The sequence below is a fragment of the Streptomyces sp. NPDC104831 genome (genome assembly GCF_055583025.1).
The window spans coordinates 111382-220424 of sequence record NZ_JBVJOT010000004.1; the positions used below are offsets into that span (position 1 = coordinate 111382).

A 109043-nucleotide genomic window follows, 5' to 3' on the forward strand; every position below is an offset into this window, starting at 1 on the left:
CGCGCCCTACAGCGCGGGTCGGCGCGGCGCCTCCTGGCTGAAGGTCAAGCCCGTGCACACCCTGGACCTGGTGGTGCTGGCCGCCGAGTGGGGCCACGGCCGGCGCACCGGCCGGCTGTCCAACCTCCACCTCGGCGCCCGCACCCAGGACGGCGGCTTCGCGATGCTCGGCAAGACCTTCAAGGGCATGACGGACGCGATGCTCGCCTGGCAGACCGGGCGGCTGGGGGAGCTGGCGGTCGAGGACGACGGGCGGGTGGTGCGGGTGCGCCCCGAGCTCGTCGTGGAGATCGCCTACGACGGCCTCCAGCGCTCCACCCGCTACCCGGCCGGTGTCACCCTCCGCTTCGCCCGCGTGATCCGCTATCGCGAGGACAAGCGCCCCGAGGAGGCCGATACGGTGGAAGCCCTGCTGGCAGCCCATCCGGAGGTCGGACCGTGACGGTGCGGACGGCGAGGCGCAGCGCGGGACTGCTGTTGTTCCGGCACACGGACCAGGGGCTTGAGGTGTTGCTCGGCCATATGGGCGGCCCGCTGTGGGCGAAGAAGGACGCGGGCGCCTGGACCGTGCCGAAGGGCGAGTACGACCCCGCCGAGCCGGCCTGGGAGGCGGCCCGGCGGGAGTTCCGGGAGGAGCTGGGCGTGGCGCCGCCGGACGGGGAGGCCGTACCGCTGGGCGAGGTGGTGCAGCGCAACGGCAAGATCGTCACGGCCTGGGCGGTGGAGGCGGACCTCGACCCGGACACGATCGACCCGGGGACCTTCACGATGGAGTGGCCGCCGCGCTCCGGACGGCGGCAGGAGTTCCCGGAGCTGGACCGGGTGGCGTGGTTCGCGCCGGACCGGGCCCGTGCGGTGATCGTCACGGCGCAGGCCGCGTTTCTCGACCGGCTGGCGGAGCACTCGGCCTGACCCGAGGACCTGTCGCGTTGCGGCCTGCCGGGCCGCGCGCGAAGGTCGAGACAAGCCCGCTCCCAGGGAGGTCGGTCATGCCCATCGCTACGGTGAACCCGGCGAACGGCGAGACGCTCAAGACGTACGAGCCCATGGACGAGGACGAGCTGGAACGCCGGCTGGAGCTGGCCGAGGCCACGTTCCGGACGTACCGGACGACCTCGTTCGCCGAGCGCGCCCGGCTGCTGCACCAGGCCGCCGATCTGCTCGACGCGGACCAGCGGGAGATCGGCCGGGTCGTCACCACCGAGATGGGCAAGCCCGTCCGGCAGGCCCGCGCGGAGGCGGCGAAGTGCGCCAAGGCCATGCGCTGGTACGCCGAGCACGCCGAACGGCTGCTGGCCGACGAGGAGCCCGCCGAGGCGGACGTGCGCGACTCGGGCGCCTCCCGGGTGCGGGTGCGCTACCGCCCGCTCGGCCCGGTGCTCGCCGTGATGCCGTGGAACTTCCCGCTGTGGCAGGTGATCCGGTTCGCGGCGCCCGCCCTGATGGCCGGCAACGTGGGCCTGCTCAAGCACGCCTCCAACGTGCCGCAGACGGCCCTGTACCTGGAGGACCTGTTCCACCGGGCGGGCTTCGCCGAGGGCTGCTTCCAGACACTGCTGATCGGCTCCGGCGCGGTGGACGACGTCCTGCGCGACGAACGGGTCAGGGCGGCGACCCTGACCGGCAGCGAACCGGCGGGCCGGGCGGTCGCCTCCACCGCCGGCGAGATGATCAAGAAGACGGTGCTGGAGCTGGGCGGCAGCGACCCGTACATCGTGATGCCCTCCGCCGACCTCGACCGCGCGGCCGAGGTCGCGGTGACCGCGCGCGTGCAGAACAACGGGCAGTCCTGCATCGCCGCCAAGCGGTTCATCGTGCACACCGACGTCCACGACGCCTTCGCCGAGAAGCTCGTCGCGGGCATGCGGGCCCTGCGGGTCGGCGACCCGCTGGCGGAGGAGACCGAGGTCGGGCCGCTGGCCAGCGAGCGGGGCCGCGACGACCTGGAGGAGCTGGTCGACGACGCCCGGCGCGGTGGCGCGCGGGTGCTGTGCGGCGGCGAGCGCCCGGACGGGCCCGGCTGGTTCTACCCGCCGACCGTGCTCGCCGGCATCACGCGGGAGATGCGCGTCCACCGCGAGGAGGCGTTCGGACCGGTCGCCACGCTGTACCGGGCGGACGACGTGGACGAGGCCGTGCTCATCGCCAACGACTCCCCCTTCGGCCTGAGTTCCAACGTGTGGACACGGGACGAGGGCGAGGTCGAGCGGTTCGCCCGGGACCTGGAGGCCGGTTCGGTGTACGTCAACGGCATGACCGCCTCCCATCCGGCGTTCCCGTTCGGCGGGGTGAAGCGCTCGGGGTACGGGCGTGAGCTGTCCGGGCACGGAATCCGGGAGTTCTGCAACATCACCACGGTTTGGCAGGGTGCCTGAGGGCCGCGCGACTACCATCACGTTCTGTGAACCGCGAAGTGACCCTGCCTCTGATCGTCGACGACCGCGGGGCCCTGCAGGTCTCCGCGGCCGACGTGAGTAAGTTGTTGCGGACCGTGGGCGCGCGGTGGCTGCACCTGGTCGAGGCCGGCGAGCAGGCGCTCGACGAGGACACCGTGGCCGCGCTGACCATCGAGCTGGCCAAGCTGGCCGACCGGATCGACGTCGCGTGCATCGCGCACAGCAGCGGGGCGCAGTAGGCCGTCCCCGCCGCGCTCACCGGGTACCCGGCGGCGGGCGGACGAACCGCCGCCGTCGCCCCGGAGATAACGGCTGTCCTGCCGTTTTCCCTCGTCCGGGGGCATGAATCGCCCCGACGGGCCGGACCCCGCGTCCCCGGTTCGGAGTAATCCAACGCGAGATCCATCGCTCTCCCGGGTGACGGTATGGGGAGCGCCCACAGGCGCGAACCCACCTTCTGACCGGCGGGCGAAAACCCTCCGGAACGCGGAAAGCAGGGACGGTTCATGGCGACCTTGTGCAAGCCCTCGGTGTCGGTCCCGGAGTACGTGATCACGATGGAGGAGACGCTGGAGCTGGCGCGCTCCCGCCACGCCGACCACCCACAACTGCCACTGGCCCTCAGGCTGATCGAGAACACCGGCGTCAAGACGCGGCACATCGTCCAGCCCATCGAGGAGACCCTCAAGCACCCGGGCTTCGAGGAGCGCAACAAGCTCTACGAGGCCGAGGCCAAGGCCCGGGTCCCCGCGGTGATCCAGCGCGCGCTGGACGACGCGGAAGTGCTCACCGGCGACATCGACGTGATCATCTACGTGTCGTGCACGGGCTTCATGATGCCCTCGCTCACGGCGTGGCTGATCAACGAGATGGACTTCGACAGCACCACCCGCCAGCTCCCGATCGCCCAGCTCGGCTGCGCGGCCGGCGGCGCGGCGATCAACCGGGCGCACGACTTCTGCTCGGCCTACCCGCACGCCAACGCACTCATCGTGGCCTGCGAGTTCTGCTCGCTGTGCTACCAGCCCACCGACCTCGGCGTCGGTTCGCTGCTCTCCAACGGGCTGTTCGGCGACGGCATCGCCGCCGCCGTCGTCCGCGGGCGCGGCGGCCGGGGCGTCCGCCTGGAGCGCAACGGCTCCTACCTGATCCCGAAGACGGAGGACTGGATCGCCTACGACGTGCGGGCGACCGGCTTCCACTTCCTGCTGGACAAGCGGGTGCCGACGACCATGGAGCCGCTCGCCCCGGCCCTGCGGGACCTGGCCGGCACCCACGGCTGGGACGCGTCCGACCTGGACTTCTACATCATCCACGCGGGCGGTCCGCGCATACTCGACGACCTGAGCAAGTTCCTGGAGGTCGACCCGCACGCGTTCCGGTTCAGCCGGGCCACGCTCACCGAGTACGGCAACATCGCCAGCGCCGTCGTCCTCGACGCCCTGCGCCGGCTGTTCGACGAGGGCGGCGCCGAGGACCGGGCGCGGGGGCTGCTCGCCGGGTTCGGCCCCGGCATCACCGCGGAGATGACGGTCGGCCGCTGGGCCGACGGGGACGGGGCCGGGCGGTGACCGCGCCGGCGCTGCCCGAGACCCTGCCGCCGGTGCGGCACTGGCCGGCGCTGGACCTGCCCGGGACCGACTTCGACCCGGTGCTCGCCGACCTGATGGCGGAGGGCCCGGTCACCCGGGTCCAGCTGCCGCACGGCGAGGGCTGGGCCTGGCTGGTCACCCGGTACGAGGACGTGCGCCGGGTGACGAACGACCCCCGCTTCAGCCGGGAGGCGGTCATGGCCAAGCAGGTCACCCGGCTCGCCCCGCACTTCATCCCCGAACCGGGCGCGGTCGGCTTCCTCGATCCGCCCGAACACACCCGGCTGCGCCGCTCGGTGGCCGCCGCTTTCACCGCCAAGGGCGTGGAACGGGTCCGGGACAAGGCGCGTGCCCAGCTGGACGAGCTGGTCGACGAGCTGCTGCGGGGCGGTCCGCCCGCGGACCTCACCAGCGCGGTGCTCGGCCCGTTCCCGATCGCGGTGATCTGCGAACTGATGGGCGTCCCGGCCGCCGACCGGCACGCCGTGCACACCTGGACCGGGCTGATCCTCTCCGCCTCGCACGGCAAGCGGATCAGCGAGCGGGCCAAGCGGGAGATGGCCGCGTACTTCGCCGAGCTGATCGGGCGGCGCGGGCACGGCGCCGGCGAGGACGTCACCTCGCTGCTGGGCGCCGCGGTGGGCCGCGAGGAGATCACCCGGGACCAGGCCGTCGGCCTCGCCGTCCTCCTCCAGATCGGCGGCGAGGCGGTCACCGGCAACAGCGGGCAGCTCTTCTACCTGCTGCTGACCCGTCCCCGGCTGCTGGAGCGGCTGCGCGCGGAGCCGGAACTCCGGCCGCGGGCGATCGACGAACTCCTGCGCTACATCCCGCACCGCAACGCGGTCGGGCTGTCCCGCATCGCCCTGGAGGAGGTGGAGATCGGCGGCGTCCGCATCCGCGCCGGCGACCCGGTCTACGTCTCCTACGTGGCGGCCAACCGCGACCCGGAGGTCTTCCCCGACCCGGACGCCATCGACGTCTCGCGCAGCCCCAACCCGCACGTGGCCTTCGGCTCCGGCCCGCACTACTGCCCCGGCGGCATCCTGGCCCGGCTGGAGGAGGAGCTGCTGGCCGACGCCCTGCTGGACCGGGTACCGGGCCTCAGACTGGCCGTACCACCGGATCAAGTGCCGTTCAGGAAGGGCGCGTTGATCCGGGGTCCCGAAGCCCTTCCGGTGACGTGGTGAGCCGCTCATGACCGAGATCGAGGGACTGTACGTGCCACCGGGGCACGGCCGTGTCGTCCAGACCCCGGCCCAGCGGGTGACGTTCAAGGTCACCGGCACCCACTCGCGGATGGCCTCCACCTTCGAGGTGGAGGTCCCGCCCGGCTTCGACGTGGGCGCCCATGTGCACACGCGCAGCGAGGAGTTGTTCTACGTCCTGGAGGGCGAGCTGGACGTCCTCGCCTTCGAGCCGCGCATCCGCACCCCCGACAACTGGCAGAAGTGGCAGTCGCGTTCGGGCAACCAGGTGGTGCGCGCGACACCGGGCACGGTCATCGTCGTACCACCGGGCTGTCCCCACGCCTTCGCCAATCCCACGGACACCCCGGCGAAGATGTTCTTCCAGGCCTCTCCCCCGCCCGACCACGAACGCTACTTCGAGGAACTCCTGGAGATCCTGGCCGACGGGGGCCCGCCGGACCAGGAGGCGATCGAGGCGCTGCGGGCGAAGTACGACATCGAGCAGCTCACACCGTTGAAGCACCGGTGAGGAGGCGGAGCCGTACGCGGCGGGCGGCTCCGCCCCGGCCCTACCGGATCGGCATGCCGGACAGCGTGCGCGCGATGACCAGCCGCTGGATCTCGCTCGTCCCCTCGAAGATGGTGTAGATCGCGGCGTCCCGGTGCATCCGCTCCACCGGGTACTCCCGCGTGTACCCGTTGCCGCCGAGGATCTGGACGGCCTGCGCGGTCACCTGCTTCGCGGTCTCGCTCGCGAACAGCTTGGACATGGAGCCCTCGGCGGCGGTGAACGGCTTGCCGTTGACCGCCATCCAGGAGGCCCGCCACACCAGCAGCCGCGCCGCGTCGATCCGGGTCCGCATGTCCGCGAGTTGGAAGGCCACGCCCTGGTTGTCGATGATCGGCCGGCCGAACTGCTCGCGCGTCTTCGCGTAGTCGAGGGCGACCTCGTAGGCGGCGCGGGCGGTGCCCACGGCCATGGCGCCGACGGCCGGCCGCGACGCCTCGAACGTGGCCATCGCCGCGTTCTTCACCCGCTCGCCCCCCGCCTTCGCCCTCTCCCGGGCGCGGGCCAGCCGCTCGTCCAGCTTCTCCTTGCCGCCGAGCAGGCAGGAGCCGGGCACCCGGACGTCGTCGAGGACGACCTCGGCGGTGTGCGAGGCGCGGATGCCGTGCTTCTTGAACTTCTGCCCCTGGGACAGGCCGGGCGTGCCGGGCGGGACGATGAAGGAGGCGTGGCCCTTGGAGCCCAGCTCCGGGTCGACGACGGCGACGACCACGTGGACGCCCGCGATGCCGCCGTTGGTCGCCCAGGTCTTCGTGCCGTTGATCACCCACTCGTCCTTGGCCTCGTCGTACACGGCCCGGGTGCGCATGGAGGCCACGTCGGAGCCGGCGTCGGGTTCGGAGGAGCAGAACGCGGCGACCTTGACGTCGTTCTGGTCGCCGTACATCTGCGGGATCCAGGTGCCGATCTGCTCGTCGGTGCCGTTGGCGAGGACGCCGACGGCGGCGAGGCCGGTGCCCACGATGGACAGGGCGATGCCCGCGTCGCCCCAGAACAGCTCCTCCATCGCCATGGGGATGCCGAGGCCGGTGGGGTCGAAGTACTGCTGCGCGTAGAAGTCGAGGGAGTAGATGCCGACCTTGGCGGCCTCCTGGATGACCGGCCAGGGCGTCTCCTCGCGCTCGTCCCACTCGGCCGCCGCCGGGCGGATCACGTCCTCGGCGAAGCCATGGAGCCAGTCCCGGACTTCCTTCTGCTCCTCGTTCAGCTCCATGGTGAACTCGGCCATGTCCCCTCCAGCGGCGGTACGGTGTTACTAACGGTAACGAGAGTCTGTTACCGGCCGGTAGGAATGTCAACCGCCGAGGACCGCTCGGCCTCCCGTTCGATGCCGCGGGCGCGGTCAGTGTTAGTTTGCGCAGGCGTCACCGAATCAGCACGGGTGGGGAGAGCACATGGACACCACACAGCGGACCGAGCAGCAGCGGTCCGCCGACCGCCGCCGGCGCGAGCTGCTGGAGGCCGCCGACCGGGTGGTGCTGCGCGACGGCCCGCAGGCGTCGATGAACTCGATCGCGGCGGAGGCGGGGATCACCAAGCCGATCCTCTACCGGCACTTCGGCGACAAGGGCGGTCTTTACGCGGCCTTGGCCAAGCGGCACACCGACGCCCTGCTGTCCTCGCTGCGGGCGGCGCTGGACGCGCCGGCCGGGCGGCGCGAGCGGGTCGAGTCCACCCTGGACACCTATCTCGCCGCGATCGAGGCGCGGCCCCAGGTGTACCGGTTCCTGATGCATCCGGCCGAGGGCGGCACCGGTGGCGAGCAGGGCTTCGACGTCGGCAAGCACTCCGTGCCGCTGCTGCGGCGGATGGGCGAGGAGCTGGCCCAGGTCATCGAGGAGCGCGTGGACCTCGGCCCGGAGAGCCAGCGGCTGGCCCGGGTGTGGGGCCACGGGATCGTCGGGATGATGCACGCGGCCGGCGACTGGTGGCTGGGGGAACGCCCCTGCTCCCGCGCCGACCTGGTGCGCTCCCTCGCCGACCTGCTGTGGGGGCGCCTGGCCGCCGCCGGGGACCGGCTGGGCGGTCCCGGCTTCTGACACCCGCCCGCCCGGCCCCGGCCGGGTGCGCTAGCGGTCCGTGCCGCTCCCCCGGTGCCACGGGGCGCGGGAGATCTGCCGCATCAGCCTCCGGTGACGCCATCCCGTCAGGCGGTCGGCGTAGGTCCCGCCCTCCAGGTGGTCGCACTCGTGCTGCAGGCACCGGGCGAAGAAGCCGGTGCCGTGCACGGTGACCGGCTCCCCGGTCACCGTCCGGCCCTCGACCACCGCGTGGTCGTAGCGCTCGGTGCCCGCCTCCAGGCCCGGCAGCGAGAGGCAGCCCTCCGGCCCCCGGACCACCACACCGTCCGCCTCCACCAGCCGTGGGTTCACCACGTGGCCGAGGTGGCGCACGTCCTCGTCGTCGGGGCAGTCGTAGACGAACACCCGCAGGGGCACGCCCACTTGGTTCGCCGCCAGCCCGACCCCGCCGGCCGCGTACATCGTGGCGAACAGGTCCTCCACGAGGTCCGCGAGGGCGGGGCCGAAGTCGGTGACGTCCCGGCAGGGCTCGCGCAGCGGCGCGTCGCCGAGCAGGGTGAGGGGCCGGACGCGCCCGCGGGCGCCCGGAATGGAACCGTGTCGCATGGCGGCAAGGGTACGGTTCGTTCAGCTCATGCCCGCCGCGCGAGGATGTGGGCCGGGATTCGGGTGTGCGAACGGATCTCGATAGGCTGAGGGTCTCACCACGCTGCCGGATGGCCCCAGGCGCGGCGCGTACGCAAGGAGGATCGAGAACTGATGGCAGGCAACTCGGACCCGCTCTCGCCGCGGGCCAAGCTGGCCGTGACCGCGGGCAAGGCGGTCGCTGCGGCATCGCGCGCCGCGGGGCGCGGCAGCGGGTCGGTGATCGGTGGCCGGGTCGCGCTGAAACTCGACCCCGACCTGCTCGGGCGGCTCGCCCAGAACCTGGACGTCGTCCTGGTGTCGGCGACCAACGGCAAGACCACGACCACCCGGCTGATCGCCGAGGCGCTGCGCGCCGCGGGCCCGGTCGTGTCCAACGCGCTCGGCGCCAACATGCCGGCCGGCATCACCTCCGCGCTCGCGGGCGGCTCGGACGCGAAGTTCGGCGTCATCGAGGTCGACGAGAAGTACCTGGCCGGTGTGGCCCGGGACACCGATCCCAAGTGCATCGCCCTGCTGAACCTCTCCCGGGACCAGCTGGACCGCGCCGCCGAGACCCGCATGCTCGCCGAGAACTGGCGCGAGGGCCTGGCCGGGTCCAAGGCGGTCGTCGTCGCCAACTGCGACGACCCGCTGGTGGTCTGGGCCGCCTCCTCCTCCCCGAACGTGGTCTGGGTCGCGGCCGGGCAGATGTGGAAGGACGACGCCTGGTCCTGCCCGTCGTGCGGCGGCGTGATGCAGCGTCCCGGTGACGACTGGTTCTGCGGCGAGTGCGGCTTCCGCCGGCCCACGCCGACCTGGGCGCTGTCCGGCGACCACGTGCTGGACCCGCACGGGTCCGCCTGGCCGATCCACCTCCAGCTGCCGGGCCGCGCCAACAAGGCCAACGCCACGTCCTCCGCGGCCGTCGCCGCCGTCTTCGGGGTGCCGCCGCAGGTCGCCCTGGAGCGGATGTACCAGGTGCAGGCGGTGGCCGGCCGGTACGACGTGGTGCAGTTCCAGAACCGGGACCTCAGGCTGCTGCTGGCCAAGAACCCGGCCGGCTGGCTGGAGACCTTCTCCCTGATCGACCCGCCGCCGGCGCCGGTGATCCTGTCGGTGAACGCCCGCGGGGCCGACGGCACCGACACCTCCTGGCTGTGGGACGTCGACTACACCCGGCTGACCGGCCACCCGATCTTCGTCATCGGCGACCGGAAGCTGGACCTCGCCGTCCGCCTGGAGGTCGCGAACCAGCACTTCCAGGTCTGCGACAACCTCGACCAGGCCGTGCAGATGTGCCCGCCGGGCCGGATCGAGGTCATCGCGAACTACACCGCGTTCCAGGACCTGCGCCGCCGCGTCGGCAACTGATCTTCGAAGGGGCGACCAACCTCATGAGCGACAACCAACTGCGGCTGGTGTGGATCTACCCGGACCTGCTGAGCACCTACGGCGACCAGGGCAACGCCCTCGTCGTGGAGCGCCGGGCCCGGCAGCGCGGCCTGGACGTGGCCCGGCTCGACGTGCGCAGCGACCAGCCGATCCCGACCTCCGGCGACATCTACCTGATCGGCGGCGGCGAGGACCGTCCGCAGCGGCTCGCGGCGGAGCGGCTGCGCCGGGACGGGCACCTGCACCGCGCGGTGGAGAACGGCGCGATCGTCTTCTCGGTGTGCGCCGGCTACCAGATCCTCGGCCACGAGTTCATCAACGACCTCGGCCAGCGCGAGCCGGGCCTCGGCCTGCTCGACGTGGTGTCGGTGCGCGGCGAGGGCGAGCGGTGCGTCGGCGACGTCCTCGGGGACATCGACCCGCAGCTCGGACTGCCCCCGCTCACCGGCTTCGAGAACCACCAGGGCGTCACCCACCTCGGCCCCACCGCCCGCCCGTTCGCCCAGGTGAAGATCGGCAAGGGCAACGGCACCGGGGACGGCACGGAGGGCGCGTACAACGGGACCGTCTTCGGCACGTACATGCACGGGCCGGTCCTCGCCCGCAACCCGCTCATCGCCGACCTGCTGCTGAAGCTGGCGCTCGACGTCAACGCGCTGCCGCCGATCGACGACCGCTGGTACGAGGCGCTGCGCAACGAACGCATCGCGGCGGCACAGCAGCCCGCCTGACCGGCCGGAAAGGGACGGTACGGCAGCCCGCGCGACCGTCCCTCCACCGGGATGCCGGCGTGGTCCGGCAGACTCCCGGCGGGCCCGCCTGACGGCTCGTCCGCTCACATGTGCGGGCGCGTCCAGCAGGCGGACGCCCGCTGTGGAGTGACCCCCTCGCGCCGGTAGGGTGGCCGGGAATCCGCCGGACAACGTGGTCCGGTTCACCCGGCCCACGTTGAGAAGGTAATTCGGGCTATGCGCATTGGTGTCCTCACGTCCGGCGGCGACTGCCCCGGCCTGAATGCCGTCATCCGGTCCGTCGTGCACCGTGCCGTCGTCGACCACGGCGACGAGGTCATCGGTTTCCGGGACGGCTGGAAGGGCCTCCTGGAGTGCGACTACCGAAAGCTCGACCTCGACGCCGTGTCCGGCATCCTGGCCCGCGGCGGCACCATTCTCGGCTCCTCCCGGGTCCGCCCGGAGCATCTGCGCGACGGGGTGGAGCGGGCCCGCGGCCACGTCGCGGAACTGGGTCTGGACGCGATCATCCCGATCGGCGGCGAGGGCACCCTGAAGGCGGCCCGGCTGCTCTCGGACAACGGGCTGCCCATCGTGGGCGTGCCCAAGACCATCGACAACGACATCGCCGTCACCGATGTCACCTTCGGTTTCGACACCGCGGTGACGGTGGCGACCGAGGCCCTGGACCGGCTGAAGACCACCGCCGAGTCCCATCAGCGGGTGCTCATCGTGGAGGTCATGGGCCGGCACACCGGCTGGATCGCGCTGCACTCCGGGATGGCGGCCGGCGCCCACGCCGTCGTCGTGCCCGAGCGGCCCTTCGACATCGAGGAGCTGACCCGGAAGGTCGGCGAGCGGTTCGCGGCGGGCAAGCGGTTCGCCATCGTGGTCGCCGCCGAGGGCGCCAAGCCGCGCCCCGGCACCATGGAGTTCGACGAGGGCGGCACGGACGTCTACGGCCACGAGCGCTTCGCGGGCATCGCCCGGCAGCTGTCGGTCGAGCTGGAGCACCGGCTCGGCAAGGAGGCCCGGCCGGTGATCCTCGGGCACGTGCAGCGGGGCGGCACGCCCACGGCGTACGACAGGGTGCTGGCCACGCGGTTCGGGTGGCACGCGGTGGAGGCGGTGCACCGGGGCGAGTTCGGCGCGATGACCGCGCTGCGCGGGACCGACATCGTCATGGTGCCGCTGGCCGAGGCCGTGGAGACGCTGAAGACGGTTCCGGTGGAGCGGTACGCCGAGGCGGAGTGCGTCCTGTAGTTCACAGGAGAACAACCTGCCCCCGGTCGCGGTCGCGACCGGGGGCGGTTCTACTCTTGGGGCGGACAACTCGCACAACCCCCACGAAACAGGAGCCGGCGGATGGATCACAGCGGGCACGGCATGACGATGGATCTGCCGCCGTTCACGCTGGGGCGAGGGCTCGAGTGGTCGGCGGAGCCGTTCTTCCTCGTCGCCTGCGTGGCCGGGCTGGCCCTGTACGGCTGGGGCGTCGCCCGGCTGCGGCGGCGCGGGGACGCGTGGCCGCTGAGCCGTACCGTCTCCTACGTCGTCGGCGTGCTCACCATCGCGCTGGTGATGTGCACCAAGCTGAACGACTACGGCATGGTCATGTTCAGCGTGCACATGGTGCAGCACATGGTGATCAGCATGCTGTCGCCGATCCTGATCCTGCTCGGCGCCCCGGTGACGCTGGCGCTGCGCGCGCTGCCGGCCGCCGGCAAGGGCCGCAAGGGGCCGCGCGAGCTGCTGCTGATGCTGCTGCACAGCCGGTACATGCGGGTGATCACCCACCCCGCGTTCACCATCCCGCTGTTCATCGCGAGCCTGTACGCCCTGTACTTCACCCCGCTGTTCGACTTCCTGATGGGCTCGAAGACCGGGCACATCGCGATGATGGTGCACTTCCTCGCGGTCGGTGTGGTGTTCTTCTGGCCCATCATCGGCGTGGACCCCGGTCCGCACCGGCCGGGTCATCTGATGCGGATGCTGGAGCTGTTCGCGGGCATGCCGTTCCACGCGTTCTTCGGTATCGCGCTGATGATGGCGTCGACGCCGATGGTGAGCACCTTCGAGCACCCGCCGGCCTCGCTCGGCATCGACGCGCTGTCCGACCAGAGCTCGGCGGGCGGCATCGCCTGGGCGTTCAGCGAGGTCCCCTCGGTACTGGTGCTGATCGCGCTGCTGTTCCAGTGGTACCGCTCCGAGCAGCGGCAGGCCAAGCGGCAGGACCGGGCCGCCGACCGGGACGGCGACAAGGAGCTGGAGGCGTACAACGCCTATCTGGCCTCGCTGAGCGCCCGCAAGGGCTGAGCGGGGTGTCCTTCGCGGGCCGGAGCCGAGCGGGCTCCGGCCCGTCGCCGTATCCCGCCGGGGCGGGAATGGGGGCACCATGGGTCGGGGACGGACCACGAGGAGGGTGTCGCGATGCCCGGTTCCACGAACGGTTCCAGCAAGACGATGGGGGCTCTCACGGCCGGCACGCTGGTGCTGGTGACCGCCTACACGGTCACGCTCGGCAGCAACGGCTGGCTGTGGTTCGGCTGGGTGGTGCTGGGTCTGCTGACCCTCGCCGCGGTCGTCGCCCGGTCCTGAGCCACGGCCCGCGGGAGCTGGCTACAGTGCCCGCATGAACAGCAGGACGCCCGCGTTCGACGAGCTGGACCGCCGGATCGTCACGGCGCTCATGGCGAACGCCCGGACCAGTTTCGCGGAGATCGGCGCGGACGTGGGGCTGTCCGCGACGGCGGTCAAGCGGCGCGTGGACCGGCTGCGCGAGACCGGGGTGATCACCGGGTTCACGGCCACGGTCAGGCCGGCCGCGCTGGGCTGGCGCACCGAGGCGTACGTCGAGGTGTACTGCGAGGGCGCGGCCCCGCCCCGGCGCCTGGCGGAGGTGGTCCGCAACCATCCGGAGATCGTGGCGGCCATGACGGTGACCGGCGGCGCCGACGCGCTGCTGCACGTGCGGGCCCGGGACGTGGAGCACTTCGAGGAGGTGCTGGAGCGGATCCGCGCGGAGCCGTTCATCCGCAAGACGATCAGCGTGATGGTGCTCTCCCACCTGCTCCCGGAGAGCCCGGAGGCGGGCGCCACGCACGCGGCCCCCGAGTGACCGCGCGGGGCGCGCGGACGCCGTACGCCGTCCGGCCGGGCGTGCGGAGTCGTGCCCCGGGCGCGCAGGAGTCGTGCGTGCGCCCCGGTGAGAACGCAGCGATGCTGCGCATCCACGCAGCTTTCCGCGCTTGTCGCCCGTCCTCCTCCCTTCCTACCGTGGTCTCACCCCCTCAGTGACACACAGGAAAGCGGAGGGAACCCTCTGTGACCGAACGTCGTGTGCCGCGTCCCCGGCGATTCCTCGTCTGCGAACCCAGGCACTTCGCCGTCCAGTACGCGATCAACCCCTGGATGCACCCCGGCCGGCCCGTCGACGTGGAGCTGGCCCGCGAGCAGTGGCGGTCGCTGGTCCGCGCGTACGAGGACCACGACCACACCGTCGAGCGCGTGGAGCCGGTGCCCGGCCTGCCGGACATGGTGTTCGCCGCGAACGCGGCCCTCGTGGTCGGCGGCCGGGTCTTCGGCTCCCTCTTCCACGCCCGGCAGCGGCGCCCCGAGTCGGAGTACTACGACACCTGGTTCAAGTCGGCCGGCTACGACGTGTACCGGCCCGAGTCGGTGGCCGAGGGCGAGGGCGACCTGGTGTGGACGGGCCGGTACGTGCTCGCCGGCACCGGGTTCCGCACCACTCCCGAGGCGCACCGGGAGGCGCAGGAGTTCCTGGGCCGGCCGGTGATCGGCCTCAGGCTGGTGGATCCGTACTTCTACCACCTGGACACGGCGCTGTTCCCGCTCGACGACGAGAACATCTGCTACCACCCCGAGGCGTTCTCGCCGGGCAGCCGCGAAGTGCTCCGGCGGCTGTATCCGCGGGCGGTGCTCGCCACCCGCGCGGACGCGCTGGCGTTCGGCCTGAACTCCGTGTCCGACGGCCGGCACGTCTTCATCGCCCCCCAGGCCGAGGCGCTGGCCGACCGCCTCGCCGGCCACGGCTACGTCCCCGTCCCCGTCGACCTGTCGGAGTTCCGCAAGGCCGGCGGCGGCATCAAGTGCTGCACCCAGGAGATCCGCTGATGACCGCACCCGCTCGCCCCCGTACGTCCGACGAGCTGATCCGCGCGGAGCAGCCGGTGCTCGCGCACAACTACCACCCGCTGCCCGTGGTCGTGGCCCGCGCCGAGGGCAGCTGGGTGGAGGACGTGGAGGGCAACCGCTACCTCGACATGCTGGCCGGTTACTCGGCCCTGAACTTCGGCCACCGCAACCCGGTGCTGATCGAGGCCGCCCACCGCCAGCTCGACCGGCTCACCCTGACCTCCCGCGCCTTCCACAACGACCGGCTGGCCGAGTTCGCCGAGCGGCTCGCGGAGCTGACCGGGCTCGACATGGTGCTGCCGATGAACACCGGCGCGGAGGCCGTGGAGAGCGGCATCAAGGTGGCCCGCAAATGGGCGTACGACGTCAAGGGCGTCCCGGCCGGCCGGGCGACCGTCGTGGTCGCGGCGGAGAACTTCCACGGCCGGACGACGACGATCGTCGGCTTCTCCACGGACGAGACGGCCCGTGCCGGCTTCGGCCCCTTCACCCCCGGCTTCACGGTCGTGCCGTACAACGACCTGGCCGCGCTGGAGGAGGCCGTGGACGACACCACGGCGGCCGTGCTGATCGAGCCCGTCCAGGGCGAGGCGGGTGTGGTCGTGCCGGACGACGGCTATCTCGCCGGGGTGCGCGAGCTGACCCGCCGCAAGGGCTGTCTGTTCGTCGCGGACGAGATCCAGTCGGGCCTCGGCCGCACCGGCCGCACCCTCGCCGTCGAGCACGAGAACGTGGTGCCGGACGTGCTGCTGCTCGGCAAGGCCCTGGGCGGCGGCATCGTGCCGGTGTCGGCGGTGGTCGCCCGGCGGGAGGTGCTGGGGGTGCTGCACCCGGGTGAGCACGGGTCGACGTTCGGCGGCAATCCGCTGGCCGCGGCGGTCGGCACGGCCGTGGTCGGGCTGCTGGAGACGGGCGAGTTCCAGCGCCGCGCGGCCGAGCTGGGGGTGATCCTGCGGGACGGGCTGACGGAGCTGGTGGGCCGGGGCGTGACCGGGTTCCGGGCGCGCGGGCTGTGGGCCGGGGTGGACGTCGACCCGGCGCTCGGCACCGGGCGGGCGATCAGCGAGCGGCTGATGCGCGAGGGGGTCCTCGTGAAGGACACCCACGGCTCCACGATCCGGCTGGCGCCGCCGCTCACCGTCACGGCGGACGAACTGCGGTCGGCGCTGGGCGCGCTGGAGAAGGTGCTCGCCTGAGGCTCGGGCGGGGGCCGGTGGAGGTACCGGCCCCCGCCGTCTCGTCACCCGGCGCCGAGGAGCTGCTTCATCTCCTTGATCTCGGCGGCCTGCGCGGTGATGATGGCGTCCGCCATGGCCTTGGCGTCGCCGGAGCGGCCCTTGTGCTTCTCGGTGGTGGCCATCTCGACGGCGCCCTGGTGGTGCTCGACCATCAGCGACAGGAACCGGGTGTCGAAGTCCTTGCCGGTGGCCTTCTTCAGGGCGGCCATGTCGGCCTCGCTCATCATCCCGGTCATCCCGGCGTGGCCGGAGTGGTCCATGCCGGCCATCGGGGCCTGCTCGCCCCAGGACTTCAGCCAGCCGGTCAGGGTGCGGATCTCGGGGTCCTGCGCCTTCTCGATGCGGGCGGCGAGGTCCTTCACCCGCGCCGAGGAGGCGCGGTCGGCGGCGAGTCCCGCCATCTCCAGGGCCTGCTGGTGGTGCGGGATCATGCCCTTGGCGAAGGCGACGTCCTGGGCGTTGTGCGCGCCGGCCGAGGCGCTCGGCGCGGCGGCGGAGTCGCTCGGCGCGGCGGAGGCCGAGGCGCCGTGGCCGGTGTGGCCGGTGCCGTTGGCGTCGCCGTCGTCGCCGCCGCAGGCGGACAGGACCAGGGCGGAGGTCACGGCGAGGACGGCGAGGGCGGCGCGGCGCGTCAGGGTACGGGTGGTCATGCGGAGAACTCCTGCTGTGGGAAAGGGATTCGGGGCACGCGTGGGCACGGCCGCGGGCCCCGCGTACGGCGGGGTGGGCGCGGCCGGGGCGGCCTCTAGATCCGCAGGAGCTGGAGTTCGGCGAGGTCGGGCGGGGCGCGGGCGCCGTCCGGCGCGGTGGCGCGGGCGGCGGGCGGGCAGCCGAGCGGTGCCGCGCCGGGCACCGGGTCCGGGGCCGGCGCGGGCAGCTGCGGCCCGCCGTCCACCGCGCCCGAGGCGCAGCTGGGGTCGGCGTGGTGCAGCCGGTGGCCGCCGCAGTGGCCGTCGCCGCCCGGGCAGTCGTCGACGGCGGCGAGCGCGGCCGTCATGGGGGCGGTGTGGGCGTGTTCCGCGGGCCCCGCACCGCCGCCGGGCGCGAGGGCGTGCATGCCCAGCAGCCCGATCAGCACCGCCAGCACGAACAGCGGGCGGTACCGCCGAAGCGGTCGCCGCAGATGCTGTCCGGTGGTGCGCATGGGGTCATCGTACGGGGGCGTGCGACGGCGCGCGGACGGGGCCCGCCGACCGCCCGCGCCCGGTTCGGCACCGCGGCGCGCGGACGTCCGGGCGGTGTCCGCCGCCCGGCGCGGTACCGGCCGCCGGGAACGGGCAGCAGAGGAGGAGAGGGGCGCCCGGGCCGACCGGCCCGCGTGCCGCACCGCCGCCGGTGCGCCGCCGGCCTGACGGAGTGAGGCGAGCCGTGTTCTACAACCTCCTCAAGTACGTGCTGCTGGGCCCGCTGCTCAGACTGGTCTTCCGGCCCCGGATCGAAGGGTTGCAGCATGTGCCCGGGTCGGGTCCGGCGATCGTCGCGGGCAATCACCTGTCGTTCTGCGACCACTTCCTGATGCCGGCGGTACTGAAACGCCGCATCACGTTCCTCGCCAAGGCCGAATACTTCACCGGGCCGGGGCTGAGGGGCCGGCTGACCGCGTTCTTCTTCCGCGGCGCCGGGCAGATCCCGGTGGACCGCTCCGGGAAGGAGGCGGGGCGGGCGGCGATCCGCGAGGGCCTCGGGGTGCTGGGCCGCGGCGAATTGCTCGGCATCTACCCGGAGGGCACGCGGTCGCACGACGGCCGGCTGTACAAGGGCAAGGTCGGGGTCGCCGTGCTGGCGCTGACGGCGGGGGTGCCGGTGGTGCCCTGCGCGATGATCGGCACCTTCGAGGCCCAGCCGCCCGGCCGGGCCCTGCCGAGGATCCGCCCGGTGACCATCCGCTTCGGCGAGCCCCTGGACTTCTCCCGGCACGCCGGCATGGAAGGGGAGAAGGCGGTGCTGCGGGCGGTCACCGACGAGATCGTCCACGCGATCCTGTCCCTGTCCGGGCAGGAGTACGTCGACGAGTACGCGGCCGTCGTCAAGGAGCGGCAGGCCGTGCGGGAGCGCGGGGTTCCCCGGGCCCCGCTCGGCTGACTCTGCCGTCGGCAGAAGGCCCGCCCCGCCACCGGCGGGCGTGCGTAGCCTCGCCGCATGAGGAGAGCTGTGGTGATCGGGGCGGCCGGGCAGATCGGCCGTCCGGTGGTGGACGCGCTGTCCCGGGACGGCTGGACGGTGACGGCGGCCTCGCGCGGCGGGGGCCGGGACGCGGGCTGGGACGAGGGGGTGCGCACCGCCCGGCTGGACCGCTCCGACGGCGACCCCCTGGCCGCGCTGGTGGGCGACGGCTGCGAGCTGCTGGTCGACGTGGTCGCCTACGACGCCGGGCACGCCCGGCAGCTGACGTCCCTCGCGGACCGGATCGGCTCGGCGGTGGTGATCTCCAGCGTGGCCGTGTACGAGGACGGCGCCGGGCGGGGTTTCGACACCCAGGGCGAGCCGGACGGCTTCCCGGCGTACCCGGTGCCCGTCCCCGAGACCCAGCCGACGGTCGCGCCGGGCGAGGCCACCTACAGCACCCGCAAGGCGGCGATGGAACGGGAACTCCTGGACGCGGGCGCGCGGTTGCCGGTCACCGTGCTGCGGGCGGGCGCGGTGCACGGGCCGTACAGTCCGCTGCCGCGCGAGCTGTACTTCGTCAAGCGGAACCTGGACGGGCGCGGGCGGCGGGTGCTGGCGTACCGGGGTGAGAGCCGGTTCCATCCGACGGGCACCCGCACGCTCGCCGAGCTGGTGCGGCTGGCGGCGGCCCGGCCGGGCTCCCGGGTGCTCAACGCCTGTGACGGGCAGGCGCCGACGGCCGCCGAGATCGGCGCGGCGGTCGACGCGGTGATGGGGGTGGAGACCCGGACGGTGTACCTGGACGGTCCGCCGGTGGGCTCGGTGGGGCGGACGCCGTGGTCGGTGCCGCTGCCGGTGGTGTGCGACATGTCCGCCGCCGGGCGCGAACTGGGCCACCGGCCGGTGGTGTCGTACGCGCGGAGCCTGCCGGAGACCGTGGACTGGCTGGCCGGGAGCCTGCGCGGACGGGACTGGCGGGAGGCGTTCCCGCTGCTGGCGCGGGTGTACCCGGACCTGTTCGACTACGCGGCGGAGGACGCCTGGTTCGGGGCATAGGCCAGGGGCGGCCGGAAGCTCCGGCCGCCCCTGGTCGGCGTGGTGCCGCGGTTACGGCTTGGGCGTGGCGTGCGGGGCGCAGGTCACGTCCTTGCCGTCCAGCGCGCCCTTGAGCAGGTAGGCGTCGACGCGCTGGTTGACGCACGGGTTGACCAGGCCGGTCACACCGTGGGAGCCCGCGTTCTTCTCGGTGATCAGGCGGGAGCCCTTGAAGCGCTTGTGCAGCTCGACGGCGCCGCCGTACGGGGTGGCGGCGTCCCGGGTGGACTGCACGATCAGCACCTGCGGCAGGCCCTTGTGGGTCTTGACCTCGACCGGGGTGCGCTGCTTGGCCGGCCAGGTGGCGCACGGCAGGTTCATCCAGGCGTTGGACCAGGTCAGGAAGGGGTAGTCCCGGTGGAGCCGGGTGTTGTCCCGGTTCCACTTCTGCCAGCTGGTGGGCCACTTGGCGTCGGCGCACTCGACGGCCGTGTAGACGGCGTTGCCGTTCTCGGAGGCGATGTTGCCCGCGGTGTCCGACAGGTCGGGGGCGGCGGCGTCGACCAGCGCCTGGGTGTCACCGGCGACGTACTTGCTGAAGACCGTGGCGACCGGCACCCACGAGGAGTCGTAGTACGGCGCGCTCTGGAAGAAGGAGATCAGCTCGGCGGGGCCGACGACGCCGCCGATCGGGTTCTTCTTCGCGGTGGCGCGCAGCTCGAGCCACTTGGCCTGGACGGCGGCGCGGGTGGTGCCGAGGTGGAAGGCGGCGTCGTTGGCGGCGACCCAGTCCTGCCAGTCCTTCCAGCGGCCCTCGAAGGCGACGTCCTGGTCCAGGTTGGCCTGGTACCAGATCTTCTCGCGGGAGGGGTCGACCACGCTGTCCACGACCATGCGGCGCAGGTGGCCCGGGAAGAGGGTGCCGTAGACGGCGCCGAGGTAGGTGCCGTAGGAGACGCCGAGGTAGTTGAGCTTCTTCTCGCCGAGCGCGGCGCGGATGACGTCCAGGTCGCGGGCGGTGTTGGGGGTGGTCATGTGCGGCAGCATCGCGCCGCTGCGCTCGGCGCAGCCCTCCGCGTACGCGCGGGCCAGCTTCCGCTGCGCGGTCTTGTCGGCCTCGCTGTCCGGCACCGGGTCCGGCTTGGGCGCCTTGACGTACTCCTGCGGGTCGACGCAGGAGATGGGCGTGGAGTGGCCGACGCCGCGCGGGTCGAAGCCGACGAAGTCGTAGGCCTTGGCGACGTTCGCCCAGATGGCGTTCTTGGTGGTGACCCGGCGCGGGAAGCGCAGACCGGAACCGCCGGGGCCGCCGGGGTTGTAGACGAGGGCGCCCTGGCGCTCCGTCTTGGTGCCGGTGTTGCCGATGCGGTCCACGGCGAGCTTGATCTGCTTGCCGTGGGGGTGCGCGTAGTCGAGCGGCACGCTGACCCAGCCGCACTGGATCGGCTTCTCCAGCCCCCAGTCCTCCGGGCAGTCCTGCCACTTGACGCCCGCCTTGGCGGCCCGGGCGGCGGCTATCTCCGCGCCCTTGGCCTCCCGGTCCGGCGCGGGCCGGGAGGCGGCCCCGGCGACGGGCGCCGACACGGCGCCGGCGATCAGGGTGGCGGTGACGAGTACTCCGGCGGAACCGAGCGCCAGCAGGCGGCTCTTCGGTCTGGTGTCCCTCACGTGGGCCCCTCCCCCTACCTCGATGCGAATGGTCAGACGGGGATCCTCTCGGCTGCGGGGCCGCCGGGGACAGGGTTTGCCGGGCATCTTTACCAATCCGATAACCGGATGATCATGTCCTGTTGAGCGAAGCGTCGGGTCATCGGGCCGGGCCGTGCCGCCCTTCGTCCGCGGGCGTCGTCGTGGCTGGTCGCGCGGATCCCCGCGGCCCTTCGGGGCGCCGGTCAGCCGAACTGGGCCAGCACCCGGTCCAGGGTCCGGCGAAGGCTCAGCGCGTCCGGGGCCACCGCGCTGACGAGCGCCGCGGGGCCGGCGAGCGGGACCAGTGCCGCGTACTCGCCGAGCATCCGTGCGGACGGCGGGTCCGTCGCGAACTCCGGCCGCACGACGACCAGCTGGCCCACCGCCCGGTGGCCCGCGAGCACCGCCGGGCCGTCCCAGCCGCCCGGGGCGCCGGGTCCGCAGGCCAGCTCCTGGTCCAGCACGGTCCGGCCCGCCACCCGTACGGTCAGCCGGCTGGTGAGCCGCCCGGGCTGCTCCCCGGCCCGCCCCAGCACCTGTTCCTCGCGCAGCACGAGCCGGGCGCCCGCGCCGAGTTCGGCCCGGGTGGTGACGTACAGGTCGCTGCCGTTGGCGGAGATCAACTGCTCGGGCAGCCAGCGCAGTTCGGCGCCGTCGGCCACGTCGAGCCGGACGTCGTAGCGGGCCTCGCCGCCCGCCTGGCCGGGCAGGGCGAGGGTGGCGGCGGCCGACCCGACGTGCAGCCGGGCGTCTTCCTCCACCCGGGCCCGGAGGGTGAAGCGGTCGCCGCCGAGCGGTCCGCTCATCGCGCCGACGAGCATCACCTTCGCCCAGGATCCGGCGGACCGGGTGCGGCGCGGCGCCAGCGGGCCCTCGCCGTCCAGGACGGGCAGGGCCGTACCGCCGCGCCCGTCGGCGCGGGCCACGATCCGGGCCCGCGCCCAGACCCCGGTGACGGTCATGCCGTCCACGCGGCGAGCCGCTCCCGCACCCACGCGGCCACGTCGGCGACTCCGGTGCCGCCGCGCAACGACTGGAAGACGACCGGGAGTTCGGCGCGCTGCGCCTTGGCGTCGGCGGCCATCCGGGCGAGGTCGGAGCCGACGTGGGGGGCGAGGTCGGTCTTGTTGACCACGAGCAGGTCCGCGGTGGTGACGCCGGGGCCGCCCTTGCGCGGGATGTCGTCGCCGCCGGCCACGTCGATCACGAAGATCTGGGCGTCCACGAGTCCCTTGGAGAAGGTGGCGGTGAGGTTGTCGCCGCCGGACTCGACGAGGATCAGGTCCAGCGGGCCGACCGCGTCCTCCAGGTCCTCCACCGCTTCGAGGTTGGCGGAGATGTCGTCGCGGATCGCGGTGTGCGGGCAGGCACCCGTCTCGACGGCGGTGATCCGCTCGGGCGGCAGCACGGCCTCGCGGAGCAGGAACTCGGCGTCCTCGCGGGTGTAGATGTCGTTGGTGACGACCGCGAGGGACAGCTCGTCGCGCAGCGCCCGGCACAGGGCGGCGACGGTGGCGGTCTTGCCGGACCCGACGGGCCCGCCGAGTCCGATGCGCAGGGCACGGCGGGCCCCGTCCGGACGGTGGGCGTCCGCGCCGACGGCGGAGACGGCGGAGTGGGAGTGGTCGAGATGCATGGACGGCTCCTTCGTGCGAGAGGCCAGGGACCGGTGGAGGGGGAACGGGACCGCCCGTCAGCCGGGCGGCCGGGCGGGCGGGCTCATGACGCGAACAGCCGGACCGGCCAGGCCGCGTGGGCCTCGGCCATGACCTCCAGCAGCGGTGCCGACACGGCGGGCAGCGCGTCGACGCCCTCGGCGGCCACCGACCGCGCCGCCTCCACCGCCGCGTCCGCGACCCGGTCCAGCTCGGGCGCCAGCCGGGCCAGCACTCCCGTCGCGTCGAACGGGTCGAGGCCGAGCAGCCGCACGGTGGCGGTCGCCGGCCCGCTCACGCTCTCGTACACCGCGCAGTGGGCCGCGTCCCCGGGCGTCAGGCCGGCCCCCCGGACGGCGAGGCCGAGCACGACCGGCTGATGGGCGCCCTTGGGGAAGTCCCTCGCGAGCGCGTCCAGTTCGGCGGTCGGCCAGGTCGTCCGCGCGGCCCGCAGCAGCTGCCGGCCCAGGCGCCGGGCGGTGGCCCGCAGGGCCGGGGACGGAGTGCGCGCGTCGGCCGCCGCGTCCAGCTCGCGCGGGTCGGCGCCGAGCACGGCCGCCGCCGCCAGCGCGCCCGCGACCAGCCCGGCGGTGTGCAGCCGGCCCCGGCAGAACTCCTCCAGGCTCGCGGAGTCGGTGATGCGTCCGGCCTTGACGGCGGCCTCGGCCCCGCCGGAGTGCGCGTGCCCTCCGGCGGGGAAACGGCCGTCGGCCAGGACGAGCAGTGCTGCCCGTGTCATCAGGAACGCCCGTCAGAAGAGGAAGTAGCGCTGGGCCATGGGCAGTTCGGCGGCCGGGGTGGCCTCGACCAGCTCGCCGTCGATGTGCACGGCGAAGCTGTTGGGGTCGATCCGGACGTCCGGCCGGGCGTCGTTCTCCCGCATGTCGGCCTTGGTGACCGCGCGCGTGGACTCGATCGCCACGAACCGCTTGCCGAGCCCGAGCCGCTCCGGCAGCCCGTCCTCGATCGCCAGCCCGGACACGAAGTTGACCGAGTTGGCGGCGGGGGCCCGGCCGATCGCGCCGTACATCGGGCGGGGCAGGATCGGCTGCGGGGTGGGGATGGAGGCGTTGGCGTCGCCCATCTGCGCGTAGGCGATCTGGCCGCCCTTGATCACCAGCAGCGGCTTGACCCCGAAGAACGCGGGCTCCCACAGCACCAGGTCGGCGAGCTTGCCGCTCTCCACGGAGCCGGTCTCGGCGGCGAGGCCCTGGGCGAGCGCCGGGTTGATGGTGTACTTGGCGACATAGCGCCGCACCCGGTGGTTGTCGGCGCGGCCGTCGCCGGGCAGGGCGCCCCGCCGGCGCTTCATGACGTGCGCGGTCTGCCAGGTGCGCAGGACGACCTCGCCGACGCGGCCCATCGCCTGGGAGTCGGAGGAGATGATCGAGATCGCGCCGAGGTCGTGGAGGATGTCCTCCGCGCCGATGGTGGACGGCCGGATCCGGGACTCGGCGAACGCGAGGTCCTCGGGGACGGCCGGGTTGAGGTGGTGGCACACCATCAGCATGTCGAGGTGTTCCTCGGTGGTGTTGACGGTGAAGGGCCGGGTCGGGTTGGTGGAGCTGGGCAGGACGTTGGCCTGCGAGACCACGGTCATGATGTCGGGGGCGTGGCCGCCGCCGGCGCCTTCGGTGTGGTACGAGTGGATGCCCCGGCCCGCGATCGCGGCGAGGGTGTCGCCGACGAAGCCCGCCTCGTTCAGGGTGTCGGTGTGGATGGCGACCTGGATGCCGGTGCGGTCGGCGACGGTGAGCGCCGCGTCGATGACGGCGGGCGTGGAGCCCCAGTCCTCGTGCAGCTTCAGGCCGACGGCGCCGCCGCGGATCTGCGAGAGCATCGCCGCGTGGCTGACGGTGTTGCCCTTGCCGAGGAAGCCGACGTTGACGGGGTAGGCCTCCATCGCCTCCAGCATCCGGGCCAGGTGCCAGGGGCCGGGGGTGACGGTGGTGGCCTTGGAGCCCTCGGCGGGGCCGGTACCGCCGCCGACCAGGGTGGTGATGCCGGAGGCCAGCGCCTCGTCGGCGACCTGGGGGCAGATGAAGTGGACGTGGGCGTCGATGGCACCGGCGGTCAGGATGCGGCCGTTGCCCGCGATGATCTCGGTCTCGGGACCGATGACCAGGTCGGGGTGGACGCCGTCCATGGTGTCGGGGTTGCCGGCCTTGCCGAGGGCGGTGATCCGGCCGTCGCGGATGCCGACGTCGGCCTTGACGATGCCCCAGTGGTCCACGACGACGGCACCGGTGATCACGGTGTCGGGGGCGCCCTCGGCCCGGGTGACGCGGGACTGGCCCATGGACTCGCGGATGACCTTGCCGCCGCCGAAGACAGCCTCGTCGCCAGAGGCGCCGGGACCGCCGGAGCGGTCCTCCTCGATCTCGATCAGCAGATCGGTGTCGGCGAGCCGGATCCGGTCGCCGGTGGTGGGGCCGAACAGGTCGGCGTAGGCGTCACGGGTTATCTCAGGCATCGAGGGCACCTCCGGTCTCGCCGCGCAGGCCGGGCACGATCCGGGCGCCGGACAGCGGCACCAGTGCCACCTCGACGGGGATGCCGGGCTCGAAGCGGACGGCGGTGCCGGCGGCGACGTTCAGGCGCCGGCCGCGGGCGGCGGCGCGGTCGAACTCCAGGCCGGGGTTGGCCTCGGCGAAGTGGTAGTGGGAGCCGACCTGGACCGGCCGGTCGGCGGCGTTGAGCACCGTCAGACGGGTGACATCACGAGCGTCGTTGAAGGTGACGGGACCGTCCGCGAACAGGATCTCTCCGGGAATCATCGCGGGCCGCCTCAGATGATCGGCTCGTGGACGGTGACGAGCTTGGTGCCGTCCGGGAAGGTGGCCTCCACCTGCACGTCATGGATCATCTCGGCGACCCCGTCCATGACGTCGTCCCTGGTCAGGACCTTACGGCCGGAGGACATCAGCTCGGCGACGGTGCGGCCGTCGCGCGCGCCCTCCAGGACGTGCGACGTGATGAGGGCGACCGCCTCCGGGTGATTGAGCTTGAGCCCGCGGGCCTTGCGCTTCCCGGCGACATCGGCCGCCACATGGATCAGCAGCCTTTCCTGCTCATGCGGGGTCAGTTGCACGTCCCACCTCGTTGTCCTTGATCCGGACCGTGCGGGGTCCGGTCGCCGCAGCCATCACGACGGGGATAGGTGTAACACGCAGACAAATCCCCGGATCGTCCTCAATCCAGGGCAGAAAAGCCCCTGATGGCGTGGATGGGCAGGCTAGAACGCAGGAGTTTCAACGACGTTAACCAGACTTTGGCCGGCGCATGACCGCGCTATGGGATCCCGCAGAGACAGCGCGTCCCGGAGGCGGGACCGGGTTCAGGGGGTGTCCGGCCGGCGGTGCTCCGCCGCTATCCCGAAGCGCCGCTGCTCGCTCGGCACCGCACCGGCCTCGCGGACGCCCGAGACGGAGCTGATGATCCGCCCCTCGCCCGCCTCGTCCAGCGCGTCCAGCCGCTCCAGGTCGGCGGCCGAGACCAGCGCGACCAGCGGCTTGCCGTGCCGGGTCACGACGACGCGCTCACCGCCGTACACCACCCGGTTGATCAGGTCGGCGAGTTCAGCCCTGGCTTGCGTCACCGGAATCTCGTAGGCCATACCCCCATCATAACGTGACGTACGTCCTGTACATTCTGTACAGAAGTCGAGCCCATCGGGGCCTCGTCAGAGGAGGCGTATGTCCATGCACCGACCGTCCGCCCGGCACGTCCTGCCCGAGTTCACCGAGCGCACCGCGGGGACGGCGCGCACCCTGGATCCGTACGCGCGGCTCTTCCAGGACCGGATCGTCTTCCTCGGCACACCGGTCGACAACGCGGCGGCGAGCGATGTCACGGCCCAGCTCATGTATCTGGAGCACCAGGCACCGGACCGGGACATCACGCTGTACGTCAACTCGCCCGGCGGCTCCTTCGACGCCATGGCTGCGGTCTACGACACGATGCGCTACGTCGGCTGTGACGTGGCGACCTACTGCCTCGGGCAGGCCGCCGGCCACGCCGCGGTGCTGCTCGCGGCCGGTGCCCCGGGCAAGCGGTTCATGCTGCCCGGTGCCCGGGTCGTGCTCGAACAGGTGGCGCTGCCCGAGCCGGTGCGCGGCCGGCCCGGTGACCTGATCCTCCGGGCGGGGGAACTGGCGCGCGTGCGCGCCACCGTCGAGGAGATGCTCGTCCGGCACACGGGGCGCACGGCCGCGCGGGTCCACGAGGACCTGGAACGCGACCTGATCCTGGACGCCCCCGAGGCGCTGGCGTACGGCCTGGTCGACGCCGTCGTGCCCGCCCGCCGGGACACGCCCGGCGCACCGGACGCGAGGTGAGCCGCCCGTGCTGCCGGACCTGCCGCCGCTGCCCGCCCTGACCCGCGCCGAGGGCGAGTTGATCGATCGCTATCTGGAGGCCGCCGACCTGCTCGGCCGCGTCAATCCGGCCCGGCACGGGCAGACCTACAGTGCTCTGCGCGCCGCTCAGGGCCTGGTCCGCAAGGCGGCAGAGCTGCGGGACGCGCTCGCGCTGATGCACCGGCGGGGCGAGACGGAGCTGCACGGGGACACGCTGGCACGGGCGCTGCGGGTGCTGGACGGCGAGCGCCGGGCCGCTCGCGTCGCGCTCCCGCCGGATGACGCCGGCTGAGGCGGACACCCGTCCGGTCCGACGGCGCCGAGGCGTCGACACGCGTCGTTCGGACCGGAGTTGAAACGGCCCGAACGACGTACCGCCGACCGGTGTACATCCCGATCGTTTTCCGGGTCTCCCGAGTTGCGCGACGCGGGATCCACGGGCCCCCGCGGAGGCACATCGCCCCAGGTCCGGGGCTACGACGACGATCTGACGGGGCCTCGAACGGAGCACTGTCCACCCGAACGGGTGAGTGGTGAGTAACGCCACAAATCCCCGATTCCGTTGGGATTTTCAGACAGATCTGCGTCAAGATCCCTGTCTGACGACAAGCCCCCGCCACCGCGGCGGGGCGATCCGGGCGGACGCCGAGTCCTGCCGCCGCCCGGATGACCGGTCGACGGAGTGGATCGGCAGGAGTGGAGGACCCAAGCAAGACGGGTCGCCGGAACGGATGTCCAGTCGTCCGACACAGAGTCGGGCACGGGGCGGAGGTTCCGAGCAGCCCTTGGGGTGAAGCCGCGGCAACGCGGCCGGGCTACTTCGCCAGCCCGAATCCGACAGGTCATCCTTCACAGGCGGCTGACGAAGGGTTGCGCATGACTGCGCTCAATCGAGTCCCGTCGCTGATGGCCCGGGCCGGCACGGCCTCGGCACTCACTCTCGCCGCCGTGGGCGGCTCGATCGCGGTGCCCGGGCTCGCCACCGACGCCTCCGCCGCGACCATCGCGACGAAAGCACTCAAGGTCGCGGCCTCGAAGAAGGGTTCCCCGTACCGGTGGGGCGCCACCGGGCCGCACAGATTCGACTGCTCGGGGCTGACGCTCTACTCGTTCAAGAAGGCCGGCAAGAAGCTGCCGCGTACCGCCGCCCAGCAGTACAACAAGTCGCACCATGTCTCCGCCCGCCACCGCAAGGTCGGCGACCTGGTCTTCTTCCACTCGGGTTCCAGCGTCTACCACGTCGGCATCTACGCCGGCCACAACAAGATCTGGCACGCCCCCAAGACCGGGGACGTGGTGAAGCTGCAGAAGATCTGGACCAAGAGCGTCTGGTACGGCCGGGTCAGCTGACCCGGCCGCGCCCCGGGAGCGGCTCCGGCAGCGGGGCCGCTCCGGCACCCCGACGCCCGCCCCCGTGGGCGGGCCGGGCCCGGGGCGGCCCGGCCGCCTCACGAGCGTGCGGGCGGCCCCGGAGCGCCTCCGGGACAGCGGGAGCGTCCGGGTCGGACCGCGCCGGGGAGCGAGCGCGGGGAGGTCCGGACCCGAGGCGCCGACGCGAGCGCTTCCCTGCGCGCAGGGGCGGACCGGCAGACCCGGGCCGGGACAAGGTCCCGCCGTACCGCCTCTCGGGCACATACGGCGGGCGGAACGGCTCGGTCCCGGGTGGGCGTCCCGGCGGACCGGCGGGAACGTCGCACACCGGCCGGGCGGACCGCACCGCCGCCCGCCGCGTTCCGGCGGCCGGCCGGCACCGGGCGCCCGGGCGGACGGTCCGCACCGGTCCGCACCGGCTGTCGCCCGCACCGGGACGCCGGCGAGGCAGGCTCCCCCCGCCGCCGACGACCCCGGCGCGTCACAGCACCCCGGATCCGTCCGGCTGCCCGCCCACACGCGGGTGCCTGGACGCGGCCGGTACGCGGCGGTTGCCGCCGGCCCCCGGGGCACCGGCGGAGCGCGTCGCTTCCGCCGCCGGGCGCCGCCCGGACGCGTCCGCTGGCCGCCGGCACCAGGACACCGTCGAAGCGCCCCGCCACCGGCAACCCGCGGCCTCCGCGCACCGCCCGGACGCGTCCGCTGCCGCCCGGGCGCCGCCGGGGCGTACTCCCGGCCCCCGCACGCCTGCTCCCGCGCCTGGGCGCCCGCACGCGCCCCGGCACATCGACCGGCACCGGTGCCGGGCAGCACCGCCGTACACGTCCGCCGGCCCCGCCCTCGCGCATCCGGCGCTCCGGCCTCGGCCTCGCGCCGCGGCGCCGAGCCCTCGTCCCGCGCAGAGGAGCAGAGGAGCAGAGGAAACGTATCCGCCCGCGTAGACCCTCCGCGCCGTCCCCGCACCGGGTGTGTCACCGTGCCGGGGCCTCCGGTGGCCGGCCGGCCGGGACCGGTGCCGCCGGGAGGGTCCAGGGCAGTTCGATGGAGACCGTCTTGCCGCCCTCGCGGGTCGGGCGGACGAGGAGCCGGCCGCCGCACTCCGCGGTCAGCCAGCGGATGATCACCATGCCGCGCCCATTGTCCTGCTGGACGGAGGCGGGCAGTCTCTTCGGGAACCGTGGATGGCTGTCCGTGACCCCGATGCGCAGCTGTTCGTCCTGGTGCAGCGCGATGTCGACCGTGAAGGTGGGTGACTGGCCGAAGGTGTGCTGAACGGCGTTGGTGGCGAGTTCGGAGACGATCAGCCGCACGGTGTCGGCCGTCTCGGTGTCCGACGGCAGGCCCCACTCCGCGAGGGTGCCCACGACATAGGAGCGGGCGGCCGACACCGAGGCGGGATCGCTCGGCAGAGTGACGGAGGCTTCCAGATGGTCTGCCATGGCGAGGTCGTCCCTTTCCCAACGGGACCGTGGTCCTCCGTACAGCGGTGGGTTCGAGTACGGTCCCGGACTGGTGCTTGTCCGTCAGACTGCCATCACCGGGACGGTCACGGGGGGCGATCCACCAAGATATGCATATATCTGTCGCTCGAAGCGGTGAACTCTGCGACGCGAGACCGTATCGGGGCGGTCCGGGCGGAGTAAGGAGGAGCCATGCAGAACGGTCCCGCGGTACGCCGTCGCAAGCTGGGCGCGGAACTGCGCACGCTGCGCACCGGCGCCGGGCTCACCAGTGGTGAGGCGGCCCGGCTGGTCGGTTGGCACCAGTCGAAGGTGAGCCGTATCGAGACGGGTGCCAGCGGCGTGAAACCGGCCGATCTGCGGTTGCTGCTGGACGCCTACGAAGTGCGGGACCGGCATCTGCGGGAGTTGCTGCTGATACTGGCGGGGTCGGAGGAGACGGGCGGCCGGCACCGCTGGTGGCACGCGTACCGGGGTGTGCTGCCGCCGACGTACCGGGATTTCATCAGCCTGGAGTCACAGGCGAGCGCGATGCGCACCCTGGAGACCACGGTGGTGCCCGGTCTGCTGCAGACCGCCGAGTACGCCCGCGCGGTGACCCGGGCCGCCGTGAAGGACCTGGACGAGGACCGCCTGGACACGCTGGTGGAGGTGCGTCTGGCCCGGCAGGACGTGCTGCGGTCGGATCCGCCGCTGGCGCTGAGCGCCGTGCTGGACGAGGCGGTGCTGCGCCGCGAGGTGGGCGGCCCGGGGGTGATGGCCCGCCAGCGCCGGCGGCTGATCGAGGCCGCCCGGCTGCCGCAGGTGCGGCTCCAGGTGCTGCCGTTCACGGCGGGGGCGCATATCGGCCTCACCGGGCCTTTCGTTATCTTCTCATTTCCGAGCACTTCTGATCTGGACGTGGTTGTTCTCGACCAGTTGACGAGTAGCCTCTACCTGGAACGGAAAGAAGACCTCATGGCCTACTCCGAGGCCTTCAGCACCCTTCAGTTCCACGCCCTTTCCCCCGAGGACTCGTTGGACTACATCGCCGGGATAGGTGACGGCGTGTAAGGAGGCACCATGTCAGCTCTGCCTCGGAACGTCCCTGCCAGTACCGACCTGCACGACGTGTGCTGGGTGCGCAGCAGCCGCAGCACGGGCGCGAACAACTGCGTGGAGACGGCACGGCCGCGCTCCGGTCCCGCGGCCGGACTGCTCGCCGTGCGCGACTCGAAGAACCCGGCCGGACCCGCCCTGCTCTTCTCCCCCGAGAGCTGGACGGGATTCGTGACCGGGCTCTGACCGCCCCGGCCACCCTGCTCAATTCGGTTTAATATTCCATCTTTTTCGGGCGGTGCACGGCCGTGTCACGCCGACTCATGGTCGCGTTTCGCCGATGACGCGTACAGCACGTTCGATCTCGGCCCCGGAGAGGTCCGCGCGGGCGGTCAGCCTCAACCGAGAGATGCCGTCGGGCACGGAGGGAGGACGGAAACAGCCCACGGCCAGACCCGCCGAGCGGCAGTCGGCCGCCCAGCGCACCGCCCGCTCCGGGGACGGAGCCCGCACGGAGACCACCGCGGCGTCCGGACGTACCGCCTCCAGGCCCGCGGCGGTCAGCCGTGCGTGCAGTTCCGCGGCCACCTCGCGGGCCCGCGCCGCCCGTCCGGGCTCGCGCTCCAGCAGCCGCAGCGCCGCCAGCGCGGCACCGGCCGCCGCCGGCGCCAGACCCGTGTCGAAGATGAACGTCCGGGCCGCGTTGACCAGATGGCCGATCACCCGCTCCGGGCCCAGCACCACGCCGCCCTGACTGCCCAGCGACTTGGACAGGGTGGCCGTGGCCACCACGTCGTCGGCGCCCGCGAGCCCAGCCGCGTGCGGCGCGCCCCGGCCGCCGTCGCCCAGCACACCGAGGCCGTGGGCGTCGTCCACGACCAGTCCCGCGCCGTGCTCCCGGCAGGCGGCGGCCAGTCCGGCCAGCGGCGCCCGGTCCCCGTCGACCGAGAACACCGTGTCGGAGACGACGATCGCGGCGCCGGCGCGCGTGCCCAGGGCCTTGCGCACGGCCTCGGGATCGGCGTGCCCGACGACCTGGGTCTCGCCCCGGGCGAGCCGGCAGCCGTCGATGAGGGAGGCGTGGTTGCCCGCGTCGGAGACGATCAGCGAGCCGTGCGGGCCGAGCGTGGTGACCGCGGCCAGGTTCGCCGCGTACCCGGAGGAGAACACGAGGGCCGCCTCGAACCCGCAGAACGCGGCCAGGGCGCGTTCCAGTTCGGCGTGCAGCTCGGTGCTGCCGGTGACCAGCCGGGAGCCGGTGGAGCCGCCGCCCCAGCGCCGGGCGGCCTCCGCGGCCCCCTCGGTGACCTCGGGGTGGCGGGACAGCCCCAGGTAGTCGTTGCTCGCCAGGTCCAGCAGCGGCGAGTCGGCGGGGCGCGGGCGCAGGGTGCGCACGAGTCCGGCGCGGCGGCGCGCCTCGGCCTGCTCGTCGATCCAGCCGAACGCCATGGCTCCTCCGTGCTTTTGTAGGTATCGAACAGACCCTAGCGGCACGGTCAGCCGCCCAGGGTGTGGCGATACCCACACGATGAACCGCCTTCGTTGTGCCAAGTCTCCTTGGCCGGGAGCGGTCCCGTAGGACAGGATCGTGGCTCATGGACCTGCTGAACACGCTGGTGGACAAGGGGCTTCGGCGCGAGATGCCGACGCGCGGGGAAGCGCTCGCCGTGCTGGCCACTTCCGATGACGACCTGCTCGACGTGGTGGCCGCGGCCGGAAAGGTGCGGCGGCACTGGTTCGGGCGGCGGGTGAAACTCAACTATCTGGTCAACCTCAAGTCGGGCCTGTGCCCCGAGGACTGCTCGTACTGCTCCCAGCGGCTGGGCTCCAAGGCCGACATCCTGAAGTACACCTGGCTCAAGCCCGACGAGGCCTCCCAGGCCGCCGCCGCGGGCCTCGCGGGCGGCGCCAAGCGGGTGTGCCTGGTGGCCAGCGGGCGCGGTCCGACGGACCGGGACGTGGACCGGGTCTCGGAGACCATCAAGGCGATCAAGGAGCAGAACGAGGACGTCGAGGTGTGCGCCTGCCTCGGTCTGCTCTCCGACGGCCAGGCCGAGCGGCTGCGGGCGGCGGGCGCGGACGCCTACAACCACAACCTCAACACCTCGGAGTCCACGTACGGGGACATCACCACCACCCACACCTACGCCGACCGGGTGGACACGGTACGCAAGGCGCACGCGGCCGGGCTGTCCGCCTGTTCGGGTCTCATCGCCGGCATGGGCGAGAGCGACGAGGACCTGGTGGACGTGGTGTTCTCGCTGCGCGAGCTGGACCCGGACTCGGTGCCGGTGAACTTCCTGATCCCGTTCGAGGGCACCCCGCTGGCCAAGGAGTGGAACCTCACCCCGCAGCGCTGCCTGCGGATCCTCGCGATGGTCCGGTTCGTCTGCCCGGACGCGGAGGTCCGCATCGCGGGCGGCCGCGAGGTCCATCTGCGCAGCATGCAGCCGCTGGCGCTGCACCTGGCCAACTCCATCTTCCTCGGCGACTACCTGACCAGCGAGGGCCAGGCCGGCAAGGCCGACCTGGACATGATCGCGGACGCCGGTTTCGAGGTGGAGGGCGCCGGGGAGGTGACGCTGCCGGAGCACCGGGCCGGGGCCGCGCACGGCTGCGGCTCGCACGCGGAGGCCGGCTGCGGCTCGCACGCGGGCACGGGCTGCGGGTCGCACGAGGGGGGCGGGGTGTGCGGTACGGCGGGCGTGCCGGCCACCGCCGAGCCCCGCACCGACCTCGTCGCCGTCCGCCGCAGGGGTGCCGGCACGGACCTCGCGCCCAATGCCTGATCCGGGCGTCGCCGAGCTGCTGGAGCTGGACCGGCGGCACGTGTGGCATCCGTACGGCCCGATGCCCGGCCGGGTGGAACCGCTCGTCGTGGAGGCGGCGAGCGGGGTCCGGCTGCGGCTGGCGGACGGTTCCGGCGAGCTGGTCGACGGCATGTCGTCGTGGTGGTCGGCCATCCACGGCTACAACCACCCGGTCCTGAACGAGGCCGCGCGCGAGCAGCTGGGCCGGATGAGCCACGTGATGTTCGGCGGACTCACGCACGAGCCCGCCGTCCGGCTCGCGAAACTCCTGGTCGACCTGTCACCGGAGGGCCTGGAGCACGTCTTCCTGGCCGACTCGGGGTCGGTGTCGGTCGAGGTCGCGGTGAAGATGTGCCTGCAGTACTGGCGTTCGCTGGGCCGGCCGGCCAAGCGGCGGCTGCTGACCTGGCGGGGCGGCTACCACGGTGACACCTGGCAGCCGATGTCGGTGTGCGACCCCGAGGGCGGGATGCACGAGCTGTGGACCGGCGTGCTGCCGCGCCAGGTGTTCGCGGACCCGCCGCCCGCCGGGTACGAGGAGTCGTACGCGGACCACCTGCGGGAGCTGGTCGCCCGGCACGCGGACGAGCTGGCCGCGGTGATCGTGGAGCCGGTGGTGCAGGGCGCGGGCGGGATGCGCTTCCACTCCCCCGGGTACCTGCGGGTGCTGCGGGAGGCGTGCGACGCGCACGACGTGCTGCTGGTGTTCGACGAGATCGCCACCGGTTTCGGCCGCACCGGCGCGCTGTTCGCGGCGGACCACGCGGCCGTCGCCCCCGATGTGATGTGCGTGGGCAAGGCGCTGACCGGTGGTTACCTGACGCTGGCGGCCACCTTGTGCTCCACTCGGGTGGCCGACGGCATCTCGCGGGGCGAGGTACCGGTGCTCGCGCACGGCCCGACGTTCATGGGCAACCCGCTGGCGGCGGCCGTGGCCTGCGCCTCCGTCGAACTGCTGCTGGGCCAGGACTGGCTGGGCGAGGTCAAGCGGATCGAGGCGGGCCTGCGCGAGGGGCTGGCCCCGGCGCGGGACTTCCCCGGGGTGCGCGACGTCCGGGTCCTCGGCGCCATCGGGGTCGTCCAGCTCGACCATCCGGTCGACATGCGGGCCGCGACGGACGCGGCGGTGCGGGCGGGCGTGTGGCTGCGCCCGTTCCGTGACCTGGTCTACACGATGCCGCCCTACGTCACCTCGGACGAGGACGTGGCACGGATCGCGCGCGCGGTGTGCGCCGCGGCGCGGGAGGGATGACATGCGGGTACTGGTGATCACGGGCACGGACACGGAGGTCGGCAAGACGGTCACCACCGCCGCCGTCGCCGCCTCGGCGCTCGCGGCCGGGCGGTCGGTGGCCGTGCTCAAGGCCGCCCAGACGGGGGTGCGGCCGGACGAGCGCGGGGACGCGGACGAGGTCGCGTGGCTCGCGGGACCGGTCACGGCGGACGAGGTGGCCCGTTTCCCGGAGCCGCTGGCGCCGAACACGGCGGCCCGGCGGGCCGGTATGGCGCCGGTGCGTCCGCGGGAGGTGGCCGAGCGGGCCGCCAAGCTGGCCACCGAGCACGATCTGGTGCTGGTCGAGGGGGCGGGCGGGCTGCTCGTCCGGTTCGACGCGGACGGCGGCACGCTGGCCGACGCGGCCCGGCTGCTGGGTGCGCCGGTGCTGCTCGTCGCGCGGGCCGGGCTCGGCACGCTCAACAGCACGGAGCTGACGGCGCGCGAACTGCGGCGCCGGGAGCTGGAGTTGGCCGGTGTGGTGATCGGCAGCTGGCCGGCCGAGCCGGACCTGGCCACCCGCTGCAACGTGGCCGATCTGCCGGAGGTGGCCGGCGCCCCGCTGCTCGGCGCGCTGCCCGCCGGTGCGGGGGCGCTGCCGCCCGCCGCGTTCCGTACCACCGCGCCCGCCTGGCTGGCCCCCCGGCTGGACGGGACCTGGGACGCGGAGGCGTTCCGCGCCCGGGAGGCCGCGTAACCGGCGTGGCCGGCACGGTGCCCGCGCTCGCGCGCCGACGTACGGCGCGCCGCCGGCCGCCCCGCGGTCCCCGTCCGGGCGGGCGGCCGTCGGGTGCGGACCGACGCGCTGCCCGCACCGGCCACCGAGGCGGACCGGAAGGTGCCGGGCGGGCGCAGGCGGACCGGAAGGTGCCGGGCGGGCGCAGGCGGACCGGAAGGTGCCGGGCGGGCGCTCGGCGGGGTACGGCGGGAGCGGGCGGCCGGGCTGCCGCCCCTTCTGCGTGCCGGGCGCCGCCCGCCGGCCCGAGGGGCCGGGACGGCGCCGGTCAGCCGCTCCAGCGGCGCAGCTCGCGCGCGATGTCGTCGACGCCCGCCGCGCCGTCCTTGACCAGCCGGGCGAGGTCGCGGACCTGCTCGGGGGTGGTGGCGATCTTCTCGCCGCTGGCGACCAGATAGGCGTAGGCGACGGCGGAGGCGAACAGGGCGTTGGCGCGCTCCAGGGCGGGGACGTGGATGAGCAGCTGGAGCAGGGAGGCGGCGCGGGCGTAGGGGTCGGCGTAGACGGGGACGCCGAATATCTCGGCCTGGTGCCGGGCCACGGCGGCTACCAGGGCGCCCCAGTCGGTGACCTGCGGGTCCCCCGGGGTCTTCTGTTCGGCGAGCATGAGCAGCCAGGCGAGGTCGATACGGAGATCGTTCAAGGAATCTGCTTCAGGGCGTCGGCTTCGGCGGATCGGCTTCGAGGAGGAGCCGTGAGGGGGCGGTGGATCAGCGGCGGCCTTCCCCCGGGCCGGTGCCGTGCGCCTCGGCGGACTCCTCGGCGAACACGGACGCGTACTGCTTCATGAAGTCGGCGGCGGCCTCCACGAACGTGCGCCCCGTTTCCCCGGCGTCCTGTCTGACCAGCTCTTCTATGTAGCGGTTGACGCTCATGCCGCGGGCCAGGGCGCGCTCGCGGGCCACCCGGGCGGTGCCCTCGTCCACGCGCACGTTCAGCTGGGTCTTCGCCATGCCTCGACGCTAGCGCCGGGACGCTAGCGGCGGCAAGGGCGCACGGTGGCGCGGGCCCGGACCCCGTGCGCCGGTAGCGGCGGTGATCATCCACACATGAGCGCGCCGGGGCGGACATGATGGAATCGACGAGGCTCAAGTCGCCATCGAATCGGGGAGAGTTCATGTCGCGTCCGTTCCGCTTCGGAGTCAATCTGCTGGACCCGGCGCCCGCCGCCGAGTGGCGTGCCAAGTGCCGGCGCGCGGAGGAGCTGGGGTACGACGTGATCCTCGTCCCGGACCACCTCGGGCTGCCGGCGCCGTTCCCCGCGCTGGTCGCGGCGGCACAGGCCACCGAGCGGCCGCGGGTCGGCACGTTCGTGCTGAACACGGGCTTCTGGAACCCGGCGCTGCTGGCCCGCGAGGTGGCGACCACGGACGCGCTGACCGGCGGCCGGCTCGAGCTGGGCCTCGGCACCGGGTACGTGCAGGCGGAGCACGAGGCGGCCGGGCTGCCGTACGGCTCGCCGCGCGAGCGGGTGGACCACCTGGAGCGCGCGCTCGGGGAGCTGGACCGGCTGCTCGGCTCGGACGAGCACCGGCCGCGGCCCACGCAGTCCCGGGTACCGGTGCTGATCGGCGCCAACGGCGACCGGATGCTGCGGCTGACCGCCGAGCACGCGGACATCGCGGCCTTCACCGGGGCCCGGCCGGGCAGGACGCCCGGCACGCTGGACCCGCTCACCGCCGGGGAGCTGGACGAGCGGGTGGCCCGCTACCGCGCGCTGGCGGAGCACCGGCCGACGCCCGCCGAGCTGAACCTGCTGATCCAGCTGGTGGCCGTCGCCGACGACCCCGAGCCGGTGCTGAAGCCGCTGCTGGAGCGGCAGAGCGGGCTCACCGCGGAGCAGGCGGTGGCCCTGCCCATCGTGCTGGCCGGCCCGCTGGAGGACGTGGTGGCGAAGGTGCGGGCGCAGCGCGAGCGGTACGGGTTCACCTACCTGACCGTGCTGGAGCCGTTCATGGAGGCGTTCGCGCCGGTGATGGCGCGGCTGCGCGAGGAGTCCGCCTGACGGAAACCCCCTGGGCCGCCGGGCCGCTCCCGATCATGATGAGGGCATGACCGACCTGCGCATACGTGCCGCCGTACCCGCCGACCTCGGCTCCGTCCTCGACTTCTGGAGGACGGCGGCCGAGGGGACGAGCATCAGTGACGACCGGGCCGGGGTGGAGCGGCTGGTGGACCGGGATCCCGGGGCGCTCCTCCTGGCCGAGCGGGACGGCGAGCTGGTGGGCACGGTGATCGCCGGCTTCGACGGCTGGCGCTGCCACCTGTACCGGCTCGCGGTGCACCCGGAGCGGCGGCGGCAGGGCATCGGCTCGGCGCTGCTGGCCGCCGCCGAGGAGCGGTTCGCACGGCTCGGCGGGCGGCGCGCGGACGCGATGGTGCTGGTCCGCAACGAGACCGCGCACCACGCCTGGGCCGCGGCCGGGTACGGGCCCGAGGAGCACTGGCGGCGCTGGGTGAAGCCGCTCGCGGACTGAGGACGCGGCCTTTTTTGCTCATCCTTTACCCTGGAGGGAGCACTCGGCCCTCTATGAAAGGTTGTGAGCGTCCGCCCATGGGCGAGCCTCCCAGTCCGCGACACCGCGCGCACTCCCCTGCCCTGTCCGATCCTGGGACGGGGGTGACCCGATGACCGAAGTGCTCCTCCTCCTGCTGGCGATCCTGCTGTCGCTGGCCTGCGGCGCCTTCGTCGCCGCCGAGTTCTCGCTGACCACGGTGGAACGCGGCGAGCTGGAACGGGCCGCCGCCCGCGGCGAGCGCGGCGCCCCCGGCGCCCTGAAGGCCGTACGGAACCTGACGTTCCAGCTCTCCGGCGCCCAGCTCGGCATCACCGTCACCAACCTGGTGGTCGGCATGCTCGCCGAGCCCTCGATCGCCAAGCTGCTCTCCGGCCCCTTCACGGGGCTGGGGCTGTCCCGGTCGGCCGCCACCTCGGTGGCGCTGGTGCTGGGCACGGCCCTGTCGACGGTCTTCCTGATGGTCGTCGGCGAGCTGGTGCCGAAGAACTGGGCGATCTCCTCGCCGCTGGCCATGGCCAAGCGGGTGGGCAACGCCCAGCGCTGGTTCAGCGCGGCCTTCCGGCCCTTCATCACCCACCTGAACAACACGGCCAACCACTTCGTGCGCCGCCTCGGCGTGGAGCCGGCCGAGGAGCTGGCCTCCGCGCGCGGTCCGCAGGAGCTGGCCGCCCTCGCCCGGCACTCCGCCAAGGAGGGCGCGCTGGAGCCGGACACCGCGGAGCTGTTCGTCCGCACCCTGAACCTGGCCGACCTCACGGCGGAGAACGTGATGACCCCGCGCGTCCAGGTCGTCGCCCTGGACATGCAGGCCACCTGCGAGGACGTCGCCAACGCCACCCGGGCCACCGGACTGTCCCGGTTCCCGGTCTACCGCGGCAGCCTGGACTCCGTCGTCGGCACCGCCCACATCAAGGACGTGCTGGCCGTCCCCGCCGACCAGCGGCGCCACCGCACGGTCGCGCAGATCATGCGCGAACCGCTGCTGGTGCCCGAGTCGCTGACCGTGGACCGGCTGCTGGACCGGCTCGGCGGCCGGCGCACCATGGCCGTCGTCATCGACGAGTACGGCGGCACCGCGGGCGTCGCCACGCTGGAGGACATCGTGGAGGAGGTCGTCGGCGAGGTGCGGGACGAGCACGACCCGCACGAGACGCCCGACCTCGCCCCGGCCGGCGCCGACGAGCGGGGCCGCGCCCTGTACGCGGCGGACGGCGCCGCCCGCACCGACCAGCTCGCGCGCGTGGGGCTGCGCGCGCCCGAGGGGCCGTACGAGACACTGGCCGGCCTGGTCGCCGCCGAACTGGGCCGGATACCCGCCGTCGGCGACAGCGTCGAGGTGGCCGGCTGGCGCCTGGACGTCGTGGACGCCGCCGGCCGCCGGGCCGCCCGGCTGCTGCTGCACGCACCCCTGGACGACGAACGGGGCGATCCGTCCGACGGGACCGGACGAGGCGCCGGCACCAGGCGGCGGGACCGGACGGGGCGCGGCCACGGGGCCGACGGCACCCGTCGGACGAGGGAGGGCACGCGATGACCGCCGTACAGCTGCTGATCGGCCTGTCGACCCTGTTCGTCAACGCCTTCTTCGTGGGCGCCGAGTTCGCGCTGATCTCGGTGCGCCGCTCCCAGATCGAGCCGCTGGCCCAGGAGGGCGACCGCCGGGCCCGCAGCGTGCTGTGGGGTCTGGAGCACGTGTCCGCGCTGCTGGCCGCCGCCCAGCTCGGCATCACGCTGTGCACGCTGGTGCTCGGTGTGGTCGCCGAACCGGCGATCGCGCATCTGCTGGAGCCGTTGTTCCACGCGGTGGGCGTGCCCGTGGGCGCGGGGCACGCGGTCTCCTTCGTGATCGCGCTGGCCCTGGCCACGTACCTGCACATGCTGCTCGGGGAGATGGTCCCCAAGAACATCGCGCTGGCGGAACCGGTGCGCAGCGCGCTGCTGCTCGGCCCGCCGCTGGTCACGCTGTCCCGGGCGCTGCGCCCGGTGATCTTCGCGATCAACGCGTTCGCCAACGGGCTGCTGAGGCTGCTGCGGGTGGAGGCCAAGGACGAGGTGTCGGCGACGTTCACGGACACCGAACTCGCCGAGATCGTCAGGGACGCCAGCCAGGCGGGCCTGATCGACGACCGGGCGCAGGAGCGCCTGCGCGACGCCCTGGAGCTGGGCAGCCGGCCGGTGCGGGACGTGGTCGTGCCCCTGCGCCGGGTGGTCTACGCGCGGGTGGGCGTCACCCCGGAGCAGTTGGAGCGGCTGTCCGCCGAGTCGGGCTTCTCCCGCTTCCCGGTGGTCGACACCGGCCGCCGGATCGTGGGCTACCTCCACGTCAAGGACGCGCTGGACGCCGCGCCCCGGGACGTGCCGTTCCGGCTGCGGGACATGCGGTCCATCGCGCGGGTCAAGGAGGCCACCCCGCTCGACGACGTGCTCACCGCGATGCGCGGCAGCCGCACCCACGTGGCCGCCGTGCTCGGCGACGACGGGCGGCTGGCGGGCCTGGTGACCATGGAGGACGTGCTGCGGGAGCTGTTCGGCCAGGTCGCGCCGGGGTGAGGCGCCGAGGGTCGGTCGCACCGGGTTCCGGGGCGACCGACCGACGGGTATGGCGCCGGGTTACCATCGCTGTCGCCATGCAGACGAATCCCTCTCCTCCCTCGTTCACCAGCCTCGTCGCGGTCGGCGACTCCTTCACCGAGGGCATGTCGGACCTGTTGCCCGACGGCTCCTACCGGGGCTGGGCGGACGTCCTCGCCACCCGGATGGCCGCCCGCACCCCCGGGTTCCGGTACGCCAACCTCGCCGTCCGCGGGAAGCTGATCCGGCAGATCGTCGACGAGCAGGTGGAGGTGGCGGCGGCCATGAACGCCGACGTCGTCACGCTCGTCGGCGGGCTCAACGACACCCTGCGCCCCAAGTGCGACATGGTCCGGGTCCGGGACCTGCTCACCGAGGCCGTGGAGCGGCTGGCGCCCTCCTGCCGGCAGCTGGTGCTGATGCGCAGCCCCGGCCGCCAGGGCCCGGTGCTGGAGCGGTTCCGGCCGCGCATGGAGCAGTTGTTCGCCTGCGTGGACGAGCTGGCCGCCCGGCACGGCGCCGTGGTCGTCGACCTGTACGGGGCACCCGCGCTGGCGGATCCCCGGCTGTGGGACGTGGACCGGCTGCACCTGACGGCCGAGGGGCACCGCCGGGTCGCCGAGGCGGTGTGGCAGACGCTCGGGTACGAGCCGGAGGACACCGAGTGGCACGTGCCGATGGCGGCGACCGTCCCGCCGGGCTGGACGGCCCGCCGGATCGCCGACGCGCGCTTCGCCCGGCAGCACCTGCTGCCGTGGATAGGCCGCCGGCTCACCGGCCGCTCCTCCGGCGACGGACGCCCGCCCAAGCGCGCGGAACTGCTGCCCTACGAAGCCGGGGCCTAGCCGCAAGTGGCGTACGTCTCGTAGCTTCCGCCCAACGGGGGCGTGGCGCTGGCCTGCACTAATCGCCAGTAGACTCTGGACACGTGACTTCAGCGCCCGCCAAGCCCCGCATCCCGAACGTCCTCGCCGGACGCTACGCCTCCACCGAGCTCGCCACGCTCTGGTCGCCCGAGCAGAAGGTGAGGCTGGAGCGCCGGCTCTGGCTCGCCGTGCTGCGGGCCCAGAAGGACCTCGGCATCGAGGTGCCGGACGAGGCGATCGCCGACTACGAACGCGTCCTCGACACCGTCGACCTGGCCTCGATCGCCGAGCGCGAGAAGGTCACCCGGCACGACGTGAAGGCGCGGATCGAGGAGTTCAACGACCTCGCCGGGCACGAGCACGTGCACAAGGGCATGACCTCCCGTGACCTCACGGAGAACGTCGAGCAGCTGCAGATCCGGCTGTCGCTGGAGCTGATGCGCGACCGCACGGTGGCCGTGCTGGCCCGCCTGGGCAAGCTGGCCGGCGAGTACGCCGAGCTGGTCATGGCCGGCCGTTCGCACAACGTGGCCGCGCAGGCCACCACCCTCGGCAAGCGGTTCGCGACCGCCGCCGACGAGCTGCTCGTCGCCTACGGCCGCGTCGAGGAACTCCTCGCCCGCTACCCGCTGCGCGGCATCAAGGGTCCGGTCGGCACCGCGCAGGACATGCTGGACCTGCTGGGCGGGGACGACGCCAAGCTCGCCGAGCTGGAGGACCGCATCGCGCGGCACCTGGGCTTCTCGCAGGCCTTCACCTCCGTCGGCCAGGTCTACCCGCGCTCGCTGGACTACGAGGTCGTCACCGCGCTGGTGCAGCTCGCGGCGGCCCCGTCGTCGCTGGCCAAGACGATCCGGCTGATGGCGGGCCACGAGCTGGTCACCGAGGGCTTCAAGCCGGGCCAGGTCGGCTCCTCGGCGATGCCGCACAAGATGAACACCCGCTCCTGCGAGCGCGTCAACGGCCTGATGGTGATCCTGCGCGGCTACGCCTCGATGACCGGCGAGCTGGCGGGCGACCAGTGGAACGAGGGCGACGTGTCCTGCTCGGTGGTGCGCCGGGTGGCCCTGCCGGACGCCTTCTTCGCCCTGGACGGCCTGCTGGAGACGTTCCTGACGGTGCTCGACGAGTTCGGCGCCTTCCCCGCGGTGATCGCCCGTGAGCTGGACCGCTACCTGCCGTTCCTGGCGACCACCAAGGTGCTGATGGGCGCGGTGCGCTCCGGAGTCGGCCGGGAGGTGGCGCACGAGGCGATCAAGGAGAACGCGGTCGCCACCGCGCTCGCGATGCGCGAGCGGGGCGCCGAGCGCAACGACCTGCTCGACAAGCTCGCCGCCGACGAGCGGCTGCCGCTCGACCGGGAGCAGCTGGCCGCGCTGATGGCCGACAAGCTGTCCTTCACCGGCGCCGCCGCCGGACAGGTCGGCACGGTCGTCGCCCGCATCGAGAAGATCGTCGAGCAGCGCCCCGAGGCGGCCGGTTACACCCCCGGGGCGATCCTCTGACCCCCGCGCCCCGCACCCCGCGCCTCACCCGGGCGGAGCTGGAGGCCGCCCGCGACCGCCTCGTCCCGGACGTGGTCGCGGACGGCCTGCGCGTGCTGTTCTGCGGCATCAACCCCGGGCTGATGTCGGCCGCGACCGGCCACCACTTCGCCCGCCCCGGCAACCGCTTCTGGCCGGTACTGCACCTGTCCGGCTTCACCCCCCGGCTGCTGAAGCCGGCCGAGCAGTGGGAGCTGCCGGCCTACGGGCTCGGCATCACGAACGTCGTGGCCCGGGCGACCGCGCGGGCGGACGAGCTGACCACCGAGGAGTACGTCGAGGGCGGGCGGCTGCTGACCGGGAAGGTGACGCGACTGCGGCCCGGGTGGCTGGCCGTCGTCGGCGTGACCGCCTACCGCACGGCCTTCGGCGACCGCACCGCCCGGGTGGGCCCGCAGGAGCGGACCATCGGCGGCACCCGGATCTGGGTCCTGCCCAACCCCAGCGGTCTGAACGCGCACTGGACCGCGGCCACGATGGCGGAGGAGTTCGGGCGGCTGCGCGCGGCGGCCGGCGCGGCCGGCTGACCCGCCCGATGCCCGGAAGGCCGGGCAGGGCCGCTTGGTGCCCTTTGCGCGCGACCGCCTCCGAGCAGCGGTCCCCTCCGTGCGCCCCCTCGTTCGCTGCCGCACGTCTGTACGCGCACCCACGCACCGTGTACGGTCTCGGGCCGATGGGTTTTGGGAGCGCTCCCATCGTGCTGTTCCCGCTTCACACGAGGAGGAACGCTTTGAAACGCATTGTGGCCCTGCTGGCGACCTGCGCCACGGCGCTGGGTCTCACGGCACTGGCCGGCCCCACGCCGGCGGCGGCCGCCACCGGCTGCAAGGTCGACTACACCGTCACCAGCCAGTGGCAGGGCGGCTTCCAGGCCGGAGTGAAGATCACCAACCTGGGCGACCCCGTCACCGGCTGGACGCTGAGGTTCTCCCTGCCGGACGCGGGGCAGAAGTTCGTCCAGGGCTGGAACGCCACCTGGTCGCAGTCCGGTTCGACGATCAGCGCCGCCGGCGTCGACTGGAACCGCACCCTGGCCACCGGCGCCTCGACCGACCTGGGATTCGTCGGCTCCTTCACCGGCTCCAACCCCAAGCCGTCGGCGTTCACGCTCAACGGCGTCGCCTGCACCGGCTCCGTCGGGGACACCCCGACCGACCCCGGCACCGACCCGGGCACCGGCACGCCCGTGGGCGTCAACGGACAGCTGCACGTCTGCGGCGTCAACCTGTGCAACCAGTACAACCGCCCCATCCAGCTGCGGGGCATGAGCACGCACGGCATCCAGTGGTTCGCCAAGTGCTACAACAACGCGTCCCTGGACGCGCTGGCGAAGGACTGGAAGGCGGACCTGCTGCGCGTCGCGATGTACGTGCAGGAAGACGGTTACGAGACCGACCCGGCGGGCTTCACCAGCCGGGTGAACGGCCTCGTCGACATGGCCGAGGCCCGGGGCATGTACGCCCTGATCGACTTCCACACCCTCACGCCGGGCGACCCCAACTACAACCTGGACCGCGCCAAGACGTTCTTCGCGTCCGTCGCCGCCCGCAACGCCGCCAAGAAGAACGTGATCTACGAGATCGCCAACGAGCCCAACGGCGTGAGCTGGACGGCCATCAAGAACTACGCCGAGCAGGTCATCCCGGTGATCCGGGCCGCCGACCCGGACGCCGTGATCATCGTCGGCACCCGGGGCTGGTCCTCGCTGGGCGTCTCGGACGGCTCCAACGAGACCGAGGTCGTCAACAACCCGGTCAACGCCACCAACATCATGTACACCTTCCACTTCTACGCCGCGAGCCACAAGGACAACTACCGCGCCACGGTGAGCCGGGCCGCCTCGAAGCTGCCGCTGTTCGTCACCGAGTTCGGCACGGTCAGCGCCACCGGCGGCGGGGCGATGGACCGGACCAGCACCACGGCCTGGCTGGACCTGCTCGACCAGCTGAAGATCAGCTACGCGAACTGGACCTACTCGGACGCCGACGAGAGCAGCGCGGCGCTCAAGCCCGGCACCTGCAACGGCAGCGACTACAGCAGCAGCGGTGTGCTGACCGAGTCCGGGGCGCTGATCAAGAGCCGCATCGGCACGGCCGACTCCTTCCCCACCGGCTGACCCCCGAGGGGGCTCCGGCGGGACCGGAGCCCCGCACCACAACTGGGAGCGCTCCCAGTTCTTGCCCGGCCCGGACCCGTCTCACGGCGGGTCCGTCGCCGTCACTATGCCGAGCAGCTGGAAGGGCAGCTCCTTGTCCCACTGGGAGACGCCGAGGGCGACCCAGCGGCCCGCCTCGGGCGCCCGCCACAGGAGGACGTCCGGGACGTGCCCGCTGAGCCCGGCCCAGGGCTCGGGGATCTCCTCGCCCGCCAGGGTCCGGTCCAGCACGCTGTACAGGCTGAAGTGCCGTGGACCGCCCCACCGTTCGCCCAGCCGTTCGGCGAGGCCGTCCCGGTCGGCCTCGTACTGCGCCGCCGTCTCCTCCCGTTCGCTGCCGTCGCCCTCCCAGAACTCCTCGCTGGTCCGTAAGGCGGCCAGGTGATAGCCGGGCCCGCTCTCGCCGTGCTCCGTCCTGCCGGGCGCCGCCGGGAACCGCCGGGCGCACAGCAGCTCGATGAGGGTCAGGCACTCCGCGATGTCCATGCGGTCCAGTAAAGCGGGCACCACTGACAACTGGCCCTCCGTCAGGCGTCCCTCGACCGCACGCTCCAGGCGCCCGCCGTCAGGGCCGCCGCCGTCCACAGCGCGCTCACCGCGAGCCCGCTCCACGGGCCGAGGGCGCCGTCCCGGGTGCTGTGCAGGGCCACTTGACCGGCCCGGTCGGGGAGGAAGTCGGCGACCGGGCCGGACAGGTCGCCGATCACGAAGGACACGATCAGCAGGAACGGGATCAGCACGGAGAGGGTGGCGACTCCGCTGCGCAGCACGGCCGCGAGTCCGGCGGCGAACAGCGCCATCAGCGTCAGGTGGACACCGCAGCCGACCGCTCCGCGCGCCCCCTCGGCCCAGCCGGGCGCGGACGCGCCGAGGGCGGCCCGGCCCACCAGGAGCGTGACGAACCCGGTGAGCAGCCCGACGGCCAGCGCCGGCAGGGCGATCGCCGTCGCCTTCGCGGCGAACCAGCGGCCCCGGCCGGGCACCGCCGCCAGCGTCAGCCGCAGCGCGCCGCCCCGGAACTCCGCGGCGACGGCCGTCGCACCGAAGGCGACCGCGGCGATCTGCCCGAAGCTCACGCCGAAGAACACCGAGAACAGCGGGTCCGCGTCGTCGGCGTCGGCCGCGGCGAGCGCCGAGAACGAGGCGGTGGCGACGAGGACGGCGGCGAGGGCGCCCCACTGGGAGCGCAGCGTGCGGATCTTGATCCACTCGGCGTGGAGGGCGGGGACGAAGGACATGGTCAGGCCTCCTGGCGCGGTGCGGTGAACTCGGCCTCGGCCGCGGTCAGATCGAGATAGGCCTCCTCCAGGGTGGCCTCCCGGACGGCGAGTTCCAGGACGGGCACGCCCGCCTCGGACATCAGCCGGCCGAGGTCGTCCATCCGCGCGTGCCGTACGGACCAGGCCCCGTCCTCCTCGCGGGAGGCGTCGTGGCCGTGCCGGGCGAGCAGGTCGGCGAGGGCGGCGGGGTCGCTGGTGCGGACGCGGACGTGCGGCCGTACGCGCGCGTGGATGAAGTCCCTGACCGGTGTGTCGGCGAGCAGGCGGCCCCGGCCGAGGATCAGCAGGTGGTCGGCGAACTCGGCGGTCTCGCCCATGAGATGGCTGGAGACCAGCACCGTACGGCCCTCCGCGGCGAGCCGGCGCAGCAGGGTGCGGATCCACACGATGCCCTCCGGGTCGAGGCCGTTGGCGGGTTCGTCGAGCAGGACGACCTCGGGGTCGCCGAGCAGGGCGGCGGCGATGCCGAGCCGCTGGCGCATGCCGAGGGAGTACGTCCGTACCCGGTGCCGGGCCACGGCGGCGAGGCCCGTCTCCGCCAGGACCTCGTCGACCCGGCGGGCCGGTATGCGGTTGCTCGCGGCGAGGGCCAGCAGATGGCCGCGGGCGGTGCGCGCGCCGTGCGCGGCTCCCGCGTCGAGCAGGGCGCCCACCCGGCGCAGGGGCTCCCGGAGCCGGGCGTAGGCCCGGCCGCCGATGGCGGCGGTGCCGGCGGTGGGCCGGTCGAGGCCGAGGAGCAGGCGGAAGGTGGTGGACTTGCCGGCGCCGTTGGGGCCGAGGAAGCCGGTGACCCGGCCGGGTCGGACGCGGAAGGTGAGGCCGTCCACGGCCCGCCGGCCGCCGTACTCCTTGGTGAGGTCGCGCACTTCGATGCTGGTCATGGCGCCAGCCTGGTCCGGCCCGGCCGCCGGATCATCCCCCGCCGGCGGGGACCGTCTCCCCCGTGCGGGGGAGGCCCGCCGCCACTGCCGGCTGCGACGATGACGTCATGCCCCGCCTCCTGCGCCCGCTGCTGCGCGCGACGACGTACACGCGCCTGCTGCACCTGTGGGTGCCCATGCTGCTGGTCAGCGTCTGGCTGTTCGTCGACCCGTCGACTCCGTGGCTGCCCGCGCTGTTCCTCGTCCCGCTCGGTCTGGTGCCCGCGGTGCGGCGCGGCGAGGGCATCCAGGCGCTGCTGATGCTCACGCCCGGCGAGCCGGACCCCGGCATCTCCGAGGCGCCGGCGGCGAACTGGCGGGACCGGCTGCGCACGGTGCTGTGGCTGGAGCTGCGCCTGCTGCTCGGCGGCGCGGCCGTGTTCGCCTCGGTGTGGCTGCCCGCCCTCTCCTTCGAGCTGGCGCGCTGCGCGTGGGGGCACGCCCCGGCCGGGATCCCGCTGCCGGACCGGCTGCCGCCGCACCGCGCCTGGGCCCTGCTGGCACCGCTGCCGCTGCTCGTCTTCTACGGCGTGACGGTCGGGCTCGGCGAGCTGATCACGGCCGCCGCGCGCCGGCTGCTCGGCCCGTCGGCGGCCGAACGGCTGGCCGCGCTGGAGGAACGCACCGAGCAGCTGCTGGAACGCACCCGGATCGCGCGGGAGTTGCACGACTCGATCGGGCACGCCCTGACGCTGGCGGTGGTGCAGGCGGGTGCCGCGCGCGCGGCCGGCGACCCGGAGTTCACCGACCGGGCGCTGGACGCCATCGAGGAGACCGGCCGGGCCGCGCTGGAGGACCTGGAACGGGTGCTGGGCGTGCTGCGGGAGGCCGAACGGCCGGTGAGCGCGCGGCCCACGCTGGCGGACGCCGGCCGGCTGCTGGAGTCGGCGCGGGCCTCGGGCGCGAAGATCGACGCGGAGGTGACGGGTCCGGTGGAGGCCGTGCCGGGACCGGTGTCCCGCGAGGGCTACCGCATCCTCCAGGAGGCGCTCACCAATGTGCTGCGGCACGCGGGCGCGGTGCCGGTGCGGGTCCGGGTCCGGGTCACCGGCGGGGCGCTCCGCCTGGAAGTGCGCAATCCGCTGCCGGGTGCCCCGCCCGGCCCGGGCCGGGGCAGCGGGCTGCGCGGCATGCGGGAACGGGCCGCGCTGCTCGGCGGCCGCGCCGCCGCCGGCCCGGAGGAGGGCGACTGGCGGGTGCGGGCGGAGCTGCCGCTCGGGTGACCTCCCGGGTGATCTAGGCTGGCCGGATGCCGGTCACCGTCCTGCTCGTCGACGACGAGCCCCTGGTCCGCGCGGGGCTGCGGGCCGTGCTGGGGGCACAGCCCGACATCGAGGTGGCGGGCGAGGCGGCCGACGGCGCGGCGGTCGTCCCGCTGGTCCGCCGGCTGCGGCCGGACGTGGTCGCGATGGACGTCCGGATGCCGCTGATGGACGGCATCGAGGCCACGCGTGCCGTGCTGCGCACGGTGCCCGAGCCGCCGAAGATCCTCGTGGTGACCACCTTCGAGGACGACGAGTTCGTGTACGAGGCGCTGCGCGCGGGCGCCGACGGGTTCCTGCTGAAGCGGGCCCGCCCGGCCGAGATCGTGCACGCGGTGCGGCTGGTGGCGGCCGGTGACTCGCTGCTGTTCCCGGCGTCCGTACGGCGGCTCGCCGCCCGGTACGGCGACGGGGGCCCGCCGGCCCGGACCGCGCTGGCGCGGGCCCGGCTGACCGAGCGGGAGGGGGAGGTGCTGCGGCTGATGGCGCGCGGGCTGTCGAACGCGGAGATCGCGGCGCGGCTGGTGGTGGGCGCCGAGACGGTGAAGTCCCATGTGAGCGCTGTCCTGGCCAAGCTGGGCGCGCGCGACCGCACCCAGGCGGTGATCGCGGCCTACGAGTCGGGGTTCGTGGAGCCGGGCTGAGCGGGCGCGCCCCGCGCACAACCCGGCACTCGCCGGGGTGCGCCCGGCCGAGTACGATCCGGCCAATACGCGCGCGAGCTGGGAGGACGGACGGTGGGGCAGCTGACCGGCGGCGATCCCTCGCTGCTGCGAAGGATCAATTCCGCGGTGGTGCTGCACGCGCTGCGCGCCACGGACTGCGCGACGCTCACCGAGGTCACCCGGGTCACCGGACTGTCCCGGCCGACCGTCGAGGGCGTCGTGGAGGGGCTGATCGAGGCCGGTCTCGTGGTGGAGACGGCGGCCGACGAGGGCGGCACGCGCCGGCAGGGGCGGCCCGCGCGGCGGTTCCGGTTCCGGGCCGAGGCGGGGCACCTGCTGGGCCTGGAGATCGGGCCGCACCGGGTCGCCGCGCTCCTGTCCGACCTGGACGGCCGGGTGCTGGGCGCGCAGGCCAAGGACGTCGGCGAAAAGGCCCCGGCGGACGAGCGGCTCGACCGGCTGCGCGGCGCGGTCGCCGAGTTGTTGCGCCGGGCCGGGGTCGCGCGCGGTTCGCTGCGCGCGGTGGGCGTGGGCACGCCGGGCATCGTGGAGGCGGACGGCACGGTGCGGCTGGGCACGGCCCTGCCCGGGTGGACGGGGCTGCGGCTCGGGGAGCGGCTGAGCCGGTCCTTCCGCTGTCCGGTGCTGGTGGAGAACGACGCCAACGCGGCGGCGCTCGCCGAGCACTGGAAGGGCGCGGCGGCGGAGACGGACGACGTGGTGTTCGTGCTGGCCGGGCTGAGCCCCGGGGCCGGTTCGCTGATCGGGGGGCGGCTGCACCGGGGGTACGGCGGGGCGGCCGGGGAGATCGGGGCGCTGCACCTGCTGGGCCGGGAGGCGACGCCGGAGGCGCTGCTCTCCACCACCGACGAGCCGTTGCACCCGCTGGACGAGCAGGCGGTCGCCGAGGTGTTCGCGCTGGCGCGCGGCGGTGATCTGCGGGCACGGGCGGCCGTGGAGCGGTACATCCAGCGGCTGGTGCACGACGTGGCGGCGCTGGTGCTGGCGCTCGATCCGGAGCTGGTCGTGATCGGCGGCTGGGCGTCCGGACTGGACGGCGTCCTGGAGCCGCTGCGCCGCGAACTGGCCCGCTACTGCCTGCGTCCGCCCCGGGTGACGCTGTCGGTGCTCGGCGAGGCGGCGGTCGCCACGGGGGCGCTGCGGCTGGCCCTGGACCATGTCGAGGAGGAGCTGTTCGCCGTGGACGGCACGGTGACGCGCCGCTGAGTCCGGCGCGGGCGCGGGCGCGGGCCGGCAGGCCGGCACGCCGTTGCGCCGCTGTCGTGCCCGGACCCGACCGAGCCTCCGGTGACGCGGCGGAACACGTGGTCGTGGCGCGCACGCGGGCCGGCAGGCCCCCGCGGTCGTGGCTCGGCGGGACACGACCGCGCCGCATACGGGGACACAACCTCGGCCGTCGCCCGGCCGGACGCGGTGGCGGCATCGCTGCGGGACGCCCGACCGCCCCGGGGGCGCCGACGGAAACCGGCCGCGCCGCGCGCCCGGACACCGACCGCCCCGCCGGTGACGCGGCGGAACACGTGGTCGTAGCGCGCACGCGGGCCGGCAGGCCCCCACGGTCGTGGATCGGCGGGACACGACCGCGCCGCATACGGGGACACAGCCCCGGCCGTGGCCGAAACCGGCCGCGCCGCGCGCCCGGACACCGCCCCGGAGCGGCTCGGCTGGACACGACCGTGGTGTGGGCCCCGGTCGGGGTGACGTTGCGCGGCGGTGTGAGCGACGGAACCCGGCCGTGGCGTGGGCGCGGGCCGGCGTGCTCGAAGGCTCCGCGCGGCCCCGCGGTCCGGGGCTACGGGGCCCCGGCGGCGCGGGGTTCAGGAGGCGCGCTGCTCCGGGTCGTGGTGTATCTCGACCCCCGCCGAGTCGCCGAAGGTGAGCCGGCAGGTGTCGGCGCGGTAGGTCGCCACCGACAGGGCCGCGGTGCGGCCCTGGGCGAAGAAGCGGGTGGTCAGGACGAGGACCGGGGAGCCGGGCAGCCGGTCCAGGGCCCGGGCGTCGTCCGCGCGCGCGGAGCCCAGCTCGACCGCGCGGTCCTCCCCCTCCAGCGGCAGGTGCTGGAGCTCCCGCAACACCGCACGCGCGCGTGCCGCGCCGGACGGGGCGTCGATCGCGGTCAGCCCGGGCACCGAGGCCGCCGGGATGTAGAGGAGTTCGGTGGCGACCTGCTGCCCGTGGGACGTCCGGGAGCGGCGCACGGTGTGCACCGCCTCGTCCGCGCCGGTCTCCAGGGCGGCGGCGACGGCGGCGGGCGGCACCGCCTGGGCGCTGTCGACGGGCTGCCAGGCGTCCCCGGCGGCGCCGGGCCAGTCGTGCTGCTCCGTACCGACGGCCACGCCCACGCGCGGGGGCGCGACGGTGGTGCCGACCCCGCGCCGGCGCTGCAGCCGGCCCTCCAGCTCCAGCTGTTCGAGGGCCTGGCGGAGCGTGGCGCGGGCCACGCCGAAGCGGGCGGCCAGATCACGCTCGTTGGGCAGGATCTCGCCGACCGAGAACTCGGAGTCGAGTGCCTCGCTGAGCACGGTCTTGAGATGCCAGTACTTCGGTTCCGGTACCGATTCCAGCTGCGTGGTCCCCACCCTGTCCTCCGCGAGAGCCGTGGTCCGGCGGTTTTTGGCGCCCTTGTTTATTAAAGGTTGTTGCACTTCTCTGCGACCATAGGGCGGCGCTCACCCTTGGTCAAGACCAATCCTCGGCCGCCCGGCCGATATCCGGACGCCCGGCCGCGAAGCGTTCACGAGGCGTTCGCGCGCGACGGTGTGTGTGACATCGCGGCAAAGCTCCCGTCGTACGGGGGGTGCGGGGTACGGGGGTACGGCGAAGCCCCCGCCGGCGTCCCACCGGAAGCGGGGCCCGTGCCCGCCAGGGGCTACCCGTCGGTAGGCGGTTGCTGACAAGCTGTCTACGGCGTCCGTCGGCAGCACAGACGAGGAGCACCCCATGTCCGCCACCGTCTCCTTCCAGGTCCCCGCCCCCCACGGTCCGGGCGAGGTGACCGTGTCCTACGCGCGCGTGGGCCGCGGTGAACCGCTGGTCCTGCTGCACGGCATCGGCCACCACCGGCAGGCCTGGGACCCGGTCGTGGACGTCCTGGCCACCGAGCGCGAGGTGATCGCCGTGGACCTGCCGGGGTTCGGCGCCTCCCCGGGGCTGCCGGACGGCCTGGCCTACGACCTGCCCACCACCAACGCCGTGCTCGGCGCCCTGTTCCGGGCGCTGGACCTGGACCGCCCGCACGTGGCCGGGAACTCGCTGGGCGGTCTGCTCGCCCTCGAACTGGGCCGGGCAGGGCTCGCACGGTCCGTCACCGCCCTGTCCCCCGCCGGTTTCTGGTCGCGGGCGGAGCGGCGCTACGCGTTCACGGTGCTGCTCGGCATGCGCGGCATCGCCCGGCGGCTGCCGTCGCCGGTGGTGGCGGGGCTGTCCCGCACGGCGGCCGGCCGTACGGCGCTGACCAGCACCATCTACGCCCGCCCCGCGCGCCGTTCGCCGGCGGCGGTGGTCGCCGAGACGCACGCGCTCGCGACGGCCACCGGCTTCGCGGCGACCCTGCGGGCGGGCGCCACCGTCCGGTTCACCGACGATGTGCCGGGCCTGCCGGTCACGGTGGCCTGGGGCGCCCGGGACCGGATCCTGGTGCCCCGTCAGGGCGTCCGCGCCAAGCGGCTCATCCCGCACGCCCGGCTGGTGCGGCTGCCCGGCTGCGGTCACGTCCCGATGAACGACGACCCGGCGCTGGTGGCGCGGGTGATCCTGGACGGCAGCCGCTGAGGGGCGCCCGGGGCCCGCCGGCCGGCCGGAGTTCACCTCCGGTTCGCGTGCCCGCCGCGCCGCGCCAGTAGGTGTGGCTGTGCACACTGGCCGGATCCCGTCCCTGGAGGCGCAGCCATGTCCCACCGTCCACTTCCGGGCCGCCGCGGCGTTCTGCGCGGCTCGCTCGCCGCGTCGGCGGCCCTGACCCTGCCCGCCGGCCTCGGCGCGGCCCCGGCGTTCGCCCGCTCCGGCCGCCCCCGGGCGGACTGGGGCGTGCAGACCGGTGACGTGGGCACCGACTCGGGCCTGGTGTGGGTGCGGGCGGACCGGCCCGCGCGGATGATCGTGGAGACCTCGGCCACCGAGTCGTTCCGCGATCCGCGCCGGTGGCACGGCCCGCTGCTGGGCAGCGGCACGGACTTCACCGGCACCACCCGGCTGCACGGCCTGCCGTCCGGCGAGCAGATCCACTACCGGGTGCTGCTCGCCGACCCGGACGACCCGCGCCGCACCTCGGAGCCCGTCACCGGCACCTTCCGCACGGTCTCCCGGCGCCGCCGGGACGGGGTGCGGTTCCTGTGGTCGGGCGACCTTGCCGGGCAGGGCTGGGGCATCAACCCCGACCTCGGCGGCTACCGCATCTACGACGCCATGGCCGGGCTGGACCCGGACTTCTTCCTGTGCAGCGGCGACTCCATATACGCCGACGGCCCGATCCCCGCGACCCAGGCGCTGCCCGACGGCGGCACCTGGCGGAACGTCACCACCGAGGAGAAGTCGAAGGTCGCCGAGACCCTGGCCGAGTACCGGGGCAACTTCCGCTACAACCTGCTCGACGCCAACCTGCGCCGGTTCAACGCCCGGGTGCCCTCGGTCGTCCAGTGGGACGACCACGAGGTGCGCAACAACTGGTACCCGGGCGAGGTGATCGCCACGACCGACGCCCGGTACACCGAGAAGAGCGTCGACGTCCTCGCGGCGCGCGCCCGGCGGGCGTTCGGCGAGTACTTCCCGATCCCCACCCTGCGGCCGGGCGCCCGGGACGGGCGGGTGTACCGGGTGCTGCGCCAGGGACCGCTGCTGGACCTGTTCGTGCTGGACATGCGCACCTACCGCAACGCCAACTCCCCCGACGACCAGACCACCGATCCCCGGGGCATCCTCGGCCGGGAGCAGCTGGAGTGGCTCAAGCGGGAGCTGGCCCGCTCCCGCGCGGTGTGGAAGGTGATCGCCGCCGACATGCCGATCGGGCTGGTCGTACCGGACGCGACGGAGGGCCGGCCGAACTTCGAGGCGGTGGCCCAGGGCGACCCGGGGGCGCCGCTCGGGCGCGAACTGCAGATCGCCGAGCTGCTGCGGTTCGTCAAGCACCGGCGGATCACCGGCACGGTGTGGCTGACGGCGGACGTGCACCACACCTCGGCCCAGCACTACCAGCCCTCCCGGGCCGCGTTCATCGACTTCGAGCCGTTCTGGGAGTTCGTCTCGGGGCCGCTGAACGCGGGCGCGTTCCCGGCGAGCCCGCTGGACGGCACGTTCGGGCCGGAGCGGGTGTTCGTGAAGGCGCCGGCCGCGTCCAACGTCTCGCCCGCCGGCGGCTACCAGTTCTTCGGCGAGGTGGACATCGACGGGGACAGCGGGGAGCTGACGGTGCGGCTGCGGGAGCAGGACGGCGGGGTGCTGTTCAGCCGGACCCTGCAGCCGGGGCGGGTCGGTCAGTAGGCGGCTCCGGGGCGGCCGGAACGAGGAGGGCGCCCGGTCGGCCGTAGAAAATGCAACAAATGGGACGGAGCATGCTTTACCCATCGGACACAATCAGTTCGTGATCGCGCAACACCCCTCCTGCACAGTGGCCGCATGACTCCAGAGATGCCTGATGTGACCCGGGCCCGGCACGGGCGGCCCGTGCACCACTGGCGGCGGGACCTCGTCGAACTCGCCGCGCTCTTCACCGCGGTGGCCGTCGCGGACGCGGTGGCCAACCTGATCGGGCACGGGCCGGACGGACCGGCCCTGCTCGTCATCTCCGCGATCGTGCTGGCCGCGACGGCGGGCTTCCACGTGTGGTGGTCACGCCGCCACGGACACGCGCCGCCCGCGAGCGATACCGGTGCCCGGCCGGCCGCCGCGACGCGGCCGGCCGGGCCCTCCGAGGGGCCCGGCGCCCCGGTGGCCCCCCTCCCCGGCCCGGGCGCGCTGTGGCGGATGCGGACGACGGTGAAGGACGAGCCGGGGTCCCTGGCCGTCCTGTGCACGGCGCTCGCCGAGCACCGGGTGGACATCCTCAGCCTCCAGACCCATCCGCTGGCCGACGGGACGGTGGACGAGTTCCTGCTGCGGGCACCGGGCACGCTGGCGGCCTCCGGGATCACCCGGGCGGTCGCGCTGGCCGGGGGGACCTCCACGTGGATCGAGCGGGCCGACGCCCACGACCTGGTCGACGCGCCGACCCGGGTGCTGGGCCTGGCCGCCCGTACGGCCCTGGACGCCTCCGAACTCCCGCTCGCGCTACGCCAGTTGCTGGGCCGGTGCACCATCCGGTCACTGCCCGGCACGCCGGCCGGCGGCGGCCGGGGCCCGCTGCCGGTGCCGGCCGAGGGGGTGCTGGAGGACACGGTGATGCGGCTGCCGGCCCCGGAGGGCGGGGTGCTCACCGTGGAGCGGCCGTATCTGCCGTTCACGCCGACGGAGTTCGCGCGTGCCCGGGCGCTGGTGGAGCTGGACGGGCGGCTCGGGCCGCGGATCCCCGGCGGGCAGGACGTGCTGACGCTGCCCGAGGGCGACGACATCACGGTGCGCCGGGTCGACACCGGGGACCTGCCCGCGGCCAGGGCGATGCACGAGCGGTGCTCGGCGCACACGCTCGGCCTGCGCTACCACGGCCCGGTCGGCGACGCCGACCGCTATCTGAACCACCTGCTCAGCCCCCGCTTCGGCCGCACCCTGGCCGCGCAGACCGCCGCCGGCCGGATCGTCGGCCTCGGGCACCTGCTGTGGGACGGGGACGAGACGGAGGTCGCGCTGCTGGTCGAGGACGAGTGGCAGCGGCGGGGCGTCGGCGGCGAACTCCTCGGCCGGCTGGTGTCGATGGCGGCCGAGGCGGGCTGCGCGAGCGTGTACGCGGTGACCAAGGCGTCCAACACCGGCATGATCGCCGCGATGCGCGCCCTCGGCCTCCCGCTGGACTACCAGATCGAGGAGGGCACCCTGGTCATCACGGCACGCCTGGACGCGCCCCCGCGGTCCTCCGCCGCTCCCCGCCTCACCGACCCGGCCCACCGCGACTGACGGCCACCGGCGGCGGGGCCCGGCGACCGGTGTCCCGGCGCCGGGCCCTTCGGCCGCCGGGACACCGAAGGCGCCCGGAGCCCCCCTCAGCGCACCGCCGCCTCCCGCGCGCCCGCACCCTGCCGTCCGGGCGTCCCGCCCAGCGCCCGGTCCAGGTCCGCCCACAGGTCCTCGACGTCCTCCAGGCCCACGGACAACCGGAGCAGACGGTCGGTGACACCCGCGTCGTGCCGGTCGCCGGTGTCCACGATGCGGTGGCTGATGGACGCGGGGTGCTGGATGAGCGTGTCGACACTGCCCAGGCTCACCGCGGGGGTGACGAGCCGCACCCGGGAGATCACCTCGTGCGGATCGCCGTGGACCTCGAAGGCGATCATCGCGCCGCCGAGGCGCGGATAGCGCACCCGGGCCACCCGCGGGTCCGCGGCGAGCCGGCGGGCCAGCTCGGCGGCGTTCGCGGAGGCGGCCCGGACCCGCACCGGGAGGGTGGACAGGCCGCGCAGCAGCAGATAGCCGGCCAGCGGATGCAGGACGCCGCCCGTGGCGAACCGGATCTGCCGCAGCCGCCCGGCGAACTCCTCGTCGCAGGCGACCACCCCGGCCAGCACGTCCCCGTGGCCGCCGAGGTACTTGGTGGCGCTGTGCAGCACCAGCCGCGCCCCCTGCCCGGCCGGCCGCTGGAGCACCGGCGTGGCGAAGGTGTTGTCGGCGAGCAGCGGGACCCGGCCGCAGGCGCGGGCGACGGCCCGCAGGTCGACCTCGGCGAGGGTCGGATTGGCCGGGGACTCGACCATCACCAGCCCGGTGTCCGGCCGCAGCGCGCCGGCGATGCCGGCCGGGTCGGTCCAGGTGACCTCCGTACCGAGCAGCCCGGCGGTCAGCAGGTGGTCGCTGCACCCGTACAGGGGCCGTACCGCGACGGCGTGCCGCAGGCCCGCCGAGGCACGGGCCAGGAGCACCGCGCTCAGCGCGGCCATCCCGCTGGCGAAGGCGACGGCGGTCTCGGTGCCCTCCAGCCGGGCGAGGGCGGTCTCGAAGCGGGCGACGGTCGGGTTGCCCAGGCGGGCGTAGACCGGCGGGCCGGCCAGGTCCGCGCCGTCGGTGGCGAAGGCGTCGATGCGGGCGGCCTCGGCCCGGCTGTCGTGGGACGGGTAGGTGGTGGACAGGTCGATCGGCGGGGCGTGCAGGCCCTGCCGGGCCAGGTCGTCGCGGCCGGCGTGCACGGCCTCGGTGTCCAGGGCTCTCGGTGCGGTGCCCACGCCGTCGTAGGCACCGGTGCTCGCTGTGTCCATGGGCGCAAGGGTGAACACCGCCCGGTTCTCCGGGGCCAACCGCCGTGCTACGTTCGGCAGATGTCCGAGTCCGTCGTACTGGATCCGGTGGATCTGCATCTGCTGCGGCTGTTGCAGAACGACGCCCGGACCACCTACCGGGACCTCGCCGCGCAGGTGGGCGTGGCCCCGTCGACCTGTCTGGACCGGGTGGCCCGGCTGCGCCGCTCGGGCGTGATCCTCGGCCACCGGCTGCGGCTGGACCCGGCCAAGCTGGGGCGCGGCCTCCAGGCGCTGCTGTCGGTGCAGGTACGGCCGCACCGTAGGGAGCTGGTCGGGCCGTTCGTGGAGCGGATCCGGGCGCTGCCGGAGGCGCGGACGGTGTTCCATCTGACCGGCCCGGACGACTACCTGGTGCATGTGGCCGTCGCGGACATGGCCGACCTCCAGCGGCTGGTACTGGACGAGTTCACGGCACGGCGCGAGGTCGCCCGGGTGGAGACCCGGCTGGTCTTCCAGCAGTGGGAGTGCGGGCCGCTGCTGCCGCCCGGTCACGACCGGAGCTGAAATGCGCCGTCCGCGGGTGACGCGGTGATCCCCGGCGTACGAGGATGGGCCGCATGTCCGATACCAAGATCCCGCTGCCCCGCCAGGTCGCCGACGCCTATGTGGACGACCTCATCGCCCTCGACCCGGTCACCGGCACCTACCTCGGGGTGCCGGAGAGTTCGAGCCGGCTGCCCGACTACTCGCCCGCGGGGTGGGACGCGCAGGCGCGGCTGATCCGGGCCACCCTCGCGAGGCTCGACGAGGCGGAGCGGCAGCCCGGCGCGGACAGCGATGCCGAGCGGCGCTGCGGGCGGCTGCTGCGGGAGCGGCTGACCGCCCGGCTCGCGGTGTACGAGGCGGGCGAACACCTGCGCGAGGTCGGCAACATGCACACGCCCGGTCACGCGGTCCGGGAGATCTTCACGGTCACCCCGGCGGAGACGGAGGAGGACTGGGCGGCGATCGCCGAGCGGCTGCGCGCGGTGCCCGCCGCGCTCGCGGGCTACCGCGCCTGCCTGCGGCTCGGCCTGGACCGGGAGCTGTTCGCGGCGCCGCGGCCGACCGCCACGTTCATCGGCCAGCTGACCGGGTGGGCGGACACCGGCGGGGGCCGCGGCTGGTTCGAGGACTTCGCCGCCGCGGGACCCGAGGCGCTGCGCGCGGAGCTGGACGAGGCGGCGCGGGCGGCGACGGGCGCCGTGGTGGAGCTGCGGGACTGGCTGCGCCAGGTGTACGCGCCGGCGATCGAGGGCGCTTCGAACGTGGTCGGCCGGGAGCGGTACGCGCGCTGGGCCCGCTACTACAACGGCACCGACCTGGACCTGGACGAGGCGTACGCCTACGGCTGGGCGGAGTTCCACCGCCTCCTCGGCGAGATGCGCGCGGAGGCGGAGAGGATCCTGCCCGGCGCGAAGACGCCGTGGGAGGCGCTCGCGCACCTGGACGGGCACGGCCGGCACATCGAGGGCGTGGACGAGACCCGCGACTGGCTCCAGGGGCTGATGGACCGGGCGATCGAGGACCTGGACGGCACCCACTTCGAACTGGCCGGACCGGTGCGGCGGGTGGAGTCGCGCATCGCGCCGCCCGGCGGTGCGGCGGCCCCCTACTACACGGGCCCGTCGGAGGACTTCTCCCGGCCCGGCCGCACCTGGCTGCCCACGATGGGCCTGACCCGCTTCCCGGTCTACGACCTGGTCTCGACGTGGTACCACGAGGGCGTGCCCGGCCACCACCTCCAGCTCGCGCAGTGGACGCACGTGGCGGACAGCCTCTCCCGCTACCAGGCGACGGTCGGCATCGTCAGCGCCAACGTCGAGGGCTGGGCGCTGTACGCGGAGCGGCTGATGGACGAACTGGGGTTCCTGCGCGACCCCGAGGAGCGCCTCGGCTACCTGGACGCGCAGATGATGCGCGCGGTGCGGGTGATCATCGACATCGGCATGCACCTGGAGCTGGAGATCCCGGCCGACTCCCCGTTCCGTCCGGGCGAGCGCTGGACGCCGGAGCTGGCGGAGGAGTTCTTCGGGGCCCACAGCAGCCGCCCGGCGGACTTCGTGGAGAGCGAGCTGACCCGGTATCTGACCATGCCGGGCCAGGCCATCGGCTACAAGCTGGGCGAGCGGGTCTGGCTGCTGGGCCGGGAGCGGGCGAGCGCGCGGCACGGCGCCGCGTTCGACCTGAAGGCCTGGCACATGGCGGCGCTGTCCCAGGGCTCGCTGGGCCTGGACGACCTGCTGGACGAGCTGTCCCGGCTCTGATCGCCCGGGCATCCGGGCTCAGCGCCGGAAGCCGCCCTCGGTGTTGACGACCTCGCCGGTGATCCAGCGCGCCTCGTCGGTGGCCAGCCAGGCGATGAGGCGGGCGGGGTCGTCGGGCGCGCCCCAGCGTCCGGCGGGGAACCGCGCGGCCACGGCCGCGTGCACCTCGCCGGTGGCGTACCCGGTGTCGACGGGGCCGGGGTTGACCGCGTTCACCGTGATCCCCCGCTCGGCGAGCGCGGTGGACAGGGAGCGGGTGACGGAGGCGAGGGCGCCCTTCTGCAGGGCGTAGGCGATCTCGCCCGGCATCCCTCCGGCCTGGTCCTGGCCGGAGGTCATCAGCACCACGCGTCCGCCGGGGGCGTCCGCGGGCAGGGCGGCGCGCGAGCGGGCGTACGCCTGGACGAGCAGCAGCACCGAGCGGGTGTCGACGGCCCAGTGGGCGTCCAGCATCGACACGTCGATGTCGTCCAGCGTGCCGTCGGAGCCGTTGACGGCGTGGTTGGCCACCAGGATGTCCAGGCGGCCGAACTCCTCGGTCACGGTGCGGACCAGCCGGGCCGGTTCCGCCGGGTCGGCCAGGTCGCCGGGGCCGCAGGCGACCCGCGCCGCGGGGTCGCCGAGCGCCTCGCGCACGGAGTCGGCGACGGCGTCGGGGCTGTCGGCGCCCCAGGGCATGGCGGCGTCGTGCGGCAGGTGGTGGTGGAGGTACACGCTCGCGCCGTAGGCGGCCAGCCGCCGGGCCACCGCGTGCCCGATCCCGGCGCGCCGGGAGGCACCGGTGACGAGCGCGGTACGGCCGCGCAGGGGCAGGGGGTCGCGGCGCAGTTCGGCAGGTGTCGGCATGGGCGCCCACCCTAGGAGGGCGGGCCGGGAGGGCGCGAGCGGTTTTCCGCTCGGCCGGACGGCCGTCTCCCGGTGGCGCGGCCGGTGCCGGGGTGGCCCGCTGGTGCCGGGGGACGACACGGAAGGGCGGGCCGGGCCATGCGGGAGAACGCGCCGGGGCACAGGGCACTGCGGACACCGCGCGCGGCGGGCCTGGCCGGGATCGTCTTCGCGCTGCTCCTGGCGGCGGCGATGGTCCTGGTCAGGCTGGCCCTCCCCGAGGGGGCCGACGCGGGCACCGCCCGGGGGTTCACGGACTCCGGGCGGCGCGACGCGCTGCGGGCGGCCCTCGCGCTGGTGCCGTTCGCCGGGATCTTCTTCCTGTGGTTCCTCGGCGCGATCCGCGCGCACGTCGGCGCGGTGGAGGACAGGTTCCTCGCCACCGTCTTCCTGGGCAGCGGGCTGGTCTTCACGGCCACGCTGTTCGGGGCCGCCGCGGCGGCGGGGGCGGTGCTGGCGGTGGCCCACCCGCCCGGTGTGCCGCCGCTGCCGGTGGCCTGGGACTTCGGCCGCCACCTCGCGTACTCGCTGATGACGGGGTACGCCATGCGGATGGCGGCCGTGTTCGTGTCGTCCCTGTCGGTCATGGGACACCGGCTGGGCGTGCTGCCGCGCCCGCTGACGATCGCGGGCTTCGTCACCGTGCTGGTCCTGCTCTTCGTCTCGTCGAACGTGCCCTGGGCGGAACTCGTCTTCCCGGCCTGGTCGCTGCTGACCGGCCTGCACGTCCTCCGGGCCGGCCGGGGACGGGGGGCCGGGTAGACCGCCGGGCGCTCACTCGATCGGCGTGCCCGGCGCGCGGGCGCCCGGTCACCGCTCGCATGCTGGCGAGCGGGGGGAGACCGCCGTCCGGAGCCCGCCCGCGCGAGCCGTGCGGCGCGCACCGGACCTCGCCATTCGAAAGGGCGGAGCGTCGATGAGGCTTGTCGTCGATCTCAACAAGTGCCAGGGGTACGCCCAGTGCGCGTTCCTCGCGCCCGATGTCTTCGCCATGCACGGCGAGGAGTCGCTGATCTACGACCCGTCCCCGCAGGAGGAGCAGCGGGAGCGGGTGGCGCGCGCGGTGGCCGCCTGCCCGGTGGGGGCGATCACCACCGACGGGCTCGACCGCGCGGGCGCGGTCCAGGGGGCGTCCGATGCCCGCTGACCACGTGGAGCGGCTCAGGCGCGAGGGGCGGATCGTGATCGTGGGCGCCTCGCTGGCGGGGCTGCGGGCGGCCGAGACGCTGCGCGCGGAGGGCTTCGCCGGCGAGCTGACCCTGGTCGGGGACGAGCCGTACGAGCCGTACGACCGGCCGCCGCTGTCGAAGTCGGCGCTGCTGGGCCTGGCGTCCCCGCTCCGCACGGAGCTGCCGCGCCGCTGGGAGACCGACGCGAAGTGGCGGCTGGGTGTCGCGGCGACCGGGCTGGATCTGGCGGCCAAGCGGGTCCGGCTGGCCGACGGGGACGAGGTGGAGTACGACCGGCTGCTCATCGCGACCGGCGTGCGGGCCCGGCCGTGGTTCAAGGAGGAGGAGGCCCGGCTGGACGGGGTGTGCGTGCTGCGCACCCGGGGGGACGCGGCCGACCTGGACCGGCGGCTGAGGGCCGGGCCCCGGCGGGTGTTCGTCATCGGCGCCGGGTTCGCCGGTTCCGAGGTCGCCTCGGCCTGCCGGGAGATGGGCCTGCCGGTCAGCATGGCCGAACGCGCGGGGGCGCCGCTGGTGGGGGCGCTCGGCGGGGTGGTCGGCGCGGTCGCGGCGGACCTCGCGACGGAGCACGGCGTGGACCTGCGCACCCATGTCACGGTGACCTCTCTGGAGGGGGACGCGGTGGGCCGGGTGCGGGCCGTCCACCTGTCCGACGAGAGCGTGGTCGAGGCGGATGTGGTCGTGGTGTCGCTGGGGTCGGTGCGCAACACGGAGTGGCTGGCCGGGTCGGGGCTGGGCGCGGGGCCCCGGGGCGTCGCCTGTGACGCGGGCTGCCGGGCCTTCGACTTCCGGGGCATCGTCACGGACGACGTCTTCGTGGCGGGCGATGTGGCCCGCTCCCCGCACGCGCTGTTCGGCTACCAGTTCCTGTCGCTGGAGCACTGGGGCAACGCCGTCGCGCAGGCGGAGACGGCCGCCCACAACATGATCTGCGACGGCGCCGACCGGCGCCCGCACCTGTGGATGCCGGCCTTCTGGTCGTCGATGTTCGGGGTCAACATCAAATCGGTCGGGGTCCCGCCGATGGGCGAGCAGCTCATGATCACGCAGGGGTCGCTCGCCGAGCGCCGGTTCGTCGGGGTCTACGGCCACCAGGGCCGGATCGTGGCCGCCGTGACCTTCGACAACGCCCGCTGGCTGGAGTTCTACCAGCGGCAGATCGAGCGGGGGGCGCCGTTCCCGGTGGAGTTCCCGACGCTGGACCGCCGGCCGGAGGGCCGGCAGCCGGTGCCGGCGGGCTTCCCGGACCCGTCGCTGCCGACCCACGGGCCCATGGTGACCCTCACCGGCTATTCGCCGGCCGACCAGCAGCTGGTCTTCCACCCCTCCCGCCACTGACCCCCGGCCCCGACGCTCCGAGGAACCGCCATGCCGCACGCCTCGCTGGCCCGCCAGATCACCGATTTCAAGAACCGCGCCGACCCCTATCCGCTGTACGAGGAGCTGCGCCGGACGCCGGTGCTCCACGAGGAGGAGGGCGGCCCGTATCTCATCAGCTCGTACTACGACATCGAGGCGTTGCTGCACGATCCGCGGATCAGCTCCGACGCCGCGAACCTGGCCGTCGCCGGGGAGGACGGGCTGAACGACCCGGAGGAGACGGGCGGCCTGCCGCCGTCGTTCCTGCGCCTGGACCCGCCCGAGCACGACCGGCTGCGCCGCATCGCCAACACCGGGTTCGGCCCGCCGCACCGGCCCCGGCGGATCGAGGGCATGCGCGGCGCCATGCGGGAGATCGTCACCGGGCTGATCGACGGCTTCGGGGACGCCCGCCGGGTGGACCTGGTGGACCAGTTCGCCTACCCCTTCCCGGTGACGGTGATCTGCCGGCTGCTCGGGGTGCCCCGGGAGGACGAGCCGACGTTCCGCACCTGGGTGGACCCGCTGGTGGCGAGCCTGGACCCGGAGAAGCGGCCGGGCGGCGGCGAGTCGGCGGAGCACCAGAAGGCCGCGCGGGAGGCACGGATGCGGCTCGGCATGTACCTGTCCGGGCTGGTCGAGGAGCGGGTCAGGGAACCCCGCGAGGACCTGTTGTCCGACCTGGTGAACAGCAGGGGCCCGGACGGCTCGATGACGACCATGGAGGTGCTCAGCACGTCGGTGCTGCTGCTGATCGCCGGGCACGAGACGACGGTCAACCTGATCACCAACGGCATGCTGACCCTGCTGCGCCACCCGGAGGTCCTCGGCCGGCTGCGCGGGGACCCGGGGCTTTCGGTCCGCATCGTGGAGGAACTGCTGCGCTACGAACCTCCGGTGCAGCTCGTGCCGCAGCGCACCTGCGTCACCGACATCGAGGTGCGCGGGGTCACCATCCCGAGGGGCTCACGGATCTGGCTGATGCTGGCCGCGGGCAACCGGGACCCGGAGCGGTTCAAGGACCCCGGGCGGTTCGACCCGGACCGCGAGGATCTCCGGCACCTCGGCTTCGGCAGCGGCATCCACAGCTGCTTCGGCGCCCCGCTGGCCCGCCTGGAGACCCAGATCGCGCTGTCCGAGCTGGCCCGGCGGCTGGACAACCCCCGCCTGGTGGAGGATCCGCCGCCGTACCGGGAGAACGCCGTGCTGCGCGGGCCCCGGCACCTGCACGTCGCGTTCGATGGGCTGCGCTGACCGGCGGGGGCCTCAGCAGCCGCAGTCGCCGTCGACGGGCGCGGTCAGCGGGTCGGCGTCCCGGCGGGCCGGGCCCTGCCAGGTCTCGTAGGCGAAGCCCTCGCGGGCCCAGTACTCGAAGCCGCCGAGCATCTCCTTGACCCGGTAGCCGAGTTCGGCGAGGGCGAGGGCGGCGCGGGTGGCCCCGTTGCAGCCGGGGCCCCAGCAGTACGTGACCACGGGCACGGACTTGTCGAGGAGCCGCTCGGCCTGCTCGCCGATGAGCGCGGTCGGCAGGTGGACCGCGCCCGGGACGTGGCCCTGGTCCCAGGAGGCGGTGGAGCGGGTGTCCACGACGACGAATCCGGGGTCGGCGCCGGCCGCCAGCGCGGCGGCCACGTCGGAGACGTCGGCGTGGAAGGCGAGGCTCGCCCGGAAGTAGGCGGCGGCCTCGGCCGGGGCGGCGGGGGCGACCCGCAGAACGGGGTTCTCGGAAGCGATGTCGATCATGACTGGAAATCTACGGTCCCGGGGCGCCGTCCTGAAGGGCCGATCCACGGGCCCGCCCTTGTCCCACCGGGGTTTTCCCTGCTATCCATCCGGGATGACCGTGTATTCCCCGGACGCCACCGACTGGCGCATCCTCGAAGTCCTCCAGCGGGACGGACGCTCCAGCTACGCCGAGCTGGCGCGTGCCGTGTCCATGTCGCCGAGCGCCGTCACCGAGCGGGTACGGCGGCTGGAGGAGGCCGGGGTGATCCAGGGGTACGCGGCGGTGGTCGACCCGGAGCGGCTCGGCCTGCCGATCCTGGCGTTCGTGCGGCTGCGCTACCCGAACGGCAACTACAAGCCCTTCCACGACCTGGTCGCGGCGACGCCCGAGATCCTGGAGGCGCACCACGTCACCGGCGACGACTGCTTCGTCATCAAGGTCGCCGCGCGGTCGATGTCCCACCTGGAGGAGGTCTCCGGCAGGATCGGCGCCCTGGGTTCGGTGACCACCAGCGTGGTCTACTCCTCCCCGTTGCCCCGCCGCCCGCTGGGCCGCTAGGCCGCCCCCCGCTGCCGCAGTGAGGATCCCGAGCGGCCCTTGACGACCTCCAGCTGGGCGTGGACGCGGCGGCGCAGGTCGGGGACGTGGCTGACGATGCCGACGCTGCGGTCGCGTTCGCGCAGGGAGTCCAGGACGTCCAGGACCTCGTCCAGGGTCTGGTCGTCCAGGCTGCCGAACCCCTCGTCGATGAAGAGGGTGTCCAGGCGGACGCCGCCGGCCTCCTCGGTGACGACGTCGGCGAGGCCGAGGGCGAGCGCGAGGGAGGCGAAGAAGGTCTCGCCGCCGGACAGGGTCGCGGTGTCCCGCTCCCGTCCGGTCCAGGCGTCGACGACGTGCAGCCCGAGTCCGCTGCGCCCGCGGCCGGCGCGGTCGTCGGAGTGGACGAGGGTGTAGCGGCCGGACGACATGCGCTGGAGGCGTACGGTCGCGGCGGCGGCGACCTGTTCCAGGCGGGCCGCCAGGACGTACGACTCCAGGCGCATCCTGCGTTCGTTGTCGGCGGAGGTGCCGGCGGTGAGGGCGGCGAGCCGGGCCACCCGGTCGTGTTCGGCGCGCAGCGGGGCGAGCCGGCGCACCGCCCCGGCGGCGCGCGCGGAGAGCCGGTCCAGCTCGGCGCCGCAGCGGGCGGCGGCGTCGAGCGCGGAGCCCGCCTCGCGCAGCCGCCGTTCCGCGGCGGCGGCCGCCCGCTCGGCACCGGCGGGGTCGGCGGCCGGCCGCTCGGCCGCCGCCGCGGTGCCGGGCTCGGCGAGGACGGCGCGGACGGCGGCCTCCTCCTGCTGCCAGGCGTCCAGGCGGCGCTGGAGTTCGCGGTGCGCGGCGGGGTCCAGCAGCGCCGCGGCGGCGGCCCCGGGGGTGTCGAAACCGGCACGGTAGGCGGCGTCGGCGAGCCGGGCGTCGGCGTCCTTCAGCCGCCGGGCGGCGTCCTCGGCGGCGCGGACGGCGTCGGCGGCCCCGGTGAGCCGTGCCGCGAGCCGCTCCAGCTCGGCCGCGCGCGCCGCCACGCTGTCCGAGTCGCCCCGCGCCGTCGCCAATTCGGCTTCCAGCAGCGCCTGTTCGCGTTCCAGGGTGTCACGGCGGGTGAGCCGTGAGGCGGCCCGTACGGCGGCCTGCTGACGGTCGGCGAGGCGCTGCTCGCGCTCCTGTTCGGCGCGCCGCAGCTCCTGCTGGGCGGCGTGCAGGGCGGAGGCGTCGCGGCGGGCGCGGGCGTACTCCCGCTCCAGGTGGCCGGCCTCCTCGGCGAGTTCCGCGGCCGGGGTGTCGCCGGCCTCGGCGCCGGCGGCGGCCAGGGCCTCGCGGACCTCGCCGAGCCGCCGTTCGTCCGCGGCGTGCTGGTCCTCGGCCCGCCGGCCGGCGGCGAGGGCGCGGTCCTCGGTCTCGCGGTCGACGTGTCCGGCGGTCTTGCGCGCGGGCGCGGGGTGGGTGGTGGCGCCGCAGACGGCGCAGGGCTCGCCGTCGGTGAGGTGGGCGGCCAGTTCGGCGGCGATGCCGGCCAGCCGCTGTTCCTTGAGGTCGAGCCAGTGGGCGCGGGCGTCGAGGGCCTGCCGGCGGGACTCCTCCGCGCGCCGGCGGGCCTCTTCGAGGTTGGCGGCGAGCCGGTCGCGGGTGCGGGCCGCGGCGAGCCGCCGCGCCATGGGCTCGCGCCGCACGGCGAGCTGTTCGGCGCGGGTGGCGGCCTCCTGCGCGGAGTCGACACGGGCCTGGAGGGCGGCGCGGGTGGTGTCCCAGTCGGCGAGCCAGGCGTCGGCCTCGCGCAGGACGTCCTCGTCGGCGCGTTCCTGCCGGTCGAGTCCGGCGCGTTCACCGGCGAGTTCGGCGAGCCGGCGTTCGGCGCGCCGGGCCGCGTCCAGGCCGCCGAGCTCCTCGGCGGTCCGGCGGGCGGCGGCGGCCAGTCCGCTCGCGTCGGCCCCCGCGTACGCGTCGGGGAGCGCGCCGCGCGCGCGGGTCTCCTCCTCGGCCGCCCGGCGGTGGTCCCGGTCGGCCTCCTCGCGCAGCTCCAGCGCGGGCGCGACCGCCTCCGCCTTGCGGGCCCGCTCCATGCGCCGCTGGTCCTCGCGGTGGTCGCCGGAGCGTTCCCGCAGCCGGGCGGCGCGCTCCCGGGCCGCGGCGAACCTGTCCTGGAGGCGGGCGAGTTCGCGGGCCTCGTCCAGGGCGTGCCGGGCCGCGGCGTGGGCGGACTCGGCGGCGTCGAGCCGGCAGCGGGCGATGTCGAGGCGTTCCCGGGCGGTGCTGCGGGCGACGGCGGCGGCCCCGAGGACGGCCTCGGCCAGCCCCGGGTCGCCGGGGGCCGGCTCGGGCAGCTCCATGGCGTCGCCGGCCTCCTGCTGCATGCGGTGGGCGTCGGCGAGCAGGGCGGTGTCGCCCTCGCGCACCCGGGCCTCGGTGGCGCGGCGGCGGTCGGCGAGGCACTTCTCGACGTCGGCGAAGCGCCGGGTGTCGAAGAGCCGGCCGAGGAGGCGGCCGCGCGCCTCGGCGTCGGCGCGCAGGAAGCGGGCGAAGTCCCCCTGGGGCAGCAGGACGACCTGGCAGAACTGTTCGCGGCTCATCCCGAGCAGCTGTTCCACCTCGGCGCCGATCTCCTGGTGGGAGCGGCTGAGGTCCTTCCAGGCGCGGGCCCGGGCGTCGTACTCGCGCAGCCAGGTCTGGGCCTTGTCGACCGTCATGCCCTTGCCGCGCAGCTTGGGCCGCTCCCACGGGGGCTGCCGGGTGATCTCCAGGCGGCGGCCGGCGACGGTGAGTTCGAGGCGGACCCCGGTGCGGGTGCCGGGCGGGGCGTGGTCGCTGCGCAGGTGCATGCCCTGACCGCTCTGCCGGGCGCCGGGGACGGAGCCGTACAGGGCGTAGCAGACGGCGTCCAGGACGGAGGTCTTCCCCGCGCCGGTCGGTCCGTGCAGCAGGAACAGCCCGGCGGCGGACAGCGCGTCGAAGTCGACGCTCTGCGTGGAGCCGAAGGGGCCGAAGGCGGTGATGTCGAGCCGGTGCAGCCTCACCGGGCCACCTCCCGCGCGGTGTGGTCGGCGCGCACGGCGTCGAACGCCTCGCGCAGTACGGCGGCCTCGTCCGCGTCGGGCCCGGCGCCGCGCACATGGGCGACGAAGTCCCGGGCGACCTGCTCGTCGCTGCGGCCCGCGAGCCGCCGGGCGTAGGACACCCGGGGGTCGTCGGGGGCCCGCTCGGGGGCGAAGAGCAGGCTGAGGGTGTGCGGGAAGCGCTCGGTGAGCCGGGCCATGGGCTCGGCCGGGCGGACCGGGTCGGTGAGGGTGGCCTCGACCCAGGCGTCCTCGTGGCGGGTCAGCCCCGGGTCGGCGAGGAGGTCGTCGAGGCGGCCCCGGATACGGGCGAGCGGGCGCGGCACCGGGCAGTCGACGCGGTCGGCGGTGACCGAGCCGTCCGCGTCCAGGTCGATCAGCCACATGCTCTTGCGGTGGCCGGCCTCGGAGAAGGAGTAGGCGAGCGGCGAGCCGGAGTAGCGCACGCGTTCGGTGAGGGTCTGGCAGCCGTGCAGATGGCCGAGCGCCACATAGTCGGCCCCGTCGAAGACGCCGGCCGGTACGGCGGCCACCCCGCCGACGGTGATGTCCCGCTCGCTGTCGCTGGCCTGACCGCCGGTGACGAAGGCGTGGGCGAGGACGACGGACCGCGTGCCCGGCGGGCGGCCGGCGAGGTCGGCGCGGACGCGGTCCATGGCGGCGCCGAGGACGGCCTCGTGGCCGGCCTTGTCGACGCCGAACTCGTCCTTCACCAGGGCCGGTTCGAGGTACGGCAGGCCGTAGAAGGCGACGTCGCCGTGGGTGTCCCGGAGGATCACCGGGGTGCCGGCGGCGGACGGCTCGGTGCGCAGGTGGATGCCCGCGCGGTCGATGAGTCCGGCGCCGACGCCGAGCCGTCGGGCCGAGTCGTGGTTGCCGGAGATCATCACCGTGGGCACGCCGAGGTCCGCGAGCCGGTGCAGGGCGGTGTCGAACAGCTCGACGGCGGCGAGCGGGGGCACCGCGCGGTCGTACACGTCGCCCGACACGACCACCGCGTCCACCGCGTGCTCACGCACGGTGGCGACGAGGTGACCGATGAACCCCGCCTGGGCCTCCAGCAGGTTGACCCGGTGGAAGGACCGGCCGAGGTGCCAGTCGGACGTGTGCAGGATCCTCATGAGCCCCGAGACTAACGGCCGGGTCCGACATCACGGCCGGTCGCTCCGGCACCGGCCGCCATCACCCGTCCCACACAAGCCTGTTATGCCCGATTTGAGGCAATTATCGGGCGTCTCCGTAGGCTTCGCCGCCCAGTTCGAAGCCGGCCGTGCCCGCCGTCACATCGGCGAGCCAGCCCCGGAAGGCGTCCACGTCGGCGTCCGGCAGGCCGATCTCGATGGTGACGGCCTCGCCGTAGCGGACGTCGCGCACCTCGCGTCCGGTGGCGCGCAGGTCGTTCTGCACCTTGCCGGCCCGCTGGTGGTCGACGGTCACCGTGGCCAGCCGGAAGCGGCGCCGGGTGAGGGTGCCGAGCGCGTCCAGGGCCTCGCCGACCGAGCCGCCGTAGGCACGGATCAGCCCGCCCGCGCCGAGCTTGACACCGCCGTAGTACCGGGTGACCACGGCCACCACGTACCGCATGTCGCGGCGCAGCAGCATCTGCAGCATGGGCACGCCGGCGGTGCCGCCCGGTTCGCCGTCGTCGCTGGCCTTCTGCACGGAGGCGTCGGCGCCGATGACGTACGCCCAGCAGTTGTGGGTGGCGTCGGCGTGCTCCTTGCGCACGGCGGCGATGAAGTCCTGCGCCTCCCGCTCGGTGGCGGCCGGGGCGAGGGCGCACAGGAAGCGGGAGCGGTTGATCTCGGTCTCGTGCACGTCCGCGCGGGCGACTGTGCGGTACTCGTCCTGCATCCGGCCAGCCTATCCGCGGCCGCCGCGGGCCGGGACCGCTCCCGTGCGGGGTCCCGCCGGGCCGGGGCGTCGAGCGGGCGGGGCCCGGCGATCCGGGCCCCGCCCATGGGCGCGCGCCGCTGCAACAGCGCACGACCGGTGTTCCCCTGTGGTGTCGAGTGGCAACGGCCGGGGAAGCCGCGATCAGGAAGCCATGACCGGACCGCGCCTAGGCGTCCGGGGCGCGGGCAGGCGCCGGGGAGCCGGCGGACGCGGGCACCGGACCGCGGGCGTGGCGGGGCCGTCCGCCGCCCGGACGTCCTCCGAAGGGGGGCGGCCGGCGACCGGTGGCCGGGGCCTTGGGTGGTACCGAAGGCAGGCGCGCCCGCCCCCGTCGTCGTACGAATCGGTGTGCCGATGCCCGCCTCCTCTCCTCGATTCCCCGACCGGTCGCGCCAGAGCACGGCAGGGCCTCGGCCATGGCGGCTCCGGCCCCGGCGAGAGGCTGCGCACCTCGCTCCTCACCGTGCTGAGGCGGTGGACCCACTCTGACCCCCGGGCGAGCGGACCTCAAGACGCGTTACACCGCCGAAGCGGGACGTGCACGCCCTCCACGGCCGCCACCGCTCCCCGGTCGCGGGCGGGACGGCGGGCCCGGGCGAAGGCACCCGTGCCCACCCGGCCGCGGACCCCTCCGCCCGGCCCGGGCGGCGCGGCGACGGCGTACCGCACGGCCCCGGGCGCCCGGTGCACCGCCCCGGCTAGCTCCTCTTCCTGCCGCGCGGGACCGTGAAGGAGGTCAGCAGGGCCGTGCCCGGGGTGAGGGCCCGCCACGTGGTGCCGTGCCAGGTGAGGACGGCGAAGGCGGAGGTCGGGAACTTCGCCCGTACCCGGTCCAGGGTGTCGTCGAGCCCGTCGGCGGCCAGCGCCGGCACCAGTTCCTCCAGACCGGGGTTGTGCCCGACCAGCAGCAGGGTCCGCACCTCGGCCGGCACCTCGCGCACCACCTCCAGCAGCTGCGGCACCCCGGCCGCGTACAGCCGCCGGTCGTAGCGCACGGGCGGCGGCGTGGCCCACTCGGCGGAGACCAGCTCCCAGGTGCGGCGGGCCCGTACGGCGGTGGAGCACAGGGCGAGGTCGGGCAGCGATCCGGCGGCGAGGGCGCGGCCGGCGGCCGGGGCGTCGCGCAGCCCGCGGGGCGCGAGCGGCCTGAGCCGGTCCTCGACGCCCCCGGGCCAGGCCGACTTGGCGTGCCGCAGCACCACCAGCCGGCGCAACGGGCCGGTGCCCGCCGGCCCGTTCACGCGGGGCCGCCGACATCGCGCGCGAGATCGAGCGCGAGCAGGCGGTCCGCGTAGACGTAGGTCTCGAAGCGGGCGCCGTCCGGGATGCCGGGTGCGCTCGCCACCTCCCGCAGGACGCCGAGCACCGCGGGCAGGTCCAGATCGTCCTCCCAGGCGGCCCGCAGCCGCTCGCGCACCTCGCCGGGCACCGGCCGCGAGGGCCGCCGGGCCCAGCCGGCCACGGCCCGCCGCCAGCGGGCGAGGCTCAGCGCGGCCTCCTCCAGCACGGCCGGGTCCAGCCGCGCGGGTTCGCCGCGCGGTACGGCGAGCAGGGCGAGGCGCAGGGCCGCGGGATCGGACAGCGGTGCCGCGAGTCCGGCCGGGCCGCCGCCCTGCCCGGGCGCGGCGCCGTTTCCCGACGCCCACTCCGCGCCGGCCACCGCCACCACCGGGCCCTCCCCCACCGTCCGGGCCGAGTCCCGCCGTACCACGTGGACGGCCTGGGCCTCGCCGAGGCCGGAGGCGAGGTCCCGGCTGTCCTCGAAGGGGCGGATGGCCAGGCGCGTGGCGGCCGTGCGCAGCTCGGGCTGGTGGCGGGGGGCGGTGAGGATCGTCCAGACCGGGGTGCCGCCCAGTTCCAGGGCGCGCACGAGCAGGTCGGCGGTGAGCAGGACCCGCAGGGCCGTCGGATCGAGTCCGGAGGCGTGGGCCTCGATCCGGGTCAGGGCGCGGCGGGCGGGCGCGGCGGGTACGGACTCACCGGTTCGGGCGTCGAGGATGCGCAGCACGGGGCGAGCGTAGGGCGGGTCGGCGGGCGTATGCAGCAGCTTGCGCCGATTCCGGACAGCGTGCCGGGCCGCGGCGGGAATCCGCGCCCCCGGCAGTGACGTTTCCCCGGGACAGTTACCGCAGCCCGAGGAGGCGGCCGATGTACGGCGACGAAGCGACGATCCGCAGGATCCTGACCGAGCTGGGCGACACCTGGGCGGTGGTGGGCCTGTCCGCCAACCAGAGCCGGGCCGCGTACGGCGTGGCGCGGGTGCTCCAGCGGTACGGCAAGCGGATCGTGCCGGTGCACCCCAAGGCCGAGACGGTGCACGGGGAGCGGGGCTACGCCTCCCTCGCGGACGTCCCCTTCGACGTGGACGTGGTCGACGTCTTCGTGAACAGCGAGCTGGCCGGTCCGGTCGCGGACGAGGCCGTGGCGAAGGGCGCCCGGGCGGTGTGGTTCCAGCTGGGCGTCGTCGACCCGGCCGCCTACGAGCGGACCCGGACGGCGGGCCTGGAGATGGTCATGGACCGCTGCCCGGCCATCGAGATCCCCCGGCTGGGCTGACCCGGTTCCGGGCCCTTCCGGCTCGCCTCCCGGCGTGAGCGGCGGATCCGTTCGCCGGGTCGTCGCGCGGCCCGCGGAGTCCGCCGGGGCCGGAGGGACGGCTCTGCCGGCCGCTCACGCCACGCCGAGGCCCTCCAGCACGACCGCGCCGGGAAGTTCGGCGAGGGCCTTGCCGGGAATCAGGAGCTTGCCGCGGCGGCGTCCGCTGCCGACCAGGACGTAGGGCAGGTCGACGACGGCCGAGTCCACCAGCACCGGCCAGCCGGTGGGCAGTCCGACCGGGGTGATGCCGCCGTACTCCATGCCGGTCTCGCCGGTCGCCGTCTCCATCGGGGCGAACGACGCCTTGCGGGCGCCCAGTTGACGGCGGACGACACCGTTGACGTCGGCCCGGGTGGTGGACGGCACCACACAGGCGGCCAGCCGGGTCTCGCCGGCCCGCTTGCCCGCGACCACCACGCAGTTCGCCGACCGCTCCAGCAGGTCGCGGCCGTAGTGCTCGACGAAGACGGCGGTGTCGGCCCAGCGCGGGTCGGTGTCGACGTAGAGGATCCGGTCGGCCGGCACCGCGCCCTGCCAGTCGCGTACGGCGTCGGCGACGGGGGCGGTCAGCTCGTCCAGGCAGTCCGGGGCGGGGGTGGCGGTGTCGAAGTCTCCGATGGGTGCGCGCATGGCCGCACGCTAGCAACACCGGCCCGGCCGCCGTCGCGGCGTCTCACGGCACGGGCGGTACGGACACGGCCATCACCATCTCCATCGGCACCTCGCCCTGGTTGCCGTACCAGTGCGGGACGTCGGCCTCGAAGGAGGCGCTCGCGCCGGTCGGCACGCGGTACTCCGTGCCGTCGACGGTGAGCGTCAGCTCGCCCGCGGTGACGTGGACCAGTTCGACCGTGCCGCCGGGGTGCGGTTCGGAGGGGCTGGTCTCCCCCGGCATCAGCCGCCAGTCCCACATCTCCAGCGGTCCGGGGGCCTCGGTGCCGGCGAGCAGCCGGTTGTAGCTGCCGGCCTCGGTGTGCCAGAGCCGCACGGCCCGTTCGGCGGGGACGATCCGCACCTTCGGGCCCTGCTCGTAGTCGAGAAGGGTGGTGATGCTGACGCCGAGCGCGTCACCGATCTTGACGACCGTGCCGATGCTGGGGTTGGTGCGGGCCTGCTCGATCTGGATGAGCATGCCGCGGCTGACGCCCGCCCGGGCGGCGAGCACGTCCAGCGTGAAGCCGCGCACCGAGCGCCAGTGCCTGACGTTGCGCGCCAGGGACTGGGTCAGGAGTTCAAGGTCCGACACAGGGAGTCCAATATCCGGAAAGTTGAATATTCTGTTTAACAGAGTTCAGTACGTTGAACTACGGTGAGGTGCACCCGATCGTTCACCGAACTGTACTGCGAGGCCGGCCATGACAGCATTCTTCGCCCTGATCACCAGCCTCCTGTGGGGGCTGGCGGACTTCGGCGGCGGACTGCTGACCCGGCGCACCCCGGCGCTGACGGTCGTGGTCGTCTCGCAGGCCATCGCGGCGGCCGTGCTGGGCGCGATCGTGCTGGCCACCGGCGGCTGGGGCGAGGCGGGGCCCCGGCTGTGGTTCGCGTGCGCGGCCGGGCTCGTGGGGCCGGTGGCCCTGCTCTGCTTCTACCAGGCCCTCGCGCTCGGCCCGATGGGCGTGGTCTCGCCGCTCGCCACCTTCAGCGTCGCCGTGCCCGTCGGCGTCGGGCTCGTGCTGGGCGAGCGGCCGGGGCTGTTCCAGGCCGCGGGCATCGCGGTCGCCGTCACCGGGGTCGTCCTCGCGGGCGGCCCGCAGCTGCGGGGCGCGGCCGTGCAGCGGCGCGCGGTCCTGCTGACGCTGGTCGCGGCGGTCGGCTTCGGCACGGTGTTCGCGCTGATCGCGGAGGCGTCCACCACGGTCACCGGGCTGTTCCTCGCGCTGTTCGTGCAGCGGGTGACGAACGTGGCGGTGGGCGGGGCGGCGCTCGCCGCCTCGGTGCGGCGCGGCGGGGCCGCCGTGCCGGAGGGCGGCTTCCCGTGGGGTTCGCTGCCCGCGCTGGCGTTCGTCGGGCTGGCCGACGTGGCGGCCAACGGCACCTACGCGATGGCCACCCGGAGCGGTCCGGTCACCGTCGCGGCCGTGCTCGCCTCGCTGTACCCGGTGGTGACCTCGCTGGCCGCGCGCGGCTTCCTGAGCGAGCGGCTGCGCGCGGTCCAGACGGCGGGAGCGGGGCTGGCCCTCCTGGGCACACTGCTGCTGGCCACGGGCTGAACCGACGGGACCCACGCGATCGGCGGGCCGGCCCGGATCCGCGGGGCACCCGGACCCACGGGGGCCGCCCGGTCCGACGCCGGGGGCCGCGTCAGCCCTCGGGCTCCAGCGCGGCGAGACGGGCGACCGCCTCCTCGTCCAGGTCGGCCAGGGCGCGCAGCTGGTCCGGTGTGATGCCGTCCGGTATCGGCACGGGCGCCGGCGTGCGCAGCGGCGGCTGCCAGCCGGTGTCCGGCGTCCAGCGCCGTACGACCCTGGCGGGCGCCCCCGCCACCACCGCGTGGTCGGGCACCGTGCCCCGGACCACCGCGCCGGCCGCCACGACCACGTTCCGGCCGATCCGCGCTCCCGGCAGGATCACCGCGCCGGTGCCGATCCAGCAGCCCGGACCGATCTCGACCGGCTCCATGCGCGGCCACTGCTTGCCGATGGGCTGGTGCGGGTCGTCGTAGGAGTGGTTGGTGGAGGTGACGTAGACGTACGGGCCGAAGTAGCAGTCGCTGCCGATGGTCACCGTCGTGTCCGCGATGACGTGGCTGCCGCGGCCGAGGACCACGCCGTCGCCGATGCGCAGGATCGGGTCCGGGCCGAGGTCCAGGTCGGGCATCAGGCCCGCGGTGAGGGTGACCTGCTCGCCGATGATGCAGTAGGAGCCGAGCCGGATCCACGGTTCGCCGAAGACCGTGCCGAGCGGGAAGGCCAGCCGGGTGTGCTCGCCGATGGCGCCGAAGCGGAAGCGGCCGGGGTGCTCGGCCGTGACCGAGCCGGTGCGCCGTGCCCACTCCCAGGCCGCGTGGACGGCGCGCTGGGCCAGGCGGCGACGCCAGGATGAGAACGTGTTCTTGCGCTTCGGCACGGGCTCACGTTACTCACCGGTTGTCCCCGGCGAGACGCCGGACCGCTGTGATCTTTGCCCCACCCGGTGTCGTACGGTGCGGGGGCGGCACGGACACGAGGAGACGGTGATGACGCACAAGGCACTGGTCGTGGGCATCGGAGGCAAGGAGCCCCGGATCGATCCCGGGGCGTTCGTGGCGCCCACGGCGTCCGTGATCGGGGACGTCACGCTGCACGAGGGGGCCAGCCTCTGGTACGGGGCCGTCGCGCGCGGGGACGTCGAGAGGATCAGCGTGGGGGCGCGGGCCAATGTGCAGGACAACGTGACCCTGCACGCCGACCCCGGATTCCCGGTGACCGTCGGGGAGCGGGTGTCCATCGGGCACAACGCGGTGGTGCACGGGGCGACGGTCGGGGACGACTGCCTGATCGGCATGGGCGCGACCGTGCTGAACGGGGCGGTGATCGGGGCGGGCTCGCTGGTCGCGGCCCAGGCCCTGGTGCCGCAGGGGATGGTGGTACCGCCCGGGTCGCTGGTGGCGGGGGTGCCGGCGAAGGTGAAGCGGGCCCTGTCGCAGGAGGAGCGGGAGGGCGTGACCCTCAACGGCACGCTGTACGCCGAACTGGCCAAGGCGCACCGCGAGGTGCACGACGAGGCGTGACACGCAGGGGGGCGGGGTGCGCGCGGGGGCGCTGCGCTCCCCCGTGGTCACTCCCCGGCGCCCACCGGTTCGGCTTCGGGTTCCCGCTGTTCCTGCTGGGCCTTCTTCGCCTTGCGCTTGATGATCAGCATGGAGCCGAGGCCGATGAGGACGGCCACGCCCAGGCCGACGTAGGAGAAGCGCTTCAGCCAGTCCTCGGCGACGACGCCGACGTAGTAGATGACGGCCGTGGTGCCGCCGGCCCAGCAGATGCCGCCGAGGACGTTGGCGATCAGGAACTTCCAGTACGGCATGTGCAGGACGCCGGCGAGGGGGCCGGCGAAGATGCGCAGCAGGGCGACGAAGCGGCCGAAGAAGACCGCCCACATGCCCCACTTCTCGAAGGAGCGCTCGGCGGTGGCCACATGGCCCGCGCTGAAGTGGCGCGGGAACTTCCTGCCGAGCCAGGCCAGCAGCGGGCGTCCGCCCTTGCGGCCGATGGCGTAGCCGATGGAGTCGCCGATCACCGCTCCGGCGGTCGCGCAGGCGCCGAGGACGACGGGGTTGACGCCCGTGTGCTGGGAGGACATCAGCGCCGCCGAGACGAGGACGATCTCGCCGGGCAGCGGGATGCCCAGGCTCTCCAGGCCGATCACCAGGCCCACCACGGCGTAGACGGCGGCGGCAGGCACCGAGTCGAGCCATTCCGTGACGTGCACCGCCGGTTCCTCCCCTGTCGCTGACCAGGTCGTCCTGCTGTCCGGGCCCCGCATGCGAAGCGCGCCCCGAGGGAAGGCTACCTGGTCGGCGCCGAGCGGCCGCCTGCCCGCCCGGCCGACGGCACCGTTCCGCCCGCACGCCTTACGTTTCCGGTCATCCCCGTGTCACGCGGGAGGGGAAGGCTCCACGCGGTTTCGCCCGGCCCGCTCCCTCAAGGCCCGCAAGGGGCCCGCCGCGGAAGGACGACGTCCCCGTGTCCCCACCACCGTCCCCGCCCCGCCCACTGCCGCTCCGGCGCGCACGCCCGGAGGCCGCCGGCCCCGGCGCGCGGACCGCGGGTCCCGGCGCGGACACCCCCGGCACCGGGACGAAGACGGCCGCCGCCGGCACGGAGACCGCCGCCCCCACTCCGGCACGCGCGGTCCCGGAGCGCCCGGCGGCGGGGCGCGCGCACGCCCGGTCGCTGCGGCTGGTGCTGTGCGTGGCTCCGCTGCTGCTCGCCGCCGGCTGGGCCGTGGCCAACCGGCCCGTGCTGTACGAAGGGGTGCGGCGGCTGGTCGCGGCTGATCCGGGGTGGCTGGTGGCCGGGGCCGGGTTCACCTGTCTGACCTGGGTGGCCGCGTCCTGCATCCGGCAGGGCGCGCTGCCCGATCCGCTGCCGCCGAGGTTGCTGCTGCTGTCGCAGTTCGCCGCCGGCGCCGCCAACCACGCCCTGCCCGGCGGGCTCGGCGCGCACGCCGTCACCCTGCGGTTCCTGCGCGCACAGGGCGTGCCGCTACAGCGGGCGACCGCGTCGATCGGCCTGTACTCGCTGGCCAAGTCCGTCGCGAAGACGCTGGTGCTGGTGGTGTTCCTGGCCGTGTCGCCGGCCCGGCGGCGCCTCGGGGACCTGATACCGGACGGCGGGCTGCTGGTGCCGCTCGCGGCGGGTGTGGGCGGGGCGGTGACGGTGGCGGGGGTGCTGCTGGCGGTCGTACGGCCGTTGCGGCGGCCGGTGGCGGGGCTGCTGCGCACGGCCGTGGCCGACGCGCGCGCGGTGCACGCCCGGCCCCGCCGGGTGCTCGCCCTGTGGGGCGGGGCCGTCGCGATGCCGCTGGTGCAGGCCGGCGCGCTGGCCTGCGTCGGGGCCTCGCTGGGACTGGGGCTGCCGTGGGAACAGGTGGTGCTGGCCTCCCTGGCGGCGGGCACGGCCGTCGGGGCGGTGCCCGCGCCGGGCGGGCTCGCGGTCGACGCGGCACTGGTGTGGACGCTGGTCGTCTTCGGCTCCTCCCCGGCGACGGCGACCGCGACGGTCATCGGCTACCGCGTACTGACCGACTGGGTGCCGCTGCTGCCGGGGGCGCTGGTGCTGTCGGGCCTGATCCGCAGAAAGGTCGTGTGAACGCGGCTCTCACCCGTGCACGGCCCACTCGCGGAAAACCGCGGTGCGCCGGTCGGGGGCGCGGTGCCACCGTGTGGCCCATGACGGACATCGAGGTACTGCTGATCGGCGGCCGCTCGGGCGTGGGCAAGACGACGGTGGCCATGGAGGCGTCGGCGCACCTACAGGAAGCCGGCGTTCCGCACTGCCTCATCGAGGGCGACCTGCTGGACCACGTCCACCCCGCGCCACCGGACGACCCCTCCCGCGCGCGCATCACCGAGCGCAACCTCGCCGCCCTGTGGGCCAACTACACCGAGCTGGGCATGCGCCGCCTGATCTACACCAACACCGTCAGCATCCTGGAGCCGGACCTGATCCGGCGGGCCCTCTCCGCCACCGCGCCGCCGAGGCTCGTCGGCGTCCTGCTCACCGCCTCCGACGCGACGGTGCGCCGTCGTCTCGGCGGGCGGGAACGCGGCTCCGGGCTCGACGTCCATCTGCGGCGCAGCGCCGCCGCCGCGGGGCGTCTGGACGCCCAGGCCCCGCCGGGGACGGTGCGCGTCCCCACCGACCGGCGCACCGTGCGCGCCATCGCCGGGGACGTCCTCGCCGCCACGGGCTGGACACGCTGAACGGGGGCGGGGGCGGGGGCGGGGGCGGGGGCCGGCGGGGCGGCCGAGGTCCGCCTTCCCCGGCGCGCCGTCCTCCCGCCGTCCTCGTCCCTCCTCGCGCGGACCCGCGTCGTCGGCCCGGTCCCGCTGCCCGCCCCGCCGCCCGGGCACCCCCGCGCCGTCCGGGCGGCGCCGTTCCCCCGCCCTCTGGTCCGAGGCGCCCGGGGCATCCGGGGCATCCGGGTGCTCCCACGGCGCGGCACCGGCGCGCGGTGCTCCCTCCGTCCGCGGCACCCACCGCTGTTTTCGGGACCCGTCGCCGCGGTGCACGACGTGCACGCCCGTGACCGCCGCTCGCCGCCATCCGCGGCCCCGCCCCGAACGGCCGCGCCCCGCCCCGGTGTCGACGGGGCGGGGCGCGGTGCGTGCGGCCGGTGGCGGCTCACTTCTCCTGGTCGGTCGGCCGGAGCGTCCACAGGACGCTCATCTCGCCGGTGACCGCGCCGTCCGCGCGCCGGATCTCTATCGCCACGGGGAACTCGGGGCGCCGGCCCGCGTCCAGTTCGGCGACGACCTCGGCGACCGGGCGGCCCAGCGTCGCGGTCGCGGTGACGGCGCCCATCGCCAGCTTCCTGTAGGCGATCTCGGCCCGCACGGCGAGCGGCACGGCGCGCGAGAGCTGGTCCCCGAAGGCGGCCAGCACGATGGCGCCGCTGGCCGACTCGCCGAGGGTGAACATCGCACCGGCGTGCGGGCCGCCCACGTGGTTGTGGTAGGCGCCCTGGTCCGGCAGGGACACCACGGCCTTCTCGGGCGTGGTCTCCACGAACTCCAGGTTCAGGGTCCGGGCCATGGGCACGGTGGCGGCGAGCATCTCGCCGATCGACATCTGGTCTGCGCTCATGACCGTCATGTTACTCACGAGTAGCAGGGCCTGGCCAGAGAAGCGCACTAGGGTTACGGGCCATGTGGCCAGATCAGCAGCCGCCAGGGGGCGCGCAGAATCCGCAGCACGATCCGCGGCAGAACCCGTACCAGCAGCCGGGTCACCAGCAGCCGAACCCGTACCAGCAGCCCGGACACCCTCAGCACCCGCAGCCGGGCCCGTACGGACAGCAGCCCCCGGGCACCCCGTACCCGCCGTCGCAGCCTCAGGGCGGCCCGTACGGACAGCAGCCACAGGCCCCGTACGCACAGCAGCCACAGAGCGGCCCGTACCCGCAGCCGCAGACCGTGCCGTACGGTCAGCAGCCGCAGTGGGGGCAGCCCTCCGCGCCGGCGCCCGAGCCGCCGCGCGGCGGCGGCCGGACGAAGCTGGTCGCCGTCGTCGCGGCCACGGCCGTCGTGGTCACCGCGGCCGTCACCGGCTTTCTCGTGCTGGGCGGCGGGAAGGACGACGAGGCGAACGACGGCAAGGACGGACGGCACACGAGCCCGTCGCCGACCGCCACCTCACCAGCCTCGCCCACCTCGGCCGCGACCGACAACCCCCGCTCCGGCGAGACGGAGAAGCCGACGGTCGCGGGCTGGAAGGTCGTGGTCAACCCCAAGTACGGCACGGCCTTCGAGGTGCCCGCGGACTGGGAGGTGCAGCGGCCCGGCGTCTTCGCCTTCTTCGAGGACAAGGCGAAGGGCGACGGCTCGGCGTTCATCGGCTTCTCCGGGGCCTCGTTCCTGAAGCCCGACTACTGCACCACCGAGCAGGGCGGCTACAAGGAGACGCACGCGCTCGCGGGCAGCGGCACGAAGGGCGAGAACGGCGCCAAGGACACCGCGAGCATCGCCCGGGGCGACTCGGCCACCTTCGCGTTCGGCGGGTTCACCGACCAGTCGGAGGCCGCCAAGAAGTACCTGCGCATGGGCAAGGCCAAGCCGTTCACCACCGCGTCGGGCCTGACCGGCAGCGTCGCGACGTCGTACGTCACCGGCGCGCCGAAGAAGCACACGTGCGACACCGACGGCAAGGCGGTGACGTTCGCCTTCAAGAACTCCTCGGGCAGCTTCGTGTCGTGGACGCTGTACGGCGCGAAGGGCGTCAAGGACGAGCTGCCCGACGCGACCATCGACAAGATCCTCGCCACGGTACGGCTGCACGGCGACCCGACGGTGGAGTGAGCACGGGCGCGGCCCGGCGGGCACCGGCGCCGCGTCCGCGTCAGCCGATGCCGAACGCTCCGTCGGGGGGCTCGGGCGACGGCACGGCGTCGGCCTCCTCGACCGGTCGCGCCTGTCCGGTGAACCTCCTTACCGCCGCGCCGTGTTCGACGCGCGCCGGGAAGGCGTCCGCCGCGGTGCGCCGGGCCAGCGCGACGGTGTCGAGGGGGCGGTGGGAGGCCACGACCACCGCGTTACCGAACCGCCGCCCGCGCAGCACCGCCGGCTCGGCGATCAGCGCCACCTCCTCGAAGACGGCGGCGAGCGTGGCCAGTTGGGAGCGCAGGAACCCGAACGGCCGGGCGTCGGCGAGGTTGGCCAGGTAGACCCCGTCCGGCCGCAGGACCCGCTCGGCCGTGCGGACGTAGTCCAGGGTGGTGAGGTGGGCGGGCACCCGGGACCCGCCGAACACGTCGGCGATCAGCACGTCGGCACGGTCGTCCGGCGCGGCCTCCAGCCAGTCGCGGGCGTCGGCCGCGTGCAGCGCGATGCGGGAGCCGGCCGGCAGCGGCAGCTGCTCGGTGACCAGCTCCAGCAGCCCCCGGTCCGCCTCGACGACGTCCTGCCGGGAGCCGGGACGGGTGGCGGCGACGTACCTCGGCAGGGTCAGCGCGCCCCCGCCGAGGTGCACCACGTCCAGCGCCCGGCCGGCCTCGGCGACGGTGTCCAGCACATGTCCCAGCCGCCGCGCGTACTCGAACTCCAGGTACGCGGGGTCGTCCAGGTCCACGTACGACTGCGGGGCCCCGTCGACCGTGAGCAGCCAGGCCCGTTCCCGGTCGACGTCGGGCATCAGCCGGGCGGTGCCGTGGTCGGTGACGCGGGAGACGGGTATCGATTCGTTCACCCGACCATTGTGGGTCCCGCGGCCGTACGTCACCGCACGCGCCGGGCGCCGCCGGACCGCCGTGGCCGTACGCCCCGTCGGGGCGGGCGAGTTCGGACCATACGGCGATCACACATGCGCGTCGGTTAGTGTCTGCGGATGCTCGATGCCAACCGCTCTGGCACCGCCACGACCCCTCCCCCGGCCGCCGCGCCCGCTTCCCCGGCCGCCGCGTCCTGTCCGCCGGCCGCCGTCGGGCGGCCGGCCCTCGCCCCGGCCGCCCCCGGCGCCATGGCCGCGGGCATGCTGCCGCGCGCCGGGTTCCTCGTCCGCTGCGCCCGGCTGCTGCTGTCCCCCTACGCCCGGCTGTCCCTGCTGCTCGCGCTGCTGGCGGGCGGGGCGGCGGGGGTGCTGCTGTGCGAGCCGCAGCGGCTGCTGACGCACGGCTGGCCCCCGCAGCTCGGCGGGGCCGCGGCGGCCCTCGTCTTCGCGGCGGCCTACGGCCTGTGCACCGTGGTCTTCGTGCCGCGCCCCCTGCTGAACCTGGCCGCGGGCGCGATGTTCGGCTCCCAGGTGGGGCTGGCGACGGCGCTCACGGGTACGGTGCTCGGCGCCGGGGTGGCGTTCGGGCTGGGCCGGGCGCTCGGGCAGGACGCGCTGCGCCCGCTGCTGCGGGGCCGCTGGCTGAAGGCCGCCGACGGGCAGCTCAGCCGGCACGGGCTCCGGTCCATGCTGGCCCTCCGGCTGTTCCCGGGCGTGCCGTTCTGGGCGGCGAACTACTGCGCGGCCGTCTCCCGCATGGGCTGGCTGCCCTTCCTGCTGGCCACGGCCCTCGGCTCGGTCCCGAACACGGCCGCCTACGCGGTCGCCGGCGCCCGCGCCTCGGCACCGACCTCCCCCGCCTTCCTGATCGCGATGGCCTGCGTGGCCGTACCGGCCCTGGCGGGCACGGTGGTCGCGTGGCGCAAGCGGCACCGGCTGAGCGCCGGGTGAGCCGCCCGGTCCGTCCGCCCGCTAGGCCGTCGTAGGAGAGGTGTCCGATGTGGTCCAGCGTCATCGCCGTGGCCGGCACGCTGCTCGGCGGTGCGCTGACCGCGCTGCTCCAGCTGCGGCGGGAGCGGGCCGCCCGCGACGAGCGCAGGGCGGAGGCACTGCGCGGGGCACTGGGCGAGCTGGTGGCGGCGCTGGGCGACCACCGGCGGGCCCTGTGGCACCGGGAGGACCTGGTGCTGAGCGGCGCGCGCCCGGAGGCCGTCGAGGCGGCCCGGGCGGAGACCCGCGCCACCCGCTCCGCCGTGACCTCCCCCCTGGTCGCGGTCTCCGTCCTGGAACCGGCCCTCGCCGAACCGGCCCGCCGGGCGGCCCTGGCCGCGTTCGCCCTCCGGGACGCCCCCGACCGCACCGGACTGGCCGCCCGCCGGGAGGCCGCGATCGCGGCGACGGACGACCTGGTCGCCGCCGCCGGACGGCTGACGGCCCGATGAACGGGTGAGGGACCCCGGACGGTCCGGGTGGGCGGCGGGGCGGGCGCGGCCGACGGGCGAGCCGCCACGCGTACGACGACGAGCCGCCCAGTCGGAAAGCCGGACTCACGACGGCTTCCAAGGTTGGAAAAACAAACCCCCCTCTAGACTGACGTCATGGCCGCTACGAAGGACCCGCGTCCCTGCTCGATCGCCGACGCCCTCGCGCTGGTCGGCGAGAAATACTCCCTGCTCGTCCTGCGCGAGGTGTGCCTCGGCAACGGCCGCTTCGACCAGCTCGTGCGCAACATCGGCGCCCCGCGCGACATCCTGGCCACCCGGCTGCGCCGGCTCGTGGAGGCGGGCATCCTCGTCAAGCACCCCTACAACGAGCGCCCGCAGCGCTTCGAGTACCGGCCCACGCAGGCCGGGCTGGAGCTGGAGCCGGTGCTGATGACCCTCAAGGAGTGGGGCGACCGGCATCTGCGCAAGGGCACCGGACTGCCCATGGTGGTCGAGCACGCGTGCGGCAACGAACTGGTGCCGGTGGTGACGTGCCGGGCCTGCGGGGACGCGGTGCGCCACGAGGACCTGACAGCGCACCCGCAGGCCCCGGGGTGGACGCTCTCCGGGCCGACGGCCGCGTGAGGCCGCCGGGACCGGGGGCGCCGGGGGCCGTCAGAAGTGCTCGGCCAGGTCCGTGAAGCGCTCCACGGAGAGCAGCCGCTCGGCGGTCTCGGGGAACGGGTGGTGCTCCAGCACCCAGGTGTCGGGGTGCGGGACGTACACCGCGCCCAGCCCGGCGGCGAGCGCCGGCACGATGTCGGACTTCGGGGAGTTGCCGATCATCCACGTCCGCGCGGTGTCGGCCTTCAGGTCCTCCACCACGGTGGCGTACGTCTCGACGGTCTTCTCCGGCACGATGACGATCCGCTCGAACAGCGGCCCGAGCCGGGAGCGTTCCACCTTCGCCGCCTGCTCCTCGTGGTCGCCCTTGGTCAGCAGGACCAGGCGGTGCCGGGTGCGCAGGGCGGTCAGCGTCTCCTCCACCCCCGCGATCAGCACGGGCTCCTGGCGCAGGATGCGCCCGCCCAGCTCGGCGATGGCCTTGCCGTGGTCCTCCGTGGCCCGCACCTCGTGCACCCGCTCGTAGCAGTCGTGCAGGCTGCGCACGAAGCTCTTCGCGCCGTAGCCGTGGACCCGGCGGTTCTCCCGCTCGACGTCGTCGAGAACCCGCCGCAGCTCGGCCCGCGAGAGCGAGGCGTGGGCGAGCAGGTCGAGGAACTCCTCGATCGCCCGCTCGAAGTAGACGTTGTTCTCCCACAACGTGTCGTCCCCGTCGACGAGAAGACAGTGATCGGTCCTCACCAGGGCCTCCCGGCCGCGTCGTCCGAACCCTCGGGCGCGACCCATTACACCAGTCCGGGCCACGGGCCGGGCGTGGCCCGCCCCGCCGCGGAAGGCCGAAGAGCGCGGCCCCTGTTGCCGTGCCACCGGCGTGGCCCGCTACCCTTCCTTCGTCACATGATCACCTCTTCTCCTTTCAGCACTTGGACGCCATACCTTCATGTCTTGGTTTGAATCCCTCGTCCTCGGACTCGTCCAAGGGCTGACCGAGTTCCTGCCCGTCTCCTCCAGCGCCCATCTGCGGCTGACCGCCGCGTTCTCCGGCTGGAAGGACCCCGGTGCCGCCTTCACCGCGATCACGCAGATCGGCACCGAGACCGCGGTGCTCATCTACTTCCGCAAGGACATCGGCCGGATCATCACCTCCTGGTTCCGCTCGCTGTTCGACAAGACGATGCGCCGCAACCACGACGCGCAGATGGGCTGGCTGGTGATCGTCGGCTCCATCCCCATCGGCCTGCTGGGCGTGACGCTGAAGGACCAGATCGAGGGGCCCTTCCGCGATCTGCGGGTCACCGCGACCATGCTCGTCGTCGTCGGCGTGGTCATCGGCATCGCCGACCGGATGGCGGCCCGCGACGAGACCGGCCGCCGGCACCGGGCGCCCAAGCAGCGCAAGACGCTGGAGAACCTGGGCATCAGGGACGGCCTGGTCTTCGGGCTCTGCCAGGCCTGTGCGCTCATCCCCGGCGTCTCCCGTTCCGGCGCGACCATCAGCGGCGGCCTGTTCATGGGCTACAAGCGGGAGGCCGCCGCCCGTTACTCCTTCCTGCTCGCCATCCCGGCCGTGCTCGCCTCCGGCGCCTTCGAGGTGAAGGACTCGCTGGGCGAGGGCCACGTGGACTGGCCCCCGACCCTGTTCGCGACGGTGATCGCGTTCGCCTCCGGCTACGCCGTGATCGCCTGGTTCATGAAGTGGATCTCCAACAAGAGCTTCATGCCGTTCGTGTGGTACCGCGTCGCCCTCGGCATCGTGATCATCGCCCTGGTGGGCATGGGTGTCCTCAGCCCGCACGCGGCGGAGTCGGCGGGCTGACGCCCCTCCCCCGCCCTCCCTCCGCCGCGCTCCGATTTCGGGCATCTTCCCCGCGCCGACGCCCCGCCCGCGACCTGGGCAGGGCCCGGCGGGTGCCCGGCGCCGCGCGGCCGCGCACGTCCGGCCGCCCGGCGCGGGTGACCGACCCGGTACCGCTGCGTAGCCGAGCGGTAGCGCAGGGTCAGTGCTTGGGCCTAGGCTGTGCCGCATGTCCCCCGATTCCCCGCCCCCTGGTTCCGCGCGCTCCGCCGCCGAGCTGAACGAGCAGATCAGAGCGCTGTGGCTGCGCGCGGGAGGCACCCTGTCGGCCCGGGAACGCGCCGCGTACGAACAGCTGGTGATCGAGTGGGCCGCGGCGATGCGCCGCCGGGTCGTCGAGGCGGCCTGAGCTGCGCCTCCGGGAGCCCCGCGGCCGGTCCTACGCCCGCAGGTGCGCGAGCACCTCGTCGGCCACCGGATACGGCGGCTCCTCGGGCAGCAGCTCGCCCGCCCGCTCCGTTTCGCCGGCCCGTACCAGCGCGTGGATCTCCCCGGCCAGCGGGGTGACGTCCCGGATGCCGGTGATCCACTCGTCGGCGTAGCGGGCCGCCGCCTCCCCGGCGAGGCCGAGTTGCAGCGACCGGTGGGGCAGCGGGTTGTGGCGCAGGTCCCGCTCCGGGTCCCACTGCACCCGGGCCGGGCTGCGCGCCAGCTCCCGCTTCCAGGCCGCCTGGTCGGGGTGCAGGGCGGGCACGTAGTGGGACAGGCAGGCGTGGCGCAGGGCCCACTCGAAGCCCTCGCGGGTGATGTCGATCGCGAGGACGGTCTCCTGGTTCTCCTTGGTCCCCCAGCCGCAGCGGTACATCATCCACAGGAACGACGGCTTGACCCACGTCATCCGGTCCCGTTTCCAGGCGGCGGGGAAGCGTCCGGCGCGGGCGGCGGCCCGGCCGATCTCCGGGCGGTAGGCCTGGTAGACGGTGACCGTGGAGTCCGTGTGCCGGGCGCGGACGCGGAATGCGGGCTCGCTGTCGGGGGCGTGTGCGTTCACGGGTACAGGTTCGGCCGCCGCCGCGGCCTCGCACCACCGAATATTCACCCCGCAGACCCCTTGGCTCCGCGTCCGCCGTGGCCAAGACTGTGGCGATGACGCAGCGTGCGGAGTTCGCGACCGTGAGGGACCGGCTGGCCGTGGAGGACCTGGTCACCGCGTACGCGGTGGCGCTGGACGACGGCGACTGGGTGGAGTACCGCCGGCTGTTCACGGCGGACGGACGGGCCGACTACCGTTCGGCGGGCGGTATCGAGGGCGACGCGGGGCGGATCGCCGCCTGGCTCGGCGAGCACCTGGCCCGGTTCGCCGTGCGGCAGCACCTGATCGTCAACCGGCAGGTGCGGTTCGGCGTCCTGGAGCACGACACGGGCGACACCGCCCGGGTGCGCGCCGACTACCTCAACCCCATGCGCGTCGAGGGCGCCACCGGCTCCGCCGCCCCGGACCTGGTGTGCGGGGGCCGGTACGACTTCGGGCTGCTGCGCACCCCGGACGGCTGGCGCCTGCGCGAGGTCGTCGTGCACGAGAAGTGGCGCCGCCTGCCGGTCGCGGAGCCCGCCGTCCCGTAGGCCCTGCGGCCCTCCGTCCGCACGAGCCCGTCGCGCACACTGGAGCCATCGGTGGGTAGGGAGGCTCCCTATGAGGACGATCGACCGCTGGCTGACCTCCCCCTGGCGCCGCTCGGCCGCCGCCGCCCTGCTCGGCGCGCTGCCCGTGCTCGCGTTCCCGGCCCCCGCCCTGTGGTGGTGGGCGTACGTGGCCCTGGTGCCGTGGATCGGGCTGGTCCGCTCGGCACCGACCGGGCGGCGGGCCGCGTACGACGGCTGGTGCGGCGGCTTCGGCTTCCTGCTGGCCGTGCACCACTGGCTGCTGCCGAGCCTGCACGTGTTCATCTTCCTGATAGCCGCGCTGCTCGGCGTGTTGTGGGCGCCGTGGGGGTGGCTGGTGCGCCGGCTCCTGGGCGGGGTGCCCTCGGCGGGCCGGGGCGGCGCCGCGCTGCTGGTGCTGCCGTCGGCCTGGCTCGCGGTGGAGCTGGTCCGGTCCTGGCAGGGGCTCGGCGGCCCGTGGGGCATGCTGGGCGCCAGCCAGTGGCAGGTGGGCCCGGCGCTGCGGCTGGCCTCGGTGGGCGGGGTGTGGCTGCTCAGCTTCCTGGTGGTGGCCGTCAACGTGGCGGTGGCCGTGCTGATCGCGGTGCCCGCGTCCCGGGGGCCGGCCGTGGCCTCGCTGGCCGCGACGGCCGCCGTGGCGTCGGCCGGATGGGCGTGGGCGCCGCGCCCGGAGACGGACGGGCGGGCACGGATCGCCGTCGTCCAGCCGGGGATCGTCGCCGGGCCGGACAGCGGCGAGCGGCGGTTCGACCGGGAGGAGCGGCTGACCCGGCGGCTCGCCGGACGGGATGTCGACCTGGTGGTGTGGGGCGAGTCCAGCGTCGGTTTCGACCTGGCGGACCGGCCGGACCTGGCCCGGCGGCTGGCCGCGCTGTCCCGGTCGACCGGCGCGGACGTGCTGGTGAACGTGGACGCCCGCCGTTCCGACCGGCCCGGCATCTACAAGAGCGCGGTGCTGGTGGGCCCGGACGGACCGACCGGCGACCGGTACGACAAGATGCGGCTTGTTCCGTTCGGCGAGTACATACCGGCCCGTTCGCTGCTCGGCTGGGCCACCTCGGTGGGCCGGGCGGCCGGCGAGGACCGGCATCGCGGCACCGGGCAGACCGTGCTGGACGTCGGCCACGGGCTGCGGGTCGGCCCGCTGATCTGCTTCGAGACCGCGTTCCCGGACCTGGGCCGGCACCTCGCCGCGGACGGCGCGGACGTCCTGCTCGGCCAGTCCTCGACCTCCACCTTCCAGCACAGCTGGGCGCCGGAGCAGCACGCCTCGCTGGCCGCGCTGCGCGCCGCCGAGACCGGCCGCCCGATGGTGCACGCCACCCTCACCGGCGTCTCGGCGGTGTACGGCCCGGGCGGGCGGCGCCTCGGCCCGTGGCTCGGCACCGGCACGAGCGGCGCGCGGGTCTACGACGTGCCGCTCGCGCACGGCGTCACGCCGTACGTCCGCTACGGCGACTGGCCGGTGTACGGCGCGCTGCTGGTGCTGGCCGCGCAGGGGGTGACGGAGGGGGTGCGGGCGGTCAGGCCGCGCCGTTCCCGTCCTGAACCGCTCGTACCACCCGCTCGCACAGCTCGTGAGTCGCCAGCGCGTCACGGGCGCTGAGCACCCGTCCGGCGCGTACGGCGTCGAGGAAGGCGAGGGCCGCCTGCTCGATGCCGCGCTGGCGGGCCACCGGCACCCAGTCGCCGCGCCGGCGCACGGTGGGCTGTCCCTTGTGGTCGACGACCTCGGCGAGGTTGACCACCTGCCGCTTGGTGTCCTGGCCGGACACCTCCAGGATCTCCTCCGTGGAGCCGCTGCGCCGGTTCATGACGCCGAGCGCGGTGAAGCCGTCGCCGCCGAGCTGGAGCACGACGTGGTGGAGCAGCCCGGCCTCGGCCCGGGCGCGCACCGTCACCTCGTCGACCGGGCCGGGCACCAGGAAGCGCAGGGTGTCGACGACGTGGATGAAGTCGTCCAGGATCATCGAGCGGGGTTCCTCGGGCAGCCCGGTCCGGTTCTTCTGCAGGAGGATCAGCTCGCGGGGGTGGTCCAGGCACTGCGCGTAGCCGGGGGCGTAGCGGCGGTTGAAGCCGACGGCCAGCGAGACGCCGCGCCGCTCGGCGAGGTCCACCAGCCGCTCGGAGTCGGCGAGTTCGTAGGCGAGCGGCTTGTCCACGTACGTCGGGACGCCGGCCTCCAGCAGGCGGGCGACGATCTCGGGGTGGACGGTGGTCGGCGCGTGCACGAAGGCCGCGTCCAGGCCGGCGTCGAGCAGCGAGTCGAGGGTGGTGTGCCGCTGGGCGCGCGGCAGGTGCAGGCCGTCCCCGACCCGGTCCAGGGTGGCGGGGGTGCGGGTCTGCAGGTGCAGGTCGATTCCCGGCTGCGTGCCGAGCACCGGCAGATACGCCTTCTGCGCGATGTCCCCGAGTCCGATGCAGCCGACCTTCACGTGCTCTCCCCTATCGCTGGCCTGCGGGTTGCCTGCCGGAAGCATACGGGGGCCGCCGGCCGGCGGTACCGGCGAAGCCGCGCGGGAAGGAGCGCCGGTCCGGTGACCGGCGGGGCCGCGGCGTCCGCGTCCCGTACGACGCTGCCGGCCCGGCCGCCGGCCATGCCGAGGCGGGCGGCGCGGCCGGCCCGGCGGGTGATCGTGGTGGTGCGGCACGAGCCGGCCGGCGGTGCGGGCGGGCGGGCGCCGGCGGGCGGGCGGACGCCGTCGCCCGCGGCCTGATTGCCGCCCACGCCGAGGGCGGCGGCGGGGCATGGGCGGGAGCGTCGGGGAGGGCGACGTCTCATGTCCGAGGGGAATCCGCCCGGGTCCGCGGCAGCGGCCCCGCGCCCCGCCGGGGGACGCGAGCCGGTCGCACGACCCCTGACCGGCCGGGCGCTACCGGAGCAGCGGCTCGCCCTCCCCAACGGGGAAGGCGGCGTCTCATGACCGAGGGGATCCGCCCCGGTCCGCGGCAGCGGCCCCGCGCCCCGCCGGGGGACGCGAGCCGGTCGCACGGCCCCTGACCGGCCAGGCGCTACCGGAGCAGCGGCTCGCCCTCCCCAACGGGAAAGGCGGCGTCTCATGACCGAGAAGGTTCCGCCCGACTCCGCGGCAGCGGCCCCGCGCCCCGCCGGGGGACGCGAGCCGGTCGCACGACCCCTGACCGGCCAGGCGCTACCGGAGCAGCGGCTCGCCCTCCCCAACGGGGAAGGCGGCGTCTCATGACCGAGGGGATCCGCCCCGGTCCGCGGCAGCGGCCCCGCGCCCCGCCGGGGGACGCGAGCCGGTCGCACGACCCCTGAGCGGCCAGGCGCTACTGGAGCAGCGGCTCGCTCTCCCCGTCGGGTCCGTCGTCCTCCCCCAGCCGCAGCGCCAGCCGGCTGATCGCGGAGCGGATCCCGTCGCCGTAGCGGTCGTCGGCCAGGGCGGACGCGGTGCCGCGGGCCCGCCGCAGATGGCTGCGGGCGGCCTCCGCGCGGCCCAGCTTGACGTAGTCGGCGGCCAGGTTCAGGTGCAGGGACGGCAGGAAGCCCCGCACGCTGCCCGGGTCGGCGCCCGGGCGGCCGTCGGCCAGTTCCTCGGCCGCCGACAACGCCCTGAGGTCCCATGCCAGTTCGTCCGCCGGGTCGTCCTGGGTGTCGGCCAGATAGTGGGCGAGGGTGCAGCGGTGCAGCGGGTCGCCGTCCTCGCCGACCTCCGCCCACAGGCCGAGGAAGCGGCTGCGGGCCTCCTCGCGGTCGCCGCCGTGGTGCAGCATCACGACCTGTCCGATCCGCGTCAGCACGGTGTCCGGCGCCACCCGCTCCTGTCGCTTCGCCACGGTGCCCTCCGGGCTGTCGGCAATGGTCCGCTGCCGACGCTAACCGGCGGCGCCGGGATTCCCGGTCAGGCGGCGCCGGTGTCCCGGACGGGGTGCGGCCGTCAGCCGAGGTTCGGGATGCGCCAGTCGACCGGCTCGTGCCCCTGCGCGGCGATCGCCTCGTTGATCTGCGTGAAGGGGCGGGAGCCGAAGAACTTCTTCGCGGACAGCGGGGAGGGGTGCGCGCCCTTGACCACCACGTGCCGGCTCTCGTCGATCAGCGGGAGCTTCTTCTGCGCGTAGTTGCCCCACAGGACGAAGACCGCCGGGTCGGGACGGGAGTCCACCGCGCGGATCACGGCGTCGGTGAACTTCTCCCAGCCCTTGCCCTTGTGCGAGTTGGCCTCGCCGGCCCGCACGGTGAGGACCGCGTTGAGCAGCAGCACGCCCTGCTCGGCCCACGGCATCAGATAGCCGTTGTCCGGGATGGGCAGGCCCAGCTCCTCCTGCATCTCCTTGTAGATGTTCCGCAGGGAGGGCGGGGTCTTCACCCCGGGACGCACCGAGAAGCACAGACCGTGGCCCTGGCCCTCGCCGTGGTACGGGTCCTGGCCGAGGACGAGGACCTTCACCCGGTCGTACGGCGTCGCCTCCAGCGCGGCGAAGACCTCCTCGCGCGGCGGGTAGACGGGGCCCTTCGCCCGCTCCTCCTCGACGAACTCGGTCAGCTCCTTGAAGTAGGGCTGCTGCAGTTCGTCGGCCAGAACCCCGCGCCAGGACTCGGGCAGCATGGCGATGTCGGTCACGTCAACGTCCTCACGATGTCGATCAGGTACCGCGTGCGGTCACTTCCAGGATCCCGAACCTACAGGCGGCCACTGACAACCGGTGCCGTGAGGGGCCTCACCAGCTGGTCTTGCGGTGCAGCGCCCACATCGTCATGACCGTCGACGGGTCCAGGGCCTGCTCGCCGCCGGAGATGTCGACGCTGGCCGCCACGAACTGCCGCCCCTGCCACAGCGGGAGCAGCCGGGCGTCGTCCACCATGATCTGCTGCGCGGCCTCCATGTCCTTGACGGTCTCGGCACGGTCGCCCTCCGCGCGCGCGTGGGGCAGCAGCCGGCCGGTGATCTCCTTGGCCGGGTAGGGCGTGCCGAGCGCGTTGTGCTCGCCGACGAACGGGGCGATGAAGTTGTCCGCGTCGGGGAAGTCCGGGAACCAGCCGCGCCCGAACACCGGGTACTCGCGGTTCTGGAAGCCGGTCACGTAGCTGTTCCAGGGGCGGCTTCGGAGGGTGACGGTGAACAGGCCGGAGCCGTCCAGCTGCCGCTTGAGCTCCCGGAACATCAGGGCCGTCTCGGAGCCGTAGCGGTCGGTGGTGTACCAGAGGGTGAGCGGGACGCGCCGGGTGATGCCGGCGTCGGAGAGGATCTTGCGGGCCTTGGGCACGCTGGGGTCGCCGTAGGTGTCGAAGAAGCCGGTGGCGTGGCCGGTCAGGCCCTTGGGGACCATCGAGTACAGCGGGTCGACGGTGTCCTTGTACACCTTGTGCGCGATCGCGCCCCGGTCCACGAGCTGGGCGACGGCCCTGCGGACGGCGGTCCGTCCGGCCCAGCGGTCCTCGGGGTTGAACACCAGGTAGCTGATGTCGGTGCCGGCGCCGTCGACGAGTTGCAGGTGCTCGTCGTCGTGTTCCTGGAGGGCGACGATGTCGTCGGCGGCGAGGCCGCGGTAGGTGACGTCGATGTTCCGGTCGCGCAGCGCCTCGACCATGCCGGCGGAGTCCTTGAAGTAGCGGATGGTCACCGCGTCGTTCCGCCGCTCGGCGAAGCCCTGGTAGTGGTCGTTGCGGACCAGGACGGCCTGCTCGCCCTGCTCGTAGGACCGGAGCCGGTACGGGCCGGAGCCGTGCACGTCGGTGCCCTCGCGCAGGGAGTGGGCCGGGTAGTCGTCCGGGTCGACGATGGACATGGCGGGGGTGGCCAGCACGAAGGGGAAGGTGGCGTCGGGCTTGTCGAGGTGGAAGACGATGTCCCGGTCGCCGTGGGTCTCCACCCGGTCCAGGCTGCCGAGCAGCCCGGCGGGACCGCCGGGGGCGGCGATGGTGCGGATGCGGTCGATGGAGTGCCGGACGGCCTCGGCGGTCAGCGGGTCGCCGTCGGCGAACTTCAGGCCGGGGCGCAGCTCGCAGTGGTAGGTGCGGCTGGTGGAGTCGGTGAAGGCGCAGGCCCGGGCGGCGTCGGGCTGGGGGGTGGTGGCGCCGTTCGGGTAGGCGAGGAGGGTCTGGAAGATGTTGCGGTACAGCTCCCAGGAGCCGTCCCAGGAGCCGGCGGGGTCCAGCGTGCTCGGGGCGCTGGTGGTGCCGACGACTATCGGCCCCTGGTCGTCGGGGTCGCCGTCGGACAGCAGGCCGCAGCCGGCGACCAGCGACAGGGACACGACCGCCGCGGCCTTGCGCAGGCATCGGTTCCGGTTGAACACGCGCACGCTCCTCGATCCGCCGTACCAAGGGTCGGCAGACCATACCGCAGCGCCCGGTCCCCTGAACCTCCCCTGGAACAGGGGCACTTGATCGATCCGGCGATGACGACGTTGTCAGTCCGCCGAGCGGACGCCAGGGGGGCTTCCGGGCGCCGGTCCGTCCGGGGACCGGACGCCCGGAAGAGGCGTCAGACGCCGGCGTTGAGGAAGATGCCGCCGTCCACGACGAGCGTCTGGCCGGTGATCCAGTCGGACTGCTCGGAGGTGAGGAACGCGGCGGCGCCGCCGATGTCGGAGGGCACCCCGAGCCGGCCCAGCGGGTAGGGGGCCGCGGCCTCCTCCTCGCGGCCCTCGTACAGGGCCTGCGCGAACTTGGTCTTGACCACGGCCGGGGCGATCGCGTTGACCCGCACCCGCGGCGCGAACTCGTGCGCGAGCTGCTGGGTCAGGTTGATCATCGCGGCCTTGCTCACGCCGTACGCGCCGATGAAGGGCGAGGCCGTCAGGCCCGCGATCGAGGCGATGTTGACGATCGCGCCGCCGTTGTCCTTCTGCCAGGCGTGCCAGGTCTTCTGGGCGAAGCCGAGGGCGGAGATCACGTTGGTCTCGAAGACCTTGCGGGCGACGTCGAGGTCGACGTCCGCGATCGGGCCGAACACGGGGTTGGTGCCCGCGTTGTTGACGAGGAAGTCGACCCGGCCGAAGGCCTCCATGGTGCGCTCGACGACCTCGCTCTGGTGGCCGAGGTCGTGCGCCTTGCCGGCGACGCCGATGGCCCGCTCGGTGCCGAGCCGCTCGACGGCCTCCTTCAGGGCGTCCTCGCCGCGGCCGGTGACGCAGACGCGGTCACCGCGGGCGATCAGCGCCTCGGCGACGCCGTAGCCGATGCCGCGGCTGGCGCCGGTGACGATCGCGACCCTGCCGGAGAGCTCGGGGAGTTCAGTCATGTCCGTGCTACCTCTGAATCCCTTAGTTGAGCGGTCCGCCGGCGACGTACAGCACCTGACCGGAGACGAAGCCGGCCGCCTCGCCGGTGAAGAAGGCGATGGCGTTGGCGATGTCCTCGGGCTCGCCCACGCGCTGCACCGGGATCTGGGTGGCGGCGGCCTTCTTGAAGTCCTCGAAGTCCATCTTGACGCGCTCGGCGGTGGCCTTGGTCATCTCGGTGGCGATGAAGCCCGGGGCGACGGCGTTGGCGGTGATGCCGAACTTGCCCAGCTCGATGGCGAGGGTCTTGGTGAAGCCCTGGAGACCGGCCTTGGCGGCCGAGTAGTTGACCTGGCCGCGGTTGCCGAGCGCCGAGGAGGAGGAGAGGTTGACGATCCGGCCCCAGCCGGCCTCGACCATGTGCTGCTGCACGGCCTTGGTCATCAGGAACGAGCCGCGCAGGTGCACGTTCATGACGGTGTCCCAGTCGGACACGCTCATCTTGAACAGCAGGTTGTCGCGCAGCACGCCCGCGTTGTTGACCAGGATCGTCGGAGCGCCCAGCTCCTCCGCGACGCGGGCGACGGCGGCCGTGACCTGCGCCTCGTCGGAGACGTCCGCGCCGACCGCGACGGCCTTGCCGCCGGCGGCGGTGATCTTCTCGACGGTGTCCTTGCAGGCGGCCTCGTCGAGGTCGATCACGGCGACCGCGCGGCCCTCCGCGGCCAGCCGTACGGCGGTGGCGGCGCCGATGCCGCGCGCCGCGCCGGTGACTACCGCGACCCGCTGTTCGTTGGTGGACATGCTGTTTCTCCTCGCCCTCGAGAGAACCTGCCGGACCCTCGGAGAGGGTCCGCTCATGCGGTGAGCGACCGCTTAGTACCTTCTCCACCCGTGACGCTAGAAGCCCTGGCACGCGGTGTCAACGGCAACATCGGCCGGTGTGATCCATTACCTCACCAGGAGGTTGAGCAGGCGCTCCGTCTCGGCGGCCGGATCGGCGGTCAGGCCGGTGTGCACGGGGCCGGGCTGGACGATGGTGGAGCGGGGCGCGACGAGCCAGCGGTAGCGGCGCCCCGCGTCGTCGCCGGCCGCCTGTCCGGCCTGCTCGCCGCCCGCGCAGTGCCGTTCGATCGCGGCGAGCGCGGCGCGCACCCCGGCCACGTCGGCGGCCGGGTCCAGGGCGCGCAGCCGGGCCTCGTCCAGGTGGGTGCGGGCGCCGAGGTAGCCCTGGGCACGGCAGTAGAGGACCAGGCCCGCGTTGACGCACTCCCCGCGCTCCAGCCGGGGCACGACCCGCAGCAGCGCGTACTCGAACACGTCCCGGTCGCCGCCCTGCCCCGCGCGGGTGATGTGCCGCTCGGTGACGTGGCCGGCCATGTGGATGTGACGCTCGCTCACTTGCCCTCCTCCGGTCCGGTGCCGAGACCGGTGATCCGCTCGGCGATGACGGCCGCGCGCGCGAGCAGCGGCCCTGCGTAGGCCCGGCGCAGGTCGTCCGGGGTGTCGAAGCCCGGCTCGCCGTCGAGCCAGACGTCCGGGATCTCGGCGGTGACCTCCGCGAGCAGGTCCTCGGTGACCTTGGGGGCGAGGTCGGCCGCGGCGGCGCGCACGTTCGGGGCGAAGCGGGCGAGGGCGTGGTCCGAGGCGTCGTAGGGGCGGTCCGCCGAAACCTTGGCGCCGGGCCAGTTGTGGTGCCAGATCATCGTGGCGCCGTGGTCGATGAGCCACGGCTCGCCCCGGTGCACCAGGAGGTTGGGGTTGCGCCAGGAACGGTCGACGTTGTTGATCAGCGCGTCGAACCAGACGATCCGGCCGGCCTCCTCAGGGCTGACCGGGAAGGCGAGCGGGTCGTAGCCGAGGGCGCCGGACAGGAAGTCCATGCCGAGGTTGGTGCCGCCGCTGGCCCGCAGCAGGTCCTGCACCTGCTGCTCGGGTTCGCCGAGCCCGAGGACCGGGTCCAGTTCCAGGGTGACCAGCGGGGGCATGCGGAACCCGAGCCGCCGGGCGAGCTCCCCGCACACCACCTCGGCGACCAGGGTCTTGCGCCCCTGTCCCGCGCCGGTGAACTTCATGACATAGGTGCGGAGGTCGTCGCCCTCCACCAGCCCCGGCAGCGATCCGCCCTCACGCAGCGGCGTGATGTAGCGGGTCGCGGTGACAGTTCGCAGCATTTCGCCAGGCTATCCGAGCGGTTGACCCCGGCTTCGGCGGCCGCGACCGGGCAGGCGCCCGCCCGCGCCGGCGGGCCCGGGCTGAACGGTGGCGGCCGTCCGCCCGTACCCCGGGGCGGACCGCGCAACGCTCTCCGTCGAAGGGATACGCCCTATGTCCAGTACCTCGCCCCACCCCACCGCCGGCCCGGGCCGTCGTGCCGTCGTGGCGGCGGCCGGAGCGGCCGGGCTCGCCGCCGCGCTGTCCGCCTGCGGTTCGGGCGACGGCTCGTCCGACGCCGGCTCCGCCGCCACCGGGGCCGCGCCGGACGGCGGGGGCACCGCGCTCGCCAGGACCGCCGACATCCCCGAGGGCGGCGGCAGGATCCTCGAGGACCGGGGTGTCGTGGTCACCCAGCCGACGGCGGGCGCCTACCGGGCGTTCTCCACGAAGTGCCCCCACCAGGGCTGCGCGGTGGGCAGCGTGGCCCACGGCGTGATCGTGTGCCCGTGCCACGGCAGCGAGTTCTCCGTGGCGGACGGCAGCGTGCGGAAGGGACCCGCGACGCGGGGGCTGTCCGCCGCGCGGATCACCGTCACCGGCGACGAGATCACCCTGGCCTGAGGCCGCTCACCGTCCCCGTGGCCGCCTCGTCCGGGCTCCGGCGAGGCGGCCGGGCGTCCCGTCGGTCGTCGTGACCGTGGCGGCCGGCGCCCGTCGTGGCCGTGGCGGCCGGCGCCAGGGTCGCCGGGGAACGGCGCGGCGGCGTGGCCCGCGGGCACGCCCGCGACGGTGTCGGCCCGGACCCCAGCGGTGCGGCCAGCGGTGCGGCCGGGGTCGACGGCGTCGCGCACCGCGTCGAGGACGCCACGTCGGCCGGCACCCCGGTGCCGTGCGGCGGGGACGGCCCGTCCGGCCGCCGCACGACGAAGCCTTCCCCGGCGGCCCCGATCGGCGGCGCGCCCCGGACCGCCGGGCCGGCGGGACCGAGGAGTCCGCCGAGCCGCTCGCGCGACGGCCTGGCACCCCCCCCCCTTGAATCCGACCGGCTTCTTTTCCTGACGTAAGGTCAGGGCATCAGTACCGGCAGGACAGTTCTCTGACACGACCTGGGAGAAGAGGGGACCGCATGTCCGTCACCCAGCAGCGCCGGGGCCGGAGGATCATGATGACGCCGGCCGAACTGGACGAGTTCCTCGCCACCCAGCGCACCTGCCGGGTCGCGACCGTCTCGGCCGACGGCACACCGCACGTCAGCGCGCTGTGGTTCGCCTGGGACGGCACGTCGCTGTGGCTGTACTCCGTGGTGCGCAGCCGGCGCTGGGCCCAGCTGCGCCGCGATCCCCGGGTGGCCGTCGTGGTCGACTCCGGGGAGGAGTACGACGAGCTGCGCGGGGCGGAGCTGTCCGGCCGGGTGGAGTTCGTGGGCGAGGTGCCGCGCCGGGGCGAGCTGTGCGCCGAACTGGACACGGCCGAGACGCTGTTCGCGCGCAAGAACTTCGGCCTGGACGAGATGCCCCACGACGGCCGGCACGCGTGGGCCCGGCTGACCCCGGAGAAGATCGTGTCCTGGGACTTCCGGAAGCTGGGCGGGGCGTAGGGCTCAGCCGAGCCGCCGCGCCGCCGTCCGCAGGGCCTCCACCGCGGCGCGGATCGAGGGCCGGCGGTCCGCGTCCGCCCGCCAGACCACGTACACATGGCGGCGCACGCGCTGCCGGAGCGGCACCAGGACCACGCCCTCGGGCACCGGGTGCCGGCCCAGCAGCGGCGCTATGCACACCCCCAGCCCGGCGGCCACCAGGCCGAGCTGCGTGTGGGTCTCACCGGCGCGGTGGCCGACGATCGGCTCGACGCCCTTGGACCGCAGGGTGAACACCAGCCACTCGTGGCAGAACTCGCCCTCGCCCCAGGTGATCCACTCGTCCTCGGCGAACTCGGTCAGGTCCACCTCGTCCCGGTCGGCGAGCCGGTGCCCGACGGGCATGGCGACGTCGGCGGGGTCGTCCAGCAGGGGCGCCTTGACCAGGCCGTCGGGGACGGGCATCGGCTTGTTGTACCAGTCCAGGACCACCGCGAGGTCGAGATCGCCGCGGACCACCCCGGCGATGCCCTGTTCCGGTTCCAGCTCGCTGGAGCGCACCCGCAGCCCCGGGTGCTCGGCGCGCAGCGCGCCCAGCGCGGCCGGGAACAGGCCCCGCGCGGCGGTCGGGAACGCGGACAGCCTCAGCTCGCCGACGACCTGGCCGCGGTGCGCCTCCAGGTCGGACTCGGCCAGCTCGACCTGGGACAGGATGCGCGCCGCGTGCTCCGACAGCAGCCGGCCCGCGTCCGTGAGCCGCACGCCCCGGCCGTTCCTGGCGAGGAGCCGCTGACCGATCTCCCGCTCCAGCTTGCCCAGCTGCTGGGAGACCGCGGACGTCGTGACGTGCAGCGCGTCGGCGGCGGCGCTGACCGAGCCGTGCCGGGCCAGCGCGTCCAGGGTCCGCAGGCGCTCAAGGTTCAACATGTAAGCAAGTCTAAGAGATACCAGGTGGGAAATCTCGATTGTGCTACGAGGTGGCCTCCCGCATCGTTGAGGTCATGAGCACGGTCAGCGCATCCTCCCGCACCCGATCCCGAACCCGGTCCCAGTCCCCCGCGCCCGGCGGCGCCCGCGCCCGCCTGGACTGGCGGCTGCGCTTCGGCCTGCTGTCCCTGATCTGGGGATTCAGCTTCCTGCTGATCAAGGTGGGAACCGACGGGTACGCGCCGTTCCAGGTCACCCTGGGCCGGCTGGTGTTCGGCACGGCGGTGCTGGTGGCGGCGATGGCCGTAAAGCGGGAGCGGCTGCCGCGCGGGGCCCGGCTGTGGGGGCACATGGCGATCGCCGCGTTCCTGCTGAACGCGCTGCCGTTCTCCCTGTTCGCCTACTCCGAGCTGACGATCCCCTCCACCCTGGCCGGCATCTGCAACGCCACGTCCCCGCTGTGGGGCATGGCCCTGTCCCTGGTCGCGCTGTCCGAGGACCGGCCGAGCCGGGTGCGCGTGGCCGGGCTGGGGCTGGGCTTCCTGGGCGTGCTGACCGTGCTCGGCGCCTGGCAGGGCTTCCACGGGCTGGACGCCCGGGGCACGGCGCTGGCGCTGCTGGCGTCGCTGAGCTATCCGGTGGGGTGGATCTACGTCCGGCGGACGCTGGCCGGCACGGGCAACTCGCACCTGTCCATGACCGGCGGGCAGTTGCTGCTGGCCACGGTCCAGCTCGCGGTGGTGACGCCCCTGTTCACCAGCGTGCCCGAGCACGTCGCACTGGTCCCGCTGCTGGCCGTCGCGGCGCTGGGGGCGCTGGGCACGGGACTGGCGGTGCTGATCCAGTACGGCCTGGTCGACGAGGTGGGACCCACCACCGCGCAGATGGTCACGTACTTCATCCCCGTCATCGCCACGGCGGCGGGGGTGGCGATCCTCGGGGAGTCGCTGCGGTGGACGACGCCGGTCGGGGCGGCCGTCGTCCTGGCGGGTGCGGCACTGACCCAGGTGCGGGGGAAGAGGGCGTGAGGGGAGCGGGGCCTGCGCGAGACTGCCGTGGCCGGCCGCGCGATTTCCCGCGCCCCTTTCCCGGTCGCCGTCAGCCGTAGACGCGGGCCGGGGACGGGCGTACCGCCGCCGCCACCGCGTCGGCCAGCGCGGTGACGTCCTCCTCGGCGAGCGGTGAGACCGTGATGCGCACGCCCTGCGGGGAGGCCAGGCGGAAGCGGGCGCCCGGGGCCACCGCCCAGCCGCTCTGGAGCAGGCGGGCGATGGCTCCCGTCTCGTCGGGGACCGGCACCCAGACGTTCATGCCGCTGCGGCCGTGGGCGGTGACGCCGCGTTCCGCCAGCGCGCCGACCAGGGCGTCCCGCCGGGTGCCGTAGGACCGGGCCACCGCCGCCCGGTCGATCGCGCCGTGCGCCCACAGGTGGGCCACGGCCCGTTGCAGCAGCAGGCTCACCCAGCCGGGGCCCAGGCGCTGGCGGCCGCGGAGCCGGTCGACGGTGACGGCGTCCCCGGCGAGGACGGCGAGGCGCAGGTCGGGGCCGTAGGCCTTGGCGGCGGAGCGGACGAAGGCCCAGTGGCGGGTGACGCCCGCGAGGGGGTGCAGCGGCAGGTCGACGATGCCGTGGCCGTGGTCGTCCTCGATGAGCAGGGTGCCCGGGTGCTCGCCCAGCACCGCGCGCAGGGCACGCGCCCGCGGGGCGGTCACCGAGGCGCCGGTCGGGTTCTGCGCCCGGTCGGTGACGATCAGCGCGCGGGCTCCGGACTCCAGGGCGCGGCGCAGGTCCTGCGGGCGCGGCCCGTCGTCGTCCACGCCGACCGGCGCCGTGTGCAGGCCGAGCGCGGGGACGAGGTCGAGGAGGCTGCCCCAGCCGGGGTCCTCGACGGCGACCGTGTCTCCGGGCCTGAGGTGCGTGGTGAGGACGCGTTCGATGGCGTCGAGGGAGCCGGAGGTCACGGTCAGCGGACCCGGGGGGACGCCGTCGGCGTCGAGTTCGGCGCGGGCGAGGCGGGCGAGGTCCGGGTCCACGGGGTCGTCGCCGTAGCGGACGGGCCGCAGGTCGCCCCGCTCGGCCGCCGCGGCGAGGGCCGGGGCCAGGCGGGGCAGCAGGACCGGATCGGGGTTGCCCGTGGACAGGTCCCGGCCGCCGGGGGGCGCCTCGACGCGCAGTTCCTCCCGGCCGGTGGTGGCCGGCTTGGGGCGGACCCGGCTGCCCCGGCGGCCGGCCGTCTCGATCACCCCGCGTTCGCGCAGGATGCGGTACGCGGCGGCGACCGTATTGGGATTCACCCCCAGGCGGGCCGCCAACTCCCGCATGGGCGGCAGGAGTTGCCCCGGCTCCAGCCCGCCCGACCCGACCGCCTGTTCGACGCTGGCCGCGATCTCGGCTGCGCCGCGCCCTTCGATCCGATACTCTCCTAGCACAAAGCCTATTATGCACTAGTGCAATAGAGATCGCCATGGAGGGGACCATGCAGGGCACCACCGGGGAAACCCGCGCCGCCGCCTACTCGCCGACCGGCCGGACCGTGCCGACGCGCTCCGCGGAGCGCGCGTCGTACGACAAGGAACTGGTGCACGCGATCCTGGACGAGGGGTACGTGTGCCACCTCGGCTTCGTCCGCGACGGCGCCCCGGTGGTGCTGCCCACGCTGTACGGCCGGGTCGGCGAGCGGCTCTACGTCCACGGCTCGACCGGCTCCCGGCCGCTGCGGATGACCGGCCAGGCCGACCCGGGCCTGCCGGTGTGCCTGACGGTCACGCACGTCGACGGGCTGGTGCTGGCCCGCTCCGCCTTCCACCACTCCGTCAACTACCGCTCGGTCGTGGTGCACGGCACGGCGCACGAGGTCACCGACCCCGAGGAGCGGCGGCTGGCCCTGGACGCGCTGGTCGACCACGTCGTACCGGGCCGGGCCGCCGACTCCCGGCCCGCGAACAAGAAGGAGCTGGCCGCCACCGCGGTGATCCGCCTGGACCTGGAGGAGGTCTCGGCCAAGGTCCGCACCGGCGACGCCAACGACGAACCCGAGGACCTCTCCCTGCCGCACTGGGCCGGCGTCGTCCCGCTCCGCAAGGGCTACGAGGCCCCCGTCCCCAACGGCGACCTGGCCCCCGGCATCGGCCTGCCGGACTATCTGGCGGCGCGGTAAGGGCACCCACGGGAGCCGGGGCGCGGCAGTGGCGGGTTCGCCGGGGCCGACGGCTCGGCACCGGCGGCCTGCCGCGCCGCGGGAGCGGTGCGGCGACGGCGGCCGGCACCGGGTCGTACCGCCGTCGCCGCGCCGGCGGCCCGTCACGCCGAGGCCGGCTCCGGACGGGCGGCTTCCCTGGCCTCGCTCACGGCCAGGCCCCCGACGGCGCCGAGCATCAGCAACGTGCCGGCCGCCGTGGCCGCCGTGAGCCGCTCGCCGAGCAGCAGGACGGCGAGCACGGCCGCGGTCACCGGCTCCAGCAGCATGATCACGGAGACCGTGGCGGACCGGACGACCGCGGCCCCCGCGAAGTAGAACGCGTACGCCAGCGCCGTGGGCACGGCGGCGATGTAGAGCAGCAGGCACAGCAGCCGGGCGGGATGGGCGGTGTGCGGGAGCAGCCCCTCCTGGGCGGCGAACGGCAGCAGGCACAGGCTGGTCACGGCGAAGGCGCCCACCGTGGTGCCGGCGGTGTCGCCACCGCCGCCCCTCCCCCACCAGCGGGTGAGCAGGGTCATGGCGCCGTAGCCCGCCGCCGAGACCACGGCGAGCAGCACCCCGGCCGGACGGACGGTCGCGGCCGAGCCGCCGAGGGCGAGCACGGCCAGCCCGGCGAGCGCGCCGGCGACGGCCAGGGCGCCACCCGCGCCGAGCCGCTCGCCGAGCAGCGGCCGGGCCCCGAGCGCTATCAGCACGGGGCCCGCGCCGAGCGTCACGACGGTGGCGACGGCCAGCCCGGTCGACGCCACCGCCGCGAAGTAGGCGGTCTGGAACACGGCGAGGGCGACCCCGGTGGCCAGGACCCTCGTGATCGCGTGGCGCGACGGCCGGGCCGGGGCCGCGCGGCGGGCGCGCGGGCGCAGCAGGCGGCCGGCCGACAGGAGGGCGAGCCCGAGCGCACAGCGCCAGAAGGAGAGGGCGAAGGGGCCCAGGTCGCTGGTCCGGTAGACGAGCGAGCCGGCGGCGCCCGCGGTGCCCCAGGCGGCACCGGTGACGATCAGGTAGAGCAGGCCACGCCCGACGGGCAGGCCGGAGGAAGTGTTCGACAACAGAATCTCTCCGCAGAAGCGCGCGTGGAGGCGCGGAAGGTCGAAGGCGTCCCGTCTCGGCGGGGCGCGCTGACTTCATCTGCGGGCAGCACCGTCCGGCCCGGCGCGGATGCGCCGAGCGGGTGTCCCGGGGGCCCGCCTCAGGCGGCCGGGGGCGGAAGGACGAGTGTCTGCGGCATGTTCCGGACTCTAGGCGGCGGTGCCCCGGGCGGACAACTCCCTTTCCGCGCCGTCGGCGGCGGCCGGCCGCGGGGTGCCCTCGCCGGGTGCGGCGGACTGGGCGATGAACGCGCCGACCAGGACGATCGCCCCGCCGGCGACCTGCGGCGCGGAGAGGTGCTCGCCGAGCAGCACCCAGGCCAGTACGGTCGCGATGACCGCCTCCAGGCAGGCGACGACACCGGCGACCTGCGGCGACAGCCGGCGCACGGAGAGCACTCCGGTGACGTAGGCGATCACGGTGGCGACGAGCACGATCCAGGCGAGCAGGGCGAGGGCCGGCACGGCGGTGCCGTTCAGGTCGGCGGAGCCGCCCAGCACCGACCAGTCCATGCGCCAGGGGCGGGCCACCACGGTCAGTACGGCGGCGCCGACGAGCAGGCCGTAGGCGATGACGCCGAGCGGATCCGGCGCGGTCTCGCCCTCGTCGCCGCCCTGGTCGGCGAGGACGAAGTAGCCGACCTGGCAGCAGGCAGCGCCGAGGGCGAGCAGCAGGCCCAGCGCGTCGAAGCCGAGTCCGGACCACACCTCCACCACGCAGGCGAGGCCGCCGGCCGCGAGGACCACGCCGAGCGCGGCGGCCCGGGTGACGGGCCGCCGCTGCACGAACCGCACCCAGCCCAGCACCAGGGCGGGGGCCAGGTACTCGATGAGCAGGGCGACGCCGACCGGGATCCGGGAGAGCGCGGCGAAGTAGCAGGCCTGGACGCCGGCGACGGCGAGCAGGCCGAACCCGGCGAGCAGCGCGGGCCGGCGGCGCGGCAGGGCGCGGTGCCGTACGGCGAGCGGCAGCATCACCAGGGCGGCGCCCGCCACCCGCAGCCACACCACGTGCAGCGGGTCGAGGCCCGCCTCGATCAGCGGCTTCGCGGCCACGCCGGACCCGCCGAAGGCCAGGGCGGAGGCGAGTGCGAGGCCGAGCCCGGCGCCCTTGCCGGGAGTGTCCTGACTGGTCACAGACGTATGCACCGGCACATGATGACAGGAGCCGACAGGAGCGTCACCCCTGTTGACACCTGTCTCAGCTGATGGACGGTTCCGCGCGCCGGCACTCCGGCCGGCCGTCGTCGGCGCGTGCCTCGGCGGACTCGATCCGCGCGACGAGTTCGGGTGCCGCGATGCCGGCGCGTTCGAGGACCTCCACGGCCCGGGACCGGGGGTCGGCGGCGAGCGCGGCGAGCAGGTCGGTGCCGCCGACGCGGGGCGCGCCCCGGCGCCGGGCGCGGGTGCGGGCGTCGGCGAGCGCGGCGGCAGCGGCGGGCGACCAGCGGTCGGCGTCCCTGCCCACGGCGTGCCCGGCCGGCCGCTCGGGGCGGCCGGCCGGGGCGGTGGCGAGGGGGATCGCGCCGGAGTCCTCCACGCCGGCCTGCCAGCGCAGGCCGTAGCCGATGCTGCGCTGCACGAGGTAGCCGAGGAGCCGGGCCAGGCGCCGCGGTTCGCCCACGGCGGCGCGGACCTCGGGGTCGTGTTCCAGCAGGGCGTGGAGCAGATGGGCGGTGTCGGTCTGCCGGTCCCGGTCCCGGACGGCCCTGCGGCGGGCACCGGCGATCACCGCCGCCAGCTCGGCACCGAGCCCGGCAGCGCCGTCGTGGTGCCGGGCCGCCGGGTCGACGGCGGTCCGAGGGGCTGTACGGGGTTGCACATCCCCTACCTCATCAGCCGCAACGGGACGGGACATCGCCGAGGGGAACCATCTTCGCGTCCCACGCGGAGTGGACATCGCCGACCCGGATCTCATCCCTGCGGAGGAGATCCGGCCGAAGTGACGCAAGAGCACGCGCGCCGCCTTGCCGCACGCGGACGGTCCCTCCCGCGCGAGGGAAGGTGCGGGTCCGGCCCACCGGCCTCCGTACGGGGCGCGGGGCGCGGCCGCCGGGCGGAGCCACCGCGCCCTCCTCCCCGGCCTCAGTGCTCGTCGGCGAGGATCAGATACAGCTTCCTGCGGGCGTCGTTGACGACGGCGAGCGCCTTCTCGCGCTGTTCCTTGCTGCCGGTCTTCCAGACCTGCCCGAAGGCCTCCATCAGACCGAAGCCGGCCTGGCGGATCTCGCCCAGGGCCTCCCAGTCGACCCCGCGCGAGGCCTCCTCCCAGGGGGCGTCCGGACCCTCCTCGGCGGCGGTACGCCCGCTCTCCGTGAGCGCGAACAGCTTCTTGCCGCCCTCGCTCTCGCTGGCGATCAGGCCCTCGTCCTCCAGCAGCTGGAGGGTGGGGTAGACCGAGCCGGGGCTGGGCTTCCAGGCGCCGCCGCTGCGTTCGGCGATCTCCTGGATCATCTCGTAGCCGTGCATGGGGCGGTCCTTGAGCAGGGCCAGGATCGAGGCGCGCACATCACCGCGCCGCGCCCGACCCCGCGGACCGCCCCGCCCTCGCGGCCCCCAGGGTCCGGGCCCGAACCCCGGCCCCCCGGGACCGAATCCCGGCCCGCCCGGCCCGAACGGCCCGAAGGCGGCCCGCCGCCCGTCGAACCCGCCCCTCCCCCGCCGACCGGGCCCGCCGTGCCGGTGCCCGTGCTCGAATCCATGGGTACGCATCGCGATCACTCCATCCCGTCACCGATCACTCACGTATGCATCGCGTATCGTTCGCGATGCTTCAACGATATATCGGAATCGATCGCCTGACAACGTCCGGAGCGGATGCGCGGGCGCTCGGGCGCCGTTTTGCCGGAGCGGCAACAGGAGTGGCGTGACCGGGCCGGGATGGGTGACGTTGGGCCCCGTGAGCGACGACATCACCGCGGGACCGCCCGCGTTCGACACTTCCCTGCCCGGCGACGGATACGTCGGAGACCCCGCGGTGCGGGCGGAGTGGGACAGCCGGTACGCCGACCGGCACCAGCTGTGGAGCGGCCGGCCCAACGGTGCGCTCGTGGACGGGGTCGCCGGGCTCACGCCCGGCCGGGTGCTGGACGTCGGCTGCGGCGAGGGCGCGGACGCCGTCTGGCTCGCGCGCGGCGGCTGGGACGTGACCGCGCTCGAGGTCTCGGGCGTGGCGCTGGAGCGGGCGGCCGGGCACGCGCGGGACGCGGGCGTCACCGTTCGCTGGGTGCACGCCGAGCTGACGCGAGCGGCGCTCCCGCCGGCCTCCTTCGACCTGGTCTCCGCTCAGTACCCGGCCCTGCCGCGCACCCCCGACGCGGCGGCCGAGCGCGCGCTGCTCGCGGCCGTCGCGCCCGGCGGCGTGCTGCTGGTCGTGCACCACGCGGGGATGGACACCCGGCACACGCACGACAGCGGCTTCGACCCGGCCGACTACGTCTGGCCCTCGATGATCGCCGCCCGGCTCACCGACGACTGGAAGGTGGAGGTGGACGAGCAGCGACCGCGCGTGGCACCCGACGGCGGCGCCGGCGCGCACCACACCGACGACGTCGTGCTGCGTGCGCGACGCCTGCGCTGAGCCCCTCCGCTCGCGGCAGCCCGACCATCGGCATGGCATCCGGCACACGCCAGGGGCCGCGGGAACCACGCCGGTCCGTTCGTGAGGGCGGTGGACGCGGTGTGCGGCCCGGAAGAGCCGGTCTGCCGATAGCGTGATCCTCATGACGGTCGGAGACGAGGCGCTGGTCGGCGGGATGACGAACGTGGGGGCGGTCTTCCGCCGGGGAGGGTTGGTGGAGCGACCGGCGCCGCGCAACGCGCGCGCCCTGCATGCCCATCTCCGCGCGCTGAGGGAGCACGGCTTCGACGCGGCACCGGCCCCCGCCGGTCTCACCGCGGAGGGCCGTGAGCGGCTGACCTTCATGCCCGGAGACGTGCCCCTGCCCCCGTTCCCCGACTGGGCGATGACGCGTTCCGCCCTCGCGTCGGTGGGGGGCCTGCTGCGGCGTCTGCACGAGGCCGGCGCGGCCGTCGCCGTCGACACGCGTGCCGAGTGGCCCCGGGACCTCGCCGACCCGGAGGGGGGAACGATGGTGTGCCACAACGATGTGTGCCCGGAGAACGTCGTCTTCCGCGACGGCCGTGCCGCGGCCCTGATCGATTTCGACCTGGCGGCCCCGGGCCGTGCCCTCTGGGACGTCGCCATGACCGCCCGCTACTGGGTGCCCATGCTCGACCCCGGGTCCGCGGCCGCCCGCCACCCCCACGGGCTGGACGCGGCCGCACGGCTGCGCACCCTCGCCGACGGCTACGGTCTCTCGGCGGAGGACCGCACCGAGTTGCCCGGCGTCGTCGAGCAGGCCACGGAGGTCTGCCGGGCCTTCGTCGCCCGCCGCGTGGCCGACGCCGACCCCGTCTATCTCCGGGCGCTGGCCCGAAGCGGTGGATGGGAACGCTGGGACCGCGTGCAGACCTGGCTGGTGGACCACCGCGAGACCTTCACGGCTGCCCTGCTCGACCGGCCCCGGTGACGACAGGGCGGCGGAGGCGGCCCCGCCGCGGACCCCCGGCGCCGCGGACCGGGACCTCGGCCGGGGTACGTCCCTGACGCCCTCGGCTCCGTGCCGCGTCACTTCAGGAGGAGGCCCCGCCGCCTGGCCGCTCATGGGCGCGTGTACGGGTGGACCCCCCGCGCCGTGCACGAACCGGGCGCCGTCCGGGCCCTGCTCGACGCGGCGTCCCGCCGGTGCCGGCCCGGCCTCGCGGCGCCTCCCCCCCTCGGGGCGCGGTCGGGCGCGGGACCCTGGGGAAATCAGTCCGGCGCCCGCGAATTGGCCTTGGTCCGGCCGGCCCCGCGGCCGCTAGCGTCGGTGCCATGCGCATTCGAATCG

Annotated in this window: 118 protein-coding genes and 1 riboswitch (2 of these 119 only partly in view); of the genes, 67 read left to right on the forward strand and 51 right to left on the reverse strand. The window is 74.4% G+C overall.

The window, feature by feature from the left end; all coding sequences use genetic code 11:
* The 7 genes from ACZ63H_RS04265 to ACZ63H_RS04295 form a co-directional block, all read left to right on the forward strand.
* On the forward strand, positions 1-442 hold the 3' end of the coding sequence (locus ACZ63H_RS04265; protein WP_469861993.1) for an ATP-dependent DNA ligase. The gene continues 1097 nt to the left of window position 1, outside the view; the window shows 442 of its 1539 coding nt (coding positions 1098-1539); its start codon lies off the left edge, out of view; the stop codon is at positions 440-442.
* On the forward strand, positions 439-912 hold the full coding sequence (locus ACZ63H_RS04270) for an NUDIX hydrolase (RefSeq protein ID WP_469861995.1): 474 nt from the start codon (positions 439-441) through the stop codon (positions 910-912). The genes ACZ63H_RS04265 and ACZ63H_RS04270 overlap by 4 nt, the downstream gene beginning before the upstream one ends.
* A 77-nt stretch (positions 913-989) precedes the next feature.
* On the forward strand, positions 990-2375 hold the full coding sequence (locus ACZ63H_RS04275; RefSeq protein ID WP_469861997.1) for an NADP-dependent succinic semialdehyde dehydrogenase: 1386 nt from the start codon (positions 990-992) through the stop codon (positions 2373-2375).
* Positions 2376-2401: 26 nt separating this feature from the next.
* Positions 2402-2635, forward strand: a complete 234-nt coding sequence (locus ACZ63H_RS04280; protein ID WP_358693759.1) for a DUF6213 family protein — start codon at positions 2402-2404, stop codon at positions 2633-2635.
* Between the two features lie 267 nt (positions 2636-2902).
* The gene (locus tag ACZ63H_RS04285) at positions 2903-3967 is read left to right on the forward strand and encodes a type III polyketide synthase (protein WP_469861999.1); all 1065 of its coding nucleotides are present in this window, start codon (positions 2903-2905) and stop codon (positions 3965-3967) included.
* The gene (locus ACZ63H_RS04290; protein ID WP_469862001.1) at positions 3964-5178 is read left to right on the forward strand and encodes a cytochrome P450; all 1215 of its coding nucleotides are present in this window, start codon (positions 3964-3966) and stop codon (positions 5176-5178) included. Before ACZ63H_RS04285 ends, ACZ63H_RS04290 begins: the two co-directional genes overlap by 4 nt.
* 7 nt (positions 5179-5185) lie before the next feature.
* Positions 5186-5707, forward strand: a complete 522-nt coding sequence (locus ACZ63H_RS04295; protein WP_469862005.1) for a cupin domain-containing protein — start codon at positions 5186-5188, stop codon at positions 5705-5707.
* Positions 5708-5747: 40 nt separating this feature from the next.
* Here ACZ63H_RS04295 and ACZ63H_RS04300 read toward each other — a convergent pair whose 3' ends face one another.
* Entirely contained in the window at positions 5748-6974 is a 1227-nt protein-coding gene (locus ACZ63H_RS04300; protein ID WP_469862007.1) for an acyl-CoA dehydrogenase family protein, read from the reverse strand.
* A 166-nt stretch (positions 6975-7140) separates the two neighbouring features.
* On the opposite strand from ACZ63H_RS04300, the gene ACZ63H_RS04305 reads away from it, so the two are divergent.
* Positions 7141-7785: a TetR/AcrR family transcriptional regulator gene (locus ACZ63H_RS04305; RefSeq protein WP_469862009.1), complete on the forward strand. Its 645-nt coding sequence runs from the start codon at positions 7141-7143 to the stop codon at positions 7783-7785.
* Positions 7786-7815: 30 nt separating this feature from the next.
* Here ACZ63H_RS04305 and def read toward each other — a convergent pair whose 3' ends face one another.
* Positions 7816-8373: a peptide deformylase gene (gene def, locus ACZ63H_RS04310; protein WP_467934754.1), complete on the reverse strand. Its 558-nt coding sequence runs from the start codon at positions 8371-8373 to the stop codon at positions 7816-7818.
* A gap of 153 nt (positions 8374-8526) precedes the next feature.
* Between def and ACZ63H_RS04315 the strand changes: the two genes are divergently transcribed.
* From ACZ63H_RS04315 to rocD, 8 genes are all read left to right on the forward strand, one after another.
* The gene (locus ACZ63H_RS04315; protein WP_469862011.1) at positions 8527-9765 is read left to right on the forward strand and encodes a MurT ligase domain-containing protein; all 1239 of its coding nucleotides are present in this window, start codon (positions 8527-8529) and stop codon (positions 9763-9765) included.
* 23 nt (positions 9766-9788) lie between these two features.
* Positions 9789-10517, forward strand: a complete 729-nt coding sequence (locus ACZ63H_RS04320; RefSeq protein WP_467934757.1) for a type 1 glutamine amidotransferase — start codon at positions 9789-9791, stop codon at positions 10515-10517.
* 237 nt (positions 10518-10754) lie between these two features.
* Complete coding sequence (locus ACZ63H_RS04325) at positions 10755-11780, forward strand: 6-phosphofructokinase (RefSeq protein ID WP_469862013.1); 1026 nt, start codon at positions 10755-10757, stop codon at positions 11778-11780.
* A gap of 102 nt (positions 11781-11882) precedes the next feature.
* Positions 11883-12833 (forward strand): cytochrome c oxidase assembly protein, encoded by a 951-nt coding sequence (locus ACZ63H_RS04330; protein ID WP_469862015.1) that lies wholly within the window; start codon positions 11883-11885, stop codon positions 12831-12833.
* Between the two features lie 114 nt (positions 12834-12947).
* Positions 12948-13115 carry a hypothetical protein gene (locus ACZ63H_RS04335; RefSeq protein ID WP_469862017.1) on the forward strand — a complete coding sequence of 56 codons (168 nt, stop codon included), beginning with the start codon at positions 12948-12950 and terminating at the stop codon, positions 13113-13115.
* A 34-nt stretch (positions 13116-13149) separates the two neighbouring features.
* Positions 13150-13635 carry an Lrp/AsnC family transcriptional regulator gene (locus ACZ63H_RS04340; protein ID WP_469862019.1) on the forward strand — a complete coding sequence of 162 codons (486 nt, stop codon included), beginning with the start codon at positions 13150-13152 and terminating at the stop codon, positions 13633-13635.
* 206 nt (positions 13636-13841) lie between these two features.
* Entirely contained in the window at positions 13842-14651 is an 810-nt protein-coding gene (gene ddaH, locus ACZ63H_RS04345; protein ID WP_469862021.1) for a dimethylargininase, read from the forward strand.
* The gene (gene rocD, locus ACZ63H_RS04350; protein WP_469862023.1) at positions 14651-15868 is read left to right on the forward strand and encodes an ornithine--oxo-acid transaminase; all 1218 of its coding nucleotides are present in this window, start codon (positions 14651-14653) and stop codon (positions 15866-15868) included. The genes ddaH and rocD overlap by 1 nt, the downstream gene beginning before the upstream one ends.
* Before the next feature lie 44 nt (positions 15869-15912).
* On the opposite strand, the gene ACZ63H_RS04355 is transcribed toward rocD, so the two are convergent.
* Together ACZ63H_RS04355 and ACZ63H_RS04360 are read right to left on the reverse strand one after the other, a co-directional pair.
* On the reverse strand, positions 15913-16560 hold the full coding sequence (locus ACZ63H_RS04355) for a DUF305 domain-containing protein (RefSeq protein WP_469862025.1): 648 nt from the start codon (positions 16558-16560) through the stop codon (positions 15913-15915).
* 95 nt (positions 16561-16655) lie between these two features.
* Positions 16656-17054 (reverse strand): DUF6153 family protein, encoded by a 399-nt coding sequence (locus tag ACZ63H_RS04360; RefSeq protein ID WP_469862027.1) that lies wholly within the window; start codon positions 17052-17054, stop codon positions 16656-16658.
* 224 nt (positions 17055-17278) lie between these two features.
* Here ACZ63H_RS04360 and ACZ63H_RS04365 point away from each other — a divergent pair, with 224 nt between their 5' ends.
* Together ACZ63H_RS04365 and ACZ63H_RS04370 are read left to right on the forward strand one after the other, a co-directional pair.
* Positions 17279-17992: a lysophospholipid acyltransferase family protein gene (locus ACZ63H_RS04365; RefSeq protein ID WP_469862029.1), complete on the forward strand. Its 714-nt coding sequence runs from the start codon at positions 17279-17281 to the stop codon at positions 17990-17992.
* A gap of 57 nt (positions 17993-18049) precedes the next feature.
* Positions 18050-19072 carry an NAD-dependent epimerase/dehydratase family protein gene (locus ACZ63H_RS04370; protein ID WP_469862031.1) on the forward strand — a complete coding sequence of 341 codons (1023 nt, stop codon included), beginning with the start codon at positions 18050-18052 and terminating at the stop codon, positions 19070-19072.
* A 51-nt stretch (positions 19073-19123) separates the two neighbouring features.
* Here ACZ63H_RS04370 and ACZ63H_RS04375 read toward each other — a convergent pair whose 3' ends face one another.
* The 8 genes from ACZ63H_RS04375 to ACZ63H_RS04410 form a co-directional block, all read right to left on the reverse strand.
* Entirely contained in the window at positions 19124-20719 is a 1596-nt protein-coding gene (locus tag ACZ63H_RS04375) for an alpha/beta hydrolase (RefSeq protein ID WP_469862033.1), read from the reverse strand.
* A 224-nt stretch (positions 20720-20943) separates the two neighbouring features.
* Positions 20944-21702, reverse strand: coding sequence for an urease accessory protein UreD (locus ACZ63H_RS04380; protein WP_469862236.1), 759 nt, complete (start codon positions 21700-21702; stop codon positions 20944-20946).
* Entirely contained in the window at positions 21699-22376 is a 678-nt protein-coding gene (gene ureG, locus ACZ63H_RS04385) for an urease accessory protein UreG (protein WP_469862035.1), read from the reverse strand. Before ureG ends, ACZ63H_RS04380 begins: the two co-directional genes overlap by 4 nt.
* Before the next feature lie 83 nt (positions 22377-22459).
* The gene (locus ACZ63H_RS04390) at positions 22460-23134 is read right to left on the reverse strand and encodes an urease accessory protein UreF (RefSeq protein ID WP_469862037.1); all 675 of its coding nucleotides are present in this window, start codon (positions 23132-23134) and stop codon (positions 22460-22462) included.
* A 12-nt stretch (positions 23135-23146) separates the two neighbouring features.
* A complete protein-coding gene (locus ACZ63H_RS04395; RefSeq protein WP_469862039.1) occupies positions 23147-24868 on the reverse strand; it encodes an urease subunit alpha in 1722 nt (573 codons plus the stop codon).
* A complete protein-coding gene (locus tag ACZ63H_RS04400) occupies positions 24861-25172 on the reverse strand; it encodes an urease subunit beta (RefSeq protein WP_469862041.1) in 312 nt (103 codons plus the stop codon). Before ACZ63H_RS04400 ends, ACZ63H_RS04395 begins: the two co-directional genes overlap by 8 nt.
* Before the next feature lie 11 nt (positions 25173-25183).
* On the reverse strand, positions 25184-25486 hold the full coding sequence (locus ACZ63H_RS04405) for an urease subunit gamma (protein ID WP_469862043.1): 303 nt from the start codon (positions 25484-25486) through the stop codon (positions 25184-25186).
* Between the two features lie 246 nt (positions 25487-25732).
* Positions 25733-26011: a type II toxin-antitoxin system Phd/YefM family antitoxin gene (locus ACZ63H_RS04410; protein ID WP_469862045.1), complete on the reverse strand. Its 279-nt coding sequence runs from the start codon at positions 26009-26011 to the stop codon at positions 25733-25735.
* Between the two features lie 85 nt (positions 26012-26096).
* Between ACZ63H_RS04410 and ACZ63H_RS04415 the strand changes: the two genes are divergently transcribed.
* The 3 genes from ACZ63H_RS04415 to ACZ63H_RS04425 all read left to right on the forward strand — a co-directional run bounded on the left by ACZ63H_RS04415 (position 26097) and on the right by ACZ63H_RS04425 (position 28103).
* Positions 26097-26732 (forward strand): ATP-dependent Clp protease proteolytic subunit, encoded by a 636-nt coding sequence (locus tag ACZ63H_RS04415; RefSeq protein ID WP_469862047.1) that lies wholly within the window; start codon positions 26097-26099, stop codon positions 26730-26732.
* 7 nt (positions 26733-26739) lie between these two features.
* Entirely contained in the window at positions 26740-27045 is a 306-nt protein-coding gene (locus ACZ63H_RS04420) for a hypothetical protein (protein WP_469862049.1), read from the forward strand.
* Positions 27046-27483: 438 nt separating this feature from the next.
* A riboswitch (cyclic di-AMP (ydaO/yuaA leader) is annotated at positions 27484-27626 on the forward strand.
* A gap of 3 nt (positions 27627-27629) precedes the next feature.
* Positions 27630-28103: a C40 family peptidase gene (locus tag ACZ63H_RS04425; protein WP_469862051.1), complete on the forward strand. Its 474-nt coding sequence runs from the start codon at positions 27630-27632 to the stop codon at positions 28101-28103.
* Positions 28104-29095: 992 nt separating this feature from the next.
* On the opposite strand, the gene ACZ63H_RS04430 is transcribed toward ACZ63H_RS04425, so the two are convergent.
* The gene (locus tag ACZ63H_RS04430) at positions 29096-29563 is read right to left on the reverse strand and encodes an ATP-binding protein (RefSeq protein WP_469862053.1); all 468 of its coding nucleotides are present in this window, start codon (positions 29561-29563) and stop codon (positions 29096-29098) included.
* A 213-nt stretch (positions 29564-29776) separates the two neighbouring features.
* Between ACZ63H_RS04430 and ACZ63H_RS04435 the strand changes: the two genes are divergently transcribed.
* The gene (locus tag ACZ63H_RS04435) at positions 29777-30637 is read left to right on the forward strand and encodes a helix-turn-helix domain-containing protein (RefSeq protein WP_469862055.1); all 861 of its coding nucleotides are present in this window, start codon (positions 29777-29779) and stop codon (positions 30635-30637) included.
* 9 nt (positions 30638-30646) lie between these two features.
* Positions 30647-30868, forward strand: a complete 222-nt coding sequence (locus tag ACZ63H_RS04440; protein ID WP_469862057.1) for a DUF397 domain-containing protein — start codon at positions 30647-30649, stop codon at positions 30866-30868.
* 75 nt (positions 30869-30943) lie between these two features.
* Here the strand turns inward: ACZ63H_RS04440 and ACZ63H_RS04445 are convergent, their stop codons facing one another.
* Positions 30944-32071 (reverse strand): 8-amino-7-oxononanoate synthase, encoded by a 1128-nt coding sequence (locus ACZ63H_RS04445; protein WP_469862059.1) that lies wholly within the window; start codon positions 32069-32071, stop codon positions 30944-30946.
* A gap of 146 nt (positions 32072-32217) precedes the next feature.
* Between ACZ63H_RS04445 and bioB the strand changes: the two genes are divergently transcribed.
* From bioB to bioD, 3 genes are read left to right on the forward strand one after another with little or no spacing between them, the layout of a single operon-like run.
* A complete protein-coding gene (gene bioB, locus ACZ63H_RS04450; protein WP_469862061.1) occupies positions 32218-33411 on the forward strand; it encodes a biotin synthase BioB in 1194 nt (397 codons plus the stop codon).
* A complete protein-coding gene (locus tag ACZ63H_RS04455; protein WP_469862063.1) occupies positions 33404-34684 on the forward strand; it encodes an adenosylmethionine--8-amino-7-oxononanoate transaminase in 1281 nt (426 codons plus the stop codon). The genes bioB and ACZ63H_RS04455 overlap by 8 nt, the downstream gene beginning before the upstream one ends.
* A gap of 1 nt (position 34685) precedes the next feature.
* Positions 34686-35402, forward strand: coding sequence for a dethiobiotin synthase (bioD, locus tag ACZ63H_RS04460; RefSeq protein ID WP_469862064.1), 717 nt, complete (start codon positions 34686-34688; stop codon positions 35400-35402).
* 307 nt (positions 35403-35709) lie between these two features.
* Here the strand turns inward: bioD and ACZ63H_RS04465 are convergent, their stop codons facing one another.
* Positions 35710-36084: a fic family toxin-antitoxin system, toxin component gene (locus ACZ63H_RS04465; protein ID WP_467282658.1), complete on the reverse strand. Its 375-nt coding sequence runs from the start codon at positions 36082-36084 to the stop codon at positions 35710-35712.
* A 67-nt stretch (positions 36085-36151) separates the two neighbouring features.
* A complete protein-coding gene (locus tag ACZ63H_RS04470) occupies positions 36152-36394 on the reverse strand; it encodes a toxin-antitoxin system HicB family antitoxin (protein WP_467934821.1) in 243 nt (80 codons plus the stop codon).
* Between the two features lie 164 nt (positions 36395-36558).
* Between ACZ63H_RS04470 and ACZ63H_RS04475 the strand changes: the two genes are divergently transcribed.
* From ACZ63H_RS04475 to ACZ63H_RS04510, 8 genes are all read left to right on the forward strand, one after another.
* The gene (locus ACZ63H_RS04475) at positions 36559-37446 is read left to right on the forward strand and encodes an LLM class F420-dependent oxidoreductase (RefSeq protein ID WP_469862066.1); all 888 of its coding nucleotides are present in this window, start codon (positions 36559-36561) and stop codon (positions 37444-37446) included.
* Between the two features lie 46 nt (positions 37447-37492).
* Positions 37493-37918 (forward strand): GNAT family N-acetyltransferase, encoded by a 426-nt coding sequence (locus ACZ63H_RS04480; RefSeq protein WP_469862068.1) that lies wholly within the window; start codon positions 37493-37495, stop codon positions 37916-37918.
* A gap of 151 nt (positions 37919-38069) precedes the next feature.
* A complete protein-coding gene (locus ACZ63H_RS04485; protein WP_469862070.1) occupies positions 38070-39494 on the forward strand; it encodes a hemolysin family protein in 1425 nt (474 codons plus the stop codon).
* Complete coding sequence (locus ACZ63H_RS04490) at positions 39491-40510, forward strand: hemolysin family protein (RefSeq protein WP_469862072.1); 1020 nt, start codon at positions 39491-39493, stop codon at positions 40508-40510. The genes ACZ63H_RS04485 and ACZ63H_RS04490 overlap by 4 nt, the downstream gene beginning before the upstream one ends.
* A gap of 77 nt (positions 40511-40587) precedes the next feature.
* Complete coding sequence (locus tag ACZ63H_RS04495; protein ID WP_469862074.1) at positions 40588-41376, forward strand: SGNH/GDSL hydrolase family protein; 789 nt, start codon at positions 40588-40590, stop codon at positions 41374-41376.
* 83 nt (positions 41377-41459) lie between these two features.
* Entirely contained in the window at positions 41460-42902 is a 1443-nt protein-coding gene (gene purB / locus ACZ63H_RS04500; RefSeq protein WP_469862076.1) for an adenylosuccinate lyase, read from the forward strand.
* Between the two features lie 71 nt (positions 42903-42973).
* Complete coding sequence (gene mug / locus ACZ63H_RS04505) at positions 42974-43468, forward strand: G/U mismatch-specific DNA glycosylase (protein ID WP_469862078.1); 495 nt, start codon at positions 42974-42976, stop codon at positions 43466-43468.
* A gap of 203 nt (positions 43469-43671) precedes the next feature.
* Positions 43672-45057, forward strand: coding sequence for a cellulase family glycosylhydrolase (locus tag ACZ63H_RS04510; protein WP_469862080.1), 1386 nt, complete (start codon positions 43672-43674; stop codon positions 45055-45057).
* A gap of 81 nt (positions 45058-45138) precedes the next feature.
* Here the strand turns inward: ACZ63H_RS04510 and ACZ63H_RS04515 are convergent, their stop codons facing one another.
* From ACZ63H_RS04515 to ACZ63H_RS04525, 3 genes are read right to left on the reverse strand one after another with little or no spacing between them, the layout of a single operon-like run.
* On the reverse strand, positions 45139-45582 hold the full coding sequence (locus ACZ63H_RS04515; RefSeq protein WP_469862082.1) for a hypothetical protein: 444 nt from the start codon (positions 45580-45582) through the stop codon (positions 45139-45141).
* 41 nt (positions 45583-45623) lie between these two features.
* Entirely contained in the window at positions 45624-46334 is a 711-nt protein-coding gene (locus ACZ63H_RS04520) for an ABC transporter permease (RefSeq protein WP_469862084.1), read from the reverse strand.
* A 2-nt stretch (positions 46335-46336) separates the two neighbouring features.
* Positions 46337-47257 carry an ATP-binding cassette domain-containing protein gene (locus ACZ63H_RS04525; RefSeq protein ID WP_469862086.1) on the reverse strand — a complete coding sequence of 307 codons (921 nt, stop codon included), beginning with the start codon at positions 47255-47257 and terminating at the stop codon, positions 46337-46339.
* 107 nt (positions 47258-47364) lie between these two features.
* Between ACZ63H_RS04525 and ACZ63H_RS04530 the strand changes: the two genes are divergently transcribed.
* The 3 genes from ACZ63H_RS04530 (at position 47365) to ACZ63H_RS04540 (ending at position 50450) form a co-directional block, all read left to right on the forward strand.
* On the forward strand, positions 47365-48519 hold the full coding sequence (locus ACZ63H_RS04530; RefSeq protein ID WP_469862088.1) for a histidine kinase: 1155 nt from the start codon (positions 47365-47367) through the stop codon (positions 48517-48519).
* A 26-nt stretch (positions 48520-48545) separates the two neighbouring features.
* On the forward strand, positions 48546-49202 hold the full coding sequence (locus ACZ63H_RS04535; RefSeq protein WP_469862090.1) for a response regulator transcription factor: 657 nt from the start codon (positions 48546-48548) through the stop codon (positions 49200-49202).
* Positions 49203-49295: 93 nt separating this feature from the next.
* The gene (locus ACZ63H_RS04540) at positions 49296-50450 is read left to right on the forward strand and encodes an ROK family transcriptional regulator (RefSeq protein ID WP_469862092.1); all 1155 of its coding nucleotides are present in this window, start codon (positions 49296-49298) and stop codon (positions 50448-50450) included.
* Between the two features lie 611 nt (positions 50451-51061).
* On the opposite strand, the gene ACZ63H_RS04545 is transcribed toward ACZ63H_RS04540, so the two are convergent.
* On the reverse strand, positions 51062-51823 hold the full coding sequence (locus ACZ63H_RS04545; protein WP_467934841.1) for a GntR family transcriptional regulator: 762 nt from the start codon (positions 51821-51823) through the stop codon (positions 51062-51064).
* Between the two features lie 361 nt (positions 51824-52184).
* On the opposite strand from ACZ63H_RS04545, the gene ACZ63H_RS04550 reads away from it, so the two are divergent.
* The 3 genes from ACZ63H_RS04550 to ACZ63H_RS04560 all read left to right on the forward strand — a co-directional run bounded on the left by ACZ63H_RS04550 (position 52185) and on the right by ACZ63H_RS04560 (position 56285).
* Positions 52185-53015 carry an alpha/beta fold hydrolase gene (locus ACZ63H_RS04550; protein ID WP_469862094.1) on the forward strand — a complete coding sequence of 277 codons (831 nt, stop codon included), beginning with the start codon at positions 52185-52187 and terminating at the stop codon, positions 53013-53015.
* A 117-nt stretch (positions 53016-53132) separates the two neighbouring features.
* A complete protein-coding gene (locus ACZ63H_RS04555; RefSeq protein ID WP_469862096.1) occupies positions 53133-54719 on the forward strand; it encodes an alkaline phosphatase D family protein in 1587 nt (528 codons plus the stop codon).
* A gap of 135 nt (positions 54720-54854) precedes the next feature.
* Positions 54855-56285 carry a GNAT family N-acetyltransferase gene (locus tag ACZ63H_RS04560; protein WP_469862098.1) on the forward strand — a complete coding sequence of 477 codons (1431 nt, stop codon included), beginning with the start codon at positions 54855-54857 and terminating at the stop codon, positions 56283-56285.
* Positions 56286-56371: 86 nt separating this feature from the next.
* Here the strand turns inward: ACZ63H_RS04560 and ACZ63H_RS04565 are convergent, their stop codons facing one another.
* Complete coding sequence (locus ACZ63H_RS04565) at positions 56372-57577, reverse strand: trans-sulfuration enzyme family protein (protein ID WP_469862100.1); 1206 nt, start codon at positions 57575-57577, stop codon at positions 56372-56374.
* Between the two features lie 60 nt (positions 57578-57637).
* On the opposite strand from ACZ63H_RS04565, the gene ACZ63H_RS04570 reads away from it, so the two are divergent.
* Positions 57638-58123, forward strand: coding sequence for an Lrp/AsnC family transcriptional regulator (locus ACZ63H_RS04570; RefSeq protein ID WP_469862102.1), 486 nt, complete (start codon positions 57638-57640; stop codon positions 58121-58123).
* A gap of 53 nt (positions 58124-58176) precedes the next feature.
* Positions 58177-59865 (forward strand): DUF885 domain-containing protein, encoded by a 1689-nt coding sequence (locus ACZ63H_RS04575; RefSeq protein WP_469862104.1) that lies wholly within the window; start codon positions 58177-58179, stop codon positions 59863-59865.
* Between the two features lie 18 nt (positions 59866-59883).
* Here ACZ63H_RS04575 and ACZ63H_RS04580 read toward each other — a convergent pair whose 3' ends face one another.
* Positions 59884-60711: an SDR family oxidoreductase gene (locus tag ACZ63H_RS04580; RefSeq protein ID WP_469862105.1), complete on the reverse strand. Its 828-nt coding sequence runs from the start codon at positions 60709-60711 to the stop codon at positions 59884-59886.
* Positions 60712-60849: 138 nt separating this feature from the next.
* On the opposite strand from ACZ63H_RS04580, the gene ACZ63H_RS04585 reads away from it, so the two are divergent.
* The 4 genes from ACZ63H_RS04585 (at position 60850) to ACZ63H_RS04600 (ending at position 64553) form a co-directional block, all read left to right on the forward strand.
* A complete protein-coding gene (locus ACZ63H_RS04585; RefSeq protein WP_469862106.1) occupies positions 60850-61512 on the forward strand; it encodes a hypothetical protein in 663 nt (220 codons plus the stop codon).
* Positions 61513-61666: 154 nt separating this feature from the next.
* Positions 61667-61897 carry a ferredoxin gene (locus ACZ63H_RS04590; protein ID WP_469862108.1) on the forward strand — a complete coding sequence of 77 codons (231 nt, stop codon included), beginning with the start codon at positions 61667-61669 and terminating at the stop codon, positions 61895-61897.
* Positions 61887-63278, forward strand: coding sequence for an NAD(P)/FAD-dependent oxidoreductase (locus tag ACZ63H_RS04595; RefSeq protein WP_469862110.1), 1392 nt, complete (start codon positions 61887-61889; stop codon positions 63276-63278). Before ACZ63H_RS04590 ends, ACZ63H_RS04595 begins: the two co-directional genes overlap by 11 nt.
* Positions 63279-63308: 30 nt before the next feature.
* Positions 63309-64553 (forward strand): cytochrome P450, encoded by a 1245-nt coding sequence (locus ACZ63H_RS04600; RefSeq protein ID WP_469862112.1) that lies wholly within the window; start codon positions 63309-63311, stop codon positions 64551-64553.
* 12 nt (positions 64554-64565) lie between these two features.
* Here the strand turns inward: ACZ63H_RS04600 and ACZ63H_RS04605 are convergent, their stop codons facing one another.
* The gene (locus ACZ63H_RS04605; RefSeq protein WP_469862114.1) at positions 64566-65042 is read right to left on the reverse strand and encodes a rhodanese-like domain-containing protein; all 477 of its coding nucleotides are present in this window, start codon (positions 65040-65042) and stop codon (positions 64566-64568) included.
* 94 nt (positions 65043-65136) lie between these two features.
* Here ACZ63H_RS04605 and ACZ63H_RS04610 point away from each other — a divergent pair, with 94 nt between their 5' ends.
* Positions 65137-65583 carry an Lrp/AsnC family transcriptional regulator gene (locus tag ACZ63H_RS04610; RefSeq protein WP_059248055.1) on the forward strand — a complete coding sequence of 149 codons (447 nt, stop codon included), beginning with the start codon at positions 65137-65139 and terminating at the stop codon, positions 65581-65583.
* On the opposite strand, the gene ACZ63H_RS04615 is transcribed toward ACZ63H_RS04610, so the two are convergent.
* From ACZ63H_RS04615 to ACZ63H_RS04635, 5 genes are all read right to left on the reverse strand, one after another.
* Positions 65580-68573: an AAA family ATPase gene (locus ACZ63H_RS04615; protein ID WP_469862116.1), complete on the reverse strand. Its 2994-nt coding sequence runs from the start codon at positions 68571-68573 to the stop codon at positions 65580-65582. The genes ACZ63H_RS04610 and ACZ63H_RS04615 overlap by 4 nt on opposite strands.
* A complete protein-coding gene (locus ACZ63H_RS04620) occupies positions 68570-69733 on the reverse strand; it encodes an exonuclease SbcCD subunit D (protein WP_469862118.1) in 1164 nt (387 codons plus the stop codon). Before ACZ63H_RS04620 ends, ACZ63H_RS04615 begins: the two co-directional genes overlap by 4 nt.
* A 103-nt stretch (positions 69734-69836) precedes the next feature.
* Positions 69837-70466 (reverse strand): YigZ family protein, encoded by a 630-nt coding sequence (locus ACZ63H_RS04625; RefSeq protein ID WP_469862119.1) that lies wholly within the window; start codon positions 70464-70466, stop codon positions 69837-69839.
* A 740-nt stretch (positions 70467-71206) separates the two neighbouring features.
* Entirely contained in the window at positions 71207-71749 is a 543-nt protein-coding gene (locus ACZ63H_RS04630) for a SixA phosphatase family protein (RefSeq protein ID WP_469862121.1), read from the reverse strand.
* Entirely contained in the window at positions 71746-72516 is a 771-nt protein-coding gene (locus ACZ63H_RS04635) for a hypothetical protein (protein ID WP_469862123.1), read from the reverse strand. The genes ACZ63H_RS04630 and ACZ63H_RS04635 overlap by 4 nt, the downstream gene beginning before the upstream one ends.
* A 140-nt stretch (positions 72517-72656) precedes the next feature.
* On the opposite strand from ACZ63H_RS04635, the gene ACZ63H_RS04640 reads away from it, so the two are divergent.
* On the forward strand, positions 72657-73064 hold the full coding sequence (locus ACZ63H_RS04640; RefSeq protein ID WP_469862125.1) for a CoA-binding protein: 408 nt from the start codon (positions 72657-72659) through the stop codon (positions 73062-73064).
* Between the two features lie 114 nt (positions 73065-73178).
* On the opposite strand, the gene ACZ63H_RS04645 is transcribed toward ACZ63H_RS04640, so the two are convergent.
* A complete protein-coding gene (locus ACZ63H_RS04645; protein WP_469862127.1) occupies positions 73179-73736 on the reverse strand; it encodes a YbaK/EbsC family protein in 558 nt (185 codons plus the stop codon).
* Between the two features lie 43 nt (positions 73737-73779).
* Entirely contained in the window at positions 73780-74352 is a 573-nt protein-coding gene (locus ACZ63H_RS04650; protein WP_467934870.1) for a helix-turn-helix domain-containing protein, read from the reverse strand.
* A gap of 109 nt (positions 74353-74461) precedes the next feature.
* Here ACZ63H_RS04650 and ACZ63H_RS04655 point away from each other — a divergent pair, with 109 nt between their 5' ends.
* Positions 74462-75319: an EamA family transporter gene (locus tag ACZ63H_RS04655; protein WP_469862128.1), complete on the forward strand. Its 858-nt coding sequence runs from the start codon at positions 74462-74464 to the stop codon at positions 75317-75319.
* 91 nt (positions 75320-75410) lie between these two features.
* On the opposite strand, the gene ACZ63H_RS04660 is transcribed toward ACZ63H_RS04655, so the two are convergent.
* Entirely contained in the window at positions 75411-76175 is a 765-nt protein-coding gene (locus ACZ63H_RS04660) for an acyltransferase (protein ID WP_469862130.1), read from the reverse strand.
* A 109-nt stretch (positions 76176-76284) separates the two neighbouring features.
* Between ACZ63H_RS04660 and ACZ63H_RS04665 the strand changes: the two genes are divergently transcribed.
* Entirely contained in the window at positions 76285-76818 is a 534-nt protein-coding gene (locus ACZ63H_RS04665; RefSeq protein WP_469862132.1) for a gamma carbonic anhydrase family protein, read from the forward strand.
* Between the two features lie 47 nt (positions 76819-76865).
* On the opposite strand, the gene ACZ63H_RS04670 is transcribed toward ACZ63H_RS04665, so the two are convergent.
* Positions 76866-77516 (reverse strand): DedA family protein, encoded by a 651-nt coding sequence (locus tag ACZ63H_RS04670; RefSeq protein ID WP_469862134.1) that lies wholly within the window; start codon positions 77514-77516, stop codon positions 76866-76868.
* A 254-nt stretch (positions 77517-77770) separates the two neighbouring features.
* Here ACZ63H_RS04670 and ACZ63H_RS04675 point away from each other — a divergent pair, with 254 nt between their 5' ends.
* The gene (locus ACZ63H_RS04675) at positions 77771-78898 is read left to right on the forward strand and encodes a lysylphosphatidylglycerol synthase transmembrane domain-containing protein (RefSeq protein ID WP_469862136.1); all 1128 of its coding nucleotides are present in this window, start codon (positions 77771-77773) and stop codon (positions 78896-78898) included.
* Between the two features lie 80 nt (positions 78899-78978).
* Complete coding sequence (locus ACZ63H_RS04680; RefSeq protein WP_469862137.1) at positions 78979-79512, forward strand: hypothetical protein; 534 nt, start codon at positions 78979-78981, stop codon at positions 79510-79512.
* Positions 79513-79933: 421 nt separating this feature from the next.
* Here ACZ63H_RS04680 and ACZ63H_RS04685 read toward each other — a convergent pair whose 3' ends face one another.
* Both ACZ63H_RS04685 and ACZ63H_RS04690 read right to left on the reverse strand, forming a co-directional pair.
* Positions 79934-80380 (reverse strand): DUF4442 domain-containing protein, encoded by a 447-nt coding sequence (locus tag ACZ63H_RS04685; RefSeq protein ID WP_469862238.1) that lies wholly within the window; start codon positions 80378-80380, stop codon positions 79934-79936.
* 68 nt (positions 80381-80448) lie between these two features.
* Entirely contained in the window at positions 80449-80919 is a 471-nt protein-coding gene (locus tag ACZ63H_RS04690) for a hypothetical protein (protein WP_469862139.1), read from the reverse strand.
* On the opposite strand from ACZ63H_RS04690, the gene ACZ63H_RS04695 reads away from it, so the two are divergent.
* Positions 80866-81606 (forward strand): DUF8017 domain-containing protein, encoded by a 741-nt coding sequence (locus ACZ63H_RS04695; protein ID WP_469862141.1) that lies wholly within the window; start codon positions 80866-80868, stop codon positions 81604-81606. The two genes, ACZ63H_RS04690 and ACZ63H_RS04695, sit on opposite strands and share 54 nt — an antisense overlap.
* A gap of 40 nt (positions 81607-81646) precedes the next feature.
* Here ACZ63H_RS04695 and ACZ63H_RS04700 read toward each other — a convergent pair whose 3' ends face one another.
* The gene (locus tag ACZ63H_RS04700) at positions 81647-82492 is read right to left on the reverse strand and encodes a spermidine synthase (RefSeq protein ID WP_469862142.1); all 846 of its coding nucleotides are present in this window, start codon (positions 82490-82492) and stop codon (positions 81647-81649) included.
* Positions 82493-82630: 138 nt separating this feature from the next.
* On the opposite strand from ACZ63H_RS04700, the gene ACZ63H_RS04705 reads away from it, so the two are divergent.
* The 3 genes from ACZ63H_RS04705 (at position 82631) to ACZ63H_RS04715 (ending at position 84582) form a co-directional block, all read left to right on the forward strand.
* Positions 82631-83464, forward strand: a complete 834-nt coding sequence (locus ACZ63H_RS04705) for a TVP38/TMEM64 family protein (RefSeq protein ID WP_469862144.1) — start codon at positions 82631-82633, stop codon at positions 83462-83464.
* A gap of 47 nt (positions 83465-83511) precedes the next feature.
* Positions 83512-83955, forward strand: coding sequence for a protein kilB (locus tag ACZ63H_RS04710; protein ID WP_469862146.1), 444 nt, complete (start codon positions 83512-83514; stop codon positions 83953-83955).
* 156 nt (positions 83956-84111) lie between these two features.
* Entirely contained in the window at positions 84112-84582 is a 471-nt protein-coding gene (locus ACZ63H_RS04715) for a winged helix-turn-helix transcriptional regulator (protein ID WP_469862148.1), read from the forward strand.
* 30 nt (positions 84583-84612) lie between these two features.
* Here the strand turns inward: ACZ63H_RS04715 and ACZ63H_RS04720 are convergent, their stop codons facing one another.
* The gene (locus tag ACZ63H_RS04720; RefSeq protein ID WP_469862150.1) at positions 84613-85302 is read right to left on the reverse strand and encodes an HAD family hydrolase; all 690 of its coding nucleotides are present in this window, start codon (positions 85300-85302) and stop codon (positions 84613-84615) included.
* Positions 85303-85501: 199 nt separating this feature from the next.
* Here ACZ63H_RS04720 and ACZ63H_RS04725 point away from each other — a divergent pair, with 199 nt between their 5' ends.
* Positions 85502-86377 carry an undecaprenyl-diphosphate phosphatase gene (locus tag ACZ63H_RS04725; protein ID WP_469862152.1) on the forward strand — a complete coding sequence of 292 codons (876 nt, stop codon included), beginning with the start codon at positions 85502-85504 and terminating at the stop codon, positions 86375-86377.
* 208 nt (positions 86378-86585) lie between these two features.
* The gene (locus ACZ63H_RS04730; protein ID WP_469862154.1) at positions 86586-86765 is read left to right on the forward strand and encodes a hypothetical protein; all 180 of its coding nucleotides are present in this window, start codon (positions 86586-86588) and stop codon (positions 86763-86765) included.
* A gap of 30 nt (positions 86766-86795) precedes the next feature.
* Here ACZ63H_RS04730 and ACZ63H_RS04735 read toward each other — a convergent pair whose 3' ends face one another.
* Positions 86796-87407 (reverse strand): DUF4291 domain-containing protein, encoded by a 612-nt coding sequence (locus ACZ63H_RS04735; protein WP_469862156.1) that lies wholly within the window; start codon positions 87405-87407, stop codon positions 86796-86798.
* A gap of 95 nt (positions 87408-87502) precedes the next feature.
* Between ACZ63H_RS04735 and ACZ63H_RS04740 the strand changes: the two genes are divergently transcribed.
* Together ACZ63H_RS04740 and lnt are read left to right on the forward strand one after the other, a co-directional pair.
* Positions 87503-87979, forward strand: a complete 477-nt coding sequence (locus ACZ63H_RS04740) for a nuclear transport factor 2 family protein (RefSeq protein WP_469862158.1) — start codon at positions 87503-87505, stop codon at positions 87977-87979.
* Between the two features lie 70 nt (positions 87980-88049).
* Entirely contained in the window at positions 88050-89624 is a 1575-nt protein-coding gene (gene lnt, locus ACZ63H_RS04745) for an apolipoprotein N-acyltransferase (protein ID WP_469862160.1), read from the forward strand.
* Here lnt and ACZ63H_RS04750 read toward each other — a convergent pair.
* The 8 genes from ACZ63H_RS04750 to ACZ63H_RS04785 all read right to left on the reverse strand — a co-directional run bounded on the left by ACZ63H_RS04750 (position 89542) and on the right by ACZ63H_RS04785 (position 97377).
* A complete protein-coding gene (locus ACZ63H_RS04750) occupies positions 89542-90453 on the reverse strand; it encodes a Gfo/Idh/MocA family protein (protein ID WP_469862162.1) in 912 nt (303 codons plus the stop codon). The genes lnt and ACZ63H_RS04750 overlap by 83 nt on opposite strands.
* An 856-nt stretch (positions 90454-91309) precedes the next feature.
* The gene (locus tag ACZ63H_RS04755; RefSeq protein ID WP_469862163.1) at positions 91310-91816 is read right to left on the reverse strand and encodes a hypothetical protein; all 507 of its coding nucleotides are present in this window, start codon (positions 91814-91816) and stop codon (positions 91310-91312) included.
* A gap of 101 nt (positions 91817-91917) precedes the next feature.
* The gene (locus tag ACZ63H_RS04760; RefSeq protein WP_469862164.1) at positions 91918-92601 is read right to left on the reverse strand and encodes a uracil-DNA glycosylase; all 684 of its coding nucleotides are present in this window, start codon (positions 92599-92601) and stop codon (positions 91918-91920) included.
* Positions 92602-92698: 97 nt separating this feature from the next.
* On the reverse strand, positions 92699-94276 hold the full coding sequence (locus tag ACZ63H_RS04765) for an ABC transporter substrate-binding protein (RefSeq protein WP_469862166.1): 1578 nt from the start codon (positions 94274-94276) through the stop codon (positions 92699-92701).
* 188 nt (positions 94277-94464) lie between these two features.
* Positions 94465-95223 (reverse strand): SDR family oxidoreductase, encoded by a 759-nt coding sequence (locus tag ACZ63H_RS04770; protein ID WP_469862168.1) that lies wholly within the window; start codon positions 95221-95223, stop codon positions 94465-94467.
* Positions 95224-95245: 22 nt separating this feature from the next.
* Positions 95246-96007: a 3-oxoacyl-ACP reductase FabG gene (gene fabG, locus ACZ63H_RS04775; RefSeq protein WP_469862170.1), complete on the reverse strand. Its 762-nt coding sequence runs from the start codon at positions 96005-96007 to the stop codon at positions 95246-95248.
* Positions 96008-96154: 147 nt separating this feature from the next.
* Positions 96155-96604: a DUF3037 domain-containing protein gene (locus ACZ63H_RS04780; RefSeq protein WP_469862171.1), complete on the reverse strand. Its 450-nt coding sequence runs from the start codon at positions 96602-96604 to the stop codon at positions 96155-96157.
* Complete coding sequence (locus tag ACZ63H_RS04785) at positions 96601-97377, reverse strand: HipA family kinase (protein ID WP_469862172.1); 777 nt, start codon at positions 97375-97377, stop codon at positions 96601-96603. Before ACZ63H_RS04785 ends, ACZ63H_RS04780 begins: the two co-directional genes overlap by 4 nt.
* Before the next feature lie 154 nt (positions 97378-97531).
* On the opposite strand from ACZ63H_RS04785, the gene ACZ63H_RS04790 reads away from it, so the two are divergent.
* The gene (locus ACZ63H_RS04790) at positions 97532-97981 is read left to right on the forward strand and encodes a Rieske (2Fe-2S) protein (protein WP_469862174.1); all 450 of its coding nucleotides are present in this window, start codon (positions 97532-97534) and stop codon (positions 97979-97981) included.
* A 505-nt stretch (positions 97982-98486) separates the two neighbouring features.
* On the forward strand, positions 98487-98957 hold the full coding sequence (locus tag ACZ63H_RS04795) for a pyridoxamine 5'-phosphate oxidase family protein (RefSeq protein WP_469862176.1): 471 nt from the start codon (positions 98487-98489) through the stop codon (positions 98955-98957).
* A 3-nt stretch (positions 98958-98960) separates the two neighbouring features.
* Here ACZ63H_RS04795 and ACZ63H_RS04800 read toward each other — a convergent pair whose 3' ends face one another.
* Positions 98961-99863, reverse strand: coding sequence for a LysR family transcriptional regulator (locus ACZ63H_RS04800; protein ID WP_469862177.1), 903 nt, complete (start codon positions 99861-99863; stop codon positions 98961-98963).
* A gap of 74 nt (positions 99864-99937) precedes the next feature.
* Here ACZ63H_RS04800 and ACZ63H_RS04805 point away from each other — a divergent pair, with 74 nt between their 5' ends.
* Positions 99938-100891 (forward strand): DMT family transporter, encoded by a 954-nt coding sequence (locus ACZ63H_RS04805; RefSeq protein ID WP_469862179.1) that lies wholly within the window; start codon positions 99938-99940, stop codon positions 100889-100891.
* 70 nt (positions 100892-100961) lie between these two features.
* On the opposite strand, the gene ACZ63H_RS04810 is transcribed toward ACZ63H_RS04805, so the two are convergent.
* Complete coding sequence (locus tag ACZ63H_RS04810) at positions 100962-102293, reverse strand: aminotransferase class I/II-fold pyridoxal phosphate-dependent enzyme (RefSeq protein ID WP_469862181.1); 1332 nt, start codon at positions 102291-102293, stop codon at positions 100962-100964.
* Between the two features lie 47 nt (positions 102294-102340).
* On the opposite strand from ACZ63H_RS04810, the gene ACZ63H_RS04815 reads away from it, so the two are divergent.
* Positions 102341-103021: a pyridoxamine 5'-phosphate oxidase family protein gene (locus tag ACZ63H_RS04815; protein WP_469862183.1), complete on the forward strand. Its 681-nt coding sequence runs from the start codon at positions 102341-102343 to the stop codon at positions 103019-103021.
* A gap of 143 nt (positions 103022-103164) precedes the next feature.
* Here the strand turns inward: ACZ63H_RS04815 and ACZ63H_RS04820 are convergent, their stop codons facing one another.
* From ACZ63H_RS04820 to ACZ63H_RS04835, 4 genes are all read right to left on the reverse strand, one after another.
* Complete coding sequence (locus tag ACZ63H_RS04820) at positions 103165-104112, reverse strand: EamA family transporter (protein WP_469862185.1); 948 nt, start codon at positions 104110-104112, stop codon at positions 103165-103167.
* Between the two features lie 189 nt (positions 104113-104301).
* Complete coding sequence (locus tag ACZ63H_RS04825) at positions 104302-105306, reverse strand: EamA family transporter (protein WP_469862186.1); 1005 nt, start codon at positions 105304-105306, stop codon at positions 104302-104304.
* Positions 105307-105352: 46 nt separating this feature from the next.
* Complete coding sequence (locus ACZ63H_RS04830; protein ID WP_469862188.1) at positions 105353-105973, reverse strand: Clp protease N-terminal domain-containing protein; 621 nt, start codon at positions 105971-105973, stop codon at positions 105353-105355.
* A 263-nt stretch (positions 105974-106236) separates the two neighbouring features.
* Positions 106237-106863 (reverse strand): PadR family transcriptional regulator, encoded by a 627-nt coding sequence (locus ACZ63H_RS04835; RefSeq protein WP_469862190.1) that lies wholly within the window; start codon positions 106861-106863, stop codon positions 106237-106239.
* A 187-nt stretch (positions 106864-107050) separates the two neighbouring features.
* Between ACZ63H_RS04835 and ACZ63H_RS04840 the strand changes: the two genes are divergently transcribed.
* The 3 genes from ACZ63H_RS04840 to ACZ63H_RS04850 form a co-directional block, all read left to right on the forward strand.
* Entirely contained in the window at positions 107051-107731 is a 681-nt protein-coding gene (locus tag ACZ63H_RS04840) for a class I SAM-dependent methyltransferase (protein WP_469862192.1), read from the forward strand.
* 142 nt (positions 107732-107873) lie between these two features.
* Positions 107874-108683, forward strand: a complete 810-nt coding sequence (locus ACZ63H_RS04845) for a phosphotransferase (RefSeq protein ID WP_469862194.1) — start codon at positions 107874-107876, stop codon at positions 108681-108683.
* 344 nt (positions 108684-109027) lie between these two features.
* A protein-coding gene (locus ACZ63H_RS04850) for a PhzF family phenazine biosynthesis protein (protein ID WP_469862196.1) crosses the window boundary here: on the forward strand, positions 109028-109043 show its beginning. 797 nt of this gene lie beyond the right edge of the window; 16 of the gene's 813 nt are visible here — the first part of the coding sequence; its start codon is at positions 109028-109030; the stop codon falls past the right edge of the window.

Bases quoted from the DNA above. Each gene is read 5' to 3' on its own strand.
- ACZ63H_RS04275 (WP_469861997.1), top strand. From the start codon at position 990: ATGCCCATCGCTACGGTGAACCCGGCGAACGGCGAGACGCTCAAGACG.
- ACZ63H_RS04285 (WP_469861999.1), top strand. From the start codon at position 2,903: ATGGCGACCTTGTGCAAGCCCTCGGTGTCGGTCCCGGAGTACGTGATC.
- ACZ63H_RS04295 (WP_469862005.1), top strand. From the start codon at position 5,186: ATGACCGAGATCGAGGGACTGTACGTGCCACCGGGGCACGGCCGTGTC.
- ACZ63H_RS04300 (WP_469862007.1), bottom strand. From the start codon at position 6,974: ATGGCCGAGTTCACCATGGAGCTGAACGAGGAGCAGAAGGAAGTCCGG.
- ACZ63H_RS04305 (WP_469862009.1), top strand. From the start codon at position 7,141: ATGGACACCACACAGCGGACCGAGCAGCAGCGGTCCGCCGACCGCCGC.
- def (WP_467934754.1), bottom strand. From the start codon at position 8,373: ATGCGACACGGTTCCATTCCGGGCGCCCGCGGGCGCGTCCGGCCCCTC.
- ACZ63H_RS04315 (WP_469862011.1), top strand. From the start codon at position 8,527: ATGGCAGGCAACTCGGACCCGCTCTCGCCGCGGGCCAAGCTGGCCGTG.
- ACZ63H_RS04320 (WP_467934757.1), top strand. From the start codon at position 9,789: ATGAGCGACAACCAACTGCGGCTGGTGTGGATCTACCCGGACCTGCTG.
- ACZ63H_RS04325 (WP_469862013.1), top strand. From the start codon at position 10,755: ATGCGCATTGGTGTCCTCACGTCCGGCGGCGACTGCCCCGGCCTGAAT.
- ACZ63H_RS04330 (WP_469862015.1), top strand. From the start codon at position 11,883: ATGGATCACAGCGGGCACGGCATGACGATGGATCTGCCGCCGTTCACG.
- ACZ63H_RS04335 (WP_469862017.1), top strand. From the start codon at position 12,948: ATGCCCGGTTCCACGAACGGTTCCAGCAAGACGATGGGGGCTCTCACG.
- ACZ63H_RS04340 (WP_469862019.1), top strand. From the start codon at position 13,150: ATGAACAGCAGGACGCCCGCGTTCGACGAGCTGGACCGCCGGATCGTC.
- rocD (WP_469862023.1), top strand. From the start codon at position 14,651: ATGACCGCACCCGCTCGCCCCCGTACGTCCGACGAGCTGATCCGCGCG.
- ACZ63H_RS04355 (WP_469862025.1), bottom strand. From the start codon at position 16,560: ATGACCACCCGTACCCTGACGCGCCGCGCCGCCCTCGCCGTCCTCGCC.
- ACZ63H_RS04360 (WP_469862027.1), bottom strand. From the start codon at position 17,054: ATGCGCACCACCGGACAGCATCTGCGGCGACCGCTTCGGCGGTACCGC.
- ACZ63H_RS04370 (WP_469862031.1), top strand. From the start codon at position 18,050: ATGAGGAGAGCTGTGGTGATCGGGGCGGCCGGGCAGATCGGCCGTCCG.
- ACZ63H_RS04380 (WP_469862236.1), bottom strand. From the start codon at position 21,702: ATGACCGTCACCGGGGTCTGGGCGCGGGCCCGGATCGTGGCCCGCGCC.
- ureG (WP_469862035.1), bottom strand. From the start codon at position 22,376: ATGCATCTCGACCACTCCCACTCCGCCGTCTCCGCCGTCGGCGCGGAC.
- ACZ63H_RS04390 (WP_469862037.1), bottom strand. From the start codon at position 23,134: ATGACACGGGCAGCACTGCTCGTCCTGGCCGACGGCCGTTTCCCCGCC.
- ACZ63H_RS04395 (WP_469862039.1), bottom strand. From the start codon at position 24,868: ATGCCTGAGATAACCCGTGACGCCTACGCCGACCTGTTCGGCCCCACC.
- ACZ63H_RS04400 (WP_469862041.1), bottom strand. From the start codon at position 25,172: ATGATTCCCGGAGAGATCCTGTTCGCGGACGGTCCCGTCACCTTCAAC.
- ACZ63H_RS04410 (WP_469862045.1), bottom strand. From the start codon at position 26,011: ATGGCCTACGAGATTCCGGTGACGCAAGCCAGGGCTGAACTCGCCGAC.
- ACZ63H_RS04415 (WP_469862047.1), top strand. From the start codon at position 26,097: ATGCACCGACCGTCCGCCCGGCACGTCCTGCCCGAGTTCACCGAGCGC.
- ACZ63H_RS04425 (WP_469862051.1), top strand. From the start codon at position 27,630: ATGACTGCGCTCAATCGAGTCCCGTCGCTGATGGCCCGGGCCGGCACG.
- ACZ63H_RS04430 (WP_469862053.1), bottom strand. From the start codon at position 29,563: ATGGCAGACCATCTGGAAGCCTCCGTCACTCTGCCGAGCGATCCCGCC.
- ACZ63H_RS04435 (WP_469862055.1), top strand. From the start codon at position 29,777: ATGCAGAACGGTCCCGCGGTACGCCGTCGCAAGCTGGGCGCGGAACTG.
- ACZ63H_RS04440 (WP_469862057.1), top strand. From the start codon at position 30,647: ATGTCAGCTCTGCCTCGGAACGTCCCTGCCAGTACCGACCTGCACGAC.
- ACZ63H_RS04445 (WP_469862059.1), bottom strand. From the start codon at position 32,071: ATGGCGTTCGGCTGGATCGACGAGCAGGCCGAGGCGCGCCGCCGCGCC.
- bioB (WP_469862061.1), top strand. From the start codon at position 32,218: ATGGACCTGCTGAACACGCTGGTGGACAAGGGGCTTCGGCGCGAGATG.
- ACZ63H_RS04455 (WP_469862063.1), top strand. From the start codon at position 33,404: ATGCCTGATCCGGGCGTCGCCGAGCTGCTGGAGCTGGACCGGCGGCAC.
- bioD (WP_469862064.1), top strand. From the start codon at position 34,686: ATGCGGGTACTGGTGATCACGGGCACGGACACGGAGGTCGGCAAGACG.
- ACZ63H_RS04470 (WP_467934821.1), bottom strand. From the start codon at position 36,394: ATGGCGAAGACCCAGCTGAACGTGCGCGTGGACGAGGGCACCGCCCGG.
- ACZ63H_RS04475 (WP_469862066.1), top strand. From the start codon at position 36,559: ATGTCGCGTCCGTTCCGCTTCGGAGTCAATCTGCTGGACCCGGCGCCC.
- ACZ63H_RS04480 (WP_469862068.1), top strand. From the start codon at position 37,493: ATGACCGACCTGCGCATACGTGCCGCCGTACCCGCCGACCTCGGCTCC.
- ACZ63H_RS04485 (WP_469862070.1), top strand. From the start codon at position 38,070: ATGACCGAAGTGCTCCTCCTCCTGCTGGCGATCCTGCTGTCGCTGGCC.
- ACZ63H_RS04490 (WP_469862072.1), top strand. From the start codon at position 39,491: ATGACCGCCGTACAGCTGCTGATCGGCCTGTCGACCCTGTTCGTCAAC.
- ACZ63H_RS04495 (WP_469862074.1), top strand. From the start codon at position 40,588: ATGCAGACGAATCCCTCTCCTCCCTCGTTCACCAGCCTCGTCGCGGTC.
- ACZ63H_RS04515 (WP_469862082.1), bottom strand. From the start codon at position 45,582: ATGGACATCGCGGAGTGCCTGACCCTCATCGAGCTGCTGTGCGCCCGG.
- ACZ63H_RS04520 (WP_469862084.1), bottom strand. From the start codon at position 46,334: ATGTCCTTCGTCCCCGCCCTCCACGCCGAGTGGATCAAGATCCGCACG.
- ACZ63H_RS04525 (WP_469862086.1), bottom strand. From the start codon at position 47,257: ATGACCAGCATCGAAGTGCGCGACCTCACCAAGGAGTACGGCGGCCGG.
- ACZ63H_RS04530 (WP_469862088.1), top strand. From the start codon at position 47,365: ATGCCCCGCCTCCTGCGCCCGCTGCTGCGCGCGACGACGTACACGCGC.
- ACZ63H_RS04535 (WP_469862090.1), top strand. From the start codon at position 48,546: ATGCCGGTCACCGTCCTGCTCGTCGACGACGAGCCCCTGGTCCGCGCG.
- ACZ63H_RS04550 (WP_469862094.1), top strand. From the start codon at position 52,185: ATGTCCGCCACCGTCTCCTTCCAGGTCCCCGCCCCCCACGGTCCGGGC.
- ACZ63H_RS04555 (WP_469862096.1), top strand. From the start codon at position 53,133: ATGTCCCACCGTCCACTTCCGGGCCGCCGCGGCGTTCTGCGCGGCTCG.
- ACZ63H_RS04560 (WP_469862098.1), top strand. From the start codon at position 54,855: ATGACTCCAGAGATGCCTGATGTGACCCGGGCCCGGCACGGGCGGCCC.
- ACZ63H_RS04565 (WP_469862100.1), bottom strand. From the start codon at position 57,577: ATGGACACAGCGAGCACCGGTGCCTACGACGGCGTGGGCACCGCACCG.
- ACZ63H_RS04570 (WP_469862102.1), top strand. From the start codon at position 57,638: ATGTCCGAGTCCGTCGTACTGGATCCGGTGGATCTGCATCTGCTGCGG.
- ACZ63H_RS04575 (WP_469862104.1), top strand. From the start codon at position 58,177: ATGTCCGATACCAAGATCCCGCTGCCCCGCCAGGTCGCCGACGCCTAT.
- ACZ63H_RS04580 (WP_469862105.1), bottom strand. From the start codon at position 60,711: ATGCCGACACCTGCCGAACTGCGCCGCGACCCCCTGCCCCTGCGCGGC.
- ACZ63H_RS04585 (WP_469862106.1), top strand. From the start codon at position 60,850: ATGCGGGAGAACGCGCCGGGGCACAGGGCACTGCGGACACCGCGCGCG.
- ACZ63H_RS04590 (WP_469862108.1), top strand. From the start codon at position 61,667: ATGAGGCTTGTCGTCGATCTCAACAAGTGCCAGGGGTACGCCCAGTGC.
- ACZ63H_RS04595 (WP_469862110.1), top strand. From the start codon at position 61,887: ATGCCCGCTGACCACGTGGAGCGGCTCAGGCGCGAGGGGCGGATCGTG.
- ACZ63H_RS04600 (WP_469862112.1), top strand. From the start codon at position 63,309: ATGCCGCACGCCTCGCTGGCCCGCCAGATCACCGATTTCAAGAACCGC.
- ACZ63H_RS04605 (WP_469862114.1), bottom strand. From the start codon at position 65,042: ATGATCGACATCGCTTCCGAGAACCCCGTTCTGCGGGTCGCCCCCGCC.
- ACZ63H_RS04610 (WP_059248055.1), top strand. From the start codon at position 65,137: ATGACCGTGTATTCCCCGGACGCCACCGACTGGCGCATCCTCGAAGTC.
- ACZ63H_RS04620 (WP_469862118.1), bottom strand. From the start codon at position 69,733: ATGAGGATCCTGCACACGTCCGACTGGCACCTCGGCCGGTCCTTCCAC.
- ACZ63H_RS04625 (WP_469862119.1), bottom strand. From the start codon at position 70,466: ATGCAGGACGAGTACCGCACAGTCGCCCGCGCGGACGTGCACGAGACC.
- ACZ63H_RS04640 (WP_469862125.1), top strand. From the start codon at position 72,657: ATGTACGGCGACGAAGCGACGATCCGCAGGATCCTGACCGAGCTGGGC.
- ACZ63H_RS04645 (WP_469862127.1), bottom strand. From the start codon at position 73,736: ATGCGCGCACCCATCGGAGACTTCGACACCGCCACCCCCGCCCCGGAC.
- ACZ63H_RS04655 (WP_469862128.1), top strand. From the start codon at position 74,462: ATGACAGCATTCTTCGCCCTGATCACCAGCCTCCTGTGGGGGCTGGCG.
- ACZ63H_RS04665 (WP_469862132.1), top strand. From the start codon at position 76,285: ATGACGCACAAGGCACTGGTCGTGGGCATCGGAGGCAAGGAGCCCCGG.
- ACZ63H_RS04680 (WP_469862137.1), top strand. From the start codon at position 78,979: ATGACGGACATCGAGGTACTGCTGATCGGCGGCCGCTCGGGCGTGGGC.
- ACZ63H_RS04685 (WP_469862238.1), bottom strand. From the start codon at position 80,380: ATGTCGATCGGCGAGATGCTCGCCGCCACCGTGCCCATGGCCCGGACC.
- ACZ63H_RS04705 (WP_469862144.1), top strand. From the start codon at position 82,631: ATGCTCGATGCCAACCGCTCTGGCACCGCCACGACCCCTCCCCCGGCC.
- ACZ63H_RS04710 (WP_469862146.1), top strand. From the start codon at position 83,512: ATGTGGTCCAGCGTCATCGCCGTGGCCGGCACGCTGCTCGGCGGTGCG.
- ACZ63H_RS04715 (WP_469862148.1), top strand. From the start codon at position 84,112: ATGGCCGCTACGAAGGACCCGCGTCCCTGCTCGATCGCCGACGCCCTC.
- ACZ63H_RS04725 (WP_469862152.1), top strand. From the start codon at position 85,502: ATGTCTTGGTTTGAATCCCTCGTCCTCGGACTCGTCCAAGGGCTGACC.
- ACZ63H_RS04730 (WP_469862154.1), top strand. From the start codon at position 86,586: ATGTCCCCCGATTCCCCGCCCCCTGGTTCCGCGCGCTCCGCCGCCGAG.
- ACZ63H_RS04740 (WP_469862158.1), top strand. From the start codon at position 87,503: ATGACGCAGCGTGCGGAGTTCGCGACCGTGAGGGACCGGCTGGCCGTG.
- lnt (WP_469862160.1), top strand. From the start codon at position 88,050: ATGAGGACGATCGACCGCTGGCTGACCTCCCCCTGGCGCCGCTCGGCC.
- ACZ63H_RS04770 (WP_469862168.1), bottom strand. From the start codon at position 95,223: ATGACTGAACTCCCCGAGCTCTCCGGCAGGGTCGCGATCGTCACCGGC.
- fabG (WP_469862170.1), bottom strand. From the start codon at position 96,007: ATGTCCACCAACGAACAGCGGGTCGCGGTAGTCACCGGCGCGGCGCGC.
- ACZ63H_RS04785 (WP_469862172.1), bottom strand. From the start codon at position 97,377: ATGCTGCGAACTGTCACCGCGACCCGCTACATCACGCCGCTGCGTGAG.
- ACZ63H_RS04790 (WP_469862174.1), top strand. From the start codon at position 97,532: ATGTCCAGTACCTCGCCCCACCCCACCGCCGGCCCGGGCCGTCGTGCC.
- ACZ63H_RS04795 (WP_469862176.1), top strand. From the start codon at position 98,487: ATGTCCGTCACCCAGCAGCGCCGGGGCCGGAGGATCATGATGACGCCG.
- ACZ63H_RS04800 (WP_469862177.1), bottom strand. From the start codon at position 99,863: ATGTTGAACCTTGAGCGCCTGCGGACCCTGGACGCGCTGGCCCGGCAC.
- ACZ63H_RS04805 (WP_469862179.1), top strand. From the start codon at position 99,938: ATGAGCACGGTCAGCGCATCCTCCCGCACCCGATCCCGAACCCGGTCC.
- ACZ63H_RS04815 (WP_469862183.1), top strand. From the start codon at position 102,341: ATGCAGGGCACCACCGGGGAAACCCGCGCCGCCGCCTACTCGCCGACC.
- ACZ63H_RS04835 (WP_469862190.1), bottom strand. From the start codon at position 106,863: ATGCGTACCCATGGATTCGAGCACGGGCACCGGCACGGCGGGCCCGGT.
- ACZ63H_RS04845 (WP_469862194.1), top strand. From the start codon at position 107,874: ATGACGGTCGGAGACGAGGCGCTGGTCGGCGGGATGACGAACGTGGGG.